Source organism: Micromonospora hortensis (genome assembly GCF_022230935.1).
Lineage (GTDB): Bacteria > Actinomycetota > Actinomycetes > Mycobacteriales > Micromonosporaceae > Micromonospora > Micromonospora hortensis.
The window spans coordinates 1-115,343 of record NZ_JAKKFE010000065.1; the positions used below are offsets into that span (position 1 = coordinate 1).

Below are 115,343 nucleotides of genomic sequence, written 5' to 3' on the forward strand. Positions count from 1 at the left end.
AGGACGACAAGGGCAAGGACGAGCACAAGGACGAGAACGGCAAGGGTGGCCAGGGCGGCGGCGCTGCCGCCGACGCCTACGGCGACGAGGGCAGCAAGGACTGGAAGGGCGAGGAGCACGGCCAGGACGCCGAAGAGGGCCGTGACAAGAAGGACTGGGACTCCAAGGACGAAGACAAGAAGGACTGGGAGTCCAAGGACGAGCACGGCTCGGACTACGGCTCGGACAACGGCTGGGAGTCCAAGGACGAGCACGGCTCCGAGTACGGCTCGGACAACGGCTCCGACAAGGGCTGGGAGTCCAAGGACGAGCACGGCTCCGAGTACGGCTCGGACAACGGCTCCGACAAGGGCTGGGACTCCAAGGACGAGCACGGCTCCGAGTACGGCTCGGACAACGGCTCCGACAAGGGCTGGGAGAACAAGGACGAGCACGGCTCGGACGAGCGTGGCGGTTACGGCAAGGACGAGCACGGCTCGGACGAGCGTGGCGGTTACGGCAAGGACGAGCACGGCTCGGACGAGCGTGGCGGTTACGGCAAGGACGAGCGCGGCTCGGACGAGCGTGACTGGGACGAGGAGCGCGAGTTCGTCTACTACGGCGAAGCCAAGGTCGACAAGGACGCCAAGCCGGGTCGCTACGAGCTCAAGGGCTCCTGCGGCGAGGGCGAGCTCGTCGTGCTGCCGCACGGCGGTGTCGACGGTGGTGACGGTGGCGTCAGCACCGGTACCGACCGGGGTCTGGCCACCGGCGGGGCTGGCCTGCTCGGCGCTGCCGCGCTGGGCGGGATCGTGCTGATGCGTCGTCGGCGGACCGATGGTTCGCTCGTCTGACGTGACGGCGACACCGGCCGGCGGCCGTCACGGGAAACCGTGGCGTGCCGCCGGCACGGCCGTCGTCGTCACCCTGGCCATGATCGGCGCCGGCATGATCGGCGCCTCCCTGAAGACCACGCCCACTCCCCGGCCGCCGCAGCCGCTGGCCCAGGCCGGCCCCGAGGCGACGGCGCCGGCGAGCACCGCCGACGATGCCCCGCCGGTCGACGGGCAGCCGGTCGGTCAGGCCGCGGCCGGGTTGGCCCGTTCGGCACCGACCAGCATCGAGATCCCCCGGATCGGCGTCGACGCGACGATCATGTCGTTGGGTACCAACCCGGACGGCACCGTCCAGGTCCCTCCGCTTGACAAGGCAGACCAGGCCGGGTGGTACGAGCCCGGTGCGAGCCCGGGCGAGACAGGTAACGCGGTCATCGTCGGGCACGTGGACTCGGCGGTCCTCGGCCCGGCCGTCTTCTTCGACCTCGGCGCTCTCCTCCCCGGCGACACCGTCACCGTGCGCCGCGCCGACGGAGTGCCGGTCACCTTCACTGTCGACTCGGTGAGGTCGTACCCGAAGACGGCCTTCCCCACCGAGTTGGTCTACGGGCCGAGTGACCGGCCCAGCCTGCGGGTGGTCACCTGCGGCGGTCAGTTCGACCAGGCCGCGAAGAGCTACCCGGACAACATCGTCGTCTTCGCCACCCTGGCGGCCTGACCGGCGACGGAACGAAACGCGGTCCGGCCGGTCGGGTCACCCCGACCGGCCGGACCGCGTCCGTCGTACCTGACTCAGGCGGCCGCGGAGGTCCGCACCAGGGTGCGGATCTGACGCAGCAGCACCGACAGGGCGGCGAGATCCGCCCGCGACTCGTCGAACTCACCCATCGCCCGACGGGCCCGGTGGATGGAGGTGGCGTTCGACTGCTCCCACTGCTGCACCCGCTCGTGCGGCGGCAGGTCGCCCGGGGTGGAGTCGAGTACCTCCGCGGTGAGCGCGGCCAGCGCTGCGTACAGGTCGTACCGCAGCGCCATCCGGGCCAACGTCTGCCAGCGGTCCTCCCGCGGCAGCAGGGAGATCTTCGACAGCAGCGAGTCCACCCGGAACAGGTCCGACAGCACGAAGTAGACCGAGGCCACCTCGCTGACGTCCCGCCCACTGGCGTTCGCGGTCTCCACCACGTCCATCAGACCGAAGCTGTACATCAGCCGGGTTGCCCGCTCCGCCAGCTCGCGGGGCAGCCCACGCTCGGTCATCGAATCCATGTGCGCGGCGATGCCCTGACGCTCGTTGCCGTAGAACAGCTCCTCCAGCCCCGGCAGCAACCGGGTGACCCCGTCGCGCAGCCGGGCGATCTCGGCCGGCACGTCGATCGGCGAACGCCGGTTGGAGACCAGCCACCGCACGGCCCGGTCGAGCAGCCGACGAGTGTCCAGGTAGACGCTGGTCTGCAGCTCGGGCGCCACCTTGTTGTCCAGCGCCTCGACCGCGTCCCACAGGTCGCGCAGGCCGAACACCTCGCTGACCACCACGTACGCCCGGATCACGTCGGCCGCGCTGGCCGCCGTCTCCTCGACCACCCGGAAGATGAACGAGATGCCACCCCGGTTGATCGCCTCGTTGACCAGCACTGTGGTGACGATGTCCCGGCGCAGCCGGTGCCGGCCCATCCGGTCGGCGAACCGCTCGCGCATCGGCGTCGGGAAGTAGTTCACCAGGACGTCGGTCGTCCACTCCTCGTCGGCCAACCCCTCGGTGAGGATCTCCCGCTCCAGGACGATCTTCACGTACGCGAGCAGCACGGCGAACTCCGGCGCGGTCAGCCCGGACTCGCTGCGGACCGCCAGTTCCTCGTCCGGCGGCAGCGCCTCCAACGCGCGGTCCAACCCGCCCGAACGCTCCAGCTCGTTGATCATCCGGCGGTGCACCGGGAGCAGCGAGGCGGCCTGGGCCTGGGCGTTGTTGATCGCCCGAGCCTGGTCGTAGTTGTCCCGCAGCACCAGCTCCGCGACCTCGTTGGTCATCCCGGCCAGCAGCTCGTCCCGCTCGGCCATTGTCAGCTCACCGTCGGCCACCGCCGTGTTGAGCAGGATCTTGATGTTCACCTCGTGGTCGGAGGTGTCCACACCGGCCGCGTTGTCAATGAAGTCCGTGTAGATCCGGCCACCGGTCAACGCGTACTCGATCCGGCCGAGCTGGGTCCAGCCCAGGTTGCCGCCCTCACCCGCCACCCGGCAGCGCAGGTTGCGCCCGTCCACCCGGATCGCGTCGTTGGACTTGTCGCCCACCTCGGCGTTGGTCTGGGTGGAGGCCTTGACGTAGGTGCCGATGCCGCCGTTCCAGAACAGGTCCACCGGGGCGGTGACGATCGCCTTCATCAGGTCCTGCGGCGACAACTGCGTGACGTCGTCGTCCAGGCCGATCGCCGCCCGGACCTGCTGCGTGATCGGGATGGACTTCGCGGTACGCGGGAAGATGCCGCCACCTGCCGAAATCAGCTCCGGGTTGTAGTCCTCCCAGGAGGAACGGGGCAGGTCGAACAGCCGTCGACGCTCCGTGTACGAGGTGGCGGCGTCCGGCTCCGGGTCGAGGAAGATGTGCCGGTGGTCGAAGGCGGCCACCAGCCGGATGTGCTCGGAGAGCAGCATTCCGTTGCCGAACACGTCGCCGGACATGTCCCCGACGCCGACCACTGTGAAGTCCTGGGTCTGGGTGTCCAGTCCCAGCTCACGGAAGTGCCGCTTGACCGACTCCCAGGCGCCCCGGGCGGTGATGCCCATCTTCTTGTGGTCGTAGCCGGCGGATCCACCGGACGCGAACGCGTCGCCCATCCAGAAGGTGTGGGCCTTGGAGATCTCGTTGGCGATGTCGGAGAACGTCGCGGTGCCCTTGTCGGCCGCCACCACCAGGTACGGATCGTCGCCGTCGTGCCGGACCACGTCCTCGGGCGGCACGATCTGCCCGCTGACGATGTTGTCGGTGACATCCAGCATCGCGCCGACGAACTCCTGGTAGCAGGCCACCGCCTCGTCCCGGTCACCCGGCTTCTGCTTCAACACGAAGCCGCCCTTGGCACCGACCGGCACGATCACGGTGTTCTTCACCATCTGCGCCTTGACCAGGCCCAGCACCTCGGTACGGAAGTCCTCCCGGCGGTCGGACCAGCGCAACCCGCCCCGGGCCACCGGCCCGAACCGCAGGTGCACACCCTCGAAGCGCGGCGAGTAGACGAAGATCTCGAACTTCGGTCGCGGCGCGGGCAGGTCCGGAATGGCCTGCGGATCGAGCTTGAACGCCACGTACGCCTTCGGCCGCCCGTCGGCGCGCTTCTGGTAGAAGCTGGTCCGCAGGGTCGCCTCGATCAGCGTCAGGTACGAGCGCAGGATCCGGTCCTGGTCGAGGCTCGCCACGTCGTCCAGCGCGCCCCGGATCGTCTCCACCAGCTCACCGCTGCGCTGCTGCCGCTGCTCGGTGCTCGACTCGCCCGGCGCGAACCGGGTCTCGAAGAGCTCCACCAGCAACGCGGCGAGCTTCGGGTACGCGATGAAGGTCTGTTCCATGTAGTCCTGCGAGAAGACAGTGCCGGCCTGCCGCAGGTACTTCGCGTACGCCCGAAGCACCACCACCTGCCGCCAGGTCAGCCCGCCGCGCAGTACCAGCTCGTTGAACCGGTCCACCTCGGCCTCGCCGCGCCAGGCGGCCGCGAAGGCGTTCTCCACGTGCGGACGCACCTCGGCCAGCTCGTGATGCCCCTCGGGCAGCATGAGGCCGAAGTCGTACAGGTAGACCCGACCGTCGATGCGGTCCACCTCGTACGGGTGCTCGTCGACCACCCGTACGCCGAGCGAGTGCAGCACCGGCAGCACTGCGGAGAGCATCATCGGCTCGCCGTACCGGTAGACCTTGAACCGGACGTCCATCGCCTCGGCCAGGTCGGCTCCCGGCACCCGGGTGCCCGGCCGAGGTGCCAACTGCTTGCGGAACAGGTGCATCTCCAGCTGGCCGGGCTCCTCCAGCAGCTCCAGCTTCGCCAGGTCCTTCATCGCCTCGTACGGCGTGTGCCCGTCCTTGTAGCCCTCCGGGAACGCGTCGGCGTACCGGGTGAACAGGTGCTTGGCCTGCTCGTCGCCGAGCTTGCGCTCCAGCACCAACCGGTAGTCGTCGTCCCAGAGCCGGGTCGCGTCGGCCAACTCCTCGGCGAGCAGGTCGGCATCGATGTCGCCGGGTGGCCGCGTCGGGTCGGTACGAACGATGAAGTGCACCCGAGCCAGCATCGACTCGGTGACCCGGGTGGTGTAGTCCACCCCGACACCGTTCAGCTCACGCAGCAGGATGTCCTGCATGCGCAGCCGGTTCTGAGTGGTGAACCGGTCCCGGGGCAGGTAGATCAGGCAGGAGATGAACCGCCCGTACGCGTCCCGGCGCAGGAACACCCGGAGCTGCCGCCGGCCGGCCATCCGCAGCACGCCGACCACCGCGTGGTACAGGTCGTCGGTCTTGATCTGGAACAGCTCGTCGCGCGGGTAGGTCTCCAGGATCTGGATCAGATCCTTGCCCGAGTGGCTGCGCTGGCTCAGGCCGGAGCGGTCCAGCACCTCGGCCACCTTGCGGCGTACCACCGGCAGCTCGCGAACGCTGGTCCGGTAGGCGGCCGTCGAGAACAGGCCCAGGAAGCGCCGCTCACCGATCACGTCACCGGCGGAGTTGAAGATCTTGAAGCCGATGTAGTCCAGGTACGCCGAGCGGTGCACCGTCGCCCGGGAGTTGGCCTTGGTGATGATCAAAAGGCGCTTCTCCAGCACCTTCTCGTGCGCCTCGGGCGTCATCGAGGACAGCGACCGCGCATCCGGCGAATCGGAGCGCAGGATGCCCAGGCCGGTGCCGAGCACCGCCTCCAACGCCTTGCCGTCGACCGGGTCGGCGGCGTCGCCGCCGTCCGCGTCCACCAACCGGTACTCGCGGTAACCGAGGAAGGTGAAGTGGTCCTGGGCGAGCCACCGCAGCAGCTCCACCGAGTCGGTGATGTCCTTTTCCGGCACCGGTGGGCGGTTGTCGGAGGTACGGGCGGACGCCAGCTCGTCGGCGAGCGCGAGGGCACGCTGACGCATCTTCGGCCAGTCCTCCACCGCCTCCCGCACGTCGGTGAGCACCCGCTGCAACTCTCGACGCAACCGGTCCCGTTCGGCAGCGTCCCGGACCGGGTCGATCTCGATCCGCATCCAGCTCTCGATGATGTCGCCGGCGATCGCGTCATCCGGTTCCACATCCGCGGAGACCTCGGTGAGCCGGCCCAGCGGCTCCCGCCGCACCACCACCAGCGGGTGCACCAGCAGATGCACGTCGAGGTGGTACGAGTTGAGCAGCGCCGTCACCGAGTCGACCAGGAACGGCATGTCGTCGGTGACGATCTCGACGACCGTGTGGTGCTGGTCGGCGTGCGGTTCGTGGATCCGCAGCTTCAACTCGCCCGGCACCCGCTGTTGGGCGAGATCCCGGTGCGCCCGGGCCGCGTCGAGCATCTCTTCCGCCGTGAAGCCGACCAGCTCCTCGTCCGGGGCGAACCGCCAGAAACGGCCGACAAGTGTCGCCGCGTCGTGGTCGTCCCCGGCGAGCGCGACGGCCTGGGCCACCAGGCGCTCCGCGTTGGGGACTGGTTCGTCGAGCTCGGCGTCCTCCACGTCGTCGGCCAGCGCCTCGGCTGGCAGACCCAGATCGTAGATGGTGTCGATGCTCGACCCGGTCAGCCCGGTGACTCCCGTGTCGAGTCGGCCGTAGCCGTCCCCGTCGGTCGCCGAATCGAAGCTGTCATCGTCCCGGCCGGAGTCATCCTGCCGGAGGTCGGGTTCCGGTTTGATCGCCGGACGCCGGTCCATCGGTGCCACTCCCCTCGACCCACCGCGTTGTGGGTCACTCTGCCGCCCAGCCTAGGCCCTGCCGTTGTGCGCCTTCGTCGGCGGACCACTGGCCAGACGTCCGGATCGGGACTTTGTCCTTTCACCCGTTGCGGGTCCGAGGTTGGCCGGCTGCGGGATACCCCGCCACGCGATGTTCATCACACGGGCGCGGCCCGTCTTTGAGCGCGGCCGAGCGCCTGGGGGACGTTGGGGACGGCGTTCCCGTACTACCGTGCGAGGGCAGTCCGAGATCGGAAGGACCAGCTTCATGCCCTTGTCGTACCCCCGGCCCCACCGGCCGAACCCCGCCCGCCGGCTCGCCGCCGCCGTCACCACGGCGCTGCTCGCTGCGGGTGTCCTGGTCGGTTGTTCCGGTGACGACGGGCCGCAGCGCGCCGTCGACGCCTTCCTGGCGGGCTGGCGCAGCGGTGACCTCCAGGCGGTCGGTCTGATCGACCCACTCGGCTCGAAACTGCCGTCGGCCGACGTGGCGCGCGAGATCAAGGACCTCTCCGGTGAGCTGGCGGCCACCCCGCCCACGCTGACGCGTCGCGGCGAGCCGAAGATCACGAAGGACATCGCCACCACGACAGTCCAGGTGGAGTGGGCCCTGCCCGGTCAGACCCGCTGGGCGTACGACCGGGAGGTGCGGCTCGCCCACGGCGACGACGACCAGTGGCAGGTGATCTGGGAGCCGACTGTGGTGCACGAGCAGCTCACCAAGGGCGACAGGTTGGCGCTGCGGCGCGACCCCGGTGCCCGCGCCGCGGTGCTGGACAACGCCGGAAAGCCGCTGGTGACCCCGCGCCCGGTGGTCCGGGTGGGTGTGCAGCCCAACGGGGTCACCGACATCAAGAAGCTCGTCAAGGACCTCGACGCGGCGTTCAAGGCCATCCGCCCGGCGCTGGTCCCCGGCGTCGACCTGGCCGACCTGCCCGACCGGGTGGCAAAGGCCGAGCCGGGCGCATTCGTCGAGGTGGTGTCGCTCCGCGAGGAGGCGTACCGGCAGATCAAGCCCCGGATCTACGACCTGCCCGGCACCAAGTTCGTCTCCGACAAGATCGACCTGGCGCCCACCCGCGAGTTCGCCCGTGCCCTGCTCGGCTCAGTCGACCCGGCGCAGGCCGACGACCTCGCCGCACACCCCGACCGGTACGTCGTCGGTGATCTGGTCGGGCACGGCGGGCTACAGGGCCGCTACGACGAACGACTGCGCGGCGGCCCCGGGCTGACAGTGGTGGTCGAGCGCCCGGCGGAGGGTGGCAAACTCGAACCCACCGGCACCGAACTGTTCCGCCGGGAGCCGCAGCCCGGGCAGGCGCTGAAGACCACGCTGGACGTCGCCGTGCAGAACGCGGCCGACGGGGCACTGCGCGCCGAGTCGCGCCGATCCGCCCTGGTGGCGGTCCGGATCAGCGACGGCGCCGTGCTCGCCGCCGCGAACGGCCCCGGTCCGGCCGGGCAGAATCTGGCCTTCGACGCCCAGGTTCCTCCGGGCTCCACCTTCAAGATGGTCAGCACGCTGGGCCTACTGGACCGGGGCGCGGTCACGCTGGACGGGCCGGTGGACTGCAAGAAGACCTTCACGGTGGACGGCCGGTCCTTCAAGAACTCGGACAACTTCGAGCTCGGCTCGGTGCCGTTCCGCACCGACTTCGCCAAGTCCTGCAACACGGCGTTCGCCGCGCTGGCCCCGAAGCTCGGCGGCGACGGGCTGGCCGCCGCCGGTCGCTCGCTGGGCCTGGAGGGTCAGTGGGACCTCGGCACGGAGGCCTTCACCGGCAAGGTCTCGACGGGCGGCAGCCTGGCTGAGCAGGCCGCCGCGTCGTTCGGGCAGGGCACCACGCTGGTCAGCCCGCTCGCCATGGCAGGGGCCACCGCCGCCGTCGCCCGCGGCCGCTTCGAGCAGCCGAAGCTGCTGATCGACCCGGCGCCGGCCAAGCCGGCCCCGGCCGGCGAGCAGCTCAAGCCGGAGTCCGTCGCGGCGCTGCGCACGATGATGCGCGAGGTGGTCACCGCCGGCACCGGCAGCGCGCTCAAGGATGTGCCGGGCGAGGTGTACGGCAAGACCGGCACCGCCGAGTACGACGACAACCCGGCGCACACCCACGCCTGGTTCGTCGGCTGGCGGGGCGACGTGGCGTTCGCCGTCTTCGTGGAGAAGGGCGGGGCCAGCACCGCCTCGGCCGTTCCGATGGCGGAGCGCTTCCTCCGCGCCCTCCCAACCCCCTGACCCCACCCGGGGCCCCGGTGTCCGGCCACTCCCCCGGGGGCAACGCCCGACGCCGGGGCCGAGGGACTGGTCAGGCGCTGTCGGCTTCGTGCCTCTCGGGCGGGTTCTGCGTCGACGGGGCGGTGCGTCGGAGCAGACCCGGGCCGGCCGACGCCGGCGGGCCGACCGGCTCGCGCTCGACCAGGGGCGCGACACTGGTCGCGACGCCCGATGGCTCGGAGTGGGCCCGGCCGCCAGTGCCTGGTGACTCCCCCTCGGCCGGGGCGTCGTATGGCACCGCGCTCACCGACGGACCGACGCCCGGAACACCGACGCCGGTAGGCCCGCCATCGGCAGACCCGAGCGCAGCAGGGCCGACATCGGCGGGGTCGATGTCAGCAGGGGCGATGCCAGCGGGGGCGATGCCAGCGGGGAAATCACGCCGCGCAACCCGCTCAGCGCGGTCGAGCCCGTCAAGCCCAGCAAGACCGTCGAGCCGCCCGGCACGGTCGGGATGCTCGGCACGGTCGAGCCGCTCGGTGGCGGTCGCGGCCCGGCCGTTGCCGCGCCGCGGGGAGGGCGTGGGCCGGGCCGACAGCAGTCGGGGCGGCACCGCTTCCGGGGCGGTCACCGGTGCCAGCCCGGCGACCACCGTGTTGACGATCTCGGCCGCGTAGGAGCCGTCCGGGTCGTAGTCGGGGTCGAAGACGGTCAGCTCCACGCCGAGGCAGTGCGGGGTGTCGACCAGGCCGGCGAGCAGGATCTCCAGCTCGGCGAAGGCGATCCCACCCGGGTCGGGGGCGTCCACGGCGGGCATCACCGCCGGGTCGAGCACGTCCACGTCGATGTGCACCCAGTAGCCCGCGCAGTCGGCGAGTTGCTCGTGCGCCCACTGGGCGGTCCGGGCTGCGCCTTCGGCACGCAGCGCCGGCACCGGTCGGGTGGTGATCCCGGCTGCCTGGAGGTCGAGCCGGTATTCGTCCTGGGCGCGGATGCCGAGCACCACCACGTCGATGTCGCGGAAGTAGGGCCGGCGGCCCTCCAGCGCGGCCAGGTCGGCCTGCCCTCGCCCGGTGACCAGGGCCAGGTCCTCACCGGCCGCGGCGCCGACGTAGGAGGCGTTGCCGGGGTGCCGGAAGTCGGAGTGCCCGTCGACGAAGACCAGCCCGATCCGCCCGCCGACGGCCTCGCCGAGTCGGTGCATGGCCAGGGCCGAGCCGAGGAGCACTGAGCAGTCGCCGCCGAGCACCACCGGGAACTCGCCCCGGTCGATGATCGAGCCGATGCGTTCGGCGAGGGCCAACGAGTAGTCGGCGATCTCCCGGGCGTGGCACACCCCGTCGCCCGGTCGCCAGTCGCCCGGGTCGTACCGGGCGGGGGTCACGCAGCCGGCGTCGCGGGCGCGGAGCCGGGCCAGCAGGTCGTGGTCGCGCAGCGCCCCGGGTGCCTTGGCACAACCCGGGACCGACGTGGGTGTCGGCGGCCGTAGACCGAGATTTGTCGGCGCGTCGAGGACGGCGATCCGGCGCATCGTGAGCTCCCGTCCTCGGTGGTCGGGCGGGCCGGCCGGAACGCCGGCCCGCGCTGGCGTGCTACGAACTCAGAACAGGGCGCTGGCCAGGGCCCGACGCGCCGAGGCGACCGCCGGATCGTCCGGGCCGGCAATGGAGAAGAGCGAAACCAGGTGCTGGCGGACCGTCTCACGGTCCTCACCGGCGGTGCGCCGGACCAGACCGACGAGCCGCGCGTACGCCTGCTCGGCCAGGCCGCTGAGCACCTCGATGTCGGCCGCCAGCAGTTGGGCGGCGACGTCGTCGGGGGCGCTCTCGGCGGCGGCCAGCGCGGTGGACGGGTCGGCGCCGGCCACCCGGCGGGCGACCCCGACCTGGGCCAGCCCCGCCGTGGCTGCGGCGTCCGCCGGGGCGTCGGCGAGGATCTTCCGGTACGCCTGCTCGGCGGCATCCAGATCGCCGCTCATCAGCGCGTCGTCCGCCTCGTCGAGCCGGGGGTCCTCCGGCTCGGCGACGGTCACGCCACCGGCCTTGAGGACGGCCTGGATCCACTGCCGCAGCTGAGCCTCGGGAACCACCCCGGAGAAGGCGTCGACCGGCTGGCCGCCGACGACCGCGTAGACCATGGGGACGCCCTGCACCCGGAACATCTGGGCGATTCGGGGATTTTCCTGCACGTCGACCCGGGCCAACACCCAGGTGCCGCCGCCCTCGGCGTTCAGCCGCTCCAGGACCGGGGCGAACTCGTCGCTCTCCGGGAAGCCGGCCGCACCGAAGAACACGACGACGGGCGTGGCCATCGAGCGTTCGAGCACGTCGGACTGGATGGTCGCCTCGGTGACGTCCACGATGGCGGTGTCACCGCCGGCGGTGGGCGCGCCGGGGGCGCCGTTGGTCGGGCCGCCCTGCGGGGGCGTGCCGGGGCGGGTACTTGCTGGTGCGGGGCCACGCAGCGTGCTGAGGTCGACCGCGCCGCGGGTGAAGATCGACGAGGTGATCCGTGGGTCGCTCATGGTTACCTAGTCTCGCACGTGAGCCCCCGATCTCAGCTCACCCGCAACCCCGACGTTGCAACTCTCACGCCCCCGTCCCCACCCCCGCGATCTTGCACATCCTGTCGCCGGTACGCCACATTTATGCCTTATGTCGGCGCAGAAACTGCAAGATCGGCGGGGTGGGGGTTGCGGGCAGGGGTTAGAAGCGGGCTGGCTCCCGGTAGGTGCCCCACTCGGCGCGCAGGGCGTCGCAGATCTCGCCCAGGGTCGCCTCAGCGCGGACCGCGTCGAGCATGGCGGGGACCATGTTCTCGTCGGTACGGCTCGCCTCGATCATCCGGGTCACCGCGGCGCGGACCGCCGACTCGTCCCGCGCGCCCTTGCGCTCCGCGAGCACTCGGCGCTGCTCCAACTCCACCTCGTGCGAGATGCGCAGGATCTCCAGTTCCTTGGCGACGGTGCCGGTGTGGCAGTTGACCCCGACGATCTTCTTGTCGCCCTTCTCGAGGGCCTGCTGGTACACGAAGGCCGACTCGGCGATGTGCCCGGTGAACCAGCCGTCCTCGATGCCGCGCAGGATGCCCGAGGTCATCGGGCCGATCTGGTGTGGCCCGTCCCCGCCGAGCTGCCGGATCCGGGCGAAGATCTCCTCCGCCTCGGCCTCGATCTTGTCGGTCAACGCCTCCACGTACCAGGAGCCGCCGAGCGGGTCGGCCACGTTGACCACACCGGTCTCCTCCATCAACACCTGCTGGGTACGCAGGGCGATCTCGGCCGACTCGTCGGTGGGCAGCGCCAGGGTCTCGTCCAGCGCGTTGGTGTGCAGCGAGTTCGTGCCGCCGAGCACCGCCGCGAGAGCCTCGACGGCGGTCCGTACGACGTTGTTTACCGGCTGCTGCGCGGTCAACGACACCCCGGCGGTCTGCGTGTGGAACCGCAGCCACAGGGCCTTCTCGCTGGTCGCGCCATAGACGTCGCGCAGCCAGCGGGCCCAGATCCGGCGGGCAGCACGGAACTTGGCGATCTCCTCGAAGAAGTCGAGGTGCGAGTCGAAGAAGAAGCTCAGCCCCGGCGCGAAGACGTTCACGTCGAGCCCACGCGAGAGACCCAGCTCGACGTAGCCGAAGCCGTCCGCCAGGGTGTACGCCAACTCCTGCGCGGCCGTCGAGCCGGCCTCACGGATGTGGTAGCCGGAGACCGACAGCGGCTTGTAGCGCGGGATCTCCCGGGCGCAGTACTCCATCAGGTCGCCGATCAGGCGCAGGTGCGGCTCCGGGTCGAAGAGCCACTCCTTCTGCGCGATGTACTCCTTGAAGATGTCGGTCTGCAGGGTGCCGTCCAGCTTGGACAGGTCGGCGCCCTGCCGCTCGGCGGCGACCAGGTACATGCAGAACACCGGCACGGCCGGACCGGAGATGGTCATCGAGGTGGTCACGCCGGCCAGGTCGATGCCGTCGAAGAGCGCCTGCATGTCGGTGGCGGTGTCGATGGCCACGCCGCAGTGGCCGACCTCGCCGAGCGCCTGCGGGTCGTCCGAGTCGCGGCCCATCAGCGTCGGCATGTCGAACGCCACCGAGAGCCCGCCGCCGCCGGCGCCGAGGATCATCTTGTAGCGCTCGTTGGTCTGCTGGGCGTTGCCGAAGCCGGCGAACTGCCGGATCGTCCAGGTCCGCCCGCGGTAGCCGGTCGGATACAAACCCCTGGTGTACGGATACTCACCCGGCCATCCGATCCGTTCGAAGCCCGGATAGGTGGCGCCCTCCGGCGGCCCGTACACCGGCTCCACCGGCATTCCGGAGAGCGTGGTGAAGTCCGCGTCCCGCTTGCGGGCGGCGTCGTACCGGGCCTGCCAGCGCGCCCGTCCGGCGTCGATCTCGTCGGCGTCCATGAGCAGGGCTCCTCCTCGGGTCCTCGACTGCACGTCGAGTGTAAGGCCCCTACCTGAACGATCGCTAAGTCAGGCCCGTACCGACGAGTAACGGCGAGCGCCCGCGTCGACCCTGGAGTTGTGGTGGTGCACAAATCCCTGCCGTCGCCACAGGATGGCCACCACGACTACATGATCGACGTGAAAATCGGGTCAGATCGCGCCGCGCACCGTTCAGGCTGGGGGCGTGGTGGGGGTTTCGCTGATCGCCAGGTCGTCGACCCGGATGTTGACCTCATCGACCCGCAGCCCGAAGGTCTCGACCGCCTCGGTCACTCGAGCGCGCACCTGACCGCTGACCTCTGCCACCTGTCGACCGGCCTGGATCACCAACACCAGGTTGACCACTGCGGCGTCACCTGTCACGTGGGCAGAGCAACCCCGTCGGGCGTCACCCACCTGGTCCAGCCCGACCCGGTCGAGAACCGCGTTGAAGAACCGGGCGACGTCCCCGCCCAGGTCGGCCACGCCGGGCACCGCACGGGCCGCCGCGACGGCGATCTTCTCGATCACCTCGTCGGCGACCTGCGTCGTCCCGCCAGCCGGCACCGACGCCCTGGTCAGCTCCCGCGTTGCTTCCAGGTCCACAGTCGCTCCTGCTCCTCACACCACCGAGTCAGCCGTCAGGTTGTTGGGCAGCTACGCCTCAGGCTCCGGCTGCCGCCCCCGGCTGGTTCAGCTCGATGTCGTCCACAGTGACGTTGACCTGGGTGACAGTCAGGCCGTACTTCTCCACGGCGTCGATCACCGCGGCCCGCACCGCCTCGGTCACGTCGGCCACGACGTGCCCGGCGTCGATCACCAGGACCACGTTGATGATGGCCGAGCTGCCCTTCACGTCGGCCGAGACGCCCCGCCGAGCGTCGCCCACCTCGTCCAGGCCGATCTTGTCCAGCACGCTGTTGAAGAAGCGCGACACGTCACCGCCGAGATCGGCGACACCGGGCACCGCGCGAGCGGCCGCCCCGGCGATCTTCTCCACGACCTCGTCGGAAACCGACGTGACACCCCGGGCCGCACCCGTCGCGGGCTGCACTGCGCCGGCGTTCTCCACCGCGTCCGTCATGATCACATCTCCCCTGGTCCCGGGTGCACTGTGGACCGATCGGCTCGTCAGCCCGCTTCGCGGAAGCCCCGCTCGCGGCCACGCGCGGCGAGCCTACTAAAACCGGAGCGACCTTCGCTTGCGGGCGTGCGGCGCACGGACGACGGCGTCGGTCCGCACCGGACGGTGCCGATCGGGTTCCTCCAGGTGGACGCGCCGGCCGGCGGGTCGCGGGGTCAGCGCGCGAGCTGGGCGAGCAACTCGTCAGCCGCCGTGTACGGGTCGGTAGCGCCCTCGGCAACCTTTGTGGCGAGCGTGGCCAACTCCGTACCGTCGCGCAGCGAGCCGATCCGGGAGCGGAGGGTGCCGAGCGCGATCGCCTCGATCTCGGCGGCGGCCCGCGCCTCCTGGCGGCGGCGCAGCTCGCCGTGCTCGACCAGCCATCCCCGGTGCTTGTCGATGGCGGCGGCGATGTCGTCGATGCCCTCGCCCCGCGCGGCGACCGACCGGACCACCTGGGGCCGCCACTGCCCCGGCCCGCGCTCACCGAGCGCGATCATGCCCTGGATGTCACGGACGGTGGCGTCGACGCCGTCCCGGTCCGCCTTGTTGACCACGAACACGTCGGCGATCTCCAGGATGCCGGCCTTCACCGCCTGGATCGCGTCGCCCATCCCGGGTGCGAGCAGCACCAGCGTCGTGTCGGCGAGCGAGGCGACCTCCACCTCGGCCTGCCCGACGCCGACCGTCTCCACCAGCACCACGTCGCAGCCGGCGCCCTCCAGCACCCGAACCGCCTGAGGCGTGGCCGCGGCCAGCCCACCGAGGTGCCCCCGGCTGGACATCGACCGGATGTAGACGCCCGGATCGGTGGCGTGGTCCTGCATCCGCACCCGGTCACCGAGGATCGCTCCGCCGGTGAACGGGCTGGACGGGTCGACCGCCAGCACACCCACCCGGTGCCCACGCGCCCGCAGCGCGCGGACCAGCTCGTTCGTGGTGGTCGACTTGCCCACCCCGGGTGAACCGGTCAGCCCGACCACCTGGGCCTGCCCGGCGTACGGTGCCAGCGCCGCGGCGATCTCCGGCAACAGCGCGTCACCGTTCTCCACCAACGTGATCAGGCGAGCCACCGCGCGGGGGTCGCCGGTGCGGGCCCGCTCGACCAGCAGCGGTACGTCCCGGCTGCGGCGCACCGACGTGGTGCCCGCTGCCGGGACGTGCTCAGCCTCGCTCACTGCGCCATCCCCGTTCGCGACCGCGGGGCTCGCAGGACCGGCTCACTCCTCGCGCTCACTGGCTGGTCTCGGCCTTGCCCGGCACGTGGATGATCAGCGCGTCGCCCTGGCCACCGCCGCCACACAGCGCGGCAGCGCCGGTGCCACCGCCGCGCCGCTTCAGCTCCAGGGCGAGGGTGAGGACGAGACGCGCGCCGGACATGCCGATCGGGTGCCCCAGCGCGATCGCGCCGCCGTTGACGTTGACCTTCTCCGGGCTGATCCCGAGGTCCCGGGTGGACTGGACGCCGACCTGCGCGAACGCCTCGTTGATCTCGATGAGATCCAGGTCAGCGACGCTCAGGCCACCCTTCTTCAGGGCGTGGTTGATCGCGTTGGACGGCTGCGAGTGCAGGGAGTTGTCCGGGCCCGCAACGTTGCCGTGCGCGCCGATCTCGGCCAGCCAGGTCAGCCCCAGTTCCTTCGCCTTGGCCTTGCTCATCACGAGCACCGCGGCGGCGCCGTCGGAGATCGGCGACGAACTGCCGGCGGTGATGGTGCCGTCCTTGGCGAAGGCGGGGCGCAGCTTGGCCAGCGACTGGACTGTGGTGTCCGGACGGATGCCCTCGTCCTCGGTGATCACCAGCGGGTCACCCTTGCGCTGCGGGATGACCACCGGGGCGATTTCGTCGGCGAAGTGGCCGTTCTTCTGCGCGGCGGCGGCCCGCTGGTGGCTGGCGGCGGCGAAGGCGTCCTGCTCCTCGCGGGAGATGCCGTGCTTGGCACCGAGCCGCTCGGTCGACTCGCCCATCGAGCAGCAGTCCCAGGCGTCGCTGAGCCCGTCGTGCGCCATGTGGTCCTTGACCACCACGTCGCCGTACTTGTAGCCGGTGCGCTGGCCCATCAGCAGGTGCGGGGCGTTGGTCATCGACTCCATGCCGCCGGCCACCACGATGTCGAACTCGCCGGCGCGGATCAGCTGGTCGGCCAGGGCGATCGCGTCCAGGCCAGAGAGGCAGACCTTGTTGATGGTCAGCGCCGGCACGGACATCGGCACGCCGGCCTCGACCGCCGCCTGCCGAGCCGGGATCTGACCGGTGCCGGCCTGCAACACCTGCCCCATGATCACGTACTGGACCTGGTCCGGGCTGACGCCGGCACGCTCCAGCGCCGCCTTGATGGCGATCCCGCCGAGCTTCGTGGCCGGGAGGTCCTTGAGGTTGCCCAGCAGCCGGCCCATCGGGGTCCGCGCGCCGCTGACGATCACCGAAGCCATGCCTGCCTCCGAAGGGGGTGCCGAGCTGTACGCCTTAACGATTGTTCGGCCAGACTAGCGCCATGGCAGAGAACTCCCCCGTCGAGCCCGGTGCGGACTACGTCACAGACATCGGACTTCGCAAGATTGACCACGTCGGGATCGCCGTGGCCGACCTGGACGCCGCTATCGACTTCTACCAGCGGACGTTCGGGATGCGCTGCGTACACGTGGAGACCAACACCGAGCAGGGCGTCCGGGAAGCGATGCTTGCCGTCGGGCCGACCACCGAGGGTGGCTGCGTGCAGTTGCTCGCCCCGCTCACCCCGAAGTCGACGATCGCGAAGTTCCTGGACCGCAACGGGCCGGGCGTGCAGCAGGTCGCGTACACGGTGGTGGACATCGACGCGGCCTGCGCGGCGCTCCGCGAGCGCGGCATGCGCCTTCTCTACGACGCTCCGAGGCGTGGCACCGCGGACAGCCGGATCAACTTCGTCCACCCCAAGGACGCCGGTGGCGTCCTCGTCGAACTGGTCCAACCCGCCGCCACCCCCCACTGACCCACCCACCCCTGCCCCGCCCTGCCCCCTGCCACCCCCTGCCACCCCCTGGTTGATCAAGAGGTTTGCGTCATCCTGCGCCGCCCAGATGACCGAAACCTCTTGATCAACCAGGGTGGTGGTCGCCGGGGCCCGGTGCGCGCACGTCAGTGCGCGGTTGACGGGGTGGCTGGACACCTTCACGCATCGGCGGATGCAGTTTTTCACAGAGGACTTCCCGGCCTAGCTACCGTTCAGTAACGTCCGGCCCCACAGGAGCGCGACCGGTGCCGGATGTGTCGAATGCCGACATGGCGGTCGTGCCCACCGGCGCCGACGATGGCAGCACCCGGGCCCGTGCGGGTGCGGATGAACCGGAGGTCACCGTGCAGGACATCCTCGAAGCGATCATGGCGGCGGAGGAATCGAACGATCCGGACCGCGAACTCGCCGGCCTCGCCGGGCTGCCCGTACCGGAGAGCTACCGGGGCGTGGTGGTCCGCGCCGAGGAAGCCCGGATGTTCGACGGCATGGCCACCCGGGACAAGGACCCCCGCAAGGCCCTGCACGTGCAGGAGGTGCCGACGCCGGAGCTGGCGCCGGGCGAGGCGCTGATCGCGGTGATGGCCAGCGCGATCAACTACAACACGGTGTGGACCAGCATCTTCGAGCCGCTGCCCACCTTCAAGTTCCTGGAGCGCTACGGCCGGGTCTCCGAGCTGACCCGCCGGCACGACCTGCCGTACCACGTGGTCGGCTCGGACGCGGCGGGCGTGGTGCTGCGCACCGGCCCCGGGGTGACCCGCTGGGCCCCCGGCGACGAGGTGGTCGCGCACTGCCTCTCCGTCGAGTTGGAGGACGCGGCCGGGCACGACGACACGATGCTCGACCCGCAACAGCGGATCTGGGGCTTCGAGACCAACTTCGGCGGGCTGGCCGAGCTGGCGGTGGTCAAGGCCAACCAGCTGATGCCCAAGCCGCGGCACCTGAGCTGGGAGGAGGCGGCCAGTCCCGGGCTGGTCAACTCCACCGCGTACCGGCAGCTCGTCTCGCACCACGGCGCCAACATGAAGCAGGGCGACGTCGTGCTGATCTGGGGCGCCTCCGGCGGCCTCGGTGGGTACGCCACCCAGATGGCACTCAACGGCGGCGCGATCCCGGTCTGCGTGGTGTCCTCGCCGGAGAAGGCCGAGCTGTGCCGCCGGATGGGCGCGGAGCTGGTCATCGACCGGGCCGCGGAGGGCTTCCGATTCTGGAAGGACGAGGAGACGCAGGACCCGGACGAGTGGCGGCGCTTCGGCGAACGGATTCGCGAGCTGACCAGCGGCGAGGACCCGGACATCGTGTTCGAGCACCCGGGCCGGGAGACGTTCGGCGCCAGCGTCTACGTTGCCCGGCGCGGTGGGACCATCGTCACCTGCGCCTCCACGAGCGGCTTCCTGCACCAGTACGACAACCGCTACCTGTGGATGCACCTCAAGCGGATCGTGGGCAGCCACTTCGCCAACTACCACGAGGCGTGGCAGGCCAACCGGCTGGTCGCGCTCGGCAAGGTGCACCCGACGGTGTCCCGCACCTACCCGCTGGAGCAGACCGGCCAGGCCGCGTACGAGGTGCACCGCAACGCCCACCAGGGCAAGGTCGGCGTGCGCTGCCTCGCACCCACCGACGGGCTGGGCGTACGCGACGGGGAGTTGCGGGCCCGACACGAGGACGCGATCAACCGGTTCCGGGGTCACTGACCGGCACCACCGGCCCGCGGTCACCGACCGGCACCGCCGGCCCGGGGTCACCGACCGGCGTCCGGAGCGCCGAGGCGGGTCCCGGCCGGACGGTGGAACGCCGCATGACCATTGCGCTGATCGCTCATTGTTCTTCCGCCCCCATTAGCGGATAAGCCACCCGGATCGAACAAAGGGCCTCGGGGTAACCCCGGGGCCCTTTTCCGCGTCACGCTGCGTGGCGTCCGACCCGCCGGGACCTGCCAAGATCGCCGATTGGTCCAACCTCGCCGATCGCGGGAGTTGACCATGTAAAGAGGGCACGAAAGCTTCGCACCGCTCTTGCGAAGCACCCTGGGGCGTCTGCCAGTATGTCCCAATGCCCCAGCAGCAGTCCTCCCCTCTCGCGTTCTTCGATAACGCGAACTCGCAGCCAGATTTCACCGTTGGCCTGCGCGGATACAACACCCATCAGGTCGACGACTTCCTCGGCCGGATGACCGCCGCGCTGACCCAGTCCGAGCAGGCCCGTGCCGAGGCCGAGCAGCGGATGAACGACGCCCAGCGTCGGCTCCGCCAGGCCGAGCAGCGCATGAGTGCGCTGGAGCAGAAGCTCACCGAGACGAACAAGCAGCTCGAAGAGAACAGCCGACCCACCCTCTCCGGGCTCGGCACGCGCGTCGAGCAGATCCTCCGGCTCGCCGAGGAGCAGGCCAACGACCACCGCAACGAGGCCAAGCGCGAGTCGGAGGGCATCCTCTCCGCCGCCCGCCTCGAGGCCCGCGAGATCACCGACAAGGCCCGCGCCGAGGCCGCCGCCATGAAGGCGAGCGCCGAGCGCGAGGCGGGCAACCTGCGTACGGCCGCCGAGCGCGAGGCCGCCGAGGTCCGGGTGCAGGCTCGCCGCGAGGCCGACACGCTGCGCGCCGACGCCGACCGGGAGACCAAGCAGCTGCGTACGGTCACCGCGCACGAGGTGGCCGAGCTGAAGTCGACAGTCGAGCGGGAGGTCGCCACCCTGCGGGCCACCGCCGAGCGGGAGATCACCCAGCAGCGGGCGAAGGCCGCCCGCGAGGCTGAGGAGAAGCGCGCCGAGGCGACCAAGCTGCTCACCGACGCGCGGGACAAGCGCGACAAGGACCTGCAGGCCCTGGAGCTCCAGTTGGCCGAGCGGCGGGAGAAGGCCGAGCGCGAGGAGTCCGAGCGGCACGCCGCCCAGGTCGCCCAGACCCAGAAGATGGTCAGCGAGGCCGAGCAGCGTGCCCGGGCCGCGCAGGAGCGGGCCAAGGAGATCGAGCAGCGCGCCGAGGCGCGGCGGGTCGAGTCGGAGCGCAACGCCGCCGAGACGGTCGACAAGGCCAAGGCCCACTCGGAGAAGACCCTCAACGAGGCGAAGGCCGAGTCGCAGCGCCTGCTCACCGAGGCCCGCACCGAGGCGGAGCTGACCACGCAGGCCGCCCGCCGCGAGGTCGAGGATCTCACCCGGCAGAAGGACGCTGTCACGTCGCAGCTGGGTCAGATGCTCTCCGGCCTCGCCGGCATCGTTCCGGGAATGCCGGCGCAGGCCGCTCCGGCTGCCAAGCCGGAAGCAGCAAAGAAGACCGATGGCGGTCAGGAGCGGGTCCCCGCGGAGACCGCCGGCTGACGCGAGGCGTCAGGTCGGGGCATCGACGGCGCGAGGTGACACCGGGTAACCGGTGCCACCTCGCGCCGTATGCGTTTCCTAACCCCTGGTATTCGCTGACCGCAACGGAGTGAAGTAGGTCCCACAAGGCCCGTCCGTATCGCCCCAGCAGGGCCCGTTGCGTGTGAGGATGGGGGCATGTCGCACGGCGAGGAACTGTTCGCTCTCGGCGGGGACGTGACGACGGAGCCCAGCTTCGAGTCCGCTCTGCGGGGGTACGAGAAGAAACAGGTCGACCGTTATGTCGCACGTGCTGAGCACGAGATCGCGACCCTCGCCTCCGAACGGGAACAGGCGTATACACAGATCCACAAGCTCGCCGGCCAGGTCGAGGTTCTCCAGCGCGACCTGACCCAGGTGCGCAAGCAGATGAACGTGGTCGACCGGGCGTCGTTCCGGCATCTCGGCCCGCGGGTCGAGTCGATCCTCACTCTCGCCGAGGAGCAGGCGGAGCAGATCCTCGGCGACGCGAACGGGGAGATCGAGGCCCGTCGTGCCGCGGCCGAGAACATCGTCGAGGAGGCCCGCGAGCAGGCCGCGCGGGCTCTGAAGGACTTCGAGATCGCCCTCGCCGCCCGACGCGCGGAGGAGGAGCGGCACAGCGCCGCGCAGCGGGCCGAGGCGGACGCGGCCCTGCGGTCGGCAAAGGACGAGTCGGCGCAGTTGCGCAAGGCCGCGCAGGACGCTCTGGCGAAGGCCCAGCAGGAGGCCACCCAGCTGCGGGATTCCGCCAAGGAGATCCACACCCGGGCTCAGCAGGAGGCCACCAAGCTGCGCGAGACGGCCCGCGAGACGCTGGCCAACGCCCGGCAGGAGGCCAGCGATCTGCGCGATGCCGCCAAGGAGGTGCATGCCAAGGCTCTCCAGGAGGCCAAGCGGCTCACCGACACGGCGACCGAAGCCGGGCGGGCCACCCATGCCAAGGCGCAGCAGGAGGCCAAGCAGATCATCGACGACGCGTCGATGGCCGGTCGGGCCACCCGCGCCAAGGCGCAGCAGGAGGCCGAGCGGCTGACGACGCAGGCCACCGAGTCGGCGAAGCGCAGCCGGGCCGAGACCGAGGCGTACGTGCAGCGAATGCGCACCGAGACCGAGGCGTACGTGCAGCACACCCGGGCGCAGACCCAGCAGGAGCTGGGCGCGTGGCGGGCCGGGGTGGAGCAGGAGGTCAACTCCCGTCGGGAGGCGGCCGACCGGGAGTTGGCGCAGCGACGGTCCGCGGCCGAGCAGGAGTTCGCCAAGCGCCGCGACGAGCTGGACAAGCAGCACGCGGCGCGCCAGCAGGAGCTGGAGGCCGGGCTCGTCAGCCGTCAGCAGGAGCTGGAGAGCGGGTTCACCACCCGTCGGGACGAGCTGGAAACCGAATACTCCGGTCGCAAGAACGAGCTGGAGACCGAGTACACGGCTCGCAAGAACGAGATCGAGCAGGGCGCGGCCGGCGTCCGGCAGGCGGCCGAGCAGGACGCGGCGGCGCTGCGCCAGCGGTCCGAGGCGGAGGCTGCCGAGCTGCTGAGCCAGGCCGAGGCCGAGGCCAGCGACAAGCGCCGCAAGGCCGACGAGCATGTCGCGGCGTCCCGGCGGCAGTTCGAGGAGTACGCGGCCACCACGCAGCAGCACCTGGCCACCACTCAGCAACACCTGGCGGCGACCCAGCAGGAGTCGGCGGCTGGCCGTCAGCAGTTGGCCCAGGTGATGTTGGAGATCGCCCAGGCCCAGCAGCAGTTGGCGGATCTGCGGCAGGAGACCTGGAAGGCCCGGCAGGAGTCCGACGAGTTCCAGCGTCAGATGTCGGAGCTGCGGTTGCAGAGTGTGGCCGGTCCGATCGACGGCCCGACCGCGCCGGCCGGCGACGCCAGCGCGAGCGAGGGCGTGCCCGGTGGTGGGGACGACGGCGTGAACGTTGCCGCCGGCGCGGCCTCCGGGCCGGGTACGGGCACCGGGCTGAAGACGGAGCCCGCCGACACCAGGCAGCCGGTGAACGCCGGTGCGGACGAGTCCGGCCAGTCCACGAGCCGGCCGGTAGCCGAGCCGGTGACCACAGTGGACGGCGGCACGGCGAGCGCCGGGGTGGACGGGGAGCCGACAGTGGCCGCCGTTCCGGGCGAGGGTGGCCGGGGCGCCAAGCCCACCAAGATCACTAGCACCGGTGAGAACGGCAAGCGACCCACCAAGCCGACCACCGACGAGCGCAGCGCCAAGCCCAGCAAGGTCACCATCGAGAAGGAGTGACGGGCACCCGCCCGTCGAAGCTTCGAAATCTTGGACACTTTCCGTCATCGGCTGACGGAAAGTGTCCAAGATTCATTTCTGCGTCGGGTGGCGCAGGGGCGCGGTGGGGGTCCAGCCGGCCGCGATGAGGGCGCGGCGGACGGTGTCGGCGACCTCGTCCGGGCGGGCGCGGACCAGCCAGGCCGGGAAACGCAGAATCCGGTCGCCGTCGGTCCACACGTCGTTCTGCCGACGCATGTCGGCCGCCCATTGCTTGGCGTCCATGTGGTGTGCGCCGTCGATCTCCACCTGCACCCGCCACTCCCGCCAGTACGCGTCCAGCCAGCGGTTCCGGCCGGTTGCGTCGACCCGGTGTTCCTGCAGGTCCGGAGCGGGCAGCCGGTGCCTGCGGCACAGCCGCAGGAAGTCAATCTCCGAGAGCGCCTGTGCGCCGCCCGCGATGTCGCTGATGGTCTGCGCGATCAGCCGCCGACGCGGGGCCCGAGGGAGGACGTCGAGCACCGCCTGCAACTCCGCGGGCAGCACCCGGCGTTGCTGGCAACCGGCGGCCAGCACCGACTGTGCCTCGTCCACGCCGGTCGCCCAGCCCGCCGCGTCCACCAGGGCCCGCGCCGTCGTGGTACGCGGTGGGCGGGCACGTTGGAGATGGGCCTCGGGGAGGACCGTCGTGCGGTGGACCAGGACGGCGGGCATGTCGATCGGAAGTCGACGCAGGGTGGTCCGCGCGGCACGGCGGGCTGCCGGCACCAGCACGTGCAGCGGCTCGCGTCGCAGTCCCCGTACCCCGGCTTCGGCAGCGGCGGACACCCCGGCGAGCACCGCCCCCGGCCCGGCCGCCAGCACCGCCACCCAGAGTTGTTGGTCGCGGGTGAGCCGACCGTTGCCGGCCAGCAGGATCCCGCGGCAGACCGACCGCCACCGACCGGAGCGAATCCGGCCCCGCACCCGCCCCTCGCTGAGCAACCCGGCGACCTGCGCGGTCGTCAGCACGCCCGCCTGCTCGAAGGCGAGCCAGTCGAGTGCGTCGGCGTCGTCGGCGGGCAGCATCCGGACAGCTTTCGCCCTTGAGCGCCGCCCCACCACCAGATCTTGGACAGTTTCCGTCAGGCCGTGACGGAAACTGTCCAAGATCTGCACGGATTCGGCGGGGCCCGGACGTCGTCCGGGGTGGGTGGGGTCCGCGTCGAACTCCGCCTCGCAGCAGCCGGGCGTCCGCGCAGGGCCACGGCCGGCCGTCGGTCCGGCAGCACCACGCGGGTCGCAGCGGGATGGGCGGCGTCCGCGCGCCGCAGGGTCGGACAACCACGGGGTACGACCCGAGCCACTGGGGCCGTGGGTCCCGCTTTCCGGGCCGTTCAATCTGGCCCGGGGCGCCGACGGTGGTTGGGTGGGGCACATGGAGCATCAGATTGACGGTCTCGTAGTCGATGGCGACCATGAGGTGGCTACGCTGCTGGCGCGTCGGGAGATGATCAGAAACGGTGCGTTGTCTCGCCGCCAGTCGATCGAGCTGATGAAGGAAGTTGTGACCTCATGGACCTGACCGGCGCGCTCTGGCGCACCTCCACTCGCAGCGGCAACAGTGAGTGCGTCGAGGTGGCGGACAATCTGCCCGAGGTCGTGGGAGTGCGGGACAGTAAGGACCCGGCCGGTCCGGTGCTGGTGTTCGCGCCTGCCGCGTGGCGGGCGTTCGTGGCCGTCGCCCGTCGTCCGACGGCCTGAGCCGGGAGGTCCCTGGTGCCACAGCACGACCCGTCCGGCGATGAGCCGAACGTGACCCCCGGTCCCCCGCCAGCCGAAACCCCACAGCCGGCGGAGACGCCACCGTCGGCGGAAGCGCAGCCGACGCAGGCGCGGACGGCATCGTCGCCGGCAACGCCACCGCCGGTGCCGGTCCCCGTTCCGGGGGTCGACCCGGAGGAGCCGCCGGCGGTCCCGTCCGGAAAGTTCGGCACACCGGGGCGGCCACTGCGCCGCAGCAGCTTCCTGCTCGGCTTCACCGGTGCGCTGGGCGTGCTGCTGGCGTACACCCTCTATCTGGGGATTCGCAATGCCGGCGGCATCCTCGTGCTGGTGGTGATCGCGCTCTTCCTCGCGGTCGGCCTCAACCCGGCGGTGGTCCGACTGGGCCGCTGGGGTGTGCCGCACGGCCTGGCGGTGGCGGGGGTCGCCCTGACGGTGGTGCTGCTGCTCTGCGGCGGCGTGGTGGCGTTGGTCCCGCCGATCGTCACCCAGTCGGGGCAGTTCATCGACCAGATCCCGAGCCTGCTCGACGAGTTGCGCCGCAACCCGACGGTCAATGACCTGGTGGAGCGGTACGACGTGGTGGAGCGGGTGCAGGGCGCGGCCAACGCGGAGACTGTCGGACGGGCGCTCGGCGGGGTGCTGGGCGGCGCACAACTGATCTTCGGCACGGTGTTCCGGACGCTGACCGTGCTGGTGCTGACCATCTACTTCCTGGCGTACTTCGACAAGCTGCGTTCGCTGGGCTACTCGTTGGTGCCCCGGTCGCGGCGGCAGCGGGTGCAGCTGATCGGCGACGAGATCCTGGCCAAGGTGGGCTCGTACATGGTCGGCGCGCTGAGCATCGCGGTGCTGGCCGGCGCGACCACCTTCGTCTTCGCGCTGATCGTCGACCTGCCGTACCCGTTCGCGTTGGCAGTGGTGGTCGCGGTGACCGACCTGATCCCGCAGATCGGCGCAACCCTGGGCGCGGTGATAGTGAGTCTGGTCGGCTTCGCCGCCGACCTGCCCACCGGCATCGCCTGCGCGGTCTTCTTCCTGATCTACCAGCAGGTGGAGAACTACCTCATCTACCCGAAGGTGATGCGGCGTTCGGTGGAGGTCAACGAGGTGGCCGCCCTGCTGGCCGCGCTGCTCGGGGTGGCGCTGCTGGGTGTGGTGGGCGCGCTGATCGCCATCCCCACCGTGGCCGCGCTGCAACTGATCCTGCGCGAGGTGGTGCTGCCCCGCCAGGAGCGCCGCTGAGCGGCGGCCGGGCCGGAAACGGGCGGGTCAGTCCGCCTTGGTGGCGGCCGGGCCGGGGACGGGGGTGTCGGCGAAGGCGGCCACGGTGCGGTCGGCGTACGCGCTGACGTCGCCGGCCTCCGTCGGGCCGTCCCAGGTCGTCGGAAGCGGCACCTCGACGGCTGGGTTGACCCGCCGGACGATCTCGTCGAGCACCGTCTCCGCGTCGCCCACCCACAGGTGCTTGGCGCCCGGCACCCCGACCACCTCGGCCTGTGGCACGGCGGCGAACCGCTCCCGCGCCTCGGTGGGGCGCAGGTAGTCGTCGAACTCCGGCACCAGCGCCACCAGCGGCCGACCCGAGTTGGCCCAGGTGGCCAGGTCCTCGGGGGCGGAGAAGCGCAGCGGCGGGGAGAGCAGGATCGCCCCGGCGATCGTCGGGTCGCAGCCGTACTTCAGCGCCAGGTCGGTGCCGAACGACCAGCCGACGAGCCAGATGTTGGGCAGCTCGGCGAACTCCGCGTACTCGATGGCGGCGGCCACGTCGTACCGCTCGCCCACCGCGCCGTCGAAGGCTCCCTCGCTGGTGCCGCGCACGCTGCTGGTGCCCCGGGTGTTGAACCGCAGCACCGCCAGGTCGGCCAGCGCGGGCAGCCGCCAGGCCGCCTTGCGGAACACGTGGCTGTCCATCATTCCGCCGTGGGTGGGCAGCGGGTGCAGGCAGACCAGGGTGGCCACCGGCGGCCGGTCGGCCGGCAGGGCCAGCTCACCGACCAGCCGCAGACCGTCGGCGGTGTGCAGCTCGATGTCCTCCCGGCGGCCGGGCAGGATCGACGACGCGCGGATCGCTGTGCTCACCGCCCAAGTCTGTCGCGAAGTCGCCGCCGCCGCCCGCCCAGGCACGAACAGGGTGACCCAGGTCGCTCAGTAGCGCGGGGAGCCCCGGCCACGCTGCACCGCCGGGCCGCGCCGTTCCCGGGCCCGCCAGCAGCCGCTGTGCCAGTGCCGCCGGTCGGTCAGGTCACCCAGGCCGTCCGCCGGCCAGGCCACCAGGTGCGCCACCCCGGGCCGGATCTCCTGGTTACAGCCGGGGCAGCGGTACGTCTTGACCGACGCGCCAGCGCCGATGCCGCGTACCTGCCAGGCGCCGTCGGTCCACTGCTGCACCGAGGCGACGCCCTGGCGGACCCGGTCGGCGTCCAGGTTGGCGTTCTCGTCCCGGCGAGGGCGGTTGCGACGGGGGCTCACAGTCACCAAGGTTACGGTCACTCCCAGCTGGCCGGCTCGCCACGGTCGTCGGCGACCCGGAGCCCCGCCGAAACCGTGCTGACCTCCGCGTCGTGGGCGACCGGTCAGCGGTGCGAGTGGTCGCGGAAGCCGCGGCGGGTCTTGCGGCCCAGGTAGCCGGCGGTGACCAGGTGCTCCAGCAGCGGCGCTGGCGCGAAGCCCGGCTCGCGCAGTTCCAGGTACAGCTCACGCTGGATGGCCAGGGAGACGTCCAACCCGACCACGTCGAGCAGCTCGAACGGGCCCATCGGGTAGCCGCAGCCCAACTTCATGGCGTGGTCGATGTCGTCGGCCGTCGAGTAGCTGGCCTCCAGCATCTTCACCGCGTCGTTCAGGTACGGGAAGAGCAGCGCGTTGACGATGAAACCGGACCGGTCGCCGCAGACCACGCCGGTCTTGCCGAGCGCGGCGCAGACGGCGCGGGCGGTGGCGGTGGCCTCCGGGGAGGTGCGGATGGTGCGGACGACCTCGACCAAGGGCATGACCGGGGCCGGGTTGAAGAAGTGCAGCCCCACCACGTCGGCCGGCCGCTGGGTGGCCATCGCCACGTCGATCACCGGCAGCGACGAGGTGGTGGTGGCCAACACCACACCCGGCTTGCAGATCTCGTCGAGGCTGGCGAAGAGGGCCTTCTTGACGCTCAACTCCTCGACGACCGCCTCGACCACCAGGTCGACGTCGGCGAGATGGTCGAGCGTGGCGGACCAGCTGATCCGGCCCAGGGCGGCGTCCCGGTCGGCCTCGGCGAGCTTGCCCCGCACGACGCCCTTGTTCAGCGAGGTCTTGACCGCCTCGCAGACCTTCGCGGACTTCTCCATGCCACGGGTCACCGAGACGACCTCGTAGCCGGCCTTCGCGAAGACCTCGATGATCCCGGTGGCCATCGTTCCGGAGCCGACCACGCCGACCTTCGCGATGGCGCGCGCGCCGTCGGCGAGCGCGGCGTCAGTGGCCAACGGCGTCGCCTCGTCCGGTACGACAACCGGGGAGCCGGGCCGCTCGTAGGTGTAGAAGCCCCGGCCCGACTTCCGGCCGAGCAGCCCCGCCGTCACCATCTGCTTGAGCAGCGGCACCGGGGCGTGCCGGCGGTCCCGCCCGCCGCGCCGGTACATGGTGTCCAGGATCTCGTACGCGGTGTCCAGACCGATCAGGTCCATCAACGCCAGCGGGCCCATCGGCAGGCCGCAGCCGAGCTTCATGGCGGCGTCGATGTCCTCCCGGGTCGCGTAGTGCGACTCGAACATGGCGACCGCGTGGTTCAGGTAGCCGAAGAGCAGCGCGTTGGCGATGAAGCCGGCCCGGTCGTTGATGGTGACGTCGACCTTGCCGAGCCGGGCGCAGAGCGCCTCAACGTCGGCGACCACCTCGGGTGCGGTGACGACAGTGCGGACCACCTCGACCAGCTTCATCACCGGGGCCGGGTTGAAGAAGTGGATGCCGATCACCTGGTTGGGTCGGCTGGTGGCGACCGAGATCTCGGTGACGCTCAACGACGAGGTGTTGGTGGCGAGGACCGTCTCCGGTCGGCAGACCCGGTCCAGCTCGGCGAAGATCCGCTGCTTGAGGTCCAGGTGCTCGGGCACCGCCTCGATGACCAGGTCGACGGAGTGCAGCGCGTCCAGCCCGACAGCGAAGTGCACCCGCTCGTGCAGGGCGTCGCGGTCCGCCTCGGCGAGCTTGCCCTTGGCGACCGCCCGGTCGGTGGAGCCCTTCAGTGTGGCCCGGCCGCGCTCCAGCGCCGGCGCGGAGATTTCCACTGCCACCACGTCGATGCCGTTGCGGGCGAAGACCTCGACGATGCCGGCACCCATGGTGCCCAGCCCCACCACACCAACGGTGCTGAACTCGCGCGCCACGACCGGCCTCCCCAGAGACTCCGCACGGCCACTGAACGGCCGCTAAGGTTATGCGCGCGAGTCTGCCACGTGACGGTGAGTTGTCGAGACGCCGTGGCATATTTCACCCACGGCTCAGCGGCACCCGCTACCCGGCCGCCACGCTGGTCAGGGCCAACAACTCCGCGACGAACTCCGCGGGGCGCTCCAGGTGCGGGCTGTGCCCGCAACCGGGCAGCACCACCTCGTGGTACGCGCCGCCGGCAGCCGCGTACCGGTCGAGCACCGCCCGGGTCTGCCCGACCATCGGCTGCGGTGGGCAGGCGTCCGCGCCGGGCCAGCCGGGCACGAGATCCAGCGAACCCAGGTACGCCAGGTCGAAGAGCGAGGTGTCCGAGACGATGACGTCGACGTCTCCGCGTACCCAGGTGACCGGCGGTTTCTCGGCGACGGCCACCAGCTCGTCGGCGAGCCGGAACCAGGTCGGCGACAGCGCGTTGAGCACCCCGCGCTCCCCCGGCGCGGTGCCCGGCCAGTTCTCCGACGGCACAGCGGTGCCCGGGTAGTTGTCGTCCCCGGTGGCGGTGGACAGCACGGTGTCGAGCAGCAGTTCCTCGTCAGTGCCCAGCGAGGCGGGATCGGCCACATAGGTGGCTCGCAGCACGGCGCGCGGGCTGGCCGGCGCGTCAGTGCTTCGGTCACCGGCCGCGAGGCGGGCGACGAAGTCCGGGTTCGCCGTGCCGGCGCCGGTGCCGGCGAAGTCGGCCGTGGTCGGCGTGCCGGTCAGGTCGCGGGTGCCGCCGAAGCCGTACGGGGAGACCGGTGCGGCGAGCAGCAACCCGCCCACCCGGTGCGGATGGTCGACCAGCAGGCGCATCGCCACCCCGCCGCCGAGGGAGTGCCCGACCACCACCGGGCGCGCGTCGGCGGCGAAGAGCGTCGGGTCGTCCAGCAGTGCGGCCACGTCGTCGGCGAAGTCCCGCAGGCCCCGGGTGGCGTCCACCGGGGCGGTCGCGGAGTCGCCGTACCCCCGCAGGTCGGGGGCGACCACCCGCAGCGTCGGTGGCAGACGGCGGACCAGCGGCTCCCAGAACATCGCGGACGAGCAGTTGCCGTGGATCAGCAGCACCGGTGTGCCGTCCGGCGGGCCGGCCACCCGTACCGCCTGGGTGATGCCGTTCGCCGTCACGATGCGCTGCTCGGTCTCCATCCGCGGCATGGTGCCACGGGTGTCCCCGCCGGTCCAGGTGTCGGACCGCCACCCAACGGAGCCACCCGGTGTGGCAGGCCGCCAGGCGATCAGCGACGCGAGCCCGGTGGCGCGGCCAGCGGCAGCGGCAGCGTCGGTCGGACGTCGCGCCGGGACGGGCCGAAGCTGAGCCCCACCGGGTCGGTGAGCGCCACCCCGGGGTCGAACAGGCGCAGTTCGGTACGACCCAGCCGGATCACGTCGCCGTCGGAGAGGCGTTCCACCTCGCTGATCCGCCGGTCGTTGAGCCAGGTGCCGTTGGTGGAGCCCAGGTCCCGCAGGGACGGGCCCTCCGGCGCCAACCACACCTCGGCGTGGCGACGGCTCAGGTGTGGGTCGTTGATGACCACCTGACCGCTCGGCGCTCGGCCGATCACCTGTATCTCGGCTCGCATACGAAAGCTCGCGCCGCGCATCGGTCCACCCGCGACCGTCAACAGCGGCATCAGTTCCGGATGTTCCTCCATGGACAGTCAGCCCTCCACCCCGCACCGTCACTCCGCGCGTCAGCTTGCCATCAGACGGTAGTCGTCAATACCGACCGGCCGGTCAGCCTCTCGTCACCTCCCGGCCATCTGCCGTTCGACGATTCGGGCGGGCCGTATCCGTCACCAACGCCCTGACCTGCACTGATCAACGATCGGCCGGGTTGGTGCGACGCCGCTCCCCCGGCCCCGAATCGGGGACCCTACCGGCGAGTAATCCTCGGGTCTAGACTTCCGCCATGACGGCAGTGCATATCCCGGGCGTTCCGGTCATCGACGCGGGCCAGTTGGTTTCCACCAGCCCGGCGACTGGCGCTGAGGCCGGTCGCCTCCCGGTCGCCACCGACGCCGACGTGCGGCAGGCCGTCGACAGCGCCCGCGCCGCCGGCGAGTGGTGGGCGGGTCTCGGCTTCACCGGCCGCCGCCAGCGGATGCTGCGGTGGCGTGCCCTGCTCGCCAAGCGCATCGAGCAGTTGGCCGAGTTGGTGCACGTCGAGGGCGGGAAGCCGATCGCCGACGCCATCGTCGAGATCGTCACCGCGATCGAGCACATCGACTGGGCCGCCCGCAACGCCGGCCGCGTGCTCGGTCCACGCCGGGTGCGGTCCCGACTCATCCTCGCCGAGTTCTCCGGGCACCTCGAATACCAGCCGTACGGGGTGGTCGGCGTGATCGGGCCATGGAACTATCCCGTCTTCACGCCGATCGGCTCCGCCGCGTACGCCCTCGCCGCCGGCAACGCCGTGGTGCTCAAGCCGAGCGAGTACACGCCCGCGGTCGGCCAGTGGCTGGTGGACAGCTTCGCCGAGGTGGTGCCCGAGCAGCCGGTGTTCACCGCCGTGCACGGGCTGGGCGACGTGGGCGCGGCGCTGTGCCGCTCCGGCGTCAACAAGCTGGCCTTCACCGGCTCCACCGCCACCGCCCGAAAGGTGATGGCCGCCTGCGCCGAGACGCTGACCCCGGTGCTCATCGAGGGCGGCGGCAAGGACGCCATGATCGTGGACAGCGACGCCGACCTGGACGCGGCCGCCGAGGCGTGTGTCTGGGGCGGCATGACCAACGCCGGCCAGACCTGCATCGGCATCGAGCGGGTGTACGCGGTCGACGCCGTCTTCGACGCCTTCGTCGACAAGGTGGTGACCCGTGCCGGTCGGCTGACTGTCGGGCCGGAGGGCACCGACATCGGCCCGATCACCATGCCCAAGCAGATCGACGTGATCCGCCGGCACATCGACGCCGCCATCACGTCCGGCGGGCGCGCCGTGCTCGGCGGCCCGAGCGCCGTGCAACCGCCGTACGTCCACCCCACGGTGCTGGTGGACGTGCCGGAGGAGTCGGCCGCCGTCCGCGAGGAGACCTTCGGCCCCACGCTGACCATCAGCCGGGTCCGCGACGCCGACGAGGCCGTCACCCGCGCCAACGCCCTGTCGTACGGCCTCGGGGGTTCGGTCTTCGGCCGGCGGCGCGCGGTGGCCACCGCCCGGCGGCTGCGCTCCGGGATGGCGTCGATCAACTCCACGCTGACCTTCGCCGGCATGTCCACCCTGCCGTTCGGCGGTGTCGGCGACTCCGGCTTCGGGCGGATCCACGGGGAGGACGGCCTGCGTGAGTTCGGTCGGTCCAAGGCGATCACCCGACGTCGTGCCCGGTCACTGCTGCCGTCGATGACCTTCGAGCGCACCCCCGCCGACGTGGCCCGACTCGTCAAGGCCATCAAGGTCATGTACGGGAGGTAAGTGTCGGATAACCGATCATCAACAAGGATCGGCGTATCCACATGTTTATACGCCGTGGTCACGGCGGTACATTGCGTTAAATGGGCCCCAATCGATTGCGCTACCGCCTTGTCGACAGTGACCAGTCGTGGAGCGCCCGACGGCGTCGGCACCGCTCGGACTGGCTGGCGCGCACCTTTCCCGACATCGGCGATATGCACGTGGTCGACCTCGGCGGTCGGCTCGGCACCTGGCACCGCGCCACCGTCCGACCGGCCCGGGTGACAGTCGTCAACCTGGAGCAGCCGCCCGCCGTCGTCCCGGATTGGGCCCACGTCGAGCAGGCCGACGCCTGCGACCTGCCCCCGCACCTCAGCAAGGGCAGCTTCGACCTGGTCTTCTCGAACTCGGTGCTGGAGCATGTGGGCGGGCACGAACGCCGGATTCGCTTCGCCGCCGCCGTCCGCTCACTCGCCGACCGGCACTGGGTGCAGACGCCCTACCGCTACTTCCCCATCGAGCCGCACTGGATCGCGCCCGGCATGCAGTTCCTGCCGGTACGACTGCGCACCGCGTTCGCCCAACGTTGGCCGTTGGGCCACAAACCGACCCGCAGCCACGAAGCCGCCATCCACCAGGTGCTCTGGACCGAGCTGTTGGACCGCTCGCAGATGCGTCACTACTTCCCCGACTCGACGATGCTGGTGGAGCGGGTGTTCGGTCTGCCGAAGTCACTGATCGCGGTGCGCACCGGGTAGTGCGCCGGTCAGAAGAGGGTCAGCTCGTCCTTCACGATGCCGCGCAGCTTGTCGTAGTCCACTACCACACACCGGATGCCCCGGTCGGTGGCGAGCACCCGGGCCTGCGGCTTGATCTCCTGGGCGGCGAAGACCCCGACGACCGGGCTGAGCAGCGGGTCACGGTTCATCAGCTCGAGATAGCGGGTCAACTGCTCCACCCCGTCGATGTCGCCACGCCGCTTGACCTCGACGGCGACCGAGCCCGAGTTGGCATCCCGGCATAGCAGGTCGACCGGGCCGATCGCCGTCATGTACTCGCGGCGGACCAGCGTGAACCCCTCACCCAGGGCACCCGGGTTGGCGGCCAGCAGCTCCTGGAGGTGCGCCTCCACCCCGTCCTTGCGCAGGCCCGGATCCACACCCAGCTCGTACGAGGTGTCCTGGAAGATCTCCTCCAGGGTGATCCGCAGCTCCTCGCCAGCCTTGTTGACGACCCGCCACACACCGGGGGCCTCCTCCAACCGACACGGCGGGCTCATCCAGTTCAACGGCTTGTACGCCCGGTCGTCGGCGTGAATAGACACCGACCCGTCCGCCTTCACCATCAGCAACCGGGTGGCCAGCGGCAGGTGAGCCGAGAGCCGTCCGACATAGTCCACCGAGCACTTCGCAATGACCAACCGCACCCGACGAGGGTAGCCGAGCACCCACCGGCCGCCAGCGAGCGGCACTGGCGCGTCGATGCGATGCTGAGATCGTGTTCGAAGTCCTCACCGGCACCGGTCTCGCCGCCTCGGCGGGGCTGAACGCCTACATACCCCTGCTCATCCTCGGCCTGCTCGGCCGTTACACCGACCTGATCGACCTGCCCAGCGGCTGGACCTGGCTCGGCAACGGCTGGGTCATCGCCATCATGGCCGTGCTGCTCGCCGTGGAGATGGTGGCGGACAAGGTGCCAGTGGTCGACCACATCAACGACGTGGTGCAGACAGTGGTCCGACCCACCGCCGGTGGCCTTGCCTTCGGCGCCGGCTCCTCGTCGGAGACGGTGACGGTCAGCGACCCGGGGAGCTTCTTCTCGTCCCACCAGTGGGTGCCGGTCGTCACCGGCGTACTGCTGGCGTTGGGCGTGCACCTGCTCAAGTCCGCGGCCCGCCCCGTGATCAACGCGACCACCGCCGGCATCGGCGCCCCGGTCGCCAGCACCGCCGAGGACGCCACCAGCGTGGTGGTCTCCCTGGTGGCGATCATCCTGCCGGTGCTGGTGCTCGTCGCCCTGGTCGGGCTGGCGTTCTTCACCTTCTGGTTCTTCCGTCGTCGATCCGAACGACGCCGCGAACGAGAGGCCGCGCGCGCCGCCGGCTTCCGCGTCTGATGCGGCGGATCGGCGGCCCGCCATACCGGGGTTCCACTGGTCGACAAAAGCCTAGGATCGGGGCAAGAGCCTAGAGGAGGTCGGCATGACCGCAGCGTTGGAGATGCCCCGAGTCCAGGAATGCGTGGTCGCCGCGTGCGCGTACAACCAGTCGGGTGACTGCCACGCGTTCGCGATCACCATCGGCAGCATGGATCACGCCCACTGCCACACCTTCGTCGAGTCGCCCATCCGGGGTGGCGTGGAGAGCCTGATCGCGCAGGTGGGCGCCTGCCAGCGCGCCGACTGCCGGCACAACGAGCAGTTGGAGTGCCACGCGGCGTCGATCAGGGTGGGCCCGGACAACGACATGGCCGACTGCATGACCTACGCCGGCCGCTGACCCCCGCCGGTCGGCGACCCACGCCGGCCGACGACCTGTCGGGGCAGCTCTCGGTCAGGGCAGGTCGTTGGCGCGACGGATGACAGTCACCAGGTCGTCGATGATGCCGGTGAGGGCGAAGTCCTTCGGGGTGAAGACCCGGGCGACACCGGCCGCCCGGAGAGTGTCCGCGTCACTGGCCGGGATGATGCCGCCCACCACCACCGGCAGGTCCGCCCGGCCGGCGGCGCGCAGCCCGTCGAGCACCGCGGGCACGGCGGCCAGGTGCGACCCGGAGAGCACGGAGAGCCCGACCAGGTCGACGTCCTCCTCGACAGCGGCGGCGACGATCTGCCCCGCGGTCAACCGGATGCCCTGGTAGACGACCTCGAAGCCGGCGTCGCGGGCGCGTACCGCGATCTGCTCCGCGCCGTTGGAGTGCCCGTCCAGGCCCGGCTTGCCGACCAGCAGCCGCAGCCGGCCGCTGCCCAGCTCCCGTGCGGTGGCGGTGACCCGCTCGCGGACCGCCACGAGGCCCGGCTCCCCACCGCCGCCGGTGGCGCCGGCCAGGCCGGTCGGCGCCCGGTACTCGCCGAAGACCTGGCGCAGCGCGCCGGCCCACTCGCCGGTGGTCACCCCGGCCCGCACACACTCCAGTGTGGCCGGCATCAGGTTGGTGGTGGTCGCGGCGTCCGCGCGCAGCCGGGCCAGCGCCGCGTCGACGACGGCCGGGTCCCGGTCGGCCCGCCACCGGTGTACGCCGTCCACGGCGGCCGCCTCGACCGCTGGATCGACCTGCTCGACGGCGTCCGCGCCGGCGGCGGTCAGCGGGGAGGGTTCGGTCTCGGTGTACCGGTTGACCCCGACCACCACGTCGGCACCGGACTCCATCCGCCGACGGCGCTCGGCCAGCGACGCGACAAGCGCGCTCTTGAGGTAGCCGGTCTCCACGGCGGCGACGACGCCGCCCAGCTCCAGCACCTTGTCCAGCTCGACCCGCGCCCCGGTGACGACCTCGTCGACGAGCGCGGTCATCACGTGCGAGCCGGCGAAGAGGTCGGGATATTCGAGCAGATCCGACTCGTACGCCAGGACCTGCTGCATCCGCAGCGACCACTGCTGGTCCCACGGTCGGGGTAGGCCGAGCGCCTCGTTCCACGCGGGCAGTTGGACCGCGCGGGCCCGGGCGTCACGGGACATCGTCACGCCGAGCATCTCCAGCACGATGCGCTGGATGTTGTTCTCCGGCTGCGCCTCGGTGAGGCCGAGCGAGTTGACCTGCACGCCGTAGCGGAACCGCCGTTGTCTGGCGTCGGTGACCCCGTACCGGTCCCGGGTGATCTCGTCCCAGAGCACACCGAACGCGCGCATCTTGGCGATCTCCTCGACGAAGCGCACCCCGGCGTTGACGAAGAACGAGATCCGCTGGACCACGTCGCCCATCCGCTCGGCCGGGACCTGGCCGGAGTCTCGGACCGCGTCGAGCACGGCGACCGCTGTGGCCAGCGCGAAGCCAACCTCCTGCACGGGCGTGGCGCCGGCTTCCTGGAGGTGGTACGAGCAGATGTTGACCGGGTTCCACCGCGGCATCTCGCGCAGCGTGTACGCCACCACGTCGGCGGTGAGCCGCAGCGACGCCGCCGGCGGAAAGATGTAGGTGCCCCGGGACAGGTACTCCTTGATGATGTCGTTCTGGGTGGTGCCGGCGCAGCGGGCCAGGTCGGCGCCCTGCTCCAGCCCGACGGTGCCGTACAGGGCGAGCAGCCACATCGCCGGGGCGTTGATGGTCATCGAGGTGTTCGTGTCGGCGAGCGGGAGACCGTCGAAGAGCGCCCGCATGTCACCGAGGTGGGCCACCGGCACTCCGACCCGTCCGACCTCGCCGGCGGCGAGTTCGTGGTCCGGGTCGTACCCGGTCTGGGTGGGCAGGTCGAAGGCGACCGACAGGCCGGTCTGCCCCTTCGCCAGGTTGCGGCGGAAGAGGGCGTTGGTCGCCGCGGCCGACGAGTGGCCGGCGTAGGTGCGCATCACCCACGGGCGGTCCCGCTCGGGCAGCCGCCCCGGGAATGCCGTCTCATCCATGGCCGGAGTCTAAGTTACCGTTCAGTAAAAGGAGCTGTGGAAAACCACACAGGTCCATGTCGGGGACGTCCGGGTGGCAAGCGCCCGCAGTGGCGTGGACCGCCACACCCCGGGCACCACCCGGCCCAGGCCAGGACGCACACTGGACGGCATGGATGACGAGCTGGCCATCTCCGTCCGGGGGCTGCGCAAGGCGTACGGCGACAACGTGGCGGTGGCGGGCGTGGATCTCGACGTGCACCGGGGCGAGGTGTTCGCGTTGCTCGGCCCGAACGGCGCCGGCAAGACCACGACGGTGGAGATCCTGGAGGGTTACCGCCGCCGGGACGCCGGCGAGGTCACCGTCCTCGGCGCCGATCCGGCCAGACCGGATGCCGACTGGCGTTCCCGGGTCGGCATCGTGCTCCAGGGCACCGGCGAGTTCGACGAGCTGACAGTGGCCGAGGTGATCCGGCACTTCTCCGGCTTCTACCCCGACGCGGACGACCCGGAGAAGGTGATCGAGCGGGTCGGGCTGGCCGACAAGGCGAAGGCCCGGACGCACACCCTCTCCGGCGGGCAGAAGCGCCGCCTGGACGTGGCCCTGGGCATCATCGGCCGTCCCGAGCTGCTCTTCCTCGACGAGCCGACCACCGGTTTCGACCCGGAGGCCCGCCGCGAGTTCTGGGAGCTGATCCGCGACCTCGCCGCGGCCGGCACCACGATCGTGCTCACCACCCACTACCTGGACGAGGCCGAGGCCCTCGCCGACCGGGTCGGCGTGATCGCCGGCGGCCGGCTGGTCGAGGTCGCCGCCCCCAACCGGCTGGGCAATCGGCAGGAGGCCCTCGCGACGGTCTCCTGGCGTACCCCGGAAGGCACGGTGGACAGCGCGCAGAGCGCGACGCCGACGGCCTTCGTGGCCGACCTCGCCGCGCGCTACGGCGGCGAGGTCCCCGGGCTCACGGTGACCCGGCCGACCCTGGAGGACGTCTACCTCACCATGATCGGACACGCGCGATGACGACCACGACGAAGCCGGCGACGCCGGTCACCGCGACTCGCGGCCGACGGCCGGGTGCCGGCGCGCTCGCCCTGCGCCAGGGACGACTGGAGATCACCCAGTTCCTGCGCAGCCGGGAGTCGGTGGTCTTCACGATGGGCTTCCCCATCATCATGATCCTGATCTTCGCGTCGATCTTCGACGGCACGATCGGCGGCGGGGTCAAGTTCACCCAGTACTTCATCACCGGCATGATCGCGACCGGCCTGATGACTGTGAGCTTCCAGAACCTCGGCATCTGGATCCCGATCGAGCGGGACCGGGGCGTGCTCAAGCGCTACCGGGGCACGCCGATGCCGAAGTGGGTCTGGTTCGCCGGCAAAGTGATCATGGTGGTGGCGATCGGGATCGCCGAGACGGTCCTGCTGCTGGCCGTCGCGGTGGCGCTGTTCGACCTCGACCTGCCGGGCACCGCCGCGAAGTGGTTCACCTTCGGCTGGGTCGCCGTGCTCGGGGTGACCGCGTGCACCCTGTGCGGCATCGCGATCTCGTCGCTGGCCCGCACCGCCCGCAGCGGCTCCGCGGTGGTCACCCCGGTGGCTCTGGTGCTCCAGTTCATCTCCGGGGTGTTCTTCGTCTTCACCGACCTGCCCACCTGGATGCAGCAGGTGGCGGCGGTGTTCCCGCTCAAGTGGATGTGCCAGGGGCTGCGGTCGGTGTTCCTGCCGGAGAGCTTCGGCGCCCAGGAGCCGGGCGGCTCGTTCGAGCTGGGCCGGGTGGCGGTGGTGCTGGCCCTGTGGTGCGTGATCGGTGTGGTGCTCTGCCTGACCACCTTCCGCTGGACGACCAAGCGCGACGGCTGACGCCTTTCCGGGGCCCCCGATCCGCCGTGGGGCTGCCAGACTCTGACGATGGCCGCTCGACCGACCCGGCGCGGGCTCCTGCTCGCGGGGGCAGGGGCGACGGCGCTGGCGGTCGGGGTCGGCTGGACGGCCCGCGACCTGATCCGGCCGTCGCCGACGCGGCCCGTTCCCCCGGACGCGCCGGCCGGCGACGAGCGACTGGTCAGCCGCCAGTCCGCCGCACGTGACCGCTCGGTCGACTTCTACACCGCCGTCCCGGACGGGCACGGCGACGGTCAGGGGTTGCCGGTCTGCCTGGTGCTGCACGGCGCGTCCACCACCGCACGGGACTTCCCCGGGCTCGGCCTGGGGCGCTTCCTGACCGACGCGGTACGTCGGGGTGCGCCGCCGTTCGTGCTCGCCGGAGCGACCGGCGACCGCCTCTCCTGGCGCCCCGCCGGCCGGGACGACCCGCAGCGGATGGTGCGTGAGGAGGTGCCGGCCTGGTGCGCCGAGCGGGGCTTCGACGCCACCCGGCTGGCGGCCTGGGGCTGGTCCATGGGGGGCTTCGGCTCGCTGTTGCTCGCCGCCACCTGGCCGGGGTCACTCCGGGCGGTGGCGGCCTTCTCCCCCGCCGTCGCGCCCGGTGATGCCGTCTTCGCCGGTGTCGACCGGCTACGCGGCACTCCGCTGGGCCTCTGGTGCGGTCGCCAGGACGACCTCCTCGCCGACGTGCAGGCGCTGGAGCGGGCCCTTCCCGAGCCGGCCGCCCGAGCCGAGTACGCCGACGGCGGGCACGACTTCCGCTACTGGGGCTCGGTCATACCCGCTGCCCTCGACTTCGTCGCGGCAGCGCTGGCCGCGCCGCCCGGCCCGAGTTGAGCTGAACCGGGGGGCCCGCGAACGGGCCCCCGCGGCTGCCGGTCTCAGTAGGTGTAGAAGCCCTTGCCGGTCTTGCGGCCCAGGTCACCGGCGGTGACCATCCGCTGGAGCAGCTCCGGCGGGAAGAACTTCTCGTCGGCGGTGTCGGTGTAGATGTTCTTCGAGGCGTGCAGCAGCACGTCCACGCCGGTCAGGTCGGTGGTGGCCAGCGGGCCCATCGCGTGCCCGAAGCCCAGCCGGCAGGCGGTGTCCAGGTCCTCCGCGGACACCACCCCGGACTCCACCAGCTTGACCGCCTCCATCACCAGGGCGGAGATCAACCGGGTGGTGACGAAGCCGGCGATGTCCCGGTTGACCACGACGACCGTCTTACCGATCTCCTCGGCGAAGGCCCGCGCGGTGTCCAGCGTGGCGTCGCTGGTCTTGTAACCGCGTACCAGCTCGCAGAGTTGCATCATCGGCACCGGGGAGAAGAAGTGGGTGCCGACCACCGTCTCGGGCCGCTCGGTCACCGCGGCGATCTGGGTGACCGGGATGGCCGAGGTGTTGGTGGCGAGCACCGCGTCCGACTTGCAGATCTTGTCCAGGGCGCGGAACACCTCGTGCTTGATCTCCAGGCGCTCGAAGACCGCCTCGACCACGATGTCCGCGTCCGCCGCCGCCTCCAGGTCGGTGGTCGGGGTGATCCGGGCCAGCGTCGCCTCGACCTCGGACGCCTCGATCTTGCCCTTCTCGGCGAACTTCTCCAGTGACTTCCGAATACCGCCCAGACCCCGGGTGGTGGCCGCGTCGTCCAGGTCGCGCAGCGTCACCTGCCAGCCCGCCTGCGCCGCCACCTGGGCGATGCCGGAACCCATCAACCCGGCTCCGACGACCGCGAGTCGACCCGCCATCTGCTTCTCCCTCGCTGCGATTGAGTGCCTGCCTGCACCCTAGTCGGCGAGCCTGAACGATGGCTAAGTGGCGGTCGGGCCGGGTCGTGGGGGCCTCAGATCTCCAGCGCCGGCTCCTCCGGCGTGGTGCCCCGCTCGACCGCCACCCCGAGCGCACGCAGGTCGGCCACGAAGTCCGGGTAGCCCCGGTCGACGTGGTGCACGTGGGAGACCTCGGTGACCCCCTCCGCGCAGAGTCCGGCGATGATCAACCCTGCGCCGGCCCGGATGTCGGTGGCCCGCACCGGGGCACCGGAGAGCCGCTCCCGACCCCGGACCACCGCGTGATGCCCGTCGGTCTTGATGTCCGCGCCGAGCCGCATCATCTCGTTGGCGAACATGAACCGGCCGTCGAAGATGTTCTCGGTGATCAGGGAGGCACCGTCGCTGACGGCCGCCAGCCCGATCGCCATCGGCAGCAGGTCGGTGGCGAAGCCGGGGTACGGCAGCGTCACCACGTCCACCGCCCGGGGCCGCTCGTCCATCCGTACGCGGAAGCCGTCTCCCCGGGTCTCCACCAGCCCGCCCGCCGCCACGACCTTGTCCAGGGCGACCTCCAGGAAGGCCGGGTCCAGCCCGGTCACCGTCACGTCGCCGCGGGTCATCGCCGCGCCGAACGCCCAGGTGCCGGCGACGATCCGGTCCCCCACCGTGGCATGGCGCACCGGACGCAGACCGGGCACACCGGTGATGCGCAACGTCGACGTGCCCGCGCCGACGATGCGCGCACCCATCTGGTTGAGCATCGTGCAGATGTCGACGATCTCCGGCTCCCGGGCCGCGTTGTCGATCATCGTGGTGCCCTGGGCCAGCACCGCCGCCATCACCAGGTTCTCGGTCGCGCCGACGCTGGGGAAATCCAGCACGATGTCCGCGCCACGCAGCCCGTGCGGGGCGGAGGCGATGACGAAACCGTGCTCACCGGAGATCTCCGCGCCCATCCGGGTCAGCCCGGAGATGTGCATGTCCAACCCCCGCGACCCGATCGCGTCGCCGCCGGGGTGGGCCACCCGCACGTACCCCCGGCGGGCCAGCAACGGGCCGAGCACGCAGATCGACGCGCGCAGCCGTCGGACCAGGTCGTAGTCGGCCTCCGCGCCCGGCTGCTCGGGTACGTCGATCGTCACCGACCGGGACCGGGCCACTCCACCACGGACGACCATCGGGTCGACCGGGTCGTCCGCGTCGAACTGGACGTCGCAGCCCAGCCGTCGCAGCACCTCCCCCATGATCGCGATGTCGGTGATCCGGGGGACGTTGGTGATCACACTGCGGCCCGGCGCGAGCAGCGCGGCGGCCATCAGCTTCAACGCCGAGTTCTTGGCACCGACCACGTGCACGGTGCCGGACAGTCGGGCGTCACCGCGTACCCGGATGACGTCGACATCGTTGACCGCCGAATCGCCGGCGTCGCCGGGACCCACCACCACCGGCCAGCCGGCGGTGCTGTCCGGCCGCGCCGGGATCGTCAGGTCGGGAATCCGTAGGCTGTGCGTCATGGCCGTCCACCTCACGCGCATCTACACCAAGGCCGGCGACGCCGGCATGACCAGGCTGAGCAACAACGAGCAGGTGCCGAAGACCGATCCACGGATCGCCGCGTACGCGGATGTCGACGAGTGCAACGCGGCGATCGGTGTCGCGCTCGCGCTGGGAAACCTCGACGAGGAGCTTCGCGGCGTGCTGGGGTCGGTGCAGAACGACCTGTTCGACGTCGGCGCCGACCTGTCCACCCCGGTCGAGCCGGAGCCGAAGTACCCGCCGCTGCGGGTCACCGAGGCGTACGTCGAGCGCCTTGAGGGCTGGTGCGACGAGTACAACGCACGCCTGAGCAAGCTCGACTCCTTCATCCTCCCCGGCGGCACCGCAGGTGCGGCACTGCTGCACGTGGCGCGGACCGTCGCCCGGCGTGCCGAACGGGCAGCGTGGGCGCTGGTCAGCCACGATCCGGAACGAACCAGCACGCTCCCGGCAAAGTATCTCAACCGGCTCTCCGATCTGCTCTTTATCCTGTCAAGAACGGCAAATCCGGCAGGAGACGTGCTATGGGTGCCGGGCGGCAAGCGCTGAACGTCGGGCGCTTCGCACCACGTCGAGGTCTGGGTTCCCACTCTGCCCGCCACCACGCGTAGCCAGGGCCGACTCCTCGGCGAGCCAAGCCGACCAGCACCTCGACCGACGCGCAAGCCGCGCAGCCCGGCGCGCATCGCAGCGCGGCGCGGCGCGCAGCGCAGCACCGAGAAGGCGGGACTCAGCCGCCCCGGTAACGGCAGGTGATCAAAGCCCGCCGGATCGACGCACAGCGGCAACGAAGGGTTTCCGGGGGAGCCCGCCCGGCGCAGGGATCAAGCCTGACCGCCCGGAGCCGGGCGGGCTCCCCCGGAAACCACAAGAGCGACCACGGAAGCCAAGAGCAACCACAGAAGAGCCGATCAGGCAGCCGGCCAGTCCTGGGAGGCCATACGCGGCGAGACCGCCCCCGGAGGGGCGGCCTCGAGCCAGGAGAGAAAACCGGTGACTGTCGATCGCGCCATGGCGATCTCCACCGGTGCGTGGTTACTCGTACAGCGGAGGATCACCCAGTCGGCCGGCATGGAGAACCGTTCCTGACCTTCGGGCAACCGGCGGCGCTCCACGGCCAGCCCCTTGCGGGAGAGCACCCGCTTGGGCCGGATCGCGAAGCTGAACATCCGGTACCAGCGCAGCTCGTCACCGGCGAACCGGCCGAAGCCGGGCGACCAGCCGCGGCCGTCGAGCATGGTGGAGACCCGCACGCTGAGCCGGATGATGCCACCGCTGCGGGTGACGAGAGCTCGCCGGACGAAGAGGGTCAGAAGCGCGCCGAGGATGACGACAACGCCGATTCCGAATCCTTCGACGATCTCCATCCCCGGTGTGGCTCAGCGGCTCTGCGCGGAGACCGGGGTTGCGCTCTCGGCCAGCACGGTGACACCGTCGGCGCTCACCGAGAGGAAGCCGCCGGCCACCTCGTAGGCGACCTGCTCGCCGCCGGCGAGCTTGATGCGTACCTGGCCGGGCTCGGCGAGTTGGCCGAGCAGCGGCGCGTGCCCCGGCAGGACACCGAGCTCGCCTTCGGTCGTCCGGGCGACGACCATCTCGGCGTCACCGGACCAGACCTTCTCCTCGACGGCGACGAGCTCGACGTGAAGCTGCTGTGCCACGCTGTCTCCTTGCTGCGGCTACGGATTGCCGAAAGTCTAGCCTGACGACGCGGCGCGCCCAACGCGGGTGGGGACAACGCCGACCTGACTACTTGGCCTTGTTGACGAATTCCGGGTGCTCCAGCAGGAACGGGTCGAGTTGCTCGTTGTGCAGGGCGGTGAAGAAGTCCGGAACACCGTCCTGGAACTGCTCGCCCAGGTACTTACTACCCTCGAAGACCCCGCCACCGGGCAGCTTGATCATCTCGATGGTGTTCGGGCGGATGTCCTTCAGGGCGAGCCCGAAGTCGACAACGCTGTTGCCCCGGCCGTTGAAGATCAACGACTGGCCGGCGGCACGGAGCACCTTGTCCAGCTTGATCGGGTTGGACACCACGTCGGCGCTGAACGCCTGACCGACCATGGCCTTGACGAACTGCTGCTGGTGGCGCTGCCGACCGTAGTCGGAATCCGGAACGCCGTTCTTCGGGTAGCGCTGCCGGACGTAGTCCAGCGCCTGCCACCCACTCAGATGCCGGTTGCCCTTCTTGTAGATCGCCTGCGGGCCGACGTAGCCCTCACCACGCGTGTTGCCCGGCCGCGGCTTGCCGTCCGGCTGCTTGTGCTCGGACTTCACGTCGCGCTCGATGTACATGTCGACACCGCCCATGGCGTCGACGATCTTCTGGAAACCGGTGAAGTTGATGATCGCGCCGGCGTCGAAGCGCTTGATGCCTGTGAGGTTCTGCACTGTCGTGGCCAGCAACTCGAAGCCCCGTGCCGCGTCCGGGTTGGCTCCCGGCACCTTGCTGCCGAACGACATCGCGGCGTTGATCTTCGTGGTCTCGCCCGGGAAGTCGGCCTTCTTGAACGCCGGGATCCGCACGTAGAGGTCACGAGGCAGCGAGAACAGGTAGGCCCGGTCCATCGAGGCCGGCACGTGCAGCACCATGATCGAGTCAGCCAACGGCGCGGCCGTCGGCGTACGCGGGTCGATGCCGACGAGCAGGATGTTCAGCGGACCCTTGATGTCGCTCTTCTTCGCCTGGGCGCCCGCCGCCTGGTCGCCGAAGAGGTCGGCCTTGCCGACGGACCCCTCGTAGCGGGCCATGAGCACCTCGGTGCCGACCAGCACGGCGCCGCTGAGCACCGTCAGCACGGTGCCGAACACCGTGCAGATCCTGGCCCACCGGGGCACACCTCGCCAGATGGACCGCTTGCGGCCACTGTTGCCGGCCTTACCCACGAGCAGCTCCGTTCGTTACGCCCACGATGAGGAAGACGGGCGCACGTCGTCGAAAGGTTGCAAAGATCAACGCTCGTTCACGTGAGCGCGGAACGAACCGTAGCTCGGGACCCTCCGGAGTGACGACCACGAGTAACGGACCGCGACGATGGTAAGACGCGAACATGAACAAAAGACTGCCCCGGCATTGCCGGGGCAGTCTTTTTGCTACGGATGAGAGCTGGGTCAGCTCTTCATCAGCTCCTCAGCCTTGCGCTCCAGGTCCTCGAGACCGCCGCACATGAAGAACGCCTGCTCGGGGAAGTGGTCGTACTCGCCCTCGCTGATCTTGCGGAACGCCTCGATGGTCTCCTTGATCGGGACCGTCGAGCCCGGCACGCCGGTGAACTGCTCCGCCGCGTAGGTGTTCTGCGAGAGGAAGCGCTCGATCCGCCGGGCGCGAGCCACGGTGATCTTGTCTTCCTCGGAGAGCTCCTCGATGCCGAGGATGGCGATGATGTCCTGCAGGTCGCGGTAGCGCTGCAGGATCCGCTTCACCTCGGTGGCAACCTGGAAGTGCTCGGCGCCGACGAACTCCGGGGCAAGGATCCGGGACGAGGACGCCAGCGGGTCCACGGCCGGGTAGATGCCCTTGTCGGAGATCGACCGCTCCAGGTTGGTGGTCGCGTCCAGGTGGGCGAACGTGGTGGCCGGGGCGGGGTCGGTGTAGTCGTCCGCCGGCACGTAGATCGCCTGCATGGAGGTGATGGCCTGGCCCCGGACGGAGGTGATCCGCTCCTGGAGTTCGCCCATCTCGTCGGCCAGGGTCGGCTGGTAACCCACGGCGCTCGGCATACGGCCGAGCAGGGTGGACACCTCCGAACCGGCCTGCGTGAAGCGGAAGATGTTGTCGATGAAGAGCAGCACCTCCTGCTTCTTCACGTCCCGGAAGTACTCCGCCATGGTCAGCGCGGAGAGCGCCACCCGCAGCCGGGTGCCCGGCGGCTCGTCCATCTGGCCGTAGACCAGCGCGGTCTTGTCGATGACGCCGGACTCGGTCATCTCGGCGATGAGGTCGTTGCCCTCACGGGTGCGCTCCCCCACGCCGGCGAACACCGAGGTGCCACCGAAGTTGCGGGCAACCCGGGTGATCATCTCCTGGATGAGCACCGTCTTGCCCACGCCCGCGCCGCCGAACAGGCCGATCTTGCCGCCCTTGACGTACGGGGCGAGCAGGTCGATGACCTTGATGCCGGTCTCCAGCATCTCGGTCTTCGGCTCAAGGTCCGCGAAGGCCGGGGCCTTGCGGTGGATGCCCCACCGGTCGTCGGCCTCGAACGTCTCGCCCTCTTTGAGGTTGAGCACCTCGCCGATCGCGTTGAACACCTTGCCCTTGACCGCGTCACCCACGGGCACCGTGATCGGCTCGCCGCGGTCGCGCACCTCGGCGCCACGGACCAGGCCGTCGGTCGGCTGCATCGAGATGGCACGGACCAGGTTGTCACCCAGGTGCTGGGCAACCTCCAGGGTCAGCGTCTTCTCACCGCCGGACAGGTTCACCTTCACGTTCAAGGCGTTGAACAGGGGCGGCATCGCGTCGCGCGGGAACTCGGCGTCGACGACCGGGCCGATGACCCGGACCACGCGACCCGTGGCCGTCTTGGTCTCTACTGGTGCAGTCATCACACTTCACTTCCCGACGCGGCCAGCGCGTTGGCGCCGCCGACGATCTCGCTGATCTCCTGGGTGATCCCGGCCTGGCGAGCCGAGTTCATCTCGCGCGTGTACTTCTCGATCATCTCTTCGGCGTTGTCGGTGGCGCTCTTCATCGCCCGCCGCCGTGCCGCCGACTCACTCGCCGCCGACTCGATCAACGCCGCGTAGATCCGCGTGTTGATGTACCTCGGCAGGAGCGCGTCGAGCAGCGCCTCCGCCTCCGGCTCGAACTCGTACGCCGGCAGCAACCCCTCGGAGCGCGGCCGGTCCTCCACCTGCATCGGACCGATGACCTTGGTGACCGGGTTCTGCGTCATGAGCGAGTGGAACTCGGTGTAGACGATGTGCAACTCGTCGACGCCGAGCACCCCGTCCGCTCCGGCCCCGCCGTCGACGTCGTCCGCGCCGGCGGTGAACGCCTTGATCAGCGTCTCACCAACGGTACGGGCGTCCTCGAACGACGGCTGCTCGCTGAAGCCGGTCCAGTTCGCCTCGATCGGCCGCTCGCGGAACCGGTAGAACCCGACGCCCTTACGCCCGATGACGTAGAGCACCGGCTCCTTGCCGTCCGCCCTGAGCCGCGCGATCAGCGACTCGGCCATCCTGATCGCGTTGGAGCTGTAACCGCCGGCCAGGCCACGGTCACTGGTGACCAACAGGACGCCGGCCCGCCGCACCCGCTCGCGCGGGGTGAGCAGCGGGTGGTCGATCCGCGCGTTGGACGCCAGCGCCGTGAGCACGCCGGTGATGGCCTGGGCGTACGGCAGGGACGCCTGCACCCGGGCCTGGGCCTTGGCGATCCGGCTCGTCGCCACGAGCTCCATCGCCTTGGTGATCTTCTTCATCGACTTCGCCGAGCGGATCCGTTGACGAAGAACGCGTACCTGGGCCGCCACGGGATCAGCTCTCGGCCGGGCGGTCGGTCGCGCCGTCGCGGAAGCGGGTCACCGTCTCGCGGTTCTCGTCGCCCTCAAGCGGCGCGGCCGGCGCGTCGTTGACCTTGCGCTCGTCCTCCTTGTTGAGGAAGACCTGCTTGAACTCGGCGATCGCGCTGTCCAGTGAGCCGATGATGTCATCGTTCCACTGGTTGTCGGCGATGCCGGCCAGCACACCCTGGTGCTTGTGCCGCAGGTACTGGAGGAACTCCGACTCGAAGCGGCGGACCTCGCCCACCGGGACGTCGTCCAGCTTGCCCTCGGTGCCGGCCCAGACCGTAACGACCTGCTCCTGCACCGGGAACGGCGAGTAGTTCGGCTGCTTGAGCAGCTCGACCAGGCGCGAACCGCGGTCCAGCTGGGCACGGGAGGCCCGGTCCAGGTCGGAGGCGAAGGCGGCGAACGCCTCCAGCTCGCGGTACTGGGCCAGGTTGAGCCGCAGCGAACCGGCGACCTTCTTCATCGGCTTCACCTGCGCGGCGCCACCGACCCGGGAGACCGAGGTACCGACGTTGATCGCCGGACGGACGCCCTGGTTGAACAGGTCGGTCTCCAGGAAGATCTGGCCGTCGGTGATCGAGATGACGTTGGTCGGGATGAAGGCCGAGATGTCGTTGGCCTTCGTCTCGATGATCGGCAGACCGGTCATCGAGCCGCCACCCAGCTCGTCGGAGAGCTTCGCGCAGCGCTCCAGCAGGCGGGAGTGCAGGTAGAAGACGTCACCCGGGTACGCCTCACGGCCCGGCGGGCGACGCAGCAGCAGCGACACGGCGCGGTACGCCTCGGCCTGCTTGCTCAGGTCGTCGAAGACGATCAGGACGTGCTTGCCGCCGTACATCCAGTGCTGCCCGATGGACGAGCCGGTGTACGGGGCGAGGTACTTGAAGCCAGCCGGGTCGGACGCCGGCGAGGCGACGATGGTGGTGTACTCCATCGCGCCCGCCTCCTCGAGCTGCCCCTTGATGGAGGCGATCGTGGAGGCCTTCTGGCCGATGGCGACGTAGATGCAGCGAACCTGCTTCTTCGGGTCGCCGGTGCGCCAGTTGTCCCGCTGGTTGAGGATGGCGTCCAGGGCGACAGTGGTCTTACCGGTCTTCCGGTCACCGATGATGAGCTGCCGCTGGCCCCGACCGATCGGGGTCATCGCGTCGATGGCCTTGATGCCGGTCTGCAGCGGCTCGTCGACGGACTGCCGGGACATCACGTTCGGAGCCTGCAGCTCCAGCTCGCGGAAGCCCTCGTTGGCGATGTCGCCGAGCGCGTCGATCGGCTCACCGAGCGCGTTGACCACGCGGCCGAGGAAGGCGTCGCCGACCGGAACGGAGAGAACCCGCTCGGTGCGCTTGACGCGCTGCCCTTCCTCCAGCTTGGCGGAGTCACCGAGAACGACGACGCCGATCTCCCGGACGTCGAGGTTCAACGCCACGCCGAGCGTGCCGTCCTCGAACTCCAGGAGCTCGTTGGTCATGGTCGAGGGCAGGCCCTCGACGTGGGCGATACCGTCGCCGGTGTCGGCGACGGTGCCGACCTCCTCGCGGGAGACGTCGGACGAGTAGGAAGAGACGTAGCGCTCCAGGGCGCCGCGGATCTCCTCCGTCGAGATGGTCAGCTCGGCCATCCTCTGCTTCCTTAAAATTCAGGGGCCCGGGATACCTAGTACCGACCGGTCCGAATGGCGTCTGTCATTCCGGGCACTGAGCGATCCAGTCACCCCGATGCTGGGCGGCGGAGCCGCTCAGCGCCGGGGCGGCGAAGCCACCACATTGCTGGGCGGCGGAGCCGCTCAGCGCTTCGCGAGCGCGTTGCGGGTCTCGTTGAGGCGGCGCAGGATGGTGCCGTCGTACAGGTCGGAGCCGACCCGCACGCTCACGCCTCCCAGGACGTGGGGGTCCACCGTCTGCTTGACGGAGACCTCTCGACCGTATATCGCGCTGAGGCTCGCACCCAGCCGGCGCTCGTCCTCGTCACTCAACGGGGCCGCGACGGTCACGTACGCCACCTGCCGGTCGCGTCGCTCGGCGGCGAGTTCCACCAGCCGGGTGAGCGCGCCGGTGAAGGAGCGCCCCCCGTACCCGCCGAGTGCGACCTCGACGAGGCGGACGGTGACCGGACGGGCCTTGTCGGCGAGCAGCTCGCGGGCCAGGGTGGCCCGCTGCTCGACCGGGGCGACCGGGTCGGCGAGCGTGTTGCTCAGCGCCGACTGACCGGCCACTACCTGACCGAAGCGGAACAGCTCGTCCTCGACCTCGCCCAGCTCGCCGGCCTTGTCGGCGCTGGCGAGCAGCGCCTCCACGCCCAGCCGCTCGGTGCCGTCGAGCAGCTCCGAGGGTGCCGACCACCGGCCGGCGACCAGCGACACGAGCAGGTCGAGCGCGTCCGCGCCGATCCGCCCGCCGAGCATGTCGCCGAGCAGAGCGCCGCGATCCTCGCCGGACCGGGACGGCTCGGAGAGCGCCCGGCGCAGCCGCGGCTCACGCCGCAGCAGGGTCGCCACGGAGAGGATGGCGTCGGCGGTGGAGGCCACCGCTGACGGCTCCGCGCCGCGGACGTACGCGTCGAGGCGCTCGGCCGCGACCTTGTACGACTCCCGGCTGGCGGCCTGCATCAGCGGGCCCCCGTGCTCTCGAGACCGCTCAGGAACCGGTCGACGGTGCCCTTACGCCGCGCCTCGTCGGCCAGCGACTCGCCAACGATCTTGCTGGCCAGGTCCACCGCGATCGTGCCGACCTCCGCGCGCAGCTCGCGCACGATGGTGGCCCGCTCGGCGGCGAGCGCGTCCTTGCCCGCCTGGATGACCCGGTCGGACTCTTCCCGCGCCTTGGCGAGGATGTCCTGGCGGATGCCCTCGGCGTCGGCCCGCGCGTCGTCACGGATCTTGGCGGCGTCGGTCCGGGCCTCAGCGAGCTGGGCACGGTACTGCTCGAGCAGCTGGTTCGCCTCGGCCTGGGCGGCCTCGGCGCGCTTGATGCCGCCCTCGATGGCGTCGACCCGAGCCTGGAACGTCTGCTCCATGCGCGGGAAGACGAACTTCATCAGGACGAAGCAGAGCACGGCGAAGGCGACCGTGCCGACCACGATCTCTTGCCAGATCGGAATGATCGGGTTGTGGTCTGACTCACCACCCTCGGCGGCGAGGAGGAACAACATGGGTGACCTCCCGGTCGGAAGGGGCGGAATCAGCCGGCCCAGATGAAGCCGAAGGCGATGCCGAACAGCGCGAGCGCCTCGATGACGGCGAAGCCGATCCAGACGTACGGCAGGGTCATGCGCGACGACTCGGGCTGCCGGGCGGTCGACTGGATGTAGGCGGCGAAGACCAGGCCAACGCCGATGCCCGGGCCGATGGCGGCGAGACCGTAGCCGATGGCAGCGGTGCTACCGGTAACCTCGGCGAGAACGCTAGCGTCCATTGGTGTGGTTCCTCCTGGTTATCACGCGTGACTCTCACGCGGGACGACAACGGTTGGTGCGTGGATCAGTGCTCTTCGGCGAGCGCGCCCTGGATGTAGCTGGCGCTCAGCACGGTGAAGACGTAGGCCTGCAGGACGATGACCAGCGCTTCGAGAAGGGTCAGCGCCACTGTCATCACCCAGGAGACCACCGAGATCGGCGCCAGCCAGGCGTTGGCGTTGAGCATCGCGAAGCCGCCGAGCGTGAAGACCAGCAGGAGCATGTGGCCGGCGAACATGTTCGCGAAGAGACGGACGGCCAGCGAGAACGGCCGGATGATGAAGGTCGAGAACGCCTCGATCGGGATCAGCAGCGGCAGGATGTACCACGGTGCCGGCGGGATCAGGGCGTGCTTGAAGTATTTGCCGAAGCCGTGGTGCCGGATGCCGATGTAGTTGAACAGCACGTAGCTGATCACCGCGAGGATCGCCGGGAAGGCGATGTGCGAGTTCGGCGAGATCTGGAAGAGCGGAATGATCGCGAACGCGTTCGTCACCAACACGAAGCAGAACAGCGTCGTGAAGTAGGGAGCGAACCGGACGCCCTGGTGACCGATCATGTCGACCGAGATGTTGTTCCGGACGAAGCCGTAGATCGACTCGGCGAACCACTGCTTCTTGGTCGGCACCAACTTCGGGTTCCGATAGGTCGCCAGGAAGAAGATGATCAGAAAGCCGACCGCGACCCAGATCATCAGCGTGAACTTGGTGAACCACGGGGCGTTCTCCACACCCCAGGGCACGATCGCGGGCAGGTAGAAGTCGTCCACACTGGGTGGGAATGCCGCCTGGCCCGCTGCCAGAACGTTCGCCTGTCCGAACACCGTGTCCCTTCCTAAGTAGGCGTGCCGAGCCGACGGACGACGAGGATGATCCCCCCGGTCACGCCGAGCACGACGCCGATGCCGGTGGCGACGCCACCGGTATCGAGCCACTGGTCGACCAGCCAGCCGATGAAACCCCACACGAGCATTCCTCCGATGAGGTAGCTGAGCGCGGTCCAACCCTGACCGGCGCCGGACGGATAATCGTCCGGTTCACCGGCGGGACGGGGGGTTTGGTCACCAGCCATGACGGGGCGAACGATATCAGCCGGGAAGACGAGGCTGTGCCTCACCCCCCGCACAACCGTCGTTGTGTGGGCTTCTCGTGGGCGCCGTCGTCTGTGGGCACGCTACTCCCCTTCCGCCCGTCGGAAAATGACCGGAGGCCGACACATTCCGGCGCGTCCGCTGGTTGGGACGACCGCCAGGTCAGCCGCGCGGTCGGCGAGCGTGCACCGTGGTCAGCCACCAGAGGTGCACCGCTGTCCACACTGCCACCCCGGCGACGATGCCAAGGCAAAGAGGGATCAATCCGGGCCAACCGGTCGACGCCACCGCCACCAGCACCACGCCCAGCAGGCTGAACTTCAACACGTACAGGCCCAGGCCGAGCGGCAGCAGCAACTGCGGGTTGACCTGGTCGGCCCGGGCCAGCACCACTGTGGTGAGGGTGTAGCTGAGCACCGTGACGCCCACGCCGGCCGCCGCGCCGAGCGCACCCGTCACGCCGCCGGTCACCCCACCGACCACCGCCGCGACCGCGGCGAGCGCCGCCGACGCGGCCAACAGCACCGGCAGGTGCCGCAACCGCCACCGCCGGTCGGTGTCCGGCTCGACCACCCCGGGCTCAGCCACGGGGGTACGCCGGGAACGCCGCGACCAGCTCGGACACCTCGGCACCGAGGCGGGTCAACTCGTCGGCCCCGCCCGGAGCGCCGGGATCGGTGCGCACCGCGCGGGCGATCAGGGTCGCCACCTGGCGCAGCTCCCCCTCGCGCATCCCCTGCGTGGTGACGCTCGGTGTGCCCACCCGGATGCCGGAGGCCACCATCGGCGGCTGCGGGTCGTACGGGATGGCGTTCTTGTTCAGGGTGATCGACGCGGCGTCGCAGCGGCGCTCGGCCTCGGCGCCGGTCACCCCCAGCTCCCGAAGGTCGATCAGGGCGAGGTGGGTGTCGGTGCCACCGGACACCGGGCGCATCCCCTCGTCGGCCAGCCCGGCGGCGAGCGCCTGGGCGTTGCTGACCACCTGCCGGGCGTACGTCTGGAACTCCGGCTGGGCGGCCTCGCGCAGCGCGACCGCCTTCGCCGCTACCGCGTGCATCAGCGGGCCGCCCTGGGTGAACGGGAAGACCGCCTTGTCGATCCGCTGGGCCAGCGACTCGCGGCACAGGATCATGCCGCCGCGCGGCCCGCGCAGCACCTTGTGGGTGGTGGCGCAGACGACATCGGCGTACGGCACCGGGGACGGGATCGCCCGGCCGGCGACCAGGCCGATGAAGTGCGCCGCGTCCACCATCAGGTACGCGCCGACCTCGTCGGCGATCTCCCGGAACCGCGCGAAGTCGATCAGGCGCGGGTACGCGGTGGCGCCGCAGATGATCAGCTTGGGTCGGTGCGCGCGCGCCAGGTCCCGTACCTCGTCGTAGTCGATCTGCTCGGTGTCCGGCCGCACCGGGTAGCCGACCGGGTGGAACCACTTGCCGGAGAAGTTCACCCGGCTGCCGTGGGTGAGGTGCCCGCCGTGCGGCAGGTCCATCGCCAGCACCGTGTCCCCCGGCTGCACCAGCGCGGCGTACGCGGCGAGGTTGGCGCTCGCCCCGGAGTGCGGCTGGAGGTTGGCGTGCTCGGCCCCGAAGAGCTCCTTGGCCCGGGCGATGCCGATCTCCTCGGCCCTGTCCACCTCGGCGCAGCCGCCGTAGTAGCGCCGACCCGGGTAACCCTCGGCGTACTTGTTGGTCAGCGTCGAGCCGAGCGCGGCCAGCACCGCCGGCGAGGTCAGGTTCTCGCTGGCGATGAGCTGCAGGCCGCCGCGCAACCGGTCCAATTCGCCGAGGACCACCCCGGCGATCTCCGGGTCGGTGGCCCTGAGCTGCGCGAAATCCGGCCCCCAGAAGGTGCTCGTCTCGGTCTCCACAGCGAACGAGTCTAGGGGGCCGCACACTGGAACCCGTGAGATGCCTCGTCACCGGCGCTACCGGCTACATCGGCGGGCGGCTGACACCGCTGCTGCTCGCCGACGGACACACCGTGCGCTGCCTCGCCCGCAAGGCGGTGCGGCTGCGCGACGTGCCCTGGGCCTCGGCGGCCGACATCGTCGAAGGAGACCTGAGTCGACCGGAGACGCTGGCCGCCGCGTTCGCCGACGTGGACGTCGCGTACTTCCTCGTGCACTCCTTGGGCCGGTCCGACTTCGAGGCGGCCGACCGGACGGCGGCGACCAACTTCGCGGCGGCGGCGCAGGCGGCCGGTGTACGGCGGATCGTCTACCTGGGCGGCCCGGAGCCGGCGTCCGACGCGGAGGTGCCATCTCCGCACCTGCGGTCCCGCGCCGAGGTGGGCCGGATCCTGCTCGGCAGCGGCGTGCCCACGGCGGTGCTCCGCGCCGCGGTGATCATCGGGTCCGGCTCGGCGTCGTTCGAGATGCTGCGTTACCTGACCGAGCGGCTACCCGCCATGATCACGCCGCGCTGGGTCCGCAACCGGATCCAACCGATCGCGGTCCGCGACGTGCTGCACTACCTGTCCGGCTGCGCCGACCTGCCTGCCGAGGTCAACAGGGGTTTCGACGTCGCCGGGCCGGACGTGCTGACCTTCCGCGAAATGATGCAGCGCTACGCCCGGGTGGCCGGGCTGCGCCAGCGGATCATCGTGCCGGTCCGCCCACTCACGCCGTCGCTCTCCTCGCACTGGGTCGGGCTGATCACCCCGGTGCCGAACAAGATCGCCCGCCCGCTGGTGGAGAGCCTGATCCACGAGGCGGTAGCCCACGAACACGACATCGCCCGCTACATCCCGGACCCACCCGGCGGGCTGACCGGCTTCGACGAGGCCGTGGCGCTGGCGCTGGCCAAGGTGCGCGACGCCCAGGTGGAGACCCGCTGGTCCACAGCGAGCGGCCCGGACGCGCCCGCCGAGCCACTGCCCACCGACCCGGTGTGGTCCGGTGGCACCGCCTACACCGACGTGCGGGAGCGGGCGGTGGACGCCCCACCAGCGGCGCTCTGGCGGGTCGTCGAGGGCGTCGGTGGCGAACACGGCTGGTACTCGTTCCCCCTCGCCTGGTCGATCCGAGGCTGGCTGGACCGGCTGGTCGGCGGGGTCGGACTGCGCCGGGGTCGACGCGACCCGCACCGCCTCCAGGTCGGCGAGGCGCTGGACTTCTGGCGGGTCGAGGAGATCGTCCCGGGCGAGCTGCTGCGACTGCGCGCCGAGATGCGGCTGCCCGGCCGGGCCTGGTTGGAGATGCGGGTAGTGCCGGCCGACGACGGCCGTAGCCGCTACCAGCAACGCGCCGTCTTCCTGCCGCGCGGCCTGCCGGGGCACGCCTACTGGAAGTCGGTGGCCCCGTTCCACGCTGTGGTCTTCGGCGGAATGGCCCGCAACATAGCCCGCAACGCCGAACAAACCCCCTAACCACACCCCGACCCCACACCCCGCACCCCGCTCCCCGCTCCCCGCTCCCCGCTCCCCGCGATCTTGCACTTTGTGTTGCCGATTTATGGGGTCTCGGCACCTTTTGTCACGACAGAAAGTGCAAGATCGGCGGGATGGGTGGGGTGGGGTGGGGTGGGATGGGGTGGGGTTAGTTGCCGGCTTGGGGTTGGGCTTGGAAGGCGGTTCGTCCGCTCGGCGGGACGAAGTCGCGGACCGGTTGGTCGCGCAGGGCGAAGGCGAGCACCTCGCCGACCGCGTTCACGATCTGGGCCTGCACCGCCTGACCGACCGCGTCCCGGGGATCGTCCGGGTTCGCCGCCATCGAGGCGACCGCGAGTTGCGGCGTGAACGCCACCACCGTCTCCGTCTCGTACCGCTCCGAGCTGCCGGTCTTGCCCGCCACCGGACGGCCGAGCTTCGCCCGCAACCCGGGAGCGGTGGCGCCGTCGCAGCGCCCGTACATCGACTGGTCGCCGACCGGACAGCGGGCCGCGTCGGTCGCTGCCCGCGCCACGTCGGCGTCGAGCACCTGCCGGCAGTCCGGCTTGGCGGCGTCGACCGGCCTGCCGCCCGAATCGGTGATCGAGACCACCGGCAGCGGCGCGCACCAGGTTCCCTCGGCCGCCACAGTGGCGTACGCGCTGGCCAGGTCCAACGGGGTGGTCGCGGCCACGCCCAGTGTGAACGGACCCCAGTCCTTCGCGCCGTAGCGGGCCAGCTTGGCGTCGGACTCGGCTCGCAGCACGATGCCGAGCCGCTCAGCCATCTCCACCACCCGGTCGGCGCCGACCTTCTCGGTGAGCCAGGCGAAGTACGTGTTCACCGAGCGGCCGAACGCGCTCCACATGGTGCGGGGGCCGTCCATCGACGACGGGCTGGCGTTCGCCGGGCACCACCGTCCGTCGCAGCTCGCTCCCCCGGTCACCGGGAAGCGGGTGAGCAACTGGGTCGGCGCCACGAAGTCGGTCGACAGCGGCAGGCCGGCCTCCAGCGCGGCCAGCAGGGTGAAGAGCTTGAACGTCGAGCCGCCCTGGTACCCCTCGATCGCGCCGCCGCCGGCGATCAACTGGTTGACGGTGTTCGGGCGATTCTTCTGCCCGACCGGGTTGCCCGCGACGCTGTAGGCGCGGTTCACCGACATCGCCAGCACCCGCCCGGTGCCCGGTTGCACCACCGCGGTGGGCAACGCCTCGGCCCTGGTCGTCGGATAGATCCTCAACACCTGCTCGGTGGTGGCCCGCTGCACGCCCGGGTCCAGCGACGACACGATGGAGAAGCCGCCCCGGCGCAGCGCGCGCTGCCGCTCGTCGGCTGTCGCCCCGAACGCGGGCTGGCTGCTCCACCAGCGGGTGAACCAGTCGCAGAAGAAGCCCCAGTCGTTGTGCGCGTCGGGCACGCCCGTGCAGTCGTTCGGGGTCTCGCTGGTGCGCAGTTGCAGCGGCTCGGCCCGCGCGGCGGCCGCCGCGTCCGCCGGCACCTGCCCCGACTCCACCAGCCGTTCCAACACGTACGACCGCCGGGCCACAGCGCTGTCGGCGTCGCCGTTTATCGGATCGTCGCTGTCGGGCGAACGCACGAGACCGGCGAGCAGTGCCGCCTGGGCCAGGGTCAGCTCGGCCGGGGAGCGGGAGAAGTACCGCTTGCTGGCCGCCGCGATGCCGTACGCCCCGGCGCCGAAGTAGGCGATGTTGAGGTAACGGGTCAGGATCTCGTCCTTGTCGAGTTCCCGCTCCAACGCGAGCGCGTACCGCATCTCCTGGAGCTTGCGGACGGTGGTGAGTTCGGTGGCGGCGTCCCGCTGCGCCTCGGTCAGCCGGGGGTCGTTGCTGAGCACGTTGCGGACGTACTGCATGGTCAGCGTGGAGGCGCCCTGCCGGGTCCGGCCGTCGCGCTTGTTGACTGTGAACGCGCGCACCACGCCCCGCAGGTCGACACCGCTGTGCTGGTAGAACCGGACGTCCTCGGCGGCCACGATCGCCCGGCGCATGACCGGAGCCACCTCGTGCAGCGGCACGTCCACCCGGTCCTCCTGGTAGAAGGAGGTGATCAGGGTCGTGCCGTCGTTGGCGTAGAGGTTGGAGCGCTGCGCCGTGGGTGGCGTCCGGAGTGTGTTCGGCAGCTCCGAGTACGGCGTCGACAGGGCGCTGAAGCCGATCCCGAAGACCAGGGCCGCGGGTAGGGCGGCGGCGGCCAGCACCAACCCGGCCAGCACTCCGGCGATCACCACGGTCAGCAGTTTGTCGAGTTGGGCCCGGATCATCAGCTCTCCCCGCAGGAGCCGGTCACGCTAGGACCCGTTCAGAATGACCCGGAACGCCCCTTTAGCCCTGGGTTTTCCCCAAACCCGGAGGAAACTCGCACCACGCTCAGGGCAGCAGCGCGCCGGCCAGCGGGTGGACCGTCTCCTCGATCTCGTCGGCGACCCGGCTGAAGCACTGGTCGCCACGACCCCACGGGTCGTCCAGATCATCGGTGGTCAGCGCCGAGGCGCCCAGCCGCGCGTCGTGAGCCGCCGCCACCAGGGCCATCCCCCGGGCGTACACGGCCTCCGGGGTGGCGTCACCCGGCGGCAGCGCGGCGGCGTCCACAGCGGCCAGCAGCCGGCCGAACTCGCCCAGCACGAACGTGCGGGCCGCCGCGTCCGGACGAAGCGCCACCACGTACTCCTGCTGGTCGGCGGTGGCGGTCAGGACCAGGTCGGCGGCGTCGATGTGATCCGAGCGCAGCTTGCGCGCGGCGAACCCCGCCACGTCCCCACCACGGCCGGTGACCTGCCGTGCCGCCGGCGGGTTCATCTCCTCGCCCGCGTGCCAGCCGCCAGTGCCGGCGCTGTGGCTGTGCACCAGCTCCTCGGCCTGGGCCGGGTCCTGCGAACGCCGGGTCAGCCGCTCCCGCACCGCCAGGGCCAGCAGCCGCTCCGCCATCGGCGAGCGGCAGATGTTGCCCATGCAGACGTGCAGAACAGTGAACGGGGGCACTCAGACCGCCCGACCGTCGACGAGATCCGGAACCACGTCGCGCAGCTTCTCCAGCGGGATCGCCCCGGCCCGCAACAGCTGCGGCACCTCACCGGTCAGATCCACGATCGTGCTGGGCACCGGGTCCGGGCAGGGCCCGGCCTCCAGGTAGGCCCGCACCGAGTAGCTGAGCTGGTCACGTGCCTCGTCGGCGGTGACCGCGGCCGGCTGGCCGGTCTTGTTGGCCGACGAGACCGCCATCGGGCCGGTCTCGCGCAGCACCTCCAACGCCACCGGGTGCAGCGGCATCCGCACCGCCACAGTGCCGGTCTTGTCGCCCAGGTCCCACTGCAGGCTCGGCGAGTGCTCGACCACGATCGTCAGGGCACCCGGCCAGAACGCCTCCACGAGGTCCCGGGCGGCGGTGGGCAGCGAGAAGACCAACCCGTCCAGGGTGTGCCGCGAGCCGATCAGCACCGGCGGCGGCATCTGCCGACCCCGGCCCTTGGCATCGAGCAGCGCCTTCACCGCGTACGGGGTGAACGCGTCCGCGCCGATCCCATACACGGTGTCCGTCGGTAGAACGACCAGCTCGCCGTTCTTGACCGCCTCGATGGCCGCAGCGATGCCGCGGTCCCGATCGGCGGGCGACCGGCAGTCGTAGAGCATCACGAGGAGTCAGTCTGCCACGCCGGCCCGATCGGGGCGTGCTGGCCGTCCGCCCGTCGGGACGCGGTCGCGTAGCGGGGACGCCCGGTGAGGTCCAGATGCTCCGCGACAGCGGTGAAGCCGCCGTCCTGGGCGAGCAGCTCGGGCACCGCCGCGCCGTGGGTGTCGTCGTGCTCGACGCCGAACACGCCCCCCGGGCGCAACAGCACCGCCGCCCGGGCGACGACCGGCCGGATCACCACCAGACCGTCCGCGCCGCCGAACACCGCCTCCGCCGGGTCGTGCCCGGCCACCTCCGGCGGGACCACCACGTCCTCTGGCACGTACGGCGGGTTGCAGAGCAGCACGTCGACCCGGCCCACCAGCTCGGCGAGCAGGTCCGGCGCTGTCACATCAGCCTCGACCACCTCGATCGGTCGGTCTCCCGCCGCGGCGCGCTCCGCCGCGTTGCGCCGCAGCCACACCAGCGCCGCCGGGGACCGCTCCACAGCGATCACCCGCGCTCCCGGCAGCTCCTGAGCCACCGCCAGCGCGATCGCGCCCGAACCGCTGCACAGGTCCACCACCACCGGATCGGGCCGGCCCTGGGCCTGCTCGACACCCCAGCCGGCCAACAGCTCGGTCTCCGGCCGGGGCACGAAGACACCAGCGCCGACCGACAGCTCCAGGTGCCGGAACCCGGCCCGACCGGTCAGGTGTTGCAACGGCTCACGCGCGGCGCGGCGGCGCGTCAACTCGTCGAGCCGCACCAGTTGGTCGTCACTGAGGTCGTCGGCGAGAGCCAACCGACCCCGGGGAACGCCGAGCACGTACGCCGCCAGCAACTCGGCCTCCACCCGGGCCGAGCCGACCCCGGCGGCGTCGAGCGCGCGGGCCGCTCGGGCCACCGCGGCGGACGGCCGGATGGGGCCTGTCCCTTCGGGGGGGTGTTGCGGCAAAGTACTCACGACATAATCATGAAGCGTCGCGGGCGACGTGACGAACAGGTGCGCCCGGGCGCGCACGACAGGAGGTTGGCGGGTGGGCTGGCTCGACCGGGTCGATGACCAGGTTGACGCCCTGACGCACGCCCGGGCGTTGCAGGAGGCCAGCCGCTCCGCGGAGGCGTACGTCCTGCTGGAGCGTGTGATCCGCACCACCAACGATCCGGCGGCGCGGGCGGACGCGATGGTGCAGCGCCTCTCCGCGCTGATCAATCTCGGTCGGACCGCGGAGTTCACCCGGGCCATCGAAGAGGCGTCGGCGGCGGTCCGTGACCTCGCCGAGCCCTATCTGCACGGTCACCTCAACGCGTTGGCCGCGCTCGCCGCGCACCACCAGGGCGCACTGGACCGGTGCGTCATGCACCTCGTCCGGGCGGCCCGGGCGCTGGGCGCCGTCGCCGACCCGGACCGGGACACCGCCTGGGGTTGGCACGACCTGGCCATGGCCTACAGCTACCTCAGCTTCCACGGGTACGCCCTGGGCGCCATCGAGCGGGCCCGGCAGCTCGGGCTGACCTCCGGGATCCCGGAGGAGACGTTCGCCGCGCCGGGCATCCGGCTGCGCAACGCCGTGGCCCTCGACCACAACGGCGACAGCGACGGTTGTCTGCGGGTGCTCCGGGACGTGGCCGCCGACCTGACCCGCTTCGTCCGCGCCGGGCGGGCTGGCCAGCTACGCCCGAGCAGCCTCGCCGCGTACGGCTACGCGGCGGCCCGACAGGCCGCGCTCGGCGACCAGGTGGCCCCCGAAGGCCCCGAGCCGGCCCGGTTGATCACCCACGGCGGGGACAGCGCCCGTGCCCGCGACCTGCGTCAGCTCGGGCAGGTGTGCCTCGCCGTCGCCGACGGTAGGCCGATCGAGGCGGTCGCGCGACTGGATACCGTCCAGGTCTCCAACGAGACGCTCGGGGCGGCCGAGCCGGCCCGGCTGCGCAGCATCGCGTTGACCCGCGCCGGGGACCACCTGGCGGCGCACCGGGCCGACCGGCTGGCGTTCCGGCTCGCCGCGCAGCGCAACGACCGGCTGCGCGACGTCTACATCGACGGCATCGCCGCCCGCATCGACCACGAGGAGATGCGCCGCGAGGCGGCACGCTTCGAGGGCGAGGCGTTGACCGACCCGCTCACCGGGCTGCCCAACCGCCGCCGGCTGGAGCGCTACATCACTGCCGTTGTCACCCGCGGCGATCGAGTGGTGATCGGCGTCTGCGACCTGGACGGCTTCAAGGCGGTGAACACCCGGCACGGGCACCACTCAGGCGACCTGGTGCTGCAACGCATCGCCGGTGTGATCAACCGGGTGATGCGCCGGGGCGACTTCGTGGCCCGCTACGGCGGTGACGAATTCGTTGTGGTGCTGCCGGACACCGGCATGACCGAGGCCGCCGAGGTGGCCCGCCGGATCGAGGCCGCGGTCCGCCTGGAGGACTGGGAGTCGTTGGTCCCGGGCACCCCGGTCGGGGTGAGCATCGGCTTCGCCGAGGTCTCCGGTGGCAGCGGGCTGCGCGACGCGCTCAGCGTCGCGTTCGAGCAGGCCGACCGCGAGATGCTCCGCGCCAAGACCCGCCCCCGCGCGAGCTGACCCCCGCCAGGGGGCGCTGGCGCGGGCGTCGATCAAGCGCGGCGGGTCAGCTTGAGTGCCGTGGTCAGCGGCGGGTCAGCTCGGTGTCGCCAGCGAGCCGGGCGGCCCGGTCGGCCTCGGTGAGGGCGTCCAGTACCCCGTCCAACTCGCCGCCGAGCGCCAGATCCAGGTTGTACGCGGTGTAGCCGATCCGGTGATCGGTGATCCGGTTCTGCGGGAAGTTGTAGGTGCGGATCCGCTCCGAGCGGTCAACAGTGCGCACCTGGGCCTTGCGCGCGTCCGAGGCTGCGGCGTCGGCCTGCTCCTGGGCGGCGGCGAGCAGCCGGGCCCGCAGGATCCGCATCGCCTGCTCCCGGTTCTGCAACTGGGACTTCTCGTTCTGGCAGGAGACGACGATGCCGGTCGGCAGGTGGGTGATCCGCACCGCCGAGTCGGTGGTGTTCACCGACTGGCCACCCGGGCCGGACGAGCGGAACACGTCGATGCGCAGCTCGTTCTGGTCGATGGTGACGTCGACGTCCTCGGCCTCCGGCAGCACCAGCACCCCTGCGGCACTGGTGTGGATCCGGCCCTGCGACTCGGTCACCGGGACACGCTGCACCCGGTGTACGCCGCCCTCCCACTTGAGCCGCGACCAGACGCCGTTGCCGCCGTCCGGCACACCCTTGGTCTTGATCGCCAGGGAGACATCCTTGACCCCGCCAAGGTCGGAATCCTGTGCGTCGATCACCTCGGTCACCCAGCCGTGCCGCTCGGCGTAGCGGGTGTACATCCGCAGCAGGTCACCGGCGAACAGCGCCGACTCCTCGCCACCCTCACCGGCCTTGATCTCGACGATCACGTCCTTGGCGTCGTGCGGGTCGCGGGGAATGAGCAGCTCGGCGAGCCGCTCCTCCAGCACCGGCAGGGACCCGGCGATGGCGTCCGCCTCGGCCGCGAAGGACGGGTCCTCGGCGGCCAGCTCGCGAGCCGCGGCCAGATCGGCGCGGGCCTGCTCCAACTCGTCGGCGGCCTTGTGCAGCGGCACCAGCTCGGCGTACCGGCGACCGACCCTGCGCGCGGTGGCCTGGTCGGCGTGGATGGCCGGATCGGCCAGCCGCTTCTCCAGTTCCGCGTACTCGTCGAGAAGGCCGGCCAGACGCTCGCTGCTCATGCTGCGGATGCTCCTTCGACGGTGCGCGACGACCGGGCCGGGGCCGAAAGGCCACCAGCCGGGCGGAATTGGAGGAAAACGCGGACGGCGCCCGCGTCCGGTGAAAAACCGGACGCGGGCGCCGAACGAGGAGTTACTTGGCCTTCTTGGCCTGAACCTTGGCGTACTTCTGCTGGAACTTCGCGACCCGGCCGGCGGTGTCGAGAACGCGCTGCTTACCGGTGTAGAACGGGTGGCAGGCGCTGCAGGTCTCGGCGTGGATCGCCCCGCCCTTGGCGGTGCTGCGGGTCGTGAACGTGTTGCCACAGGAGCAGCTGACCTCGGTGGTCACGTACTCCGGGTGGATGTTTGCCTTCATCGCCTCGGTCCTCTCGTTGGTGGTCGCCGGGTCGCCGTCATCGCTCGTCGCGCCGTACGCGACGGGCTCGGGCGTGAACCGGAACCGGTGGCCGATTGACCAGTGTGCCATGGGCCTGAGCCGACCCGGTAATCGGGCCGCACACCTCGTCCGGCATCGTCAACACGTGCCTACCCGTCCGCATTCCCGCCGCCCGGCGGGGCATTCGCGCACCCGGCGGATCGCCGCCAGGTACCCCGGCCGGGGTACGCCCGTCGAGCCGGAGGTGCGTCCATGACCCGCCTGATCGCCACCCGGGGACTGCCCGCCTCGGGCAAGACGACGTTCGCCCGCACGCTCCAGCCGTCCGTATCGCGGGTCAACCGGGACGATCTGCGCCGGATGTTGCACGGCGAGCGGTTGTTCACCCAGTGGGCCGAGGCGCAGGTGACCGCCGTACAGCAGGCTCAGGTCGAGGCGCTGCTGCGGGCCAGAGCGGACGTCTGCGTGGACGACACCAATCTGCGCGCGCGGACCCTGCGGGGCTGGGCCGAGCTGGCCGCCCGCCACGGCGCGGACTTCGAGGTGCACGACTTCACCGACGTGCCGCTTGACGAGTGCCTGCGCCGCGACGCCGCCCGGCCGCCCGCCGACCAGGTCGGCGCGGACGCGATCCGCCGGCTGCACGAGCGGTACCTGCAGGGGCGGGAGCTGCCGTTGCCGGTGCCGCAGGCCCGCACCGGCAGCCCCGCCGTGGTGCATCCGCCGTCGACCGAGCCACCGGAGATCGTCCTGGTGGACATCGACGGCACCGTCGCGCTGGCCGTCTCCCGCAGCCCGTACGACATGACCCGGGTGGGCCAGGACCAGCCGAACACGGCGGTCATCGCGGCGGTCCGGGCGATGCACGCCGCCGGCTACGGGGTGGTCTTCTGCTCCGGGAGGGACGCCTCCGCCCGCGCGGCCACCGAGGCGTGGCTGGCCCGGCACGTACGAGTGCCCTACCTGGGCCTGCACCTGCGGGCCATCGGTGACTCCCGGAAGGACTCGATCGTCAAGCGGGAGATCTACGACCGGGAGATCCGAGACCGTTACCGGGTGGCCGGTGTCTTCGACGACCGCGTCCAGGTGGTCCAGATGTGGCGATCCCTCGGCCTCACCGTCTTCCAGGTGGCCGACGGCGACTTCTGAGGTGTCCGGACGGGCCCCCACGCGTAGGGGCCCGTCCGGACAGTTCACCCGGTGACGGTGATGGTGGCCTCGGCACGGACGCCGTTGACCTCGACCGCCAGGCGTATCGGCGCGCCGGGCCGCAGTGCGGTCAGGGTGCCGGTGGCCGGGTCGAATCGGGCGGTGTGCCACTGGCGCACCCCGGCCGCCGAGCCGACGTGCACTCCCGGCGAGGCCGACCAGTCGGCGCTGACCGGTGCGACCACCGGGACCGTACGCCCGCCGGGCTGGGTCAGCGTGGCGGTGACGGCGGCGGGGGTGCCGACCGCGACGCCGGCCGGGGCGGTCACCGTGAGGCGGTCGGCGTGCGCGTGGAACTCCGCGTCCACCCAGGGCGGGCCCTCGGCGAGCGGGTTACGACGGGCCCGGTCGGCCTCGGCCGGGGTCACCGGATCCACGCCGAACTCCGTCCACCCGGTGAAGCCGCCCTGGTCGGCGGGGGTGGACGGTGTCTTGCCCGCGTTGCCGTTGATCACGTACGGCACCCCGTCCACCCGGTCGGCGTGGAAGGTCCCGACGTGCCCGCCCACGAACAGCGCGCCCTTGCCGGTGCGGTGCTGGAAGTCGGCCAGCCACTGCTCCAGCAGCGCTGCCTCCTTGCGGTCGCCGAGTTGGCTGGCCTGCGCCGGGCTGGGGTCGCGCGGCGGGTGGTGGTGCAGGACGACCACCGAACCCACGCGCCGGTCGGTGGCCGCCGCGTCCAGCGTCTCCCGAAGCATCCGTACCTGGTCGAAGCCGCCGCCGCGCAGCGTCCCGGTGGACGAGTTCAGCGTGACGAACCGGGTGCCGTTGTGGTCGAACACCCGGGAGGTGGCGCCGAACGCGGCAGCGAAGTTGCTGATCGGGGCCCCCATGATCTCGTGGTTGCCGGGCACGTAGTACCAGGGCAGCGCGTCGCCCAACTCCTCGTCGAGGATCCGCCGGGCCAGCGCGAAGTCGGCCGGGTAGGCGGTGTCCACGAAGTCGCCGTTGATCAGGAGGAAGTCCGGCCGGGCCGCCCGCACCTCGCGCAACGTCCGCCGGGCCTGGGCGACCAGGTCGCTGTCCGGGTCGGCGGCGACGAACTGGGCGTCGGAGAGCACCGCGAACCGCCACGGCGCGCCGTCCACGGTGCCGTCGCGGACCACCACCCGATCGGTACGCGGGGCCACCTGCGGCACGTCGACAGTCGGGGGCACCTTAGCCACCAGGTCGTCGATGATCACCTCGCTGGTGTACTGCGCCGCGGCGTTCGTCTCGGCCACGTAGAAGCGGCGTACCCGCACCGGGTACTGCACCCCGGCCGGCACCGCGAACTCCACGTACCGCCAGCCGGTCCAGGTGATCAGTGGACCGCGCAGCACGTGTTGGGTGTCCTGGGCGTCGTGCAGGTGCAGACTGGGCCACTCCCCGGTGCCGTTGCCGTGGATCCACATCCCGAAGGCCTGCGGCTGACCGGGCACCTCGATCCAGGCGGGTGGGTCGGCGTACGCGGCCCGCGTGCCGGTGGACTGGCTGAAGTCGTACGACATGCGCAGACCGGTGCCGGTGTGTCCGGGCGCCGGCGCGACCGAACCGCTGGCGCGGGCCTGGCTGAACCGCCAGGACGTCGCGTCGTCGAAACCGGCGACCGGTACGTCGGTCAGCCCGACGGTGACCGGCAGGACAGCGCTCGTGCGTCCGACGTGAACGGTCACCAGGCCCGAGCCGGTGTCCCGCAACGCGGCGATGGACAGGTTGCCGTCCCCGGTCGGAGTGATCCGCAGCAGGTCCCGGTCGTAGTCGACTGTGAGGTCGGCCGGCTCGATCGGCGCGGTGTTGCCCTCGGCGTCGTACCCGACCACGCCGATCGTGGCGTTGCCGTCCCGACCGGTCAACCCGACCCGCGGCTCGGTGGTGCCGATCCGGGCCAGCGGGCCGAGCACTGTGAGGTTCAGTGAGCCGGTGACCCGCCCCCGTGCGGCGGTGACCGTGCTGGCCCCCGGTGCGCCGGCGCGGAAGACGCCGTCCCTGTCGACCCGGCCGCGTGCCGCCGGGGTCACCCGCCAGGTGGGGGCGCCCGCCGCCGGGCCGTACGTCTCGTCGTAGCCGGATGCGGTGAGGGTGCGGGTCAGCCCCGGGAAGACCCGGTCGGGCCGCCCACCTCGCACCGGTGAGACGCCCGGGGCGGCGGTGGGGTCGCTGGCCGTCTCGACCCAGTAACCGGTGAGTCGCCCACTGCCCTTCGGGGCGTAGATGGCCAGGCCGTTGGGCACGGCCCGCTCGCTGCCGTCGGAGGGGCCGTTCTCCAGCTGCACGTCGGGCGCGCCCGGCTCCCGGGCCAACAGCGTGGACGATCCGCCACCATCCAGGTTGAGCGCGTGATGGGCGCCCAGCTCGGCCATCATCCGGCCCATCTCGGTCTGCGTCACCCCGCGGCTGTCGACCTGACGGCCGTCCACCGTCAGCATGATCATTTTTCGACCGTCGGCGCTGAACCCGACGGCGGTGCGGGGGGCGAGGGTCGGGTCGGCGATGGTCTGCACGACGCCGTCGCGGACCAGGACGTTGCCACCACCGACCGCCGCGTGCAGGGTGCTGCCGTCGGAGGGCTTCGGCCGCCAGGCCACCGTCACCGGGTCACCGGGGCGCAGGCCGGCCAGCGCGTCCGCGCCGAGATCGCGCCCGAGCAGCACGGTGCTGCCCGCGACGATCGGGCCGCTACCGGCCACGCTTCCCACCGCAGCCACCCGACCGTTGGTCACTGTGACCTCGACCACCCGCGCCGCGCCCTCCACGGCACGCTGTCGGGAGTACGTCCCCCACAGCTCGGTGAAGGCGCCGATGCCGTCGGCCTGCACCATGTTGTTGAACTGGGTCAGCGGGACCGGCCCGGTGGGCAGTGTGGCGCTGCCGTCGAAGTTCACCTCGATCACTCGCCCGAGGCCGTTCGTGGTGACCGCCACCGCGTTGCGGTGACCGCTGACCCCCGACTGGATCAGCTCGCCGTCGCGGACGCCGACGCCCTGGGCGGCACCGGAGTTGTTGATGTCGAAGAAGTCGCCGTTGACGGCGGCGACCGCGTGCGACTGGTCCACAGCCTTTCGCAGCGGCTCGGCCCGGCTGACCGCGCCGGAGTTGACGTAGTCGACGGTGGAGCCGCCGGCCAGGTCGGTGGTGAGCGCGTCGGCGCGCAGCCAACCCTCGGCGTCGTACCTGTCGAAGGACGTCAGCTGCACGCCCGGCGCGACCGGCCGGGTGGCAGTAGTGGTCTCCAGCCCGCCGGCCGGCTCCAGACCACCAGCGCCGGCGGTCGGGGCGGTCGCGACTGTCGGGGCGGCGGCCAGGCTGACCGAGCCGGCCGGGCGGGAGGACGCGGGCGGCGCGTCCTCGGCGATGGTGGGTGAGGCCACCGACGGTGGGGCCACTGTGGGCGGGTCGATGGTGGGTGCGGCGGTGGCCGGCGGCGACAGGGCCAGGGCGAGCAGCGGCGTCAGCAGCAGGACGCCAGTGCGGCGGGCGGATCGTCTGCGGGTACGCATGGACGACAGTCAACCCGGCGATGAATAGAAGTTTCAATACCTCTCGACTGAACCGAAGGAAAATTCCATCACCGCGCGGCGCGGGCGTCATCTCCCGCCCGCTGCGGCTCCCGCCGACTGCCGGTGTCGGGCCCGGGAACATGACGAAGGGGCACGGCCGCGATGGCCGTGCCCCTTCGATCGTCACCCGGGGATGGTTACTCCCCCGGCGTCGACTTCGCGATCTGCATCAGGAACTCGATGTTCGTGCGGGACTGCTTGAGCCGGTCCAGCAGGAGATCCATCGCGGCCTGCGAGTCCAGCGAGTGCAGCACCTTCCGGAGCTTGTGGATGATGGCCAGCTCTTCCGGTGCGAGCAGGACCTCTTCCTTACGCGTACCGGACGGGTTGATGTCGATGGCCGGGAAGGTCCGCTTGTCGGCGATCTTCCGGTCCAGCTTCAACTCGGCGTTGCCGGTGCCCTTGAACTCCTCGAAGATGACCGTGTCCGCCATGGACCCGGTCTCCACCAACGCCGTGGCGATGATGGTCAGCGACCCGCCGTTCTCGATGTTGCGGGCCGCGCCGAGGAAGCGCTTCGGCGGGTACAGCGCGGTGGAGTCGATACCACCCGACATGATCCGACCGCTGGCCGGCGCCGCCAGGTTGTACGACCGACCGAGCCGGGTCACCGAGTCGAGCAGCACGACGACGTCGTGTCCAAGCTCGACGAGGCGCTTGGCCCGCTCGATGGCCAGCTCCGCCACCGTGGTGTGGTCCTGCGGCGGACGGTCGAACGTGGCCGCGATGACCTCGCCCTTGATCGACCGCTGCATGTCGGTGACCTCTTCAGGCCGCTCGTCCACCAGCACCACCATCAGGTGGCACTCCGGGTTGTTGCGGGTGATCGCGTTCGCGATCGCCTGCAGCACCATCGTCTTACCCGCCTTGGGCGGAGACTGGATGAGTGCCCGCTGGCCCTTGCCGATCGGCATGACCAGGTCGATGACCCGGGTGGTCAGGATGTGCGGCTCGGTCTCCAGCCGCAGGCGCTCCTGCGGGTAGAGCGGGGTGAGCTTGTAGAACTCCGGACGACGCCGGGCCTCCTCGGGCTCCATCCCGTTGATCGTGTCCAGCCGCATCAGCGGGTTGTACTTGTCGCGCCGCTGGTCGCCGGTGTTGCCGCCCTCGCGGGCCGCGCGCACCGCACCGGTGATCGCGTCACCGCGGCGCAGGCCGTACTTCTTGATCTGGGACATCGAGACGTACACGTCGTTCGGGCCGGCCAGGTAACCGGTCGTCCGCACGAAGGCGTAGTTGTCGAGCACGTCGATGATGCCGGCCACCGGGACGAGCACGTCGTCCTCGTTGACCTGCGGCTCACGCCCGCCGGTGTCGGCACCGGTCTCGGTGCGCTCGCCGCGCCCGCGGCGACGGTCCCGGAAACGGCTGCGCCGGCCGCGCCGGCCGCCACCCTCGTCGTCGTCGTCGCTGTCCCGCTCGGCACGCTGACCACGGTCGTTGCGGTCGTTGCGGTCGCCGCGGTCGGGTCGGTCGTTGCGCTCGGCCCGCTCACCCCGGTCGGAACGCTCGGTCCGGTCGTTGCGCTCGCCACGATCGGCACGCTCGCCCCGGTCGTTGCGCTCGGTCCGCTCGCCACGCTCGGCACGCTCGGTCCGCTCGCCACGCTCAGTCCGCTCGCCACGCTCGGTCCGCTCGCCACGCTCGGTCCGCTCGCCACGGTCGGCACGCTCGGTCCGCTCGCCACGGTCGGTCCGCTCGCCACGGTCGGCACGCTCGGTCCGCTCGCCACGGTCGGCACGCTCGGTCCGGTCGGCACGCTCCGGACGCTCGGCCCGCTCGCGGCGGTTCTCGCCACGGTCGGCCCGCTCGCCGGCTTCCGCCTCGTCGGTACGCGTCTCGGTCGCCGGCGTCTCGGTCGCCCGCGCCTCAGCGGGGCGAGCCTCGGTGGCACGGGCCTCTGCCGTTGCGGTCCGGCTCCGCCGGGTACGGCTACGGCCCTCGGTCTCGGCGGCCGGCTCGGCCGGCGCCTGCTCGGCACCGCGTCCTTCGGCTGCCGGCCGGTCGGCGGTCTCCCGCACCTCGGCGCGCACTCCCTCACGGGTCGGGGCGGCCGCGGCCGCGACCTCGGCCCGTGGTCGAGGGGTCCCGGCGGCGTTGCCGCCCTGCCGCTCGGAAATCGCGGCGATCAGCTCGCCCTTGCGCATGCGAGCCGTGCCGGAGATGCCGAGCGACGCAGCCAGGCTCTGCAGCTCTGGCAGCAGCATCGCCGACAGACCGGTGCCGCTACGCCGACGACGGGCGGGAGCGGCTGCGGTGGCATCGCCAGCGACGTTGGAAACATCCGACGTCACGTCGGTGGTGTCGCTCAATGGATTCCTTCCCTCGATAGGCCGGGACTGCCCGGAGTCGGAGCTCAGGTGGCCGGGCGGCCTCGGTGCACCCGCCTCGCAAGGACGCGTCGCGGGAGTCTGTGACACAGCAGCCGGTCGGTATCCCGACTCACCAACGTCGGTGAGCAGGTCTCGCCGTCTGCGGCGACCTGTGGAAACTGCGGTGCGGCGTGGGCCTTTGGCAGGGGTAGACGGGCTGACCGCCGAGAGCTTCGGGGGTGCGCCGCCCCGCAGGAGATCGCGTGCTTCGCGGCTGTGCTAGGTCTAGAGCGTAATCAACTCTTCCGACCTGCGGCAACAGGGTCCCGCTCGGCGTGTCCAAGTCTACCCCGTGCGACCCGCGCGCCGCTGACGTCTATCGGTAACTGCCAGATCTCCCAGTCTGTTCCCACCGGGAAGCCCGCTGGAGGCTGGCTGAGCGCCAGCACGGTCGGCCCCGCCCCACTGACCACAGCTGCCACACCGGCCGCTCGCAACGCGCTGACCAGGGCAGATGTGCCTGGCATCCCGGCTGCGCGGTAATCCTGATGGAGTCTGTCGACGGTGGCCGACAGCAGCAGGGTCGGGTCCGTGGTGAGCGCGTGCACCAGCAGCGCTGCCCGCCCGGCGGTCAACGCGGCGTCACCGTGCGGCACTGTTGCCGGCAGAGCCGCCCGCGCGGTCGCTGTCAAACCGCGTTCCGCCGGGACGAAAACAGTGGGCCGCACCGCTGCGGCGACCGGCAGGGAGACCGCCCGGGCGCCGCCCGACTCGGACCAGGCCACCGTGAAACCGCCGAGCAGGCACGGCGCCACGTTGTCGGGGTGGCCCTCGATCTCGGCGGCCAGCCGCAGCGCGCCGGCGTCGTCGAGGTGGTGCTCCCCATCGACGACCAGGGCGCGGGCCAGCAGCACCCCGGCGACGATCGCGGCGGACGAAGAGCCCAGCCCACGTGCCTGGGGGATCCGGTTGACGCACTCCACGCTCAGCCCCGCGGGGTGGGCCCCGAGCACGTCGAACGCGGCACGCATGGCCCGCACCACCAAATGCCGGTCGTCGTCGGGCAGTTCACCGGCGCCCTGCCCGGTCACCGTCACCCGAACACCACCCGAGGCGACCTCGGCGGCCACGTCGTCGTAGAGCCCGAGGGCGAGACCCAGCGCGTCGAAGCCCGGGCCCAGGTTGGCGCTGGTCGCCGGGACGCGGACCCGGACCGGCTCGGCGGTGAAGTTCGTCGGCACGCGCTCATGCTAGGGCCCGGGACCGACGAACCGGTCCCGCGCCCGCTGCCTGGGATCGCCGAGTTCAGCCGGCCGGGTCCGGGACCGGCTCGACGGCCGGATCGGTGAGCGACAGCCGGCGGGTGGCGATCCGCCAGCCGACCGCGTACACGAGGGTGATCAGACCGCAGCCGGCGAGCACCACCCGTTCGTCGACGGAGTCCACCACCAGGGCCACCGCCAGTTGGCTCACCGAGATCGCCAGCGTCGCCAGCATCATGTCGGTGGCGAAGACGCGGCCCCGCAACCGGTCCGGAACTTCACCCTGAAGGGCGAAGTTCGACATCACCCAGTTGCTGCCGCCCGCGAAGTGGGCCACGAAGACCAGCAGCAGCACCAGCGGAAACCATCGCACCACCGAGGTGCCCAGGTAGGCCAGACCGTAGAGCGACATGGACAGCGCGAGCCCGGGAAGCAGCCACGCCCGGTTGGTCAACACCCGGCGCATCAGGATCGGCCCCACCAACGCTCCCGCGCCTCGTACCGCGAAGAGCAGGCCGGCGCCGAGCGGACCGACGCCGTACACGCCGGCCAGCAGCGGAAACACCGTCAGCACGCCGTTGCCCAGGCCCACCGCCGACTTGACGGTGACCAGCGCGAGCACCCGGGGGCGGTGACCGATGTAGCCGAGCGCCTCGCGGACCGCCGACCAGGTCCGCTGGGCCGGTTGGTCGGCGTCCCGGGGCGCCTGCAACGGCCGGCGGATCCGGGTGGCGAGGGTCGCGGCCGCCGCGAGGCCCGCCGCCGCCACCCAGAAGCAGACGTACGGGCCGGCAGCGGTGCTGAGCACACCGCCGAGCGAGGCGCCGACCACCGTCATGGTGCCCCAGGCCGAGCCAGCGATGGCGTTGCCCGCGGCGAGTTCGTGCGGCTCCAGCACGTTGGGCAGCGCGGCCTGGGCGGCCGGCGAGTAGAACGCCTTGGCGACCGCCACCACGCCGATCGCTACCAGTGCCAGCCACGCGGTTGCGGCGTTCCGCACGCCGAGCAGCAGCAGCACGCCCACCAGCGCGGCCACGTTCGCGGCGATCATGACCTTCCGGCGGTCGAAGCGGTCGGCGATCGTGCCGGTGTACGGCAGCAGCAACGCCACAATGCCGGTGTCCACCGCCAACACCAGCGCGCCCCAGACGCCACTGCCGGTCAGGTGCGGTAGCAGCACCAGCAGCGGCACCATGACGAACCAGTCGGCACCGAAGACCACCAGCTCGGCGAGGAACAGGTTGCGGAAGCTCCGATTGCCGGTCAGAACCGAGAGGGTGGACGCCACGGAGCGCGACCCTACCCGGTCGTCGTCGAAGCCATACCCGCTCCCAGCAGCGCCGAGACCGTGACGAATGTGTAGCCACGCGACCGTAGCCCGTTGATCATGTCGGGCAGGCCCCGCAGTGCGACCAGCCGCCTTCGCGCCCCCACATCGTGACCGAGCACTATCGTTCCCGGTCGAACCTCGGCCATGATCCGTCGGGCGTGACCGGCCGGATCGTGAGGGAACTCACGCTCCACCATCTGCAACGACCAGAGCACCAGCCGATAGTCCAGCCGAGCCGCCGCGTGCAGCACCGCCCCGCCCAGGTGGCCGTACGGCGGGCGGAGAAGCGCCGGCGGCACCCCGGTCAGGTCGGCGATCGCGTCGTGGCTGCGGCGCAGGTCGTCGTACGCCTCGGCGGCGTCCAGGTCGGCCAGGTCCCGGTGCGCCCAGCTGTGGTTTCCCACCTCGTGCCCGTCGAGCCGGTCGCGGACGACGTCGGCGTGCCGGCGGACCTGCGTCCCGACCATGAAGAAGGTAGCCGGGACCCGGTGCTGGGCCAGGGTGTCGAGCACCATGGGGGTCCACTGTGGCGCGGGGCCGTCGTCGAAGGTGAGGGCCACCAGGCGCTGGTTGGTCCGCCCGGACCAGACGACCTCCAGCGCGCCGGAGCTGACCTTCTGCTGGCCGTTACCGAGGGTGGCGCTGGCGGGGCCGCCGGCGATCGGCATCCGGCGATGCGTGATCCGCCACGCCTCGGACGTCCCCGCGCCGATGGCCATACCGCCCGCCACCAGCAGGCCACGGCGCAGCAGATCGCGCCGCCCCCATCCGCTTGCGCCCTCGGCCATCCGCCCGCCCCACTTCACCCACACCCCCCACTCACCCACAAAGAGTATGCAAGAAGTTACACAAAGTATGGGGTGGGCGAGTCGGAGTGTTTTCGGTCGAACGAACCTGAAACGCCCCCGGCGAAAATCCGCCGGGGGCGTTCCGAAACGCGCTGCGACCTACTCGGTCGGCTCCGCCGGAGGCAACGGCGAGGTACGGCTACGCGGTAGCCGCAGCACCTCGAACTGGTCCGTGCCCTCCACCAACGCGGCCGACGGCGCGGGTCGCCCGGCCGGTCGCACATCCTCGGCCGCGACCGGGGCGGGCGCGCCGCTCGGCACCGCTACCTGGTTCGGCGCTGGCACCTCGTCGGTCTCCGTCGTGGTCACCGTCGACCCTCCGGAGCGCCGCCGTGCGCGCCGACCCCGCAGCGACTCCTTGGTGTGCTCCACCATCGTGTACAACGTCGGCACCAGGATCAGCGTGAGCAGCGTCGAGCTGAGCAGACCACCGATCACCACGACCGCCAGCGGCTGAGAGATGAAGCCGCCCTCACCGGTCAACCCGAACGCCATCGGCAGCAGCGCGAAGATGGTCGCCACCGCCGTCATCAGGATCGGGCGCAGCCGGCGACGGCCACCTTCGACCACCGCCTCCCGGACCCCCATGCCCTGCGCCCGGTACTGGTTGATCAGGTCGAGCAACACGATCGCGTTGGTCACCACGATGCCGACCAGCATCAGCACACCGATCAGCGCCGGCACACCGAGCGGCGTCCCGGTGACCAACAGCAGACCGATGGCGCCGGTCGCCGCGAACGGGATGGAGATCAGCAGGATCAGCGCCTGCGTGAGGCTACGGAACGTGGCCACCATGATCAGGAAGACGATGGCGATCGCGGCCAGCACCGCCAGGCCCAGGTCCGCGAAGGCATCCGCCTGATCCGCGCTGACACCACCGATGGTGAAGCTCGCACCCGGCACGTTGATGCCGTCCAGCCGCTTCTGCAACTCCGCGCTTGTCGCGCCCAGGTTCGAGCCGGTCGCCGCGCCGGTCACCGACACGCTGCGCTCACCGTCGATGCGGGTGACCTGCTGCGGCCCCTCGCCCTGGGTGACCTGCGCGATGTCGCCCAGCTTCACCGGACCAACCGGCAGTGCCCGCAGCTGCTCCACTGTCGTCGGCGGTTGCGTGCCCGACCGCAGCACCACGTTCTGCTGCTGGCCGTCGAGCGCTACCTGACCCAGCGGCGCTCCCCGGAACGCCTGCGACACGAACTGCCCCACGGCGGCCTCGGTGAGCCCGACCCGACCCGCGGCGACCCTGTCGACCACCACGTCGACCCGCGGCACCCGCGCGGCCAGGCTGGTGGAGACGTCCTCGACGTCCGGGACGCCGGCCATCGCCGCCCGCGCCTCCTCGGCGGCCCGGGTCAGCGCCTCCGGGTCGCTCGCCTGGACGATCACCTCAAGCTGGCTGGTCGACGCCTCCTGCCCGCCACCGAAGCTGATCTCGCCCACACCGGCGCCGAGCTTGTCGAACTCCTTGCGCAGCACCTCACGCATCTGCTTCGCGTCGGTGTCACCGTCGAGCGCCAGCGACCAGCTGGCGACGTTGTTGCCGCCGCCGCCCGCCCACGGGTTGTCGCCACCGCCCGCTGTCACCTGGTACGTCTCGACGCCGTCGGTGCGGGACAGCACCGACTCGACCTGCTTGGCCGCCGCGTCGGTGGCCGCCAGGCCACTGCCGGCCGGCAGCTCCTGGCTCATGTTGAGGGTGTCCTGGCCGGAGTCGTCCAGGAAGTTGGTCTCCAACTTCTGCGCCAGACCGAAGGTGCCGAAGAGCACCAGCAGGCCCAGCCCGACGGTGATCCAACGGGTCGACCGCTTGCGGGTGGCGAACCCGATGACGGGCAGGTACGCCCGCTGCAACGGGCTGCGCAGCTCCTTCTCCTCCGCGGCGTGCCGTACCGCCTCGTCGTCCGCGGTGCCGCCGCGCGGCTTGAGGAACCAGTACGCGAGGACCGGGATCACTGTCAGCGACACCAGCAGCGAGGCGAGCAGAGCCACCGTCACGGTGATCGCGAACGGCGCGAAGAGCTGGCCCACGAACCCGCCGACCAGCGCGATCGGCGCGAACACCGCCACCGTGGTGAGGGTGGACGCGGTCACCGCACCGGCGACCTCCCGGACACCGGTGATGATGGCGTGCCGCTTCTCCTCGCCGTACTCCAGATGTCGTTTGATGTTCTCCAAGACCACGATCGAGTCGTCGACCACCCGACCGACCGCGATGGTCAACGCGCCGAGGGTGAGCAGGTTGAGCGAGTAGTCGCCGATCCACAGGGCGATCAGCGCCACCAGCACGGAGAGCGGGATGGAGACCGCGGTGACCACCGTCGAGCGCACCGACAGCAGGAAGACCAGGATGACGATGACAGCCATCACCAGGCCCAGCAGGCCCTCCGTGGTCAGCGACTCGATCGACTTCTCGACGAACGGCGCCTGGTCGAAGACCACGGTCAGCTCCGCGCCGGAGGCGTCCTTCAGGTCGTCGAGCCGGTCCCGGATCTCGTGCGAGATCTCCACGGCGTTGCCGTCCGGTGCCGCGGTGACAGCGATACCGAGGCTGTCCTTGCCGTTGGTCCGGGTGATCGCCGTGGCCGGGGCGAGCTGCTGCTCGACAGTCGCCACGTCACCGAGGCGAACAGGCGCCGCGGCCGGGGCGACCACGATGCCGCGCAGCTCCTCCAGGGTGGAGATCGGCGTGCCGACCTGCACCGGGAGGGCCAACGCGCCGTCGGTCACCGCGCCGGCCGGAACCGCCACGCCGTTTGTCTTCAGCGCCGCGCCGATCGCCGTCGGCTGGATCTTCGCGGCGGCCAACTTGGCCGGGTCCGGGGTGACCACCACGACGTCGTCGCGGGTGCCGGTCACCTCGACGGTGCGTACCCCCTCGATGCCCTCCAGCTCCGGCACCACGGTCTCGCGCAGCTTCTCGGCGAGCGCCCGCTCGTCCGCAGCGCCGGCCGCGGCCAGCACCACGGCCGGCAGGTCGTCGGTGCTACCCGCGATGACCTGCGGGTCGACGCCCTCCGGCAGCTGGGCGTCGATCCGGCTCAACGCGGTCTGCATCTTGTTGACCACGTCGTCGAGGTCGGTGCCGAACTCGTACGTCACCTGGACGGTGGCCGCCCCCTCGCGGGAGGTGGAGGTGACCTGGTCCAGCCCCGGGATGCCCTGGAGGGCGTTCTCGATCGGCTCGGTCACCTGCGACTCGACGATCTCGGGGCCGGCGCCGGGGTAGGGAGCCACGATGAACGCGGCCGGGAACTCGAGCGACGGCAGCAGTTGCTGCTTCAGCGACGGCACGGCGAACACTCCGAACACCGTGGTCACCACCGCGATGAGGGCAATCAGCCCTCGGTTGGCGAGGCTGAATCTGGCGAGCAGCGACATCGGCCTGGCTCACTCCTGAACGAGAATGCGGGCGGGGATACCCGAAAGTGTGCCGGACTCGCATACCTCGGCCCCCGCCGCCCCCGGGCCGTCGCGCCGCCCAGCTACCCGCCGTCGATCACCACCCGGACGGTGGCGCGCTCAGGCCAGGTCGAGGGCGCGCGCCGCGGCCAGCGGGTCGTTCGCGATGGTCACCGGCGCCGGCGCTGTGGAGATCGCCCATTCCGGGTCCTTCAGCCCGTGGCCGGTCACCGTGCAGACCACTGTCGAACCGGGCGGCACCGCGCCCGCCGCGGCCTGCTGCAGCAGGCCGGCCACGCTGGCCGCGCTGCCCAGCTCGACGAAGACCCCCACCTCACGGGCGAGCAGACGGTACGCGGACAGGATCTCCCGGTCGGTCACCGACGCGATCAGGCCACCGGAGGCGTCCCGGGCGTCCAGTGCCTTGGTCCAGCTCGCCGGGTTGCCGATCCGGATCGCCGTGGCGATGGTGGACGGCTCCGGCACCACCTGACCGGTCACGATCGGGGCCGCCCCGGCGGCCTGGAAGCCGTACATCTTCGGGGTGCGGGTGGTGGCGCCGGCGGCCAACTCCTCCCCGTATCCCATCCAGTACGCGGAGATGTTGCCGGCGTTGCCGACCGGCAGGCAGTGGATGTCGGGCGCGTCACCGAGCGCCTCGACGATCTCGAAGGCGGCGGTCTTCTGGCCGTGCAACCGGTCGATGTTCACCGAGTTGACCAACGCGACCGGGTAGTCCTGGGCGAGCTTGGCGGCCGTCGCGAGGCAGTCGTCGAAGTTGCCGTTCACCTGGAGCAGCTTCGCGCCGTGCACCAGCGCCTGGGCCAGCTTGCCCAGCGCGATCTTGCCCTGCGGCACCAGCACGGCGCAGGTCAACCCGGCCCGGGCCGCGTACGCCGCGGCGGAGGCGCTGGTGTTGCCGGTGGAGGCGCAGATGATGGCCTTGTTGCCGGCCTCGACCGCCTTGGACACCGCGAGGGTCATCCCCCGGTCCTTGAAGGAGCCGGTCGGGTTGGCGCCCTCCACCTTGAGGTGCACGTCGCAACCGAGCCGGGCGGACAGCACCGGCGCCGGCAACAGCGGGGTGTTGCCCTCGTGCAGCGTGACGACCGGCGTGGCCGCGGTGACCGGCAGCCGATCCCGGTACGCCTCGATCAGACCCCGCCACATGTCGTTCTCCTCGCCTCTACCGCCGCGCCCACCCGATTGTCAGGGCCACCTTGGACCAGCCTGCTGGAGTGGTCAACGGCACACCCTGGCTTACCCACCTGGCGGGACGCACGAGCCGTCCCGTCGATGATGCAACGACTCAGGCGTCGCCCTCGACCCGCAACACACTGGTCACCGACCGGACGATGTCCAGACCGCGCAGCTCACCGACGGTCGCGGCGAGCGCGGCGTCCGGTGCCACATGCGTGACGATGACCAGCTCGGCGTCGCCGTCGCCGTCGCGGCCCGCCGGCCCGCCCGCCGAACCCTGCCGCACCGTCGCGATCGACACGTCGTGCCGGGCGAACACGCTCGCCACCGAGGCCAGCACACCCGGGCGGTCGGCCACGTCGAGGCTCACGTGGTAACGGGTCAACGCCTCACCCATCGGCCGGACCGCGAGGTCCGCGTACGCGCTCTCGCTGGCCGCGCGCACCCCGGCGAGCCGGTTGCGGGACACCGCGACCACGTCACCGAGGACCGCGCTGGCGGTGGGCGCGCCACCGGCGCCGCGACCGTAGAACATCAACTGGCCTGCCGCGTCCGCCTCCACGAAGACCGCGTTGAACGCGTCGCCGACGCTGGCCAGCGGGTGGCTGCGCGGGATCATCGCCGGGTGTACCCGGACGCTGACCGTCTCCCGGCCGGTGGAGTCGACACCCCGGGCCGCGATGCAGAGCAGTTTGATCGTGCAGCCCATCGCCTGGGCGCTGGCCATGTCCGCGGCGGTCACCTCGGTGATGCCCTCGCGGTGCACGTCGGCGGCGCCGACCCGGGTGTGGAACGCCAGCGAGGCGAGGATCGCCGCCTTCGCCGCCGCGTCGAAGCCCTCCACGTCGGCGGTCGGATCGGCCTCCGCGTACCCCAGGGCGGTGGCCTCTTCGAGGGCCTCGGCGAAGCCGGCGCCGGTCGCGTCCATCGCGGAGAGGATGAAGTTGGTGGTGCCGTTGACGATGCCGGTGACCCGGTTGATCCGGTCGCCGTGCAGCGACTCCCGTAGCGGACGCAGCAGCGGGATTGCCCCCGCGACGGACGCCTCGTAGTAGAGGTCGCCGCCACCCTCGGCCGCCGCCTCGTGCAGGGCCACGCCGTCCTCGGCGAGCAGCGCCTTGTTGGCGGTGACCACGCTCTTGCCGGCGCGCAGCGCCTCGACCAGCCAGCTCCGGGCCGGTTCGATGCCGCCGATCACCTCGATCACCACGTCCACGTCGTCGCGCTTGATCAGGCCAAGCGCGTCGGTGGTGAAGAGGTCCTCGTCGACCGGCAGGTCACCCCGGTCGCGGCCGAGCCGACGGACGGCGATGCCGGCGATCTCCAGCGGAGCGCCGATCCGCGCGGTGAGGTCGGCGGACTGCTCGTGCAGCAGCCGGACCACCTCCTGGCCGACAGTGCCACAGCCGAGCAGCGCCAAGCGCACAGGTGACGTCATCCCACATCCAAAGCCAGCAGGTCGTCTTCGGTTTCCCGCCGGACGATCAGGCGCGCCTGGCCGTCGCGCACCGCGACCACCGGTGGCCGGGGCACATGGTTGTAGTTGCTGGCCATGCTTCGGCAGTACGCACCGGTGCCGGGCACTGCGACAAGATCTCCGGGCTGCACGTCGGCGGGCAGGAATTCATCCTTCACCACGATGTCCCCGGACTCGCAGTGCTTTCCCACCACGCGGGCGAGCAACGGCTGCGCGGTCGAGGCCCGCGAGGCCAGCGTCGCCGAGTAGGACGCGTCGTAGAGGGCGGTGCGGATGTTGTCGCTCATCCCGCCGTCGACACTGACGTACGTCCGGAGGCCGTCGAGGTCCTTGACAGTGCCGACCTCGTAGAGGGTGAACACTGCCGGCCCGACGATGGCCCGGCCCGGCTCGATCGACAGGTGCGGCACGGCCAGGTTCTCCGCCGCGCACTCCGAGTCGACGATCTTGCGAAGCCGCTTGGCGAGATCCTGCGGGGTCGCCGGGTCGTCCTGGGTGGTGTACGCGATGCCGAAGCCGCCGCCCAGGTCCAGCTCGGGCAGCTCCACTCCGCGCGCGTCGCGGATCTGCGCCTGAAGGGCGAGCACCCGCCGGGCCGAGACCTCGAAGCCGCTGGCGTCGAAGATCTGCGAACCGATGTGCGAGTGCAGACCACGCAGCTCCAGCACGCCCTCGTCGAGGATCTTGAACGCGGCGTTGGCGGCGGCACCGCCGGCCAGCGAGAAGCCGAACTTCTGGTCCTCGTGGGCGGTGGCGATGAACTCGTGGGTGTGCGCCTCGACCCCCACGGTGACCCGGACCAGCACCCGGGGCCGGACCCCGCGCTCACGGGCCAGCGCGGTGAGCCTGTCGATCTCGGTGAACGAGTCGACGATGATGCGGCCCACGCCGGCGTCCAGCGCCCGGCCCAGCTCGGCGACCGACTTGTTGTTGCCGTGGAAGCCGATCCGCTCCGGCGGCATCCCGGCCGACAGTGCGGTGGCCAGCTCACCACCGGTGCAGACGTCCAGGTGCAGCCCCTCCTCGGCGATCATCCGGACCACAGCCCGGCAGAGGAACGCCTTGCCCGCGTAGAACACGTCCTCGGTCGGGAAGGCCGCCCGGAAGTCGCGGCAGCGCGAGCGCAGGTCGGCCTCGTCGAGGACGTACACCGGGGTGCCGAACTCGGCCGCGATGTCGCGCACGCTCAGGCCCGCGACGGCGACAGCGCCGTCGGCGCCGCGCGTCACCGACCGCGGCCACAGCGCCGGCACGAGGTCGTTGACGTCGGCCGGGGTACGCAGCCAGGCCGGCCCCTGGTTGCTGATGTCCGCGTGCAGCGCACCAGCCTCATGAGCCCTCATGTCACATCCTCTCGGGTGCGGAGACGCCGAGCAGGTAGAGGCCGTTGGCGATCACCGTGCGGGTGGCGTTGTTGAGCCAGAGCCGAGCGCGGTGCAGGTCGGTGATCTCCTCGTCGCCCAGCGGCAGCACCCGGCAGTTGTCGTAGAACCGGTGGTAGGAGGCGGCCACGCTCTCCTCCAGGTAGCGGGCCACCCGGTGCGGCTCCCGCAGCTCGGCGGCCGTCGCCACCACAGCGGGGAACTGCGCGAGCGCCTTGAGTAGCTCGTTCTCCTTCTCGTGGTCGAGCAGTTCGGGGCGGAACCCGTCGGCGTCGCCCGGAACCAGCCCCACCTCGGCGGCGTTGCGGGCCACGCCCGCCGTCCGGGCTGCCACGTACTGCACGTAGTAGACCGGGTTGTCGCGGGTCGCCCGGGTCCACAGTTCGATGTCGATGTCGATCGGGGAGTCGCTGGAATAGCGGGCCAACGCGTACCGGGAGGCGTCCACGCCGATCGCCTCGACCAGGTCCTCCAGGGTGATCACCGTGCCGGCCCGCTTGCTCATCCGCATCGGCGCGCCGTCGCGCAGCAGGTTGACCAGCTGCCCGATGAGGATCTCCAGGTTGCGCTCCGGGTCGTCGCCGAAGCAGGCGGACATCGCCTTCATCCGGCCGATGTAGCCGTGGTGGTCGGCGCCCAGCATGATCACGACCCGCTCGAAGCCGCGCTCGCGCTTGTCCAGGTAGTAGGCGCAGTCCGCGGCGAAGTACGTCCACTCGCCGTTGGACTTGCGCAGCACCCGGTCCTTGTCGTCGCCGAAGTCGGTGGTGCGCAGCCAGGTGGCGCCCTCGGACTCGTAGAGGTGGCCCTGCTCGCGCAGCCGGTTCAACGCCAGGTCGAGCTCACCCCGGTCGTGCAGGTCCTTCTCGTTGAAGTAGGTGTCGAACTCCACCCCGAAGTCGCGCAGCGAGGAGCGGATCTCGTCGAACATCAGCGCGACGCCCTCGACCCGGAAGACCTCCTGGGCGGCGTCGTCGTCGAGCGAGCGCACTTCCGGCCGGCGGGCCTGCACCTCGGCGGCGATCTCGGCGATGTACGCCCCGCCGTAGCCGTCCTCCGGCGCCGACTCACCCTTGGCGGCGGCGAGCAGCGACCGGGCGAACCGGTCGATCTGCGAACCGGCGTCGTTGAAGTAGTACTCCGTGCCGACGTCGGCGCCGGTGGCCCGCAGCAGCCGGCTCAGCGCGTCACCGACGGCCGCCCAGCGGACCCCGCCGATGTGCACCGGCCCGGTCGGGTTGGCCGAGACGAACTCCAGGTTGATCTTCTCGCCGGCGAGACGGTCGCTGCGGCCGTACTCCGCGCCGGTCTCCACGATCACCCGCGCGAGCTGACCGGCCGCCGCGGCGTCGAGCCGGATGTTCAGGAAGCCCGGCCCGGCGATTTCCACCGACTTGACCCCTGGTGCCCGGCCCAACTCGTCGGCCAGGGCCGTCGCCAGCTCCCGGGGCGGGACGCCGACCTTCTTGCTCAACTGCAGTGCGAGCGTCGAGGCGTAGTCGCCGTGCTCGGGGTTGCGCGGTCGCTCCACCACGGTGCTCGCCGGCAACGCGGCGCGATCCAGCCCACGCTGCTCGAAGACGGCGTGGGCGGCGGCAAGGACGACCGAGGCTAGTTCTGCAGGAGTCACCCAACCATGTTATCGGGGGTAGACTCGGGCACTCGGCGGCTCCCCTGCGCGTCATCCGGCCCGCCACTCCCCTGACCGACCGACTTGACGAGGCACGATGAGCATCAGCACCCCGGGTGGCCCTGAGCGCCGCCCGACCGTGGTCAGCACCGGCAAGAAGCCGGCCGCGGGCCGGCCGGCGTCCGGCGCCAAGGCCGGTTCCGGCAAGCCGACGGGCACTCCCCGGTCCGGGGGCAAGGGCCCGCGCAAGCCGGTCACCCCGGTCAAGGTGAGCCAGGGCCGCGCGTGGGGGCCGATCGCGCTCTTCGTCGCGGTCGGCGTGCTCGCGGCCGGCATCATCGGTTACGGCGCCTGGGCGTCGTTCCAGGGCTCCAAGCCCTGGGACAAGCGGGCCAACGCCATCGAGGGCATCGTCAACATCCGCAAGACCGACAAGACGAGCCTCGACTACGAGTCGCACAAGTCGGGCCCGCTGACCTACAAGTACTCGCCGCCGGTGGGTGGGGTGCACAACGCCGCCTGGCAGAACTGCATGGGCGACGTCTACGACGCCCCGATCGCCAGCGAGCACGCGGTGCACAGCCTGGAGCACGGCGCGGTGTGGGTCACCTACCGCCCGGACCTGCCCAAGGACCAGGTCGACAAGCTCGCCGGCAAGGTGCGCGGCGTCGAGAAGATGCTGATGAGCCCGTACGAGGGCCTGGACAAGCCCATCTCGCTGCAGGCCTGGGGCTACCAGCTCAAGCTCGACAACGCCGACGACTCGCGGATCGACGAGTTCATCAAGGACCTGCGGGTGAACGCCTCCGTGGAGGGCCCGACGGCGCTCTGCAACACCGGCATCACCGCCACCGGCACCACGCCGCGTGAACTCCAGCAACAGCAGCAGCCCACCCAGTAAGGACGGCAATGACCGCTCCGGCAACCACCGACAGCGAGCACGACGAGATCCCGGCCGCCCTGGACGAGGGCGGCCGGGCCCCGGCGTCGCGCTACGGCGTGCTGGCGCTCGCCATCATGCTGGTGGTGGGGCTCCTCCTCGGGTACGCGGGCGGTCTGCTCACGCCACGGATCACCCGACCCGGTGACGCCTCGGTCGAGGCGGGCTTCGCCCGGGACATGACGACCCACCACGCGCAGGCGGTGGAGATGAGCCTGATCGCGTACCGGTCGGCGACCCTCCCCGAGGTGCGCCAGATCGCCGTCGACATCGCCACCGGGCAGCAGGGCGAGATCGGCGCGATGCAGACCTGGCTGCGCGAGTGGGGCCTCAGCCCGACCGGGTCGAACCCGCCGATGTCCTGGATGTCCGACGGGGCCACCGTCAAGGACGGTCTGATGCCGGGCATGGCCACGCCGCAACAGATGACCGCCCTGCGCGAGGCCCAGGGCATCGAGGTCGACAGGCAGTTCCTCACCCTGATGTACAACCACCACCTGGGCGGCATCCACATGATCGACGCGGCACTCGGCGCGACCGACAACGCCGAGGTGGTGCGGGTGGCCAACACCATGAAGAACACCCAGCAGACCGAGCTGAACAACCTCCGGCAGCTCCAGGCGCAGGCCAAGGGCTGACCGAGCGGACTGGCGCACCCGGCCCGCGTCCCCGCCGATCAGAGGCGGTGACGCGGGCCGCTCCGTGTCGACTCCAGAGCGCCCGCCGGCTCGGCCCCTGCCAACCGCTGGCGCAGCCCCGGCCCCCATGCCGAAGCCGCCGTGTATGACCTGAAAACCCCTCTCGCACCTTGTGGGCGTTTTGCGTAACACAGGCGATTACGTTGCTTAGAGAGTTTTCTCCCCACATATCGTGACCAGTTGCGATTCGGGCTCGTTGCCCAAGACGTGGGGGTTGCACTCAGAGACGCACGGCGTTCGGTAACCAGTTGGTGCCGACGCCACACCATCGGTGGTGACGGGGCGGTGGCAGCCGTCCGTCGCGGACAGCGGCAGGGCGAGCCGGGATTGCTCAGCCGCGAACAGGAACTCGAGTTGATCGACACGCTGCGGGGCGTCCATCCCGACGAGTTCGGCCTGGACGAGGAGCTGTGGACGCGGCAGAGCCTCACCACGCTCATCCAGCGGCGCTTCGAGCTGCCGCTGGACGCTGGCGCGGTCGGGGCGTACCTGCGGGCCTGGGGGTTGGGTCCGCGGGAACCGCGTGAGCGGGCCTGCGGGCTCTGCGTCAGCGCTGTCGAGCGTTGGGTCCGCAGCGAGTACCCGGGGATCACCCGGGCCGCCCAGGAGCACCTCGCTGAGGTCTACTGGATCGGCCGGGTCCGGCTGCGCGGCACGATGCCGGCCGCCGACGTGATCTCCGCCGTCTCGTCCCGCGGTCGGGTGCGCTTCATGATCACTACGCCGACGGTGGACCCGCCGCTCCCCCGCGACTTCGTGCTGCGGCTCAGTGGCGAGGAGCAGCGCACCGTCCACCTGATAGTGGACGGCTCCTGGCCGCGCAACGAGTGGCCGCGCCGGCTCCCTCGACGAATCGTCCTGCACCCGCTGCCCAGCTGCGGGCGGGCGGTAGCCGCCTGAGCACCGGGTGGGCCGGTCCGACACGATCGGCTCACCCGATACCGATTCGGCGTACGCAGGGGAGGTTTGCTAGTCTTCTCCAGTCGCTGAGCCCCCGTAGCTCAGGGGATAGAGCACCGCCCTCCGGAGGCGGGGGCGCAGGTTCGAATCCTGCCGGGGGCACCAAGATTGACCAGCACGAGAGGCTCCTGACCAGAAATTCGGTCAGGGGCCTTCATTGTTTTGGCGGAACACCCACCAGAATGTCGATCATGCTGTTTCTCGGTCTGCTCCTCTCCGCGCTGGGTGGGGCTGTCATCGCGACCGCCCTCACCGTCAGTGGATTCCGCGCGATGGTCAGGAAGAACGAACGGTCGGGTCGCCTCCGCGCTGCGGCGCTGCTCGTCGGCGCGGGTGCCGTCGCCCTGTACGCCTGGGGTCTGCTCCACCTCGCCTACGCGGTGATGCAGGCCGAGGACGGCGGTGCCGGATCCGCCCCGGTCGGCCCCTGTCGCGAGGCCGGACCACAGGTGGCGAGCCTGGTCGTCGGTTACGACGTCAGCTTCCTGCCGATCCACTTCGAGTGCCGCCTCAGCGGTGGCGGCTCCTACGTCACCTCGTCCGTGCCCGGGTACGTCAACCAGGGCACGGCCGGCCTCGGTCTGGTCGCCGCCGCCTGCGGAGTCCTCGCCAGCACGACGGCTCGGCGCACCCGACAAGCGGTGACGTGAATGGCGGCCGTCAGCTGCCGACGTACGCCGCCAGGTGCTCGCCGGTGAGGGTGGAGCGGGCGGCGACGAGGTCCGCGGGAGTGCCCTCGAAGACGATCCGGCCACCGTCGTGGCCGGCGCCGGGACCGATATCGATGATCCAGTCGGCGTGCGCCATGACGGCCTGGTGGTGCTCGATGACGATCACCGACTTGCCGGAGTCGACCAGGCGGTCGAGCAGGCCGAGCAGTTGCTCGACGTCGGCCAGGTGCAGGCCGGTGGTCGGCTCGTCGAGGACGTAGACGCCGCCCTTCTCGGCCATGTGGGTGGCCAGCTTGAGCCGTTGCCGTTCCCCGCCGGACAGAGTGGTGAGCGGCTGCCCCAGGCTCAGGTAGCCGAGCCCGACGTCGGCGAGCCGGTCGAGGATGGCGTGCGCTGCCGGCGTACGCGCCTCGCCGGCGCCGAAGAACTTCTCGGCCTCCGTCACCGACATCGCGAGCACCTCGCTGATGTCGCGACCGCCGAAGCGGTATTCCAGCACCGATGCCTGGAACCGCTTGCCCTCGCAGTCCTCGCAGGGCGCGGCGACGCCCGCCATCATTCCCAGGTCGGTGTAGATGACACCGGCGCCGTTGCAGCTCGGGCAGGCACCCTCGGAGTTGGCGCTGAACAGCGCCGGCTTCACCCCGTTGGCCTTCGCGAACGCCTTGCGGATCGGGTCGAGCAACCCGGTGTACGTGGCCGGGTTGCTGCGCCGTGAGCCGCGGATCGCGCCCTGGTCGATCGAGACCACGCCCGCGCCGGCCGGGATCGATCCGTGCACGAGCGAACTCTTGCCGGAGCCGGCGACGCCGGTCACGACGACGAGCACCCCGAGGGGTACGTCGACGTTCACGTCCCGGAGGTTGTTGGCAGTGGCGCCCCGGATCTTCAGTTTCCCGGTGGGCGTCCGCACCGTCTCCTTGAGGGCCGCCCGGTCGTCGAGGTGGCGGCCGGTGATGGTGCCGCTGGCCCGCAGACCTTCCACTGTGCCCTCGTAACAGACGGTCCCGCCCTCGGTGCCGGCGCCGGGCCCGAGGTCGACGACGTGGTCGGCGATGGCGATGGCCTCCGGCTTGTGCTCCACGACCAGCACCGTGTTGCCCTTGTCGCGCAGTTGGAGCAGCAGCTCGTTCATCCGTTGGATGTCGTGCGGGTGCAGCCCGATCGTCGGCTCGTCGAAGACGTAGGTGACGTCGGTGAGCGAGGAGCCGAGATGGCGGATCATCTTGGTGCGCTGCGCCTCACCGCCGGAGAGGGTGCCCGACGGTCGATCGAGTGACAGGTAGCCCAGCCCGATCTCCTCGAACGAGTCGAGGAGGTGTTGCAGGCCGGCCAGCAACGGGGCCACCGACGGGTCTTCGATTCCGCGCACCCAGGCGGCCAGGTCGCTGATCTGCATCGCGCACGCGTCGGCGATGTTCTTACCCTTGATCTTCGACGACCGGGCCTCCTTGCTGAGCCGGGTGCCGGCACACTCGGGGCAGGTCGTGAAGGTCACCGCGCGCTCCACGAAGGCGCGGATGTGCGGCTGCAACGCGTCGATGTCCTTGGCGAGGAAGGACTTCTGGATCGACGGGATCAGGCCCGCGTACGTCAGGTTTATCCCGTCGATTTTGACCTTGGTGGGCTCCCGGTGGAGCAGGTCGTGCAGCTCCCGCTTGGTGAACTTGGCGATCGGCTTGTCCGGGTCGAAGTAGCCGCAGCCCCGGAAGATCCGGCCGAACCAGCCCTCCATGCTGTAACCCGGGATGGTGATCGCGCCCTCGTTGAGCGAGAGGTTGTCATCGTAGAGCGCCGACAGGTCGATGTCGGTCACCGCACCCATGCCCTCGCACCGCGGGCACATGCCGCCGAGACGGTTGAAGGTCGCCTTCTCGGTCTTCGTCTTGCCGGCGCCGCGATCGACTGTGATCGCCCCGGTCGCCTTCACCGAGGGAACATTGAAGGAGTACGCGTTGGGCGAGCCGATGTGCGGCTGCCCGAGCCGGCTGAACAGGATGCGCAGCATCGCGTTGGCGTCGGTGGCGGTGCCGACGGTGGAGCGGGAGTTGGCGCCCATCCGCTCCTGGTCCACGATGATCGCCGTGGTCAGGCCATCCAGCAGGTCGACCTCGGGCCGCGCCAACGTCGGCATGAAGCCCTGCACGAAGGCGCTGTAGGTCTCGTTGATCATCCGCTGCGACTCGGCCGCGATCGTGCCGAACACCAGAGAGCTCTTGCCGGAGCCGGAGACACCGGTGAACACCGTCAGCCGCCGCTTCGGGATCTCGACGCTGACGTCCTTGAGGTTGTTCACCCGCGCGCCCTGCACCCGGATCAGGTCGTGGCTGTCGGCGACGTGCGGCTCGGACGGCTGGATGGCCGTGCTCATCGTGTCTCCATCTGTCGGGCGCGCAGGACTCAGCGCACTTCCTGGATGCGGACCATGTTGCCCGCCGGATCGCGGAAGGCACAGTCGCGCACGCCGTACGGCTGCTCGGTCGGCTCCTGGACGACCTCGGCGTCGCTGGCCTCCAGCTTGGCGAAGGTGGCGCCGAGGTCGGTGGTGGCGAGGTTGACACCGAAGTAGCTGCCCTTGGCCATCAGCTCAAGGATCGTCTGCCGCTCGTCGTCGGTAATACCGGGGTTGGCGGCCGGCGGGTGCAGGACGATGGCGGTGCTGGGCTGGCCGACCGGCCCGACCGTGATCCACCGCATCCCCTCGTACCCGACGTCGAGGCGGACCTCGAAACCGAGGATGTCGCGGTAGAAGGCCAGCGAGGCCTCCGGGTCGGTGTGCGGAAGAAAACTCGAGTGAATGGTGATGTCCATGCTGGTCACGCTAGTTGCGGCTCGGTGACCCGCGCTTCTCGATTCCTGACCGGTCTGGTCACCTGCTTCGCCACGCACGACGGCATTCCCGCCGTCGCCTGCGCCGCCTGCCGCCGGTAGACGCTGGGCGGCACGCCCACCAGCTCCGTGAAGCGGGTGCTGAAGGTGCCCAACGACGAACAACCGACAGCGAAACAGACGTCGGTGACGCTCAGGTCGCCACGGCGCAACAGGGCCATCGCCCGCTCGATCCGTCGGGTCATGAGGTAGCTGTACGGAGATTCGCCATAGGCGAGCCGGAACTCGCGGCTGAGGTGCCCGGCCGACATGTGCGCGCCACGGGCGAGCGCCTCGACGTCCAACGGAGACGCGTATTCCCTGTCGATCCGGTCGCGGACCCGACGCAGCCGCGCCAGGTCGGCCAGTCGCTGGGCCGCGTCGGATTTGCTGCTCACCTGCGAAATCGTGCCACAACCCACCGACAATCCGCCGCACGCCGAGCGCGGGCGGGGGTCCGACCAGCCGGTCAGCCGGCCTCGCGGCGGGCGCGGGCTCGGCGCTTCCCCTCGTGCATGGCCTGCACCCTGGCCACCGGGATGGTCCGGCCCTCGGCCACCAGGTCGGCGGGGAGCGGTTGCGGGGCCGGCATCAGGGCGGCCCACGGGTCGCCGTCGGCGAGCAGCGCTGGCGCGGTCCGGATGGTGAAGTCGGCGGGGGTCACCTCGGTCAGGTCGGCCCAGTCGACCGGAAACGAGACCGGCATTCCCGGGCGCAGCCGGGGGCTGTACGCGGCGGCCACTGTCGCACCGCCCGCCCGGGTGGCGTCCACGAAGACCCGGCCACCCCGGTCCTCCTTGATGTACGCCGTGGTGGCCAACGCCGGGTCGAGCCGCTCGGCGCGGACGGCGAGGGCCCGGGTGGCGGCGGCCAACTCCTCGGCCGTTGGTTCGTCGGTCACCGGGACGAAGACGTGCACGCCCTTGGCGCCGCTGGTCTTGACGGCGCCGGCCAGGCCGGCGTCGGCGAGCGCCTGACGGACCAGCAGGGCGGCGTCGACCGCCGCGCGGAACCCGTCGCCGTCCGGCGGGTCCAGGTCGAGGATCAGGTGGGTCGGGCGGTGCAGATCCGCCACGGTGGCCAGCGTCGGGTGGTACTCCACCGCCCGCTGGTTGGCGAACCAGAGCAGGGTGCGGCGGTCGTCGCAGAGGGCGTACGAGATCTCCCGGTGCGACGCCTCCGCCCAGACCGGCGCCCGGCGGACCCAGTCCGGGGTGTACCGGGGCAGGTTCTTCTGCATGAACGGCGGCTGGCCGGGGCGGACCCTGATCACCGACAGCGGCCGGCCCCGCAGCTGCGGGAGGATCCGGTCCCGGACCGCGTCGAGGTAGTCGACCAGGTCACGCTTCGTCGCGTCGTCGCGGTCGGACAGCGGCTGGTCCAGGTTGGTCAGGGCCACGCCGTCCCGGGTCTCGTCAGCCTCGCTCACCCGACCACCCTCCCGGCCCCGCTGCCGTCGGTCAACTGGACGCGGCGCTTCGGTACGAATCGATTCCGGCACCAACCCCGGCCGGATCCGACGGATCGGTGACCGGCGACGGCCGGGCCGGGCGTCGGGGCACCGTGGTCAGCGCCACCAGCCACGCGGCGACCACCAGACCGGCGGCCACGGCGAACGCGGTCCGGTAGCCGCCGGCGAGCGCGGCGGTCTCGGCCCAGCCGGCGGCTCGCAGCCCGTCGCTGCGGGTGGCGGCCAGGGTGGCCAGCGCGGCCAGGCCGACCGCCCCGCCGACCTGTTGGGTGGTGTTTGCCAGGCCGGAGGCGAGCCCGGCGTCGGTGTCGGTCGCGCCGGCCATGGCGAGTGTGGTGACCGCCGGCAGGGTCAGGCCGCCGGCCACCCCGAAGATCACCATCGCGGGGAGCACGTCCGCTACGTAGGCGCCGTCGGCGGGCAGTCGGGCAAGCAGGAGGAAGCCGACGGTCGCCAGGCCGAGCCCGACCAGCAGAACGCTCCGGGCACCGAAGCGGGCGATCAGCCGACCGGCCAGGCCGAGCGAGACCACGGCGATCACGACCGGGGTGGGAAGGAAGGCCCAGCCGGTCGTGGCGGCGTCCAACCCCAGCACCAGTTGCAGCTCCACGGCGAGCAGGAACTGGAATCCGAAGTACGCGCAGACCATGAGGAACTGCACGGCGTTCGCCGCCACCAGGCCCGGGACGCGCAGCACCCGGGACGGCACCAGCGGGGTCGCCGCCACCCGTTGGCGCAGCGCGAACCCGCCGAGCAGCAGCGCCGCGAGGGCCACCGCGCCGAGCGTCCGAGGGCTGGTCCAGCCGTGCTCGCCCGTCCCGACGATGCCCAACACGGCGACCATCAGACCGGCGGTGGCGAGCAGCGCGCCGGGCAGGTCCAGGCCGGCGCGCAGGCCGATCCCTCGTTCGGCAGGGAGCCGGCGGAGGGCCGCGATGAGGATGGCCACCCCGATCGGCACGTTGACCAGGAAGATCGTCCGCCAACCGGCGGCCTGGGTGAGCACCCCTCCGGCGACAGTGCCGACCGACGCGCCGGCGGCGCCGGTGAAGCTGAAGACGGCGATGGCGCGGGCCCGCTCGGCCGCTTCGGGATAGAGCCGAACGATCATGCCGAGGCTGACCGCCATGGCCAGCGCGCCTCCGACGCCCTGCCCGAACCGCGCGGCCACCAGCACTGCCGGCCCGGTGGCAACCGCGCAGGCCAGCGAGGCCAGCGTGAACAACGCGACGCCGGCCAGGAAGACCCCGCGCCGGCCCAGCAGGTCACCGAGCCGGCCGGCGAGCAGCAGCAGCCCGCCGAACGCGACCAGGTAGGCGTTCACCACCCAGGCCAGGCCAGCGGCGCTGAAGCCCAGGTCGCGTTGGATGGCGGGCAGCGCCACCGCGACCACTGTGCCATCCAGGATGATCATCAGGCTGCCGGCGCAGAGCACCAGCAGCGCCGGCCAACGGGATGGGACGACACGCTCCACGAAACCCTCCTTGGTGCACGGTTTGTTACCGAGGTCATCGTCTGTGACCATGAACCGGAGCGGAAGGAGGCACTTTGATGTCCCAGAGGAACAGCGATGTGTCCGCGCTGGTCGAGGCCGAGCTGACCTGCGCAGCCGAGAACGTGCCGTTCACCCCGGGTCAGGCTCGGGCGTGCACGGTCCGCGAGGTGCTGGACCGGGTCGGCGGCAAGTGGAGCATCGGCATCCTGGTGGCCGCCTCGCACGGGCCGGTGCGCTTCACCGAGTTGGAGCGGCACATCGAGGGGATCAGCCGCCGGATGCTCACCCTGACGCTGCGCAACCTGGAACGGGACGGCCTGCTGCACCGCACGGTCTACCCGACCGTCCCGCCCAAGGTCGAATACACAGCCACCCCGATGGCGCTGGAGCTCTACGAGTCGCTCGTCGCGCTGACCAGCTGGGCCGAGCGGCACCGCCGGGCCATCGCCGAGGCGCGGACCAGGTACGACACCCAGCACGCCGGATAAAACCCGCCAGGGGTGTGGTGAACGCCACCGCTTCCATCTGACCGATCGGTCAGGGTCTGACCGATCGGTCAGGCATGCTGGTCTGCGGGAGGTGGACCGGGCATGGCCAGAGCGGTACCCGACACGCACGGCGAGATCCTCGCCGCGGCGGCACGACAGTTCACGGTGACCGGCTACCGGGGCACCTCCCTGCAGGACATCGCCCGGGAGGTCGGCTGCTCCAAGGCCACTGTGCTCTACCACTTCGCCAACAAGGAAGCCCTGCTCGCCGAGCTGATGGCCCCCGCGATCGAGGTGCTCCGCAGCCTCGACGACCAGCTCACCGGTCTGACCGGAGCTGCCGCGCAGGAGGTCGCCGCACAGGGCTTCGTCGACCTCGCGGTCCGGTTCCGGCAGGAGATCGCGGTACTGCGCGGCGAGTTCCCGGAACTGCTGTGCCAGCCGGCCTTCGCACACATCCAGGAGATCTCCGACCGGCTGCGGGATGCGTTGGCCGGGCACTCCGACCGGCCGGGCGCCCGGATCGCCGCGCTGGTGCTGCTCGCCGGCATCTCCGAGGCGTGCGGCGAGTTCGCCGACATCCCCGACGACGAACTGCGCCTCGCCCTGCTCACCCTCGCCCGACGGGCAGTCGAACCCGTCGACGCGCCACTGCCCCATCCACCCACGACCGAGGACAAGGACTCCTGATGGCCACCCTGCTCTACCGGCTCGGCCGGGGCGCGTTGCGCCGGCGACGGCTCGTCGTCGCGCTCTGGCTCGTCGTACTCGTCGCCGCCGGCCTGGCCGCGGCGACCCTGCGCGGCCCGACGGCGAGCAACTTCACAATGCCCGGCACCGAGAGCCAGCGCGCGCTCGACCTGCTGGCCGACCAGTTCCCCGCTGCCAGCGGCGCCACCGGCACCATCGCGGTCAAGGCGCCCGCCGACGGCCAACTGGCCACCCCGCAGGGTCAGGCAGTGGTGCAGGAGCTCGTCCAGCAGGCGTCGGCACTGCCCGGCGTGGTCGGCGCGGTCAACCCGCTCCAGGTCGGCGCGGTCTCACCCAACGGCCGGTACGCGCTGGTCCAGGTCCAGTTCGCCAGCGGCGGGGACGACGTCACCGACGAGCAGCGCACCGCGTACGAGCAGGTTGGCGCAGCGGCGAAGGCGCAGGGCTGGCAGGTAGCCCCCGGCGGTGAGGTGCTCGGCGGCGAGCCGGAGATCGGCTCCACCGAGGCGCTCGGCGTACTGGTCGCCGCTATCGTCCTGATCATCACGTTCGGCTCCCTGGTCGCCGCCGGCATGACGATGCTCAACGCGCTGATCGGCGTGGGCGCCGGCATGGCCGGACTGTTCGCGCTGAGCGGCGTCGTCCAGCTCACCAGCACCGCGCCGATCCTGGCGCTGATGCTCGGTCTCGCGGTCGGCATCGACTACTCACTCTTCATCACCTCCCGACACCGGCAGAACCTGCTCGACGGCCTGTCCCCGGAGGAGGCGGTCGGCCGGGCCGTGGGCACCGCCGGCTCGGCAGTGGTCTTCGCCGGCGCCACAGTGGTCATCGCCCTGGCCGGGCTCGCCGTGGTGGACATCCCGTTCCTCACCGTGATGGGTCTCGCCGCCGCCGGCACCGTCACGGTCGCCGTCCTGGTAGCCATCACCCTCCAGCCGGCGTTGCTCGGCTTCGCCGGTCGCCGGGTGCTCCCCCGCCGGCTGCGCTCCGTTCCTACCGACGGCACCGCCGCTGACGAGGACGACTCGGACGTCACCGATCGGCCGGCCGCGACGACGACCACGACCACGACCACGACCGAGGAGCGCAACCGGTTCGGTTTCCGCTGGGCGCGACTGGTCACCCGGTTCCGCGTACCGGTCATCCTGGTCGGCCTGCTCGGTCTGGGGCTGCTCGCGCTGCCCACGCCGGACATGCGGCTGGCCCTACCGGGCGCCGCGACGGCCGCCGTCGGCTCACCCGCCCGGGTGGCGAACGACCTGACCGTCGAGGGCTTCGGAGCGGGCTTCACCGGCCGGCTCGCGGTGGTGGTGGCCGGCGACACGCCACAGGCCACGTCGGCTGCCGTACCGCAGGTCACCGCCCTGCTCCAGCGCACCGAGAACGTCCTCGCGGTGGCGCCTCCCCAGCTCAGCCCGGACGGCCGGACCGCGCTGCTCGGCGTGGTGCCCAAGACCGGCCCGACCGACGAGGCCACCGAGACCCTGGTGCACGACATCCGTGGCGCGGTGAGCGGTATCCCCGACGCGGAGGTACTGCTCACCGGCGTCACCGCCATCGGCATCGACGTCTCCGAGAAGCTCTCCGACGCGCTACCGATCTACCTGCTGCTGGTGGTCGGGCTCTCGGTGCTGCTGCTGATGCTGGTGTTCCGCTCGCTGCTGGTGCCGATCAAGGCGGCGCTGGGCTTCCTGCTCACCGTCGCCGCCACGTTCGGCATCACCGTGGCCGTCTTCCAGCAGGGGCACCTCGCCGACCTGGTCGGCCTGGACACGCCCGGCCCGCTGATCAGCTTCCTGCCGATCCTGCTCATCGGCATCCTGTTCGGGCTCGCCATGGACTACGAGGTGTTCCTGGTGTCCCGCATGCGGGAGGACTTCGTGCACGGTGAGACCGCCCGACAGGCCACCATCAGCGGCATGGGGCACGGCGCACGGGTGGTCACGGCCGCCGCGCTGATCATGATCTCGGTCTTCGGGGGCTTCGTCTTCCTGGAGGACCCAGTGATCAAGTCGATGGGCTTCGCGCTCGCCATCGGTGTCGCCATCGACGCGTTCGTGGTCCGGATGACCATCGTCCCGGCGGTGATGTCGCTCCTTGGCGACCGCGCCTGGTGGCTGCCCCGCTGGCTCAACCGCGCCCTGCCCAACGTGGACATCGAAGGCGAGGGCCTGCGCACCCACCTAGAAGACCGCACCCCAACCCGCGTCTAACCCGCACCACCCTGTCGATCATGGAGTTGTGGTGCCCGTCGTGCCCCGATCAGAGGCCTTCGTCCAGCACCACAACTCCGTGATCGACGCGAGCAGGCGGCCGTCAGACGCCTGCCGGGTAGGTCTCCATCTCGCCCGGAACCGCTGGCACCGGTAGCGGGTGCAGGGCCGTGGTGTCGTCGCACCAGATGAAGGCGTCATAGCGGTCGCCGAGCCGGGTGGGCACGTAGTTGCCCCAGGACTCGAACGACGGGTCGTAGACGACCCCGATCGCCCGGTGGTCCACGGTGTCGGTGACCCAGCCCGGCTGGTCGTCACCGCCGAAGATCAGCACCGCCCGCTCCGGCATCAGTTCGTGCAACCGCCGCTCGATCGAGCCCTCCCGGGCCGGGGGCACCACCATCGCCTCGGGCGGCGAACCCCAGCGGGGTGCGGCGATCACGGTCCCCCGGTAGCTGCCGAAGCCGACCAGGGCCACCGCGTCCTCGCCGTGCCGCTCCCTGGCCAACTGACCAATGTTGACCATCCCATCGGCGGCCATGTCGGTGGCTCGCGCATCCCCGACGTGCGTGTTGTGCGCCCAGACGATGCCTCGGGCGTCGGGGCCGTACCGGTCCAACAGCCGGTCCAGGGTGTCCTGCATGTGGGTGTCGCGGATGTTCCACGAGTCCGGCCCGCCGGCCACCATCGCCCGGTAGTAGCGCTCGGCGCCGGCCACCACCTCCGCGTTCTGCCAGGCCGAGAAGCGGTCCGGGCCGTCGGAGAGGGCGTGTTCGCGGGTCCGGGCGAGCAACCGGACAACTTCCTCCTCGCACCGGGCGGAGACGAACCGGCTTGCCGCGCCGTACTCCTCGACCCTCTTGCCGTACGGTTCGAAGCACCGGTACGCGTCCTGCGCCGCCTCCAGCGACTTCGGGTCCTCCTCCCCCAGGTAGTCGAAGATCGCCTGCATCGACTCCCAGAGGCTGTAGACGTCGAGGCCGTGGAACCCGGCCCGTTGCTCCTCCGGCCGCTCCACGTTCCAGGCCCGCAACCAGCTCGCGAACCGGGCCACCTCGGCATTGGCCCACATCCAGGTCGGCCATCGCTCAAACTGATCGAGTGCGAGCTGCGGTTCGAGCGCGCCGCCCGGCGCGGCAGTCACCGAACGGTGCACCCGGTCGCAGTCGGGCCAGTCACCCTCCACGGCGACGAAGGAGAAACCGCACTCCGCGATCAACCGGCGGGTGAGCTGCTCGCGCAACCGGTAGTAGTCGTAGCTGCCGTGGGTGGACTCACCGATCATCACCACCCTGGCGTTACGAACGCGCTCCAGCAACGGGTCGAAATCGCTCGGCGCGCCGAGCCGCTGAACCAGCATGCCAGCGGCTACCCGGCCGCCGCTGCGGCAAACCGTGCGCGCGTCGCGGGCCGACACGCCGGCCGCCGGGCCGTCGTGGGCCCCAACCAAGCCGGTGTACGACCACCGCGAGCGGGTAGCCGGCCGACATGACCGTCACCGGGTTTCAGTTGCAGGAGTACCTGGCCGGGCTCGACTACCCGGTCTCCCGCGAGGACCTGATCCGCTGGGGTCAGGAGAACGGGGCCAGCACGGCGATGTTGCAGATGCTCCAGGCCCTACCACCCGAGCAGTTCAACTCCCCCGACGAACTGAACGCCGCCCTCTCCACCGCCACCTAAACCGACCCAGCCCCGCCCCGCATCCGCCTCAACCCGGGTGCCCGGCCCGGCCCGACTCGGCCCCGGTGATCAAGAGGTTTGCGTCATGCCCTGTGGCGTGTCGTGACGCAAACCTCTTGATCAACCTGAGCTGGTGGGTGGGTGGGTGGGGTGCGACGGGACCCGGGGGGCCGGGGGGTTAGGGGGGTTAGGGGATTGGGATGGTGCGGGATTCGGCGCGGGCGGTTTCGGCGGCGGCGAGGATGGCGACGACCTCGCGGCCGAAGCGGACGTCGCAGCGGTGGTCCCGGGTGCCGGCCCGCACCTGCTCGACCAACTGGTCGATGGCGACGCCGAACGCGGTAGCCGCGTCGTTCTCGCCGAACGGGACGTTCTCGATGCCGTTCTCGCCATAGAACACGAACTCCCGGGCCATCGACTCGGTCGGGGCATCCAGGGAGAGCGAGGCGCTGCTCGTGGCACCGCCCTCGTGGGTGAGCAGCAGATGCACCATCCCGCTCGGTCCGTCCATCGCCGCCACCTGCGTCACCCGACCCAGCACCGGCAGGAGGATCGAGAGCGCGTGCGGGGCGATGTCCCAGAGCGCGCCGTGCTCGCGACGCCACAACGAGCCGCCGTACGGGCTGCCGTCCTGGAAGATCGAGGCGAACGCGGTGGTCCGGCCGTGCTGCCAGCCTCCGGCGGCGGCGGTGGCGGCGAGGAACGCTGTCACGTTCGGCTGGAACCGCTGGGTGAAGAAGACGACCGAGGCGACCCCGGACTCCTCGGCGGCGGCCACGACCCGGTCGGCGTCGGCCACGCTGAGCGCCAGCGGCTTGTCCAGCAGCAGGTGGCGGCCGGCGCGGGCGGCCCGGACCGCGATGTCGGCCTGGATGTCCGGCGGCAGGGCGACGGCGATCGCCTCGCACTGCTCGATCAGCGCGTCGACGTCGGCGTAGGCGGGCACGCCGTACCGCTCGGCCAGCGCGGAGGCACGCTCCGGGTTGCGGCCCCACACTCCGACCAGTTCCGCGTCGGGATGTGCGTGCAACGCCTTCCCGTGCGTCTCGATCGCCCAGTGACCGGTGCCGAACAAGCCGAACCGCAGCACGTGTACCTCCGCTGTTTCCCCGCACCGCGACAACGCCACGGACGTGATCCACGCTAGTCGCCCGGGCGGCCATGACGGCGGCGGGTTCGACCAATCGAAGCAGCTCACCTTCACTTCCAGACTCGGAACGACGGACCGGACCCGCTCCTTGCCATCTCCGTCCACTGGCCGCAAGCAGACGACTGACGCCCATCCGAGGAGCGTGGGCACCGGGGCCGCGGACCCCTCGACGGGTGCGCGTCACACCCGGAGAGGCAGGGCACTCCTTTACTACGACGGTTAGTAGGCTGTGCCGGTGACCGAGGCAACGACCGGGTGGTGCCGGTGACCAGCGTGGGCGCCGATTCGCCGGTGGACGGGATCGTCGCGACAGTGCCGATCGTGCTGTCGCTGCTCGTGGCGGTGTGGGCGCTGGTGGCGGCGGTACGCCACCGGCCACCGGACCGGTTGCAGTTCGTCGGTCTGGCCGTCGTCGAGGTGGCGTTGTTGGTGTTGAGCGTGCTGGCGCTCGTCGCCGTGGGCGGCGGGGATCGACCCGGCGAGCCCGGTGCCTTCTTCGGCTACCTCGTCACGCTGGTGTGCCTGCCACCCCTGGCCTGGGTGCTGGCCCGGATGGAACCGACCCGCTGGGGCTCGGCGATCGTGTGCGCGGTCTGCCTCGTGGCCCCGGTGGTGGTGGTCCGGTTGCAGCAGACCTGGGAGGTGCTCGGTGGTTGAGACAGGATCGGCCCGGCAGCGTACGAACTCCGGCCCGGGTCGGCTGTTGATCGCGGTCTACCTGCTCTTCGCCATCGCGGCGACGAGTCGGGCGGGCTTGCAACTCGCCACGAAGTTCGACGAGGCGCCGGTGGCGTACCTGCTCTCCGGTGTCGCCGCGCTCATCTACATCGTGGCGGCTGTGGGGTTGGCCCGCGCCGGTCACACCGGCCGTCGGGTGGCGCTGGCGTGCTGCTCGGTGGAGCTGGTCGGGGTGGTCGCGGTCGGCATCCTGAGCCTGGTCGACAAGGACCTCTTCCCGGACGAGACGGTCTGGTCGCAGTTCGGCAGCGGGTACGGCTACATCCCGTTGGTGCTGCCGGTGCTCGGCCTGATCTGGCTCTGGCGCACCCGCCGCGCACCCGCCTGACCCGCCGCGCACCCGCCTGACCCGCCGCGCACCCGCACGAGGGCGCAGACCCGGCGACGAGGGCGCCGGCTCACCTGCCGGAGCGCCCTCGTCGGGAGTACGGGTCAGTCCCGTGGGCCGCCCGCGACGTAGATGACCTGACCGGAGACGAAGCCCGCGCCCTCGCTCGCCAGGAACGAGATGGTGTGCGCGACGTCCTCCGGCCGACCCGGGCGACGAACCGGGATCTCGGCGGCGGCGTGCTTCTGGAAGTCGTCGAAGTCGACCTTCATGCGGGCAGCGGTGGCCGCCGTCATGTCGGTGACGATGAAGCCGGGCGCGACAGCGTTCACTGTCACCCCGAACGGACCCAGCTCGATGGCGAGCGTCTTGGTGAAGCCCTGGAGACCGGCCTTGGCCGCGGCGTAGTTCGCCTGGCCCCGGTTGCCCAGCGCGGAGGTGCTGGAGAGGTTGACGATCCGCCCCCACTTCTGGTCCACCATGTGCTTCTGGGCGGCCTGGCTGACCAGGAACGCGCCGCGCAGGTGCACCCCCATCACCGTGTCCCAGTCGGCGTTGGTCATCTTGAACAGCAGGTTGTCGCGGAGCACACCGGCGTTGTTGACCAGCACGGTGGGCGCGCCCAGTTCGGCGGCGACGCGGCTCACCGCCGCCTCGACCTGGTCCCGGTCGGACACGTCGGCGCCCACTCCGAGTGCCCGGCCACCGGCACCGGCGATGGCGTCCACCGTCTCCTTGGTGGCCGCCTCCTCGATGTCGACCACGGCGACTGCCATTCCGTCGGCGGCCAGCCGTCGGGCGGTGGCCGCGCCGATGCCGCGTGCGGCTCCGGTGACGATGGCGACGCGGGACTCCTCCGACATGATTACCTCCCGGTAACTTGGGGTCGATCGGAGGAGCTTAACCTCAACAGGCCGACCCTCGGCATAGGCGAATCCACCGGTATCCGTAGCCGGAGACCTTCACCGCGCCGAGCTTGCCCAACTCTCCGTAGCCACGGTCGGCGAGCACGTCGATCGGCAGGTCGGCCTCCGGTTCGAGGCTGCTGAGGTCCACCTCGACGTCGTCGGTGCCCAGGTTGTGCACGAAGACCATCGTCCCGGTCGGCCCGTCCGCCCGGTGCGTCAGCACGCCGGGCGGCACCGGCACGTCGATGTGGCTGGTCGAGCCGGAGCCGATCTCCGGCGCCTCCCGCAGCGTACGGATCATGCGCTCGAACCAGGCGAGCAGCGACTTCGGGTCGCCCCGCTGGGCGGTGACGTTCACCGTCTGGTAGCCGAACTCACCCTTGTCGATGACCGGGCGGACCAGCTTCTCCGGGTCCGCCGTGGAGAAGCCGGCGTTCGGCTGGTACGACCACTGCATCGGGGTACGGATCGCGTCCCGACCGCGCAGCGACAGGTCCTCACCCATCCCGATCTCCTCGCCGTAGCGCAGAACCGGCGTACCGCGCATCGAGAACTGCAGGGCGTACGCCAGCTCGATGCGCCGCCGGTCGTTGCCGAGCATCGGGGCGAGCCGGCGACGGATGCCCCGGTCGTAGATGCGCATGTTCTCGTCCGGGCCGAACTCCGCGTACACCTGGTTGCGCTGTTCGGTCGTCAGCCGGGACAGGTCGATCTCGTCGTGGTTGCGCAGGAAGGTGGCCCACTGCCCACCGACCGGCAGCTTCGGGGTGTCGTGCAACGCGTCGATCAACTGCTCCGGGTCCTGGCGGGCCAGGGAGAGCATGAGTCGCCCGTTGAGCATGAAGTCGAAGAGCATGTGGATCCGGTTGCCGGAACCGCTGGCATCGCCGAAGAACGTCGGTAGCTGGTCCGGCTCGACGTTCGCCTCGGCCAGCAGGACGGCGTCGCCGCGGCGCCACTGGACGTGCTGGCGCATTTCGGTGAGGAACTCGAAGTCCTTCGGGGAGTTCGGGTTGCCCGGTTCGGTCAGCTCGATGATGAACGGCACCGCGTCCATCCGGAAACCGGAGACGCCGAGCTGGAGCCAGAACGACATGATCTTCTTGATCTCGTCCCGGACCTGCGGATTGGCGAAGTTGAGGTCCGGCTGGAACTTGTAGAAGCGGTGGTAGAACCACGCCTTGGCGGTCCGGTCGTAGCTCCAGGTCTCGTCCTGCTCGCCGGGGAAGACCATGCCCTGGTGCCGGTCGTCCGGCTCGGTGTCGGACCAGACGTACCAGTCCCGGTACGGCGAGTCCGGCGAGGAGCGGGCGGACTGGAACCACGGGTGCTCGTCGGAGGTGTGGTTGACCACCAGGTCGATGATCACGCGGATGCCCCGGTTCTGCGCCTGGTGCAGCAGCTCGGCGAAGTCGCCCAGGGTGCCGAAGCGCGGGTCCACGTTGTAGAAGTCGGTGGCGTCGTAGCCGTCGTCACGGTTGGGCGACGGGTGGATGGGGTGCAGCCACAGGCAGGTCACCCCGAGCCGGGCCAGGTAGTCCAGCCTCCCGATCAGCCCACGGATGTCACCGACCCCGTCGCCGTCGGAGTCGGCGTACGTGTCGATGTCGAGGCAGTAGACGACGGCTTCGGAATACCAACGGTCACCCATGTCGGAGGAACATCTCCGTTCGGTCACCACGGCAAACCCGTCCGGCGGGCGCGGGGCGGGCGGCGCACGGCGGGCGGCGGGCGGCACACGGCGTTGGCTACCGTGCCGTCATGGAGAACGACCTCGTACCGCCGAGCGAACTGTTGGACTGGTCCCGGGGCAGCTGGCTGCACCCGCCGGTACGCGTCGAGGAGGGCCCGGCCGGCGAGTTGGTCGTCGAACCGGCGGCGGAGAGCGACTTCTGGCGACGGACCAGCTACGGCTTCGTGCACGACAACGGCCCGGCCCTGCTGGCGCCGCTGCCGGTGGGCGCCGCCATGGAGGTGAGCTTCCGGCTCGACTTCTCGGCGCAGTTCGACCAGGCCGGGGCGTTCGTCCGCGTCGACGAACGGACCTGGACCAAGGCCGGTGTCGAGGTGAGCGACGGCGAGGCGCAGCTCGGCGCCGTGGTGACCCGGGAGTTCTCCGACTGGTCGGTGGGGCCGGTGCCGGAGTGGGCGGACCGGGAGGTGACCGTCCGGGTCAGCCGGGCCGGCGACGCGCTGACCATCCGCGCCCGGGTCGACGACGAGCCGTGGCGACTGGTCCGGCTTGCCCCGCTGGACCCGATGGCCGAGGCCGTCGCCGGCCCGTTCTGCTGCGCGCCGTCCCGCGCCGGCCTGACAGTGGTGTTCACTGGTTGGCGGCAGGGGCCGGCGGACACCGCGCTGCACCCGGAGCACTGAGCGCAGGTGTGGTTCGCGCCCCGCTGGGTATGACCATCCGATCCCCGACAGCCGACCGGAAGGACGACCATGGCGTACGCCCAGGCTGGCGACCCGTCCGAGTTCACCGGGTTGACCGGCTGGGTGGCCTCGGTGATCGAGGCGATGGGCCCGGTCGGAGTGGCGCTGCTGGTGGCGCTGGAGAGCATCGTTCCGCCGATCCCCAGTGAGATCGTGCTGGCTCTCGCCGGTTTCCTGGCGCACGAGGGCGAGTTCAACGTCTTCCTCGTGGTGCTGGCCGCGACGGTCGGCTCGCTGGTCGGCGCGTTGGTGCTCTACTGGCTGGGCGCGGCGCTGGGCGAGGAACGGCTCAAGCGCTGGCTGGACCACATCCCGTTGGTGGACAGCGACGACCTGGAGAAGGCCGACAAGTGGTTCGAGCGGCACGGTCGGTGGGCGGTGCTGATCGGCCGGGTGGTGCCGGTGGTCCGCAGCCTGGTCTCCGTGCCGGCCGGGGCCAACCGGATGCCGCTGGGTGAGTTCATCCTGCTCACCACCATCGGCAGTGGGGTGTGGAACGGTCTCATCGTGGGAGCCGGTTACGCGCTCGGGCGCCGTTGGCAGGACGTCGAGCGCTACAGCGACTGGTTCAACTACGCGATCGTCGCGGTCTTCGTCGTGATGGTGGCCAGTTGGGCGATCCGTAAGGTTCGCAAGCGTCGGGACCGCGGCGACCGGCCGTCGGTGACCGCCGGTCGCTGATCCGCGTTCCCGCTCACCGCCGGCGTCCGGTCCGGACGCCGGCGAGCGCGGTCAGGGCAGGGTGTCCAGGTGTGGGCCCACCGTGTTGGCGAAGCCGTTGCCGTTGCTGACGTCCCAGTTCACCGACCAGGTCATCGCGCCCCGAATGCCGGGGTAGGTGCGCGGCGGGCGGAAGCTGCCGCAGTTGGTGCCTCGGGCCAGGCAGTCCAGGGCGGCGTTGACCACGCTGGGCGCGACGATGCCGCCGCCGGCCGCTCCCGCTCCGGCGGGCAGGCCGAGGCCGACCTGGTCGGGGCGGAGCCCGGCCTCCAACTGGATGCAGGCCAACGCGACGATGAAGTTCACGGTGCCCTGGCCGTACGCGGCGTTCTGGTCGCAGCCGAGCATGGCGCCGGAGTTGTAGTACTGGGTGTTGACGACGGTGAGGATGTCCTTGATGTCGAGCGCCAGCTTGAAGTAGCCGCCGGCCGGGTTCTGCATGTCGATGGTCTGCGGCGCCATCGCGATGATCAGGCTCGACCCGACAGTGGCCCGCAGCGCACGCAGCGCCTGCGCCATGTAGGTCGGGTTGAGCCCGTTCTCCAGGTCGATGTCGATCCCGTCGAAGCCGTACCGGGCGATCAACGCGGCTGCCGTGTTGGCGAACGCGGTGGCCGACGCGGCGTTGTTCACTGTTACCCGGCCGGTCTCACCACCGACGGAGAGGATCACCCGCTTGCCCCGGCTGTGCAGGGTGCGCACGTCGGCGGTGAAGTCCGCGTCGGTGTAGCCGCCGAGCGCGGCGGCCAGCCCGGGGTCGACGCCGAAGGTGAGCGCGCCGGGAGTCGCGGTGGCCTCGGCGAAGGCGACCGCCACCAGGTCGTACTCGGCGGGGACGTCGCGGAGCCGCAGCTCGACGGCGGGGTTGTCGAAGTTGTGCCAGTACCCGGTGAGCAGGTGTTTCGGCAGCCCACCGGTGGGCGGGTCGGTGGGCGGTGGCGTGGTGGGCGGCGGCGTGGTGGGCGGAGGCGTGGTGGGCGGTGGCGTGGTCGGTGGGGTACCGCCGCCGCAGGACGCGCCGTTGAGCTGGCAGCCGCTCGGTGAGCCGGAGCCGCTGGCCAGGAAGCCGAAGGAGACCGACGCGCCCGGGACGATCGCGCCGTTCCACGATCGGTTGGTGAAGGTGTGCCGCTGGCCGGACGAGCTGAGCAACGCGTCCCAGTAGCTGCCGAGGGTGGTGCCGGACGGCAGGTCGAAGGCGAGGTTCCAGCCGTTTATGGTCGAGCTGCCGCCGTTGGTGATGGTGTACTTCCCCTCCCAGCCGGAGCCCCAGTCGGCGGTCTTGACGAAGCTGGCGGTGGCCCCGGCGGCGTACGCGGGCAGCGCCACCCAGGCCGCGCCGAGTGTCGCCGCGAGGGCGGCTACGAGGGACAGGACAAGGGATCTGGAGCGTTTCATGCGACCCTCCGGGCCCGGACGGGCATTTATGGACGTCAACGTTGCTGCCAATTATTAAGACAGTTAACTGTTTCTGTCCAGGGGGCGCGTCGGGACCGCCTGCGGGCGGCGGAGCACCGCCTGCTCAAGAGCCGACCACACGCTGGTGGTCACCAGGTAGATCACTGCGGCGAGCGGCAGCACCAGCGCCACCAGCACCGTCGTGAAGGGCAGCAGGGGCAGCAGCCGGCCGAGCGTGGCCGCCCCCGGCCCCTCGGCCGGCGTACCGGCCACAGTGCCCACCGCAGCCGACGCCCGGCGGGCCCGCCGCGACGACCACCAGGCCACCACCAGCAACACCACCAGCAGTACGCCGAACAGCGGTCCGGCCGCACCGGCCAGCCCGTCGCTGAGATGGTGACCCAGTGGCACGCCGGCCAACCGCTCGTCCAGCACCCCGGTGCCACCCTCGCTGGTGCTGAACAACCGGTACAGCACCAGCAGGAACGGCGCCTGGATGAGCAGCGGCAGGCAGCCGGCGATCGGGTTCGCGCCAGCCTCGCGGTACAACGTGAACACCTCGCGCTGAAGCGTCGCCGGGTCGTCGGCGTACCGCTTCTGAAGGTCACGCACCTGCGGGGCGAGCGCCGCGCGGCGCCGCTCGCCGCGGACCTGCGCGACGGTCAGCGGCGAGATCAGCAGGCGGACGGCGATGGTGAAGAGCACGATGGCGGCGGCGGTCGCCCCGCCACCGGCCAGTGGTTCGAGCAGTTCGGTGAGCCAGGACAGCGCGCTGCCGGCAGCGGCGACAGCGTCGTGCAGTGGTGCGAAGGCAAGCATGGGAAGCCCCTCGGTCCGATTCCGGTGAGGCCCTCCCCCGGGCGGTATCCGCTCAGCAGGGGTGGCCGGTGACGGCGGGATCGGCCGCGCGGCGGCGAGGCACTACGCGGCCGAGGGGTGCCCCGGAGCACGGGGACGAGGCCGACCGGCGGCATCCGGGTCGATCTGGCGGGGCATCCGGCGACTTCGGGAGCGGGCCCGCAGGCCGGCCCACCGTGGCCCGGCACCGGGCGCGCCCGCCCGGTCGTGCACCCGGGCCGCCAGCACCACCGCGAGCAGGACCAGGGCGGTCAGCGCGGCGCCCGCCAGCAGGTCGACCGGTCGGCCCGCGAGCAGAGCGAGCTGGGCGAACGCGGACATCCACGCGACCCCGACATAGCCCAGCAGCACCGGCACCGGCTCAGCATAGGACCCGCTGTCACGTCACCCAGCCGAATCCGGCGGCCCGCCCTCCAACGCCGCGTCGCCGCCACGTTTCCCGGCATCGCCACGTTGGGTAACCACGAAGGACCGGCGCGGATGGACCGCGAACGGTAGGAACGGACGGGTGATGTCGATGACGGGTCAGGTGGCGGAGGCGCCCAGCGACATGGCTGCGGCGACCGGGTTGCTCACCGTGGGTGTCGAGGAGGAGTTCCTGCTCGTCGACCCGCACACCGGGGCCGCGGTTCCGGCCGTGGACCTGGTCATGGAGCAGGTGCCGGCCGAACTTCGCGGGCAGGTGGAGCGGGAGTTCCAGACCAGTCAGATCGAGATCGGCAGCCCGCCCGGCCTGGAACTCTCGTCGATCCGGCACTCCCTCGGCGTCCTGCGTCGGGCGCTCTCCGACGCCGCCGAGCGGGCTGGCGTACGCCTACTCGCCATCGGCACCGGCCCGGTGGACGGCCCGGTGCCGCCAGTGGTGGACAAGCCCCGCTTCGACCGGATGATCGAGCGGTTCCGGCTGCTCGTCCCCGGCCCCGGCAACAACGGCATGCACGTACACGTCGGGGTGCCCGACCCGGACACCGGCGTGCAGGTGCTCAACCACGTACGGCCGTGGCTGCCAATGCTGCACGCGGTCACCACCAACTCGCCGTTCTCCCGGGGCGAGGACACCGGCTACGCCAGTTGGCGCTCGGTGGAGTGGGAGCGCTGGCCGTCGGTGGCGCCGACGCCGTTCCTGGAGTCGCACGAGCACTACCAGCGGCTGATCCGCCAGTTGATCTCCAGCGGGGTGATGCTCGACGAGGGGATGCTCTACTGGTACGCCCGCCTGTCGGCGAAGTATCCGACCGTGGAGCTGCGGATCGGCGACGTCTGCCCGTCGGTGGACGACGCGGTGCTGGTCGCCGCGCTGGTCCGGGCGCTGGTGGCCACCGCCATGGCGGATGTCGAGGCCGGCCGACCGGCGTTGCAGACCGACCACCACCTGCTGGTCGGGGCGCACTGGCGGGCCGCCCATGACGGCCTGGAAGGTGAAGCCGTCGACGTCACCAACGGTGAGCTGCGCCCGGCCTGGGAGCTGTTGGACCGGTTCGTGGAGCGGATGCGGCCCGCGCTGGAGCAGCACGGCGACTGGGCCGAGGTGACCGACCTGCTGGGTGGGTTGCGCCGGCACGGCAGCGGCGCGGCGCGGCAGCGCGCGGTGTTCGAGCGCACAGGCCGACTCACCGACGTGGTGCAGGACGTCGCGCGGCAGACCCGCGGCTGATCACCGCATGACAGGATGAACCCGTGGCGCAACGGCTGATCGTCATCGGCGGGGACGCCGCCGGTATGTCGGCGGCGTCCCAGGCCCGACGCCGCCGTGACCGTGGCGACCTGGAGATCGTGGTCTTCGAGCGGGGCAACTTCACCTCCTACTCGGCGTGCGGCATCCCGTACTGGATCAGCGGCCTGGTGCCCGGCCCCGAGGCGTTGATCGCCCGGACCCCGGAGACGTTCCGCACCGACTACGCGATGGACGTCCGGATGCGTCACGAGGTCACTGCCATCGACCTGGAACGCCGCGAGGTGGTCGCGCGGGACCTGAAGGGCGGCGGCGAGGTCCGCGAACGCTTCGACGACCTGATGTACGCCACCGGCGCGGTGCCGGTGAAACCGTCGTGGGCGATCACCGACGCGGGCGGCGTGTTCGGCATGCAGACCCTCGACGACGGCGCGGCGCTACGCGACTGGCTGGACGCCGACCCGCAGCCGCGCCGGGCCGTGGTGGTCGGCGGCGGGTACATCGGCGTCGAGATCGCCGAGGCCCTCATCCAACGCGGCCTCTCGGTGACCCTGGTGGAGGCCGGCGAGCAGCCCATGTCGACTGTCGACAGCGACATGGGCGAGCTGGTCGCCGAGGCGATGCGCGGCCTCGGCATCACGATCCGCGGCAGCCTGCCGGTGACCGGCCTGGAGGAGCGGGACGGCCGGGTGTCCGCCGTGGTCACCGCCGAGGGGCCGATCCCGACCGACGTCGTGGTCATGGGTCTGGGCGTACGCCCCAACGCCGCGCTCGCGGAGGCGGCCGGGCTGCCCCTCGGGCCGACCGGCGCGATCCGGGTGGACCGCCGGATGCGGGTGCCCGGGCACCCCGGGGTCTGGGCGGCCGGTGACTGCGTGGAGACCCTGCACCGGGTCAGCGGGTTGCCGGTGCACGTGCCGCTCGGCACGCACGCCAACAAGCAGGGCCGGGTCGCCGGGATCAACATCGGCGGCGGGTACGCCACCTTCACGGGTGTGATCGGCACGGCGGTGACGAAGGTCTGCGACCTGGAGGTGGGTCGGACGGGTCTGCGCGAGCGCGACGCCACGGCTGCCGGCTTCGAGTTCGTCTCGGTGATCGCCGAGTCGACCAACCGGGCCGGCTACTACCCGGGTGCCCGGCCGATGACCGTCAAGCTGATCGCCGAGCGCCCCAGCGGCCGGTTGCTCGGCGCGCAGATCGTCGGGTGGTCCGAGGCGGCCAAACGGATCGACTCGCTGGCCGTGGCGCTGTGGAACGGCATGACGGTGGACGATATGACACAGCTGGACCTGGGCTACGCTCCGCCGTACGCGCCGGTCTGGGATCCGGTGCTCATCGCCGCCCGAAAAGCGGTCGACGCGCTCGCCGCCCTCGACCGTTGACCCGCGCCTGCCGTGGAGGACCACCCCGTGACCCAGACCCCGACCCGGCCGACAGTGCGTCGGCGTCCCACGATGGTCGACGTGGCCCGGCGGGCCGACGTCAGCCTGAAGACGGTCTCCCGGGTCGTGAACGACGAGCCGGTCGGCCAGGAGTTGGTCGGCCGGGTCCTGGCCGCCATCGCCGAGCTGGGCTTCCGGCGCAACGACATCGCTCGTAACCTGCGCTCCCGGCAGCTCAACGCCACGGTCGGGCTGCTGATCGAGGAGATCGCCAACCCGTTCTACGCGACCATCGCGAGCGTCGCCGCCGAGATCGCCGCCGCCCACGGCACCATGCTGATCACCGCGTCGTCGGAGGAGGACCCGGAGCGCGAACGCGCCCTGCTCCAGGACTTCACCCAACGCCGCGTCGACGGCCTGCTGGTGGTGCCGGCGGGCCTGGACCACTCGTTCCTGCGTCGGGAGGTCGAGCTGGGCATGCCTGTGGTGTTCCTGGACCGGCCGCCGCAGGGGCTTCAGGCCGACGCCGTGCTGTTGGACAACCGGGGTGGCAGCCACGCCGGGGTGAGCGCGCTGCTCGACGAGGGGCATCGACGGGTGGGGCTGCTGCTCGGCGCTCCGAGCGTACCCACGATGCGGGAGCGGCTGGCCGGGGCACGGGCGGCACTGGACGCCGCCGGGGTCGAGCCGGACGAGTCGCTGATCCGTGAGCGGCTCATCGCTCCCGAGGAGGCCAGCCGGGCGGTGGCCGCGCTGCTCGACCTTCCGCAGCCGCCCACCGCGTTCTTCTGCGCCAACAACCGGCTCACCGTCGGCGCGCTCCAGGAGCTGCACCGGCGGGGCAGTGACGCCGCGCTGGTCGGCTTCGACGACTTCGAGCTGGCCCACCTGATGCCCCGACCGCTGACCGTCGTCGCCTACGACACCCGGGAACTGGCGAGGGTCGCCACAGAACGGCTGTTCGAGCGCATAGCCGGCGACGACTCCCCACCGACAACCACGGTGCTCCCCACGCGGCTCCGACCCCGCGGCCTCACCTGACCCCCGCCCACCCCATCCGGTGGCGAACCGCGAGCGTTGAGCAGGACGTGCTCGCCCCGGAGGAGCAAGGCCGACAACCCCCTGCCCCCTCCTTTGCTCTGCACCCTTATGCGCACCGGTCACGACCGGTCACCAGCGGTCACGACCGGTCACGGCTCGTAGCCGTCGCATCCGCGGGTGCAGAGCAAAGGAGTCAGTTCGCGGGGGTGAGGCGGGCCGCCACCTCCGAGCGGCGGGGCGGGTCGGCACCCCGACGGCCGCAGGTCAGCGCGGCCACAGTGGCGGCCTGCCGGAGCACCGCACCCCACTGCTGCGGGGTCACCGCGGCGAGCCGTTCGGCGGGGCGGTCACCGAGCGCGTCGAGGTCGGCCAGCGCGGCCAGCAGGCCACCGGTGAACGAGTCGCCGGCGCCGACGGTGTCGACCACCGTGGTGCGGACCGCCGGCTCCTCGTGCAGCGAGCCGTCCGGCGCGAGCAGCCATGCGCCGTCCCCGCCGCGGGTCACCACGGCGCAGGACACACCGGCGGTACGCCACTCGGTCATCACGTCGGCCACGGAACGGCCCGGGTAGAGCCAGGCCAGGTCCTCGTCGCTGGCCTTGACCAGGTGCGCGAGGCGAATCTGCCGGCCTACCCGTTCCTGCTCCGCCGCCCGGTCGGTGACGATGCTCGGGCGCAGGTTGAGGTCGATGGAGACGGTGAGCCCATCCCGCCGGCGTTCCCGGGTGAGCAGGCCCTCCAGCGCGTTCGCGCCGGGTGCCAACGCGAGCGCGAGGGATCCGGTGTGCAGCGCGATCGCCGGTGAGCCGGCCAGCTCGGGCAGCTCCTGCGGCGTCCATTGCCAGTCGGCCGCACCGGCCAGCCGGAACTCGTAGCTGGCCTGCCCGGCGGCGTTCAGGGTGGCCACCGCCACCGACGTGGGCTCCTCGGCGCGTACCGCCCACTCCAGGTCCACCCGGTTGGCGCTCAGATGCTCGACGAGTTGCCGACCGTACGCATCGCTGGCGAGTCGAGCCAGCAGTCGTACCGGCTGGTCGAGCCGGGCCAGGGTGACCGCGACGTTCGCCGGGGAGCCACCGGGCACGGCCCGCTGCCCCTCGGCGGTGACGACGAGGTCGATCAGCGCCTCACCCGCGACGACGATCACGCGGTCACCTCCCCCGGTGCGAGCGGGCCGGGGCCGCCGAGCCCGTCGGCCGCCCGGGACAGCAGTACCGCCTGGTAGGCGTGGTAGACGTCCGGTCGGCCGTGCCAGACCGTGTCGGCGGGCAGGTTCTGCGCGTCCAACTCGTGCCGCCATCCGGTCTGGTCGATGAGACCGCGACGGGCGTACGCCCAGAAGACCCGGTACCAGTCGAGGTAGACGGTGTCCCCGGTGCGGCGGTGCAGGGTGATCGCCGCGCCGATGGCCTCGGCGAGAACCCAGTGCATCCGGGAGCGCACCACCGGCCGGTCGTCCCAGTCGATGGTGTAGATGAAGCCGTCCGCGCCGTCGACCGCCCAGCCGCGACGCACGGCCGCGGCGAACAGGGCGCGGGCGTCGGCGAGCAGCCAGCGGGGTGGCTGCGGCAGCACCGCCTCCAACTCCAGCAGCAGCCGGGCCCACTCCAGCCAGTGCCCGATCGTGGAGCCGTACGGCCGGAACGGGTCGGCGGGCTGGTCCCGGTTGTAGTCGGGCAGCGGCGTCCAGTCGGTGGTGAAGTGCTCGGGCAGCCGCCAGTCGTGTCGGGCCGCCTCACCGTGCACGAGGTGGGTGGCGATCCGCAGGGCCCGGTCGGCCCAGCTCGCGTCACCGGTGGCGGCGGCAGCGCCGAGGAACGCCTCGACCATGTGCATGCTGCTGTTGGCGCCCCGGTAGTCCTCGGTGACCGTCCAGTCCCGGTTCCACGATTCGCGGACCGCGCCGCCGTCGTCGTCCCAGAACCGGTCCCGCACAACGTCCAGCACGTCGGCGAGCAGCCGGTCCGCGCCGGGCCGTCCGGCGCGCGCGGCGCTGGAGGCGGCGAGCAGCACGAACGCGTGGTCGTAGCCGGCCTTACGGTCGTTGACGGGTACTCCCTGCTGGTCCACCGCGCCGAACCAGCCGCCGTACCGGTCGTCGCGCAGCAGCGTGCTGAGCGCGGTGATCCCGTGGTCGACCAGGGCGGCGGCGTCCGGGTCGCCGTTGCGGTGGGCGAGGGCGGCCACGTGGGTCATCCGGCAGGTGATCCAGGTGTGGATCGGTTCGCCGCGATCCGGGGTGCGGTCGTCGGTGAGCCACCAGAAGCCGCCCTCGGGCCGGACCGAGCGGCGGGCGGTGTCGAGCAGCGTCCGGGTCTGGTCGACGAGGAACTCGTTCAGATCGGGCAGGTCTGGTGACCCCACCGGAGCAGGGGTCGTTGCGGCGTCGGATCGGGGCACGTCGGTCATCTCAGCTGGTCACCGTCGGGTAGGAAAGGGACATACGGCCAGGATCGGCGACGGACCGGGTCCGCGCCGCAAAACCGCCAACGGTACGCCACGAATCGACTGGCCGGGGTCGGAGCGCGGCGGGAGGCTTTTCCTCCCATTTGCCCGTTGACATCGTTGTCACCGCTCAACCCTGCTCTGGCAGCGGGCCGACTGTCAATTCCTGCTGCGTCACATCGCAACGGGGGCGGCCGCCCGTCTGTGGCGATGGTCCGCGCCCCCGCATCCATCAGGCGCCCCCGAGGTCGACCAGGCCGATCTCGGCGGGGGGAAGGGCTTGGACGTCCGGGCCAGCACGCAGGCCCTCGAGCATGAGGGTCAGGTAGCGGTCCACGCTGCGCTGGGTGAGCTCCGCGCGTAGGCCGGGTAGTGGCCTCAGCAGCAGCGCCATCATGAGGGTCAGGTCGCCGGCGTCCACGTCGGGACGCAGGTCACCGTCGGCTTGGGCGCGGCGGACGAGCCGGTCGAGGATCTTCAGCAGGGCTTGACGGAGCCGCTGCTCCTCGGGCTCGGCGTGCAGCTCTTCCCAGGTGCTGGTGAACCAGATCGACAGCCAGGTCGCCAGCCTCAGTTCGGCGGCCGCCCGGCGGACGAAGCGTGCGAGCGCATGCCACGCGTCCGGCTCCTCGTCTTCGGCGTCGCGAGCGATGGCGACCACGCGGTCGAAGCCGTCCAGCGCGACCCCGCGTACCAGAGCCTCACGGTCGGGGAACCGGCGATAGAGGGTGGCGGCCCCGACACCGGCGCGGCGGGCCACCTCCTCCATCGGCACTTCGACACCGCGTTCGGCGATGAGTGTGCGGGCCGCCTCGATGATCTGTTCGCGGTTGTGCCTGGCGTCCGCCCGGAGCCTGGGGCTCTCGTTCTTCACCTGACCAGTATACGGATGCCATTCTCTCACTTACACTTTCCTAAACGGAGGAAGTTCTCTCACTTAGGAGGTCGATGATGGACACAAAGGCAGCGATGAGGCAGACGTTGCACAGAATCGGGCACCACGGGCGCGTCGCAGCCGACGTGGAAACGCTGTTCGCACTGCATCAGGCCTGGCGATACGCGGTGCCGTACGAAAACCTCGACATCCAGCTCGGCCGGCCGATCGCCCTCGATGCGGAGGCGCTCTTCGACAAGCTCGTGCGGCGGCGGCGCGGCGGTTACTGCTACGAGCAGAACGCCGGCCTGGCCATGCTGCTGCGTCTGGCTGGCTTCCAGGTGACGATGGTGGAGGCCGCAGTCATGCGCGCTACCCGCGGGGAGGCGATGTGGGGCAACCACAACGCGCTGCTGGTCGACCTCGGTGGCCGACGCTGGCTGGTCGACGCCGGCATCGGCGACGGATTCATCCAGCCGTTGCCGATGCGGGAAGGGCCCCACATTCAGGGAAGCCTGGCCTACCGGCTTGAGCGGCTCGATCGGGATACCTGGCGCTTCCACCACCACCCCGGCGGAACCATCGCCTCCTACGACCTACGCCTGCAGCCACGGGAGGTCGCCGACTTCGCCACCCACTCCCGGGAGCTGTCCACGTCCCCCGCCTCGGCATACGTCACCACGCTCATGGCCGCTCGGCCGAGCGGCGACCACACCCTGGTCCTGCTGTCCCGGACGTTGCGTCGGCTGGGTGCCGCCGCCAGCACCCCCCGCATGATCGCCGATGTCGACGAATTCGCTAGAACGCTGTCCACTGACTTCCTCGTACCCCTCGACGACCTCGGCCCGGAGGGCGTCGCCCACCTCTGGCACAAGGCAGGCTCCCAGGACGACCTGTGGCGCGCACGCGTCCGCAACACGGCCTGAGCACCCGGGGCAGCCCTCGGCCTCGGCGCGGACAGGTGTCGTGACGGTGGACGTGACCGGTCGTCTCGCCCTCACCTACCAGACCGCCTCAGACGGGCCCGGTCAGTAGTAGTCGTCGATCGGCTGGCGTGCCTCGTCGAACAGCGCCGGCCCCTCGTAGCGGACCGGTGGCAGCGGCGGGGTGGCCGGCTTGACCTCCTCGAACTGCTCGGTGGACAGCGCGTACACCACCCGCCCGAGGCCGGACCGGTCGATCGCCGTCGCGCACATCGCGCAGGGCTGACAACTGGTGAACATGGTGGTGCCGGCTGCCACCTCGGGGGAGAGTTCCCGAGCCGCCCAGCGGGCCAGCTTCAACTCCGGATGGGCGCTGATGTCCGCGTCGGAAACCACAGTGTTGTGGTCCTCGATCAGGACGACGCCGGCCGCGTCGACCAGCAACGAGCCGAACGGCCGTTCGCCGGAAGCCCCCGCCCGCCTGGCGATTTCCACGGCGTGGCGGAGAAACTTCTCGTCGTCGGGGGTCATCGGTCCTCCTGGGTTGCGTGATGTGCGGCCACTGCCGCAAGGGTCCGCCAGGCGCGTTCGGGCTGACGGATCTCGGTCAGGTCGCCGTTGAACGGGTCCAGCACCACCGTGTCCGCGCCGAGCGAACGAAGCTTGTCCAGGTCGGCGACGATCTGATCGATGGTGCCGACACCGGCGAGCCGGTCCGGGTCGATGATCGGTTCTCGGGTCTCCTGGAGCGCGATCCGCGGCACCACTGCCGGCACCGGGCGACCCAACTCGTCGGCGATCTCCGCCAGTCGTCCGACCGCCTCGGCGAGCCGTGCCGGCGTGATCCGCAGCGGGTGCCACGCGTCACCGAGCAGTACCGCGCGGCGCATGCCGGCCTCGCTGTTGCCCCCGACCCAGATCGGGATCGCAGCCGTGTCGTAGTCGTCGGTGTCCTGCCAGGCCTCGCGCATGGTGTGCAGGTACTCGTCGGTCAGCGCGCCGCGCTGCCGGAACGGCACGCCGAGCGCCTCGAACTCCTGCCGGGCCCAGCCGACGCCGACACCGAGGACGAGCCGGCCGCCGCTGAGCCGGTTGAGGTTCGCCGCCATCCGGGCGGTGAGCAGCGGGTGCCGGTACGGGACGATGAGCACAGTCGTGCCCAGCCGAACCCGGCTGGTCACCCCGGCCAGCCAGGACAGCGTGGTGAACGGC

The 115,343-nt window shown here is 71.1% G+C and carries 99 protein-coding genes, 1 tRNA gene and 3 pseudogenes (1 of these 103 running past the window's edge); 39 read left to right on the forward strand and 64 right to left on the reverse strand.

What is annotated here, in order from left to right; all coding sequences use genetic code 11:
• Together NIE111_RS28190 and NIE111_RS28195 are read left to right on the forward strand one after the other, a co-directional pair.
• A partial coding sequence (locus tag NIE111_RS28190; protein ID WP_238687323.1) for a hypothetical protein occupies positions 1 to 833 on the forward strand: 833 nt, incomplete at its 5' end.
• Entirely contained in the window at positions 817 to 1,533 is a 717-nt protein-coding gene (locus NIE111_RS28195) for a class F sortase (protein ID WP_274531793.1), read from the forward strand. The genes NIE111_RS28190 and NIE111_RS28195, both read left to right, overlap by 17 nt.
• Before the next feature lie 74 nt (positions 1,534 to 1,607).
• On the opposite strand, the gene NIE111_RS28200 is transcribed toward NIE111_RS28195, so the two are convergent.
• Entirely contained in the window at positions 1,608 to 6,689 is a 5,082-nt protein-coding gene (locus tag NIE111_RS28200; protein WP_238687325.1) for an NAD-glutamate dehydrogenase, read from the reverse strand.
• A gap of 289 nt (positions 6,690 to 6,978) precedes the next feature.
• Between NIE111_RS28200 and NIE111_RS28205 the strand changes: the two genes are divergently transcribed.
• A complete protein-coding gene (locus tag NIE111_RS28205; RefSeq protein ID WP_238687326.1) occupies positions 6,979 to 8,943 on the forward strand; it encodes a penicillin-binding transpeptidase domain-containing protein in 1,965 nt (654 codons plus the stop codon).
• Between the two features lie 465 nt (positions 8,944 to 9,408).
• Here the strand turns inward: NIE111_RS28205 and NIE111_RS28210 are convergent.
• From NIE111_RS28210 to NIE111_RS28240, 7 genes and pseudogenes are all read right to left on the reverse strand, one after another.
• Positions 9,409 to 10,453, reverse strand: a pseudogene (locus tag NIE111_RS28210) (arginase family protein); the annotation flags it as partial.
• Positions 10,454 to 10,522: 69 nt separating this feature from the next.
• Positions 10,523 to 11,446 carry a tetratricopeptide repeat protein gene (locus tag NIE111_RS28215; RefSeq protein ID WP_238687327.1) on the reverse strand — a complete coding sequence of 308 codons (924 nt, stop codon included), beginning with the start codon at positions 11,444 to 11,446 and terminating at the stop codon, positions 10,523 to 10,525.
• A 181-nt stretch (positions 11,447 to 11,627) separates the two neighbouring features.
• Complete coding sequence (gene icmA, locus NIE111_RS28220) at positions 11,628 to 13,316, reverse strand: coenzyme B12-dependent isobutyryl-CoA mutase large subunit (RefSeq protein ID WP_238687328.1); 1,689 nt, start codon at positions 13,314 to 13,316, stop codon at positions 11,628 to 11,630.
• Positions 13,317 to 13,529: 213 nt separating this feature from the next.
• Positions 13,530 to 13,943 carry an Asp23/Gls24 family envelope stress response protein gene (locus tag NIE111_RS28225; RefSeq protein WP_238687329.1) on the reverse strand — a complete coding sequence of 138 codons (414 nt, stop codon included), beginning with the start codon at positions 13,941 to 13,943 and terminating at the stop codon, positions 13,530 to 13,532.
• A gap of 58 nt (positions 13,944 to 14,001) precedes the next feature.
• A complete protein-coding gene (locus NIE111_RS28230) occupies positions 14,002 to 14,421 on the reverse strand; it encodes an Asp23/Gls24 family envelope stress response protein (RefSeq protein WP_238687330.1) in 420 nt (139 codons plus the stop codon).
• A gap of 215 nt (positions 14,422 to 14,636) precedes the next feature.
• Positions 14,637 to 15,638 carry a methylmalonyl Co-A mutase-associated GTPase MeaB gene (meaB, locus tag NIE111_RS28235; RefSeq protein WP_238687331.1) on the reverse strand — a complete coding sequence of 334 codons (1,002 nt, stop codon included), beginning with the start codon at positions 15,636 to 15,638 and terminating at the stop codon, positions 14,637 to 14,639.
• A gap of 55 nt (positions 15,639 to 15,693) precedes the next feature.
• A complete protein-coding gene (locus NIE111_RS28240; protein WP_238687332.1) occupies positions 15,694 to 16,893 on the reverse strand; it encodes an acetyl-CoA C-acetyltransferase in 1,200 nt (399 codons plus the stop codon).
• Positions 16,894 to 16,955: 62 nt separating this feature from the next.
• Between NIE111_RS28240 and mce the strand changes: the two genes are divergently transcribed.
• From mce to NIE111_RS28260, 4 genes are all read left to right on the forward strand, one after another.
• Entirely contained in the window at positions 16,956 to 17,432 is a 477-nt protein-coding gene (gene mce, locus NIE111_RS28245; RefSeq protein ID WP_238687333.1) for a methylmalonyl-CoA epimerase, read from the forward strand.
• 365 nt (positions 17,433 to 17,797) lie between these two features.
• Entirely contained in the window at positions 17,798 to 19,153 is a 1,356-nt protein-coding gene (ccrA, locus tag NIE111_RS28250; protein ID WP_238677326.1) for a crotonyl-CoA carboxylase/reductase, read from the forward strand.
• A 358-nt stretch (positions 19,154 to 19,511) separates the two neighbouring features.
• A complete protein-coding gene (locus tag NIE111_RS28255) occupies positions 19,512 to 20,777 on the forward strand; it encodes a DivIVA domain-containing protein (protein ID WP_238687334.1) in 1,266 nt (421 codons plus the stop codon).
• Positions 20,778 to 20,954: 177 nt separating this feature from the next.
• Positions 20,955 to 23,045 carry a coiled-coil domain-containing protein gene (locus NIE111_RS28260; protein WP_238687335.1) on the forward strand — a complete coding sequence of 697 codons (2,091 nt, stop codon included), beginning with the start codon at positions 20,955 to 20,957 and terminating at the stop codon, positions 23,043 to 23,045.
• Between the two features lie 72 nt (positions 23,046 to 23,117).
• Here the strand turns inward: NIE111_RS28260 and NIE111_RS28265 are convergent, their stop codons facing one another.
• A complete protein-coding gene (locus NIE111_RS28265; protein WP_238687336.1) occupies positions 23,118 to 24,092 on the reverse strand; it encodes an endonuclease domain-containing protein in 975 nt (324 codons plus the stop codon).
• 349 nt (positions 24,093 to 24,441) lie between these two features.
• On the opposite strand from NIE111_RS28265, the gene NIE111_RS32535 reads away from it, so the two are divergent.
• The 3 genes from NIE111_RS32535 (at position 24,442) to NIE111_RS28280 (ending at position 26,033) form a co-directional block, all read left to right on the forward strand.
• The gene (locus NIE111_RS32535) at positions 24,442 to 24,588 is read left to right on the forward strand and encodes a hypothetical protein (RefSeq protein ID WP_504859700.1); all 147 of its coding nucleotides are present in this window, start codon (positions 24,442 to 24,444) and stop codon (positions 24,586 to 24,588) included.
• Entirely contained in the window at positions 24,579 to 24,767 is a 189-nt protein-coding gene (locus NIE111_RS28275) for a DUF397 domain-containing protein (RefSeq protein ID WP_238687337.1), read from the forward strand. Before NIE111_RS32535 ends, NIE111_RS28275 begins: the two co-directional genes overlap by 10 nt.
• Positions 24,768 to 24,932: 165 nt before the next feature.
• Positions 24,933 to 26,033: an AI-2E family transporter gene (locus NIE111_RS28280; protein ID WP_238687472.1), complete on the forward strand. Its 1,101-nt coding sequence runs from the start codon at positions 24,933 to 24,935 to the stop codon at positions 26,031 to 26,033.
• A 27-nt stretch (positions 26,034 to 26,060) separates the two neighbouring features.
• On the opposite strand, the gene NIE111_RS28285 is transcribed toward NIE111_RS28280, so the two are convergent.
• The 5 genes from NIE111_RS28285 to NIE111_RS28305 form a co-directional block, all read right to left on the reverse strand.
• Entirely contained in the window at positions 26,061 to 26,870 is an 810-nt protein-coding gene (locus NIE111_RS28285) for an alpha/beta hydrolase (RefSeq protein ID WP_238687338.1), read from the reverse strand.
• Between the two features lie 66 nt (positions 26,871 to 26,936).
• Positions 26,937 to 27,260, reverse strand: a complete 324-nt coding sequence (locus tag NIE111_RS28290) for an Rv1322 family protein (RefSeq protein ID WP_504859745.1) — start codon at positions 27,258 to 27,260, stop codon at positions 26,937 to 26,939.
• Between the two features lie 104 nt (positions 27,261 to 27,364).
• Positions 27,365 to 29,155, reverse strand: a complete 1,791-nt coding sequence (locus NIE111_RS28295) for a 3-hydroxyacyl-CoA dehydrogenase family protein (protein WP_238687339.1) — start codon at positions 29,153 to 29,155, stop codon at positions 27,365 to 27,367.
• Positions 29,156 to 29,282: 127 nt separating this feature from the next.
• A complete protein-coding gene (locus tag NIE111_RS28300) occupies positions 29,283 to 30,353 on the reverse strand; it encodes an alpha/beta hydrolase (protein WP_238687340.1) in 1,071 nt (356 codons plus the stop codon).
• Positions 30,354 to 30,433: 80 nt separating this feature from the next.
• A complete protein-coding gene (locus NIE111_RS28305; protein ID WP_266304558.1) occupies positions 30,434 to 30,850 on the reverse strand; it encodes an FHA domain-containing protein in 417 nt (138 codons plus the stop codon).
• 257 nt (positions 30,851 to 31,107) lie between these two features.
• On the opposite strand from NIE111_RS28305, the gene NIE111_RS28310 reads away from it, so the two are divergent.
• Together NIE111_RS28310 and NIE111_RS28315 are read left to right on the forward strand one after the other, a co-directional pair.
• Positions 31,108 to 32,604: an aldehyde dehydrogenase family protein gene (locus NIE111_RS28310; RefSeq protein WP_238687342.1), complete on the forward strand. Its 1,497-nt coding sequence runs from the start codon at positions 31,108 to 31,110 to the stop codon at positions 32,602 to 32,604.
• Positions 32,605 to 32,684: 80 nt separating this feature from the next.
• A complete protein-coding gene (locus NIE111_RS28315; RefSeq protein ID WP_238687343.1) occupies positions 32,685 to 33,341 on the forward strand; it encodes a class I SAM-dependent methyltransferase in 657 nt (218 codons plus the stop codon).
• An 8-nt stretch (positions 33,342 to 33,349) separates the two neighbouring features.
• Here the strand turns inward: NIE111_RS28315 and nucS are convergent, their stop codons facing one another.
• A complete protein-coding gene (gene nucS, locus NIE111_RS28320) occupies positions 33,350 to 34,009 on the reverse strand; it encodes an endonuclease NucS (RefSeq protein WP_112584054.1) in 660 nt (219 codons plus the stop codon).
• Between the two features lie 71 nt (positions 34,010 to 34,080).
• On the opposite strand from nucS, the gene NIE111_RS28325 reads away from it, so the two are divergent.
• Complete coding sequence (locus NIE111_RS28325) at positions 34,081 to 34,698, forward strand: DUF4126 domain-containing protein (protein ID WP_124857624.1); 618 nt, start codon at positions 34,081 to 34,083, stop codon at positions 34,696 to 34,698.
• Between the two features lie 85 nt (positions 34,699 to 34,783).
• Positions 34,784 to 35,080 (forward strand): DUF1540 domain-containing protein, encoded by a 297-nt coding sequence (locus NIE111_RS28330; RefSeq protein WP_238687344.1) that lies wholly within the window; start codon positions 34,784 to 34,786, stop codon positions 35,078 to 35,080.
• 54 nt (positions 35,081 to 35,134) lie between these two features.
• Here NIE111_RS28330 and NIE111_RS28335 read toward each other — a convergent pair whose 3' ends face one another.
• A complete protein-coding gene (locus tag NIE111_RS28335) occupies positions 35,135 to 37,141 on the reverse strand; it encodes an ethylmalonyl-CoA mutase (protein WP_238687345.1) in 2,007 nt (668 codons plus the stop codon).
• Positions 37,142 to 37,292: 151 nt separating this feature from the next.
• Here NIE111_RS28335 and NIE111_RS28340 point away from each other — a divergent pair, with 151 nt between their 5' ends.
• From NIE111_RS28340 to NIE111_RS28350, 3 genes are read left to right on the forward strand one after another with little or no spacing between them, the layout of a single operon-like run.
• On the forward strand, positions 37,293 to 38,144 hold the full coding sequence (locus tag NIE111_RS28340) for an ABC transporter ATP-binding protein (RefSeq protein ID WP_238687346.1): 852 nt from the start codon (positions 37,293 to 37,295) through the stop codon (positions 38,142 to 38,144).
• Positions 38,141 to 38,986 carry an ABC transporter permease gene (locus NIE111_RS28345; protein WP_091405863.1) on the forward strand — a complete coding sequence of 282 codons (846 nt, stop codon included), beginning with the start codon at positions 38,141 to 38,143 and terminating at the stop codon, positions 38,984 to 38,986. Before NIE111_RS28340 ends, NIE111_RS28345 begins: the two co-directional genes overlap by 4 nt.
• A gap of 48 nt (positions 38,987 to 39,034) precedes the next feature.
• Positions 39,035 to 39,847 carry an alpha/beta hydrolase gene (locus NIE111_RS28350; RefSeq protein ID WP_238687347.1) on the forward strand — a complete coding sequence of 271 codons (813 nt, stop codon included), beginning with the start codon at positions 39,035 to 39,037 and terminating at the stop codon, positions 39,845 to 39,847.
• Between the two features lie 44 nt (positions 39,848 to 39,891).
• Here the strand turns inward: NIE111_RS28350 and NIE111_RS28355 are convergent, their stop codons facing one another.
• Positions 39,892 to 40,740, reverse strand: a complete 849-nt coding sequence (locus NIE111_RS28355; protein ID WP_238687348.1) for a 3-hydroxyacyl-CoA dehydrogenase family protein — start codon at positions 40,738 to 40,740, stop codon at positions 39,892 to 39,894.
• Positions 40,741 to 40,835: 95 nt separating this feature from the next.
• Positions 40,836 to 42,278 (reverse strand): UDP-N-acetylglucosamine 1-carboxyvinyltransferase, encoded by a 1,443-nt coding sequence (gene murA / locus NIE111_RS28360; RefSeq protein ID WP_238687349.1) that lies wholly within the window; start codon positions 42,276 to 42,278, stop codon positions 40,836 to 40,838.
• On the opposite strand from murA, the gene NIE111_RS28365 reads away from it, so the two are divergent.
• Positions 42,277 to 42,849 carry a cob(I)yrinic acid a,c-diamide adenosyltransferase gene (locus NIE111_RS28365; protein ID WP_238687350.1) on the forward strand — a complete coding sequence of 191 codons (573 nt, stop codon included), beginning with the start codon at positions 42,277 to 42,279 and terminating at the stop codon, positions 42,847 to 42,849. The two genes, murA and NIE111_RS28365, sit on opposite strands and share 2 nt — an antisense overlap.
• 362 nt (positions 42,850 to 43,211) lie before the next feature.
• Here NIE111_RS28365 and NIE111_RS28370 read toward each other — a convergent pair whose 3' ends face one another.
• The 13 genes from NIE111_RS28370 to glyA form a co-directional block, all read right to left on the reverse strand.
• A complete protein-coding gene (locus NIE111_RS28370; protein WP_112584026.1) occupies positions 43,212 to 43,667 on the reverse strand; it encodes a DUF2550 domain-containing protein in 456 nt (151 codons plus the stop codon).
• A gap of 12 nt (positions 43,668 to 43,679) precedes the next feature.
• Positions 43,680 to 43,961, reverse strand: a complete 282-nt coding sequence (locus tag NIE111_RS28375; protein ID WP_030333186.1) for a F0F1 ATP synthase subunit epsilon — start codon at positions 43,959 to 43,961, stop codon at positions 43,680 to 43,682.
• An 88-nt stretch (positions 43,962 to 44,049) separates the two neighbouring features.
• Complete coding sequence (locus tag NIE111_RS28380; RefSeq protein ID WP_238687473.1) at positions 44,050 to 45,192, reverse strand: LCP family protein; 1,143 nt, start codon at positions 45,190 to 45,192, stop codon at positions 44,050 to 44,052.
• A gap of 219 nt (positions 45,193 to 45,411) precedes the next feature.
• Positions 45,412 to 46,848, reverse strand: a complete 1,437-nt coding sequence (atpD, locus tag NIE111_RS28385) for a F0F1 ATP synthase subunit beta (protein WP_210785813.1) — start codon at positions 46,846 to 46,848, stop codon at positions 45,412 to 45,414.
• A complete protein-coding gene (locus tag NIE111_RS28390; RefSeq protein WP_238687351.1) occupies positions 46,848 to 47,777 on the reverse strand; it encodes a F0F1 ATP synthase subunit gamma in 930 nt (309 codons plus the stop codon). The genes atpD and NIE111_RS28390 overlap by 1 nt, the downstream gene beginning before the upstream one ends.
• Before the next feature lie 4 nt (positions 47,778 to 47,781).
• On the reverse strand, positions 47,782 to 49,434 hold the full coding sequence (gene atpA, locus NIE111_RS28395) for a F0F1 ATP synthase subunit alpha (RefSeq protein WP_238687352.1): 1,653 nt from the start codon (positions 49,432 to 49,434) through the stop codon (positions 47,782 to 47,784).
• A gap of 165 nt (positions 49,435 to 49,599) precedes the next feature.
• Positions 49,600 to 50,421 (reverse strand): F0F1 ATP synthase subunit delta, encoded by an 822-nt coding sequence (locus NIE111_RS28400; protein WP_238687353.1) that lies wholly within the window; start codon positions 50,419 to 50,421, stop codon positions 49,600 to 49,602.
• Positions 50,421 to 50,960 (reverse strand): F0F1 ATP synthase subunit B, encoded by a 540-nt coding sequence (locus NIE111_RS28405; RefSeq protein WP_112584053.1) that lies wholly within the window; start codon positions 50,958 to 50,960, stop codon positions 50,421 to 50,423. The genes NIE111_RS28400 and NIE111_RS28405 overlap by 1 nt, the downstream gene beginning before the upstream one ends.
• A 32-nt stretch (positions 50,961 to 50,992) precedes the next feature.
• Positions 50,993 to 51,226 carry an ATP synthase F0 subunit C gene (locus NIE111_RS28410; RefSeq protein ID WP_091405890.1) on the reverse strand — a complete coding sequence of 78 codons (234 nt, stop codon included), beginning with the start codon at positions 51,224 to 51,226 and terminating at the stop codon, positions 50,993 to 50,995.
• Between the two features lie 65 nt (positions 51,227 to 51,291).
• Positions 51,292 to 52,089 carry a F0F1 ATP synthase subunit A gene (gene atpB / locus NIE111_RS28415; RefSeq protein WP_112584020.1) on the reverse strand — a complete coding sequence of 266 codons (798 nt, stop codon included), beginning with the start codon at positions 52,087 to 52,089 and terminating at the stop codon, positions 51,292 to 51,294.
• Positions 52,090 to 52,100: 11 nt separating this feature from the next.
• A complete protein-coding gene (locus NIE111_RS28420; RefSeq protein ID WP_091405894.1) occupies positions 52,101 to 52,337 on the reverse strand; it encodes an AtpZ/AtpI family protein in 237 nt (78 codons plus the stop codon).
• A gap of 181 nt (positions 52,338 to 52,518) precedes the next feature.
• Positions 52,519 to 52,944 (reverse strand): hypothetical protein, encoded by a 426-nt coding sequence (locus NIE111_RS28425; RefSeq protein ID WP_238687354.1) that lies wholly within the window; start codon positions 52,942 to 52,944, stop codon positions 52,519 to 52,521.
• Complete coding sequence (gene glyA, locus NIE111_RS28430) at positions 52,937 to 54,226, reverse strand: serine hydroxymethyltransferase (protein WP_196919496.1); 1,290 nt, start codon at positions 54,224 to 54,226, stop codon at positions 52,937 to 52,939. Before glyA ends, NIE111_RS28425 begins: the two co-directional genes overlap by 8 nt.
• A 35-nt stretch (positions 54,227 to 54,261) precedes the next feature.
• Here glyA and NIE111_RS28435 point away from each other — a divergent pair, with 35 nt between their 5' ends.
• Positions 54,262 to 55,725: an SDR family oxidoreductase gene (locus tag NIE111_RS28435; protein ID WP_238687355.1), complete on the forward strand. Its 1,464-nt coding sequence runs from the start codon at positions 54,262 to 54,264 to the stop codon at positions 55,723 to 55,725.
• A 169-nt stretch (positions 55,726 to 55,894) separates the two neighbouring features.
• Here NIE111_RS28435 and NIE111_RS28440 read toward each other — a convergent pair whose 3' ends face one another.
• From NIE111_RS28440 to prmC, 4 genes are all read right to left on the reverse strand, one after another.
• Positions 55,895 to 58,006 carry a transglycosylase domain-containing protein gene (locus NIE111_RS28440; protein ID WP_238687356.1) on the reverse strand — a complete coding sequence of 704 codons (2,112 nt, stop codon included), beginning with the start codon at positions 58,004 to 58,006 and terminating at the stop codon, positions 55,895 to 55,897.
• Between the two features lie 106 nt (positions 58,007 to 58,112).
• Positions 58,113 to 58,724 carry an arsenate reductase/protein-tyrosine-phosphatase family protein gene (locus NIE111_RS28445; protein ID WP_238687357.1) on the reverse strand — a complete coding sequence of 204 codons (612 nt, stop codon included), beginning with the start codon at positions 58,722 to 58,724 and terminating at the stop codon, positions 58,113 to 58,115.
• Positions 58,725 to 59,372: an L-threonylcarbamoyladenylate synthase gene (locus tag NIE111_RS28450; RefSeq protein WP_091406475.1), complete on the reverse strand. Its 648-nt coding sequence runs from the start codon at positions 59,370 to 59,372 to the stop codon at positions 58,725 to 58,727.
• Positions 59,372 to 60,319, reverse strand: a complete 948-nt coding sequence (gene prmC, locus NIE111_RS28455; protein ID WP_238687358.1) for a peptide chain release factor N(5)-glutamine methyltransferase — start codon at positions 60,317 to 60,319, stop codon at positions 59,372 to 59,374. The genes NIE111_RS28450 and prmC overlap by 1 nt, the downstream gene beginning before the upstream one ends.
• 73 nt (positions 60,320 to 60,392) lie before the next feature.
• Here prmC and NIE111_RS28460 point away from each other — a divergent pair, with 73 nt between their 5' ends.
• On the forward strand, positions 60,393 to 61,937 hold the full coding sequence (locus NIE111_RS28460) for a GGDEF domain-containing protein (protein ID WP_238687359.1): 1,545 nt from the start codon (positions 60,393 to 60,395) through the stop codon (positions 61,935 to 61,937).
• Positions 61,938 to 62,001: 64 nt separating this feature from the next.
• On the opposite strand, the gene prfA is transcribed toward NIE111_RS28460, so the two are convergent.
• Both prfA and rpmE read right to left on the reverse strand, forming a co-directional pair.
• Complete coding sequence (prfA, locus tag NIE111_RS28465) at positions 62,002 to 63,090, reverse strand: peptide chain release factor 1 (RefSeq protein ID WP_091405908.1); 1,089 nt, start codon at positions 63,088 to 63,090, stop codon at positions 62,002 to 62,004.
• 133 nt (positions 63,091 to 63,223) lie between these two features.
• Positions 63,224 to 63,448 (reverse strand): 50S ribosomal protein L31, encoded by a 225-nt coding sequence (gene rpmE / locus NIE111_RS28470; RefSeq protein WP_030333150.1) that lies wholly within the window; start codon positions 63,446 to 63,448, stop codon positions 63,224 to 63,226.
• A 273-nt stretch (positions 63,449 to 63,721) separates the two neighbouring features.
• Here rpmE and NIE111_RS28475 point away from each other — a divergent pair, with 273 nt between their 5' ends.
• Entirely contained in the window at positions 63,722 to 64,618 is an 897-nt protein-coding gene (locus NIE111_RS28475; protein ID WP_238687360.1) for a phosphatase domain-containing protein, read from the forward strand.
• A 44-nt stretch (positions 64,619 to 64,662) separates the two neighbouring features.
• Here NIE111_RS28475 and NIE111_RS28480 read toward each other — a convergent pair whose 3' ends face one another.
• The 10 genes from NIE111_RS28480 to argS all read right to left on the reverse strand — a co-directional run bounded on the left by NIE111_RS28480 (position 64,663) and on the right by argS (position 83,057).
• Positions 64,663 to 68,157 (reverse strand): phosphodiester glycosidase family protein, encoded by a 3,495-nt coding sequence (locus tag NIE111_RS28480; protein ID WP_238687361.1) that lies wholly within the window; start codon positions 68,155 to 68,157, stop codon positions 64,663 to 64,665.
• A gap of 197 nt (positions 68,158 to 68,354) precedes the next feature.
• Entirely contained in the window at positions 68,355 to 70,529 is a 2,175-nt protein-coding gene (gene rho, locus NIE111_RS28485; RefSeq protein WP_238687362.1) for a transcription termination factor Rho, read from the reverse strand.
• Positions 70,530 to 70,825: 296 nt separating this feature from the next.
• Complete coding sequence (thrB, locus tag NIE111_RS28490) at positions 70,826 to 71,770, reverse strand: homoserine kinase (RefSeq protein WP_238687363.1); 945 nt, start codon at positions 71,768 to 71,770, stop codon at positions 70,826 to 70,828.
• Positions 71,771 to 71,834: 64 nt separating this feature from the next.
• Positions 71,835 to 73,079: an MFS transporter gene (locus NIE111_RS28495; protein WP_238687364.1), complete on the reverse strand. Its 1,245-nt coding sequence runs from the start codon at positions 73,077 to 73,079 to the stop codon at positions 71,835 to 71,837.
• A gap of 11 nt (positions 73,080 to 73,090) precedes the next feature.
• A complete protein-coding gene (locus NIE111_RS28500) occupies positions 73,091 to 73,909 on the reverse strand; it encodes a polysaccharide deacetylase family protein (protein ID WP_238687365.1) in 819 nt (272 codons plus the stop codon).
• A gap of 159 nt (positions 73,910 to 74,068) precedes the next feature.
• Positions 74,069 to 77,347 (reverse strand): efflux RND transporter permease subunit, encoded by a 3,279-nt coding sequence (locus tag NIE111_RS28505; RefSeq protein ID WP_238687366.1) that lies wholly within the window; start codon positions 77,345 to 77,347, stop codon positions 74,069 to 74,071.
• Between the two features lie 141 nt (positions 77,348 to 77,488).
• On the reverse strand, positions 77,489 to 78,538 hold the full coding sequence (thrC, locus tag NIE111_RS28510) for a threonine synthase (RefSeq protein WP_238687367.1): 1,050 nt from the start codon (positions 78,536 to 78,538) through the stop codon (positions 77,489 to 77,491).
• A gap of 139 nt (positions 78,539 to 78,677) precedes the next feature.
• Positions 78,678 to 79,994: a homoserine dehydrogenase gene (locus NIE111_RS28515; RefSeq protein WP_238687475.1), complete on the reverse strand. Its 1,317-nt coding sequence runs from the start codon at positions 79,992 to 79,994 to the stop codon at positions 78,678 to 78,680.
• 8 nt (positions 79,995 to 80,002) lie between these two features.
• The gene (lysA, locus tag NIE111_RS28520) at positions 80,003 to 81,388 is read right to left on the reverse strand and encodes a diaminopimelate decarboxylase (protein ID WP_238687368.1); all 1,386 of its coding nucleotides are present in this window, start codon (positions 81,386 to 81,388) and stop codon (positions 80,003 to 80,005) included.
• Between the two features lies 1 nt (position 81,389).
• A complete protein-coding gene (gene argS / locus NIE111_RS28525) occupies positions 81,390 to 83,057 on the reverse strand; it encodes an arginine--tRNA ligase (protein WP_238687369.1) in 1,668 nt (555 codons plus the stop codon).
• A gap of 97 nt (positions 83,058 to 83,154) precedes the next feature.
• Between argS and NIE111_RS28530 the strand changes: the two genes are divergently transcribed.
• From NIE111_RS28530 to NIE111_RS28550, 5 genes are all read left to right on the forward strand, one after another.
• Entirely contained in the window at positions 83,155 to 83,958 is an 804-nt protein-coding gene (locus NIE111_RS28530) for a thioredoxin-like domain-containing protein (RefSeq protein ID WP_238687370.1), read from the forward strand.
• Positions 83,959 to 83,966: 8 nt separating this feature from the next.
• On the forward strand, positions 83,967 to 84,635 hold the full coding sequence (locus tag NIE111_RS28535; protein WP_238687371.1) for a DUF305 domain-containing protein: 669 nt from the start codon (positions 83,967 to 83,969) through the stop codon (positions 84,633 to 84,635).
• 267 nt (positions 84,636 to 84,902) lie between these two features.
• Positions 84,903 to 85,595, forward strand: coding sequence for a winged helix-turn-helix domain-containing protein (locus NIE111_RS28540; RefSeq protein ID WP_238687372.1), 693 nt, complete (start codon positions 84,903 to 84,905; stop codon positions 85,593 to 85,595).
• Between the two features lie 90 nt (positions 85,596 to 85,685).
• A tRNA-Arg gene (locus NIE111_RS28545) sits at positions 85,686 to 85,760 on the forward strand.
• Between the two features lie 86 nt (positions 85,761 to 85,846).
• On the forward strand, positions 85,847 to 86,305 hold the full coding sequence (locus NIE111_RS28550) for a hypothetical protein (RefSeq protein ID WP_238687373.1): 459 nt from the start codon (positions 85,847 to 85,849) through the stop codon (positions 86,303 to 86,305).
• Between the two features lie 10 nt (positions 86,306 to 86,315).
• On the opposite strand, the gene NIE111_RS28555 is transcribed toward NIE111_RS28550, so the two are convergent.
• The 5 genes from NIE111_RS28555 to NIE111_RS28575 form a co-directional block, all read right to left on the reverse strand.
• The gene (locus NIE111_RS28555; RefSeq protein ID WP_238687374.1) at positions 86,316 to 88,697 is read right to left on the reverse strand and encodes an ATP-binding cassette domain-containing protein; all 2,382 of its coding nucleotides are present in this window, start codon (positions 88,695 to 88,697) and stop codon (positions 86,316 to 86,318) included.
• 29 nt (positions 88,698 to 88,726) lie between these two features.
• Positions 88,727 to 89,137 carry a VOC family protein gene (locus tag NIE111_RS28560; RefSeq protein ID WP_238687375.1) on the reverse strand — a complete coding sequence of 137 codons (411 nt, stop codon included), beginning with the start codon at positions 89,135 to 89,137 and terminating at the stop codon, positions 88,727 to 88,729.
• Positions 89,138 to 89,142: 5 nt separating this feature from the next.
• Positions 89,143 to 89,592, reverse strand: a complete 450-nt coding sequence (locus NIE111_RS28565) for a helix-turn-helix transcriptional regulator (RefSeq protein WP_238687376.1) — start codon at positions 89,590 to 89,592, stop codon at positions 89,143 to 89,145.
• Positions 89,593 to 89,663: 71 nt separating this feature from the next.
• Positions 89,664 to 90,623 carry a DNA polymerase domain-containing protein gene (locus tag NIE111_RS28570; protein ID WP_238687377.1) on the reverse strand — a complete coding sequence of 320 codons (960 nt, stop codon included), beginning with the start codon at positions 90,621 to 90,623 and terminating at the stop codon, positions 89,664 to 89,666.
• A gap of 31 nt (positions 90,624 to 90,654) precedes the next feature.
• Entirely contained in the window at positions 90,655 to 92,139 is a 1,485-nt protein-coding gene (locus NIE111_RS28575; protein WP_238687378.1) for an MFS transporter, read from the reverse strand.
• 74 nt (positions 92,140 to 92,213) lie between these two features.
• Here NIE111_RS28575 and NIE111_RS28580 point away from each other — a divergent pair, with 74 nt between their 5' ends.
• From NIE111_RS28580 to NIE111_RS32480, 4 genes and pseudogenes are all read left to right on the forward strand, one after another.
• Positions 92,214 to 92,648 carry a winged helix-turn-helix transcriptional regulator gene (locus NIE111_RS28580; protein WP_238687379.1) on the forward strand — a complete coding sequence of 145 codons (435 nt, stop codon included), beginning with the start codon at positions 92,214 to 92,216 and terminating at the stop codon, positions 92,646 to 92,648.
• A 102-nt stretch (positions 92,649 to 92,750) separates the two neighbouring features.
• Complete coding sequence (locus NIE111_RS28585) at positions 92,751 to 93,338, forward strand: TetR/AcrR family transcriptional regulator (RefSeq protein ID WP_238687380.1); 588 nt, start codon at positions 92,751 to 92,753, stop codon at positions 93,336 to 93,338.
• Positions 93,338 to 94,343: pseudogene (locus tag NIE111_RS32475) on the forward strand (MMPL family transporter); the annotation flags it as partial. The gene NIE111_RS28585 and the pseudogene NIE111_RS32475, both read left to right, overlap by 1 nt.
• Before the next feature lie 107 nt (positions 94,344 to 94,450).
• A pseudogene (locus tag NIE111_RS32480) lies at positions 94,451 to 95,575 on the forward strand (MMPL family transporter); the annotation flags it as partial.
• Positions 95,576 to 95,678: 103 nt separating this feature from the next.
• On the opposite strand, the gene NIE111_RS28595 reads toward NIE111_RS32480, so the two are convergent.
• Positions 95,679 to 96,935, reverse strand: a complete 1,257-nt coding sequence (locus tag NIE111_RS28595; protein ID WP_238687382.1) for an erythromycin esterase family protein — start codon at positions 96,933 to 96,935, stop codon at positions 95,679 to 95,681.
• A gap of 128 nt (positions 96,936 to 97,063) precedes the next feature.
• On the opposite strand from NIE111_RS28595, the gene NIE111_RS28600 reads away from it, so the two are divergent.
• On the forward strand, positions 97,064 to 97,255 hold the full coding sequence (locus tag NIE111_RS28600) for a DUF2795 domain-containing protein (RefSeq protein ID WP_238687383.1): 192 nt from the start codon (positions 97,064 to 97,066) through the stop codon (positions 97,253 to 97,255).
• Between the two features lie 187 nt (positions 97,256 to 97,442).
• On the opposite strand, the gene NIE111_RS28605 is transcribed toward NIE111_RS28600, so the two are convergent.
• On the reverse strand, positions 97,443 to 98,345 hold the full coding sequence (locus NIE111_RS28605) for a Gfo/Idh/MocA family protein (protein ID WP_238687384.1): 903 nt from the start codon (positions 98,343 to 98,345) through the stop codon (positions 97,443 to 97,445).
• Positions 98,346 to 98,669: 324 nt separating this feature from the next.
• Here NIE111_RS28605 and NIE111_RS28610 point away from each other — a divergent pair, with 324 nt between their 5' ends.
• On the forward strand, positions 98,670 to 99,062 hold the full coding sequence (locus NIE111_RS28610; RefSeq protein ID WP_238687385.1) for a hypothetical protein: 393 nt from the start codon (positions 98,670 to 98,672) through the stop codon (positions 99,060 to 99,062).
• The gene (locus tag NIE111_RS28615; protein WP_091405972.1) at positions 99,055 to 99,471 is read left to right on the forward strand and encodes a hypothetical protein; all 417 of its coding nucleotides are present in this window, start codon (positions 99,055 to 99,057) and stop codon (positions 99,469 to 99,471) included. Before NIE111_RS28610 ends, NIE111_RS28615 begins: the two co-directional genes overlap by 8 nt.
• Before the next feature lie 104 nt (positions 99,472 to 99,575).
• On the opposite strand, the gene fabG is transcribed toward NIE111_RS28615, so the two are convergent.
• A complete protein-coding gene (gene fabG / locus NIE111_RS28620) occupies positions 99,576 to 100,334 on the reverse strand; it encodes a 3-oxoacyl-ACP reductase FabG (protein ID WP_238687386.1) in 759 nt (252 codons plus the stop codon).
• A gap of 43 nt (positions 100,335 to 100,377) precedes the next feature.
• Entirely contained in the window at positions 100,378 to 102,030 is a 1,653-nt protein-coding gene (locus NIE111_RS28625) for an alpha-amylase family protein (RefSeq protein ID WP_238687387.1), read from the reverse strand.
• Between the two features lie 110 nt (positions 102,031 to 102,140).
• Between NIE111_RS28625 and NIE111_RS28630 the strand changes: the two genes are divergently transcribed.
• Both NIE111_RS28630 and NIE111_RS28635 read left to right on the forward strand, forming a co-directional pair.
• Positions 102,141 to 102,755 (forward strand): DUF1349 domain-containing protein, encoded by a 615-nt coding sequence (locus tag NIE111_RS28630; protein WP_238687388.1) that lies wholly within the window; start codon positions 102,141 to 102,143, stop codon positions 102,753 to 102,755.
• 69 nt (positions 102,756 to 102,824) lie between these two features.
• A complete protein-coding gene (locus NIE111_RS28635; protein WP_238687389.1) occupies positions 102,825 to 103,496 on the forward strand; it encodes a DedA family protein in 672 nt (223 codons plus the stop codon).
• A 51-nt stretch (positions 103,497 to 103,547) separates the two neighbouring features.
• Here the strand turns inward: NIE111_RS28635 and NIE111_RS28640 are convergent, their stop codons facing one another.
• The 3 genes from NIE111_RS28640 to NIE111_RS28650 all read right to left on the reverse strand — a co-directional run bounded on the left by NIE111_RS28640 (position 103,548) and on the right by NIE111_RS28650 (position 106,148).
• A complete protein-coding gene (locus NIE111_RS28640) occupies positions 103,548 to 104,933 on the reverse strand; it encodes a chitinase (RefSeq protein WP_238687390.1) in 1,386 nt (461 codons plus the stop codon).
• 63 nt (positions 104,934 to 104,996) lie between these two features.
• On the reverse strand, positions 104,997 to 105,752 hold the full coding sequence (locus tag NIE111_RS28645) for a YidC/Oxa1 family membrane protein insertase (RefSeq protein ID WP_238687391.1): 756 nt from the start codon (positions 105,750 to 105,752) through the stop codon (positions 104,997 to 104,999).
• 102 nt (positions 105,753 to 105,854) lie between these two features.
• Positions 105,855 to 106,148 carry a DUF6412 domain-containing protein gene (locus NIE111_RS28650; RefSeq protein WP_238687392.1) on the reverse strand — a complete coding sequence of 98 codons (294 nt, stop codon included), beginning with the start codon at positions 106,146 to 106,148 and terminating at the stop codon, positions 105,855 to 105,857.
• 154 nt (positions 106,149 to 106,302) lie between these two features.
• Here NIE111_RS28650 and NIE111_RS28655 point away from each other — a divergent pair, with 154 nt between their 5' ends.
• The 3 genes from NIE111_RS28655 (at position 106,303) to NIE111_RS28665 (ending at position 109,889) form a co-directional block, all read left to right on the forward strand.
• Complete coding sequence (locus NIE111_RS28655; RefSeq protein WP_372488423.1) at positions 106,303 to 107,445, forward strand: carboxylate-amine ligase; 1,143 nt, start codon at positions 106,303 to 106,305, stop codon at positions 107,443 to 107,445.
• A 23-nt stretch (positions 107,446 to 107,468) separates the two neighbouring features.
• The gene (locus tag NIE111_RS28660; RefSeq protein WP_238687393.1) at positions 107,469 to 108,848 is read left to right on the forward strand and encodes an FAD-dependent oxidoreductase; all 1,380 of its coding nucleotides are present in this window, start codon (positions 107,469 to 107,471) and stop codon (positions 108,846 to 108,848) included.
• A 72-nt stretch (positions 108,849 to 108,920) separates the two neighbouring features.
• Positions 108,921 to 109,889: a LacI family DNA-binding transcriptional regulator gene (locus NIE111_RS28665; RefSeq protein ID WP_238687476.1), complete on the forward strand. Its 969-nt coding sequence runs from the start codon at positions 108,921 to 108,923 to the stop codon at positions 109,887 to 109,889.
• 193 nt (positions 109,890 to 110,082) lie between these two features.
• Here the strand turns inward: NIE111_RS28665 and NIE111_RS28670 are convergent, their stop codons facing one another.
• The 3 genes from NIE111_RS28670 to NIE111_RS28680 all read right to left on the reverse strand — a co-directional run bounded on the left by NIE111_RS28670 (position 110,083) and on the right by NIE111_RS28680 (position 113,208).
• The gene (locus NIE111_RS28670; protein WP_238687394.1) at positions 110,083 to 111,036 is read right to left on the reverse strand and encodes a carbohydrate kinase family protein; all 954 of its coding nucleotides are present in this window, start codon (positions 111,034 to 111,036) and stop codon (positions 110,083 to 110,085) included.
• Complete coding sequence (locus tag NIE111_RS28675) at positions 111,033 to 112,298, reverse strand: AGE family epimerase/isomerase (RefSeq protein ID WP_308193770.1); 1,266 nt, start codon at positions 112,296 to 112,298, stop codon at positions 111,033 to 111,035. The genes NIE111_RS28670 and NIE111_RS28675 overlap by 4 nt, the downstream gene beginning before the upstream one ends.
• Before the next feature lie 268 nt (positions 112,299 to 112,566).
• The gene (locus tag NIE111_RS28680; protein ID WP_238687395.1) at positions 112,567 to 113,208 is read right to left on the reverse strand and encodes a TetR/AcrR family transcriptional regulator; all 642 of its coding nucleotides are present in this window, start codon (positions 113,206 to 113,208) and stop codon (positions 112,567 to 112,569) included.
• Between the two features lie 146 nt (positions 113,209 to 113,354).
• On the opposite strand from NIE111_RS28680, the gene NIE111_RS28685 reads away from it, so the two are divergent.
• On the forward strand, positions 113,355 to 114,134 hold the full coding sequence (locus tag NIE111_RS28685; protein ID WP_238687396.1) for an arylamine N-acetyltransferase family protein: 780 nt from the start codon (positions 113,355 to 113,357) through the stop codon (positions 114,132 to 114,134).
• 102 nt (positions 114,135 to 114,236) lie between these two features.
• Here NIE111_RS28685 and NIE111_RS28690 read toward each other — a convergent pair whose 3' ends face one another.
• Together NIE111_RS28690 and NIE111_RS28695 are read right to left on the reverse strand one after the other, a co-directional pair.
• A complete protein-coding gene (locus NIE111_RS28690) occupies positions 114,237 to 114,662 on the reverse strand; it encodes a nucleoside deaminase (RefSeq protein ID WP_091405997.1) in 426 nt (141 codons plus the stop codon).
• On the reverse strand, positions 114,659 to 115,343 hold the 3' portion of the coding sequence (locus tag NIE111_RS28695; protein ID WP_238687397.1) for an LLM class flavin-dependent oxidoreductase. The gene runs 167 nt beyond the window's last position; 685 of the gene's 852 nt are visible here — the last part of the coding sequence; its start codon lies beyond the right edge, outside the window; it ends in the stop codon at positions 114,659 to 114,661. Before NIE111_RS28695 ends, NIE111_RS28690 begins: the two co-directional genes overlap by 4 nt.

Bases quoted from the DNA above. Each gene is read 5' to 3' on its own strand.
- NIE111_RS28195 (WP_274531793.1), top strand. From the start codon at position 817: ATGGTTCGCTCGTCTGACGTGACGGCGACACCGGCCGGCGGCCGTCAC.
- NIE111_RS28200 (WP_238687325.1), bottom strand. From the start codon at position 6,689: ATGGACCGGCGTCCGGCGATCAAACCGGAACCCGACCTCCGGCAGGAT.
- NIE111_RS28205 (WP_238687326.1), top strand. From the start codon at position 6,979: ATGCCCTTGTCGTACCCCCGGCCCCACCGGCCGAACCCCGCCCGCCGG.
- NIE111_RS28215 (WP_238687327.1), bottom strand. From the start codon at position 11,446: ATGAGCGACCCACGGATCACCTCGTCGATCTTCACCCGCGGCGCGGTC.
- icmA (WP_238687328.1), bottom strand. From the start codon at position 13,316: ATGGACGCCGACGAGATCGACGCCGGACGGGCGCGCTGGCAGGCCCGG.
- NIE111_RS28230 (WP_238687330.1), bottom strand. From the start codon at position 14,421: ATGACGGACGCGGTGGAGAACGCCGGCGCAGTGCAGCCCGCGACGGGT.
- NIE111_RS28240 (WP_238687332.1), bottom strand. From the start codon at position 16,893: ATGGCTTCGGTGATCGTCAGCGGCGCGCGGACCCCGATGGGCCGGCTG.
- mce (WP_238687333.1), top strand. From the start codon at position 16,956: ATGGCAGAGAACTCCCCCGTCGAGCCCGGTGCGGACTACGTCACAGAC.
- NIE111_RS28255 (WP_238687334.1), top strand. From the start codon at position 19,512: ATGCCCCAGCAGCAGTCCTCCCCTCTCGCGTTCTTCGATAACGCGAAC.
- NIE111_RS28260 (WP_238687335.1), top strand. From the start codon at position 20,955: ATGTCGCACGGCGAGGAACTGTTCGCTCTCGGCGGGGACGTGACGACG.
- NIE111_RS28265 (WP_238687336.1), bottom strand. From the start codon at position 24,092: ATGCTGCCCGCCGACGACGCCGACGCACTCGACTGGCTCGCCTTCGAG.
- NIE111_RS32535 (WP_504859700.1), top strand. From the start codon at position 24,442: ATGGAGCATCAGATTGACGGTCTCGTAGTCGATGGCGACCATGAGGTG.
- NIE111_RS28275 (WP_238687337.1), top strand. From the start codon at position 24,579: ATGGACCTGACCGGCGCGCTCTGGCGCACCTCCACTCGCAGCGGCAAC.
- NIE111_RS28300 (WP_238687340.1), bottom strand. From the start codon at position 30,353: ATGCCGCGGATGGAGACCGAGCAGCGCATCGTGACGGCGAACGGCATC.
- NIE111_RS28305 (WP_266304558.1), bottom strand. From the start codon at position 30,850: ATGGAGGAACATCCGGAACTGATGCCGCTGTTGACGGTCGCGGGTGGA.
- NIE111_RS28310 (WP_238687342.1), top strand. From the start codon at position 31,108: ATGACGGCAGTGCATATCCCGGGCGTTCCGGTCATCGACGCGGGCCAG.
- NIE111_RS28315 (WP_238687343.1), top strand. From the start codon at position 32,685: ATGGGCCCCAATCGATTGCGCTACCGCCTTGTCGACAGTGACCAGTCG.
- NIE111_RS28330 (WP_238687344.1), top strand. From the start codon at position 34,784: ATGACCGCAGCGTTGGAGATGCCCCGAGTCCAGGAATGCGTGGTCGCC.
- NIE111_RS28335 (WP_238687345.1), bottom strand. From the start codon at position 37,141: ATGGATGAGACGGCATTCCCGGGGCGGCTGCCCGAGCGGGACCGCCCG.
- NIE111_RS28340 (WP_238687346.1), top strand. From the start codon at position 37,293: ATGGATGACGAGCTGGCCATCTCCGTCCGGGGGCTGCGCAAGGCGTAC.
- NIE111_RS28345 (WP_091405863.1), top strand. From the start codon at position 38,141: ATGACGACCACGACGAAGCCGGCGACGCCGGTCACCGCGACTCGCGGC.
- NIE111_RS28350 (WP_238687347.1), top strand. From the start codon at position 39,035: ATGGCCGCTCGACCGACCCGGCGCGGGCTCCTGCTCGCGGGGGCAGGG.
- NIE111_RS28355 (WP_238687348.1), bottom strand. From the start codon at position 40,740: ATGGCGGGTCGACTCGCGGTCGTCGGAGCCGGGTTGATGGGTTCCGGC.
- NIE111_RS28365 (WP_238687350.1), top strand. From the start codon at position 42,277: ATGGCCGTCCACCTCACGCGCATCTACACCAAGGCCGGCGACGCCGGC.
- murA (WP_238687349.1), bottom strand. From the start codon at position 42,278: ATGACGCACAGCCTACGGATTCCCGACCTGACGATCCCGGCGCGGCCG.
- NIE111_RS28370 (WP_112584026.1), bottom strand. From the start codon at position 43,667: ATGGAGATCGTCGAAGGATTCGGAATCGGCGTTGTCGTCATCCTCGGC.
- atpD (WP_210785813.1), bottom strand. From the start codon at position 46,848: ATGACTGCACCAGTAGAGACCAAGACGGCCACGGGTCGCGTGGTCCGG.
- atpA (WP_238687352.1), bottom strand. From the start codon at position 49,434: ATGGCCGAGCTGACCATCTCGACGGAGGAGATCCGCGGCGCCCTGGAG.
- NIE111_RS28400 (WP_238687353.1), bottom strand. From the start codon at position 50,421: ATGCAGGCCGCCAGCCGGGAGTCGTACAAGGTCGCGGCCGAGCGCCTC.
- NIE111_RS28410 (WP_091405890.1), bottom strand. From the start codon at position 51,226: ATGGACGCTAGCGTTCTCGCCGAGGTTACCGGTAGCACCGCTGCCATC.
- NIE111_RS28420 (WP_091405894.1), bottom strand. From the start codon at position 52,337: ATGGCTGGTGACCAAACCCCCCGTCCCGCCGGTGAACCGGACGATTAT.
- NIE111_RS28440 (WP_238687356.1), bottom strand. From the start codon at position 58,006: ATGATCCGGGCCCAACTCGACAAACTGCTGACCGTGGTGATCGCCGGA.
- NIE111_RS28450 (WP_091406475.1), bottom strand. From the start codon at position 59,372: ATGCTCTACGACTGCCGGTCGCCCGCCGATCGGGACCGCGGCATCGCT.
- prfA (WP_091405908.1), bottom strand. From the start codon at position 63,090: ATGAGCAGCGAGCGTCTGGCCGGCCTTCTCGACGAGTACGCGGAACTG.
- rpmE (WP_030333150.1), bottom strand. From the start codon at position 63,448: ATGAAGGCAAACATCCACCCGGAGTACGTGACCACCGAGGTCAGCTGC.
- NIE111_RS28475 (WP_238687360.1), top strand. From the start codon at position 63,722: ATGACCCGCCTGATCGCCACCCGGGGACTGCCCGCCTCGGGCAAGACG.
- NIE111_RS28480 (WP_238687361.1), bottom strand. From the start codon at position 68,157: ATGCGTACCCGCAGACGATCCGCCCGCCGCACTGGCGTCCTGCTGCTG.
- NIE111_RS28500 (WP_238687365.1), bottom strand. From the start codon at position 73,909: ATGGCCGAGGGCGCAAGCGGATGGGGGCGGCGCGATCTGCTGCGCCGT.
- NIE111_RS28505 (WP_238687366.1), bottom strand. From the start codon at position 77,347: ATGTCGCTGCTCGCCAGATTCAGCCTCGCCAACCGAGGGCTGATTGCC.
- thrC (WP_238687367.1), bottom strand. From the start codon at position 78,538: ATGTGGCGGGGTCTGATCGAGGCGTACCGGGATCGGCTGCCGGTCACC.
- lysA (WP_238687368.1), bottom strand. From the start codon at position 81,388: ATGAGGGCTCATGAGGCTGGTGCGCTGCACGCGGACATCAGCAACCAG.
- NIE111_RS28530 (WP_238687370.1), top strand. From the start codon at position 83,155: ATGAGCATCAGCACCCCGGGTGGCCCTGAGCGCCGCCCGACCGTGGTC.
- NIE111_RS28535 (WP_238687371.1), top strand. From the start codon at position 83,967: ATGACCGCTCCGGCAACCACCGACAGCGAGCACGACGAGATCCCGGCC.
- NIE111_RS28550 (WP_238687373.1), top strand. From the start codon at position 85,847: ATGCTGTTTCTCGGTCTGCTCCTCTCCGCGCTGGGTGGGGCTGTCATC.
- NIE111_RS28555 (WP_238687374.1), bottom strand. From the start codon at position 88,697: ATGAGCACGGCCATCCAGCCGTCCGAGCCGCACGTCGCCGACAGCCAC.
- NIE111_RS28560 (WP_238687375.1), bottom strand. From the start codon at position 89,137: ATGGACATCACCATTCACTCGAGTTTTCTTCCGCACACCGACCCGGAG.
- NIE111_RS28585 (WP_238687380.1), top strand. From the start codon at position 92,751: ATGGCCAGAGCGGTACCCGACACGCACGGCGAGATCCTCGCCGCGGCG.
- NIE111_RS28595 (WP_238687382.1), bottom strand. From the start codon at position 96,935: ATGCTGGTTCAGCGGCTCGGCGCGCCGAGCGATTTCGACCCGTTGCTG.
- NIE111_RS28600 (WP_238687383.1), top strand. From the start codon at position 97,064: ATGACCGTCACCGGGTTTCAGTTGCAGGAGTACCTGGCCGGGCTCGAC.
- fabG (WP_238687386.1), bottom strand. From the start codon at position 100,334: ATGTCGGAGGAGTCCCGCGTCGCCATCGTCACCGGAGCCGCACGCGGC.
- NIE111_RS28625 (WP_238687387.1), bottom strand. From the start codon at position 102,030: ATGGGTGACCGTTGGTATTCCGAAGCCGTCGTCTACTGCCTCGACATC.
- NIE111_RS28630 (WP_238687388.1), top strand. From the start codon at position 102,141: ATGGAGAACGACCTCGTACCGCCGAGCGAACTGTTGGACTGGTCCCGG.
- NIE111_RS28635 (WP_238687389.1), top strand. From the start codon at position 102,825: ATGGCGTACGCCCAGGCTGGCGACCCGTCCGAGTTCACCGGGTTGACC.
- NIE111_RS28640 (WP_238687390.1), bottom strand. From the start codon at position 104,933: ATGAAACGCTCCAGATCCCTTGTCCTGTCCCTCGTAGCCGCCCTCGCG.
- NIE111_RS28645 (WP_238687391.1), bottom strand. From the start codon at position 105,752: ATGCTTGCCTTCGCACCACTGCACGACGCTGTCGCCGCTGCCGGCAGC.
- NIE111_RS28655 (WP_372488423.1), top strand. From the start codon at position 106,303: ATGTCGATGACGGGTCAGGTGGCGGAGGCGCCCAGCGACATGGCTGCG.
- NIE111_RS28665 (WP_238687476.1), top strand. From the start codon at position 108,921: ATGGTCGACGTGGCCCGGCGGGCCGACGTCAGCCTGAAGACGGTCTCC.
- NIE111_RS28675 (WP_308193770.1), bottom strand. From the start codon at position 112,298: ATGACCGACGTGCCCCGATCCGACGCCGCAACGACCCCTGCTCCGGTG.
- NIE111_RS28690 (WP_091405997.1), bottom strand. From the start codon at position 114,662: ATGACCCCCGACGACGAGAAGTTTCTCCGCCACGCCGTGGAAATCGCC.